This window comes from Mycobacterium sp. NGS11 (genome assembly GCF_059813315.1).
This window is the reverse complement of record NZ_JCALEJ010000007.1, coordinates 1-113,998: the sequence shown is the minus strand read 5'-3', so window position 1 is coordinate 113,998 and position 113,998 is coordinate 1. Positions and strand designations below refer to the sequence as shown.

General features: G+C 68.1%; 103 protein-coding genes and 1 pseudogene (1 of these 104 cut by a window edge). 54 read left to right on the top strand and 50 right to left on the bottom strand.

What is annotated here, in order from left to right:
• Positions 1–679 carry the 5' end (the start) of an MmpA family trehalose lipid delivery protein gene (locus AC5Y4T_RS11710; protein WP_499953161.1) on the bottom strand. The gene continues 1,040 nt to the left of window position 1, outside the view, so 679 of the gene's 1,719 nt are visible here — the first part of the coding sequence; the start codon lies at positions 677–679; the stop codon falls past the left edge of the window.
• 21 nt (positions 680–700) lie between these two features.
• Positions 701–2,005, bottom strand: coding sequence for a cell envelope lipid trafficking protein PgfA (pgfA, locus tag AC5Y4T_RS11705; RefSeq protein ID WP_499917755.1), 1,305 nt, complete (start codon positions 2,003–2,005; stop codon positions 701–703).
• 169 nt (positions 2,006–2,174) lie between these two features.
• Here pgfA and AC5Y4T_RS11700 point away from each other — a divergent pair, with 169 nt between their 5' ends.
• Positions 2,175–3,347, top strand: a complete 1,173-nt coding sequence (locus tag AC5Y4T_RS11700; protein ID WP_499917756.1) for an acyltransferase family protein — start codon at positions 2,175–2,177, stop codon at positions 3,345–3,347.
• Here AC5Y4T_RS11700 and AC5Y4T_RS11695 read toward each other — a convergent pair.
• Positions 3,344–4,816, bottom strand: coding sequence for an AMP-binding protein (locus AC5Y4T_RS11695; RefSeq protein WP_499917757.1), 1,473 nt, complete (start codon positions 4,814–4,816; stop codon positions 3,344–3,346). The genes AC5Y4T_RS11700 and AC5Y4T_RS11695 overlap by 4 nt on opposite strands.
• Positions 4,809–5,789 carry a phosphotriesterase family protein gene (locus tag AC5Y4T_RS11690; RefSeq protein WP_499917758.1) on the bottom strand — a complete coding sequence of 327 codons (981 nt, stop codon included), beginning with the start codon at positions 5,787–5,789 and terminating at the stop codon, positions 4,809–4,811. The genes AC5Y4T_RS11695 and AC5Y4T_RS11690 overlap by 8 nt, the downstream gene beginning before the upstream one ends.
• Positions 5,790–5,913: 124 nt before the next feature.
• On the opposite strand from AC5Y4T_RS11690, the gene AC5Y4T_RS11685 reads away from it, so the two are divergent.
• The 3 genes from AC5Y4T_RS11685 to AC5Y4T_RS11675 all read left to right on the top strand — a co-directional run bounded on the left by AC5Y4T_RS11685 (position 5,914) and on the right by AC5Y4T_RS11675 (position 9,439).
• The gene (locus tag AC5Y4T_RS11685; protein WP_499953046.1) at positions 5,914–7,614 is read left to right on the top strand and encodes an acyl-CoA dehydrogenase family protein; all 1,701 of its coding nucleotides are present in this window, start codon (positions 5,914–5,916) and stop codon (positions 7,612–7,614) included.
• A 197-nt stretch (positions 7,615–7,811) separates the two neighbouring features.
• Entirely contained in the window at positions 7,812–8,507 is a 696-nt protein-coding gene (locus tag AC5Y4T_RS11680; RefSeq protein ID WP_499953045.1) for a TetR/AcrR family transcriptional regulator, read from the top strand.
• The gene (locus AC5Y4T_RS11675) at positions 8,504–9,439 is read left to right on the top strand and encodes a R2-like ligand-binding oxidase (RefSeq protein WP_499948278.1); all 936 of its coding nucleotides are present in this window, start codon (positions 8,504–8,506) and stop codon (positions 9,437–9,439) included. Before AC5Y4T_RS11680 ends, AC5Y4T_RS11675 begins: the two co-directional genes overlap by 4 nt.
• A 10-nt stretch (positions 9,440–9,449) precedes the next feature.
• Here the strand turns inward: AC5Y4T_RS11675 and AC5Y4T_RS11670 are convergent, their stop codons facing one another.
• The gene (locus tag AC5Y4T_RS11670; protein ID WP_499917762.1) at positions 9,450–10,868 is read right to left on the bottom strand and encodes an NADP-dependent succinic semialdehyde dehydrogenase; all 1,419 of its coding nucleotides are present in this window, start codon (positions 10,866–10,868) and stop codon (positions 9,450–9,452) included.
• A gap of 81 nt (positions 10,869–10,949) precedes the next feature.
• Between AC5Y4T_RS11670 and AC5Y4T_RS11665 the strand changes: the two genes are divergently transcribed.
• Together AC5Y4T_RS11665 and AC5Y4T_RS11660 are read left to right on the top strand one after the other, a co-directional pair.
• Complete coding sequence (locus AC5Y4T_RS11665; RefSeq protein WP_499953044.1) at positions 10,950–12,596, top strand: acetolactate synthase large subunit; 1,647 nt, start codon at positions 10,950–10,952, stop codon at positions 12,594–12,596.
• An 18-nt stretch (positions 12,597–12,614) separates the two neighbouring features.
• Entirely contained in the window at positions 12,615–13,088 is a 474-nt protein-coding gene (locus tag AC5Y4T_RS11660) for a DUF309 domain-containing protein (RefSeq protein ID WP_499953043.1), read from the top strand.
• Here the strand turns inward: AC5Y4T_RS11660 and AC5Y4T_RS11655 are convergent.
• Both AC5Y4T_RS11655 and AC5Y4T_RS11650 read right to left on the bottom strand, forming a co-directional pair.
• Positions 13,065–13,658: a DUF488 domain-containing protein gene (locus AC5Y4T_RS11655; RefSeq protein ID WP_499917765.1), complete on the bottom strand. Its 594-nt coding sequence runs from the start codon at positions 13,656–13,658 to the stop codon at positions 13,065–13,067. The two genes, AC5Y4T_RS11660 and AC5Y4T_RS11655, sit on opposite strands and share 24 nt — an antisense overlap.
• An 18-nt stretch (positions 13,659–13,676) precedes the next feature.
• Positions 13,677–13,889, bottom strand: a complete 213-nt coding sequence (locus tag AC5Y4T_RS11650) for a hypervirulence associated TUDOR domain-containing protein (RefSeq protein ID WP_499917766.1) — start codon at positions 13,887–13,889, stop codon at positions 13,677–13,679.
• Positions 13,890–13,980: 91 nt separating this feature from the next.
• Here AC5Y4T_RS11650 and AC5Y4T_RS11645 point away from each other — a divergent pair, with 91 nt between their 5' ends.
• The gene (locus AC5Y4T_RS11645) at positions 13,981–14,892 is read left to right on the top strand and encodes a LysR family transcriptional regulator (protein WP_499953159.1); all 912 of its coding nucleotides are present in this window, start codon (positions 13,981–13,983) and stop codon (positions 14,890–14,892) included.
• A gap of 108 nt (positions 14,893–15,000) precedes the next feature.
• Entirely contained in the window at positions 15,001–16,155 is a 1,155-nt protein-coding gene (locus AC5Y4T_RS11640) for an NAD-dependent formate dehydrogenase (protein ID WP_499953042.1), read from the top strand.
• A gap of 7 nt (positions 16,156–16,162) precedes the next feature.
• Here the strand turns inward: AC5Y4T_RS11640 and AC5Y4T_RS11635 are convergent, their stop codons facing one another.
• The 4 genes from AC5Y4T_RS11635 to AC5Y4T_RS11620 form a co-directional block, all read right to left on the bottom strand.
• Entirely contained in the window at positions 16,163–17,623 is a 1,461-nt protein-coding gene (locus AC5Y4T_RS11635) for a lipase maturation factor family protein (RefSeq protein WP_499953041.1), read from the bottom strand.
• Between the two features lie 88 nt (positions 17,624–17,711).
• On the bottom strand, positions 17,712–21,902 hold the full coding sequence (locus AC5Y4T_RS11630; RefSeq protein WP_499953040.1) for an alpha-(1->3)-arabinofuranosyltransferase domain-containing protein: 4,191 nt from the start codon (positions 21,900–21,902) through the stop codon (positions 17,712–17,714).
• 52 nt (positions 21,903–21,954) lie between these two features.
• Positions 21,955–22,128, bottom strand: coding sequence for a DUF2613 domain-containing protein (locus AC5Y4T_RS11625; RefSeq protein ID WP_007769006.1), 174 nt, complete (start codon positions 22,126–22,128; stop codon positions 21,955–21,957).
• 87 nt (positions 22,129–22,215) lie between these two features.
• Complete coding sequence (locus AC5Y4T_RS11620) at positions 22,216–22,419, bottom strand: DUF2613 domain-containing protein (protein ID WP_499953039.1); 204 nt, start codon at positions 22,417–22,419, stop codon at positions 22,216–22,218.
• 121 nt (positions 22,420–22,540) lie between these two features.
• On the opposite strand from AC5Y4T_RS11620, the gene AC5Y4T_RS11615 reads away from it, so the two are divergent.
• Genes AC5Y4T_RS11615 through AC5Y4T_RS11605 form a run of 3 tightly spaced genes read left to right on the top strand, consistent with a single transcriptional unit; the run spans position 22,541 to position 25,675 of the window.
• Positions 22,541–23,698, top strand: a complete 1,158-nt coding sequence (locus AC5Y4T_RS11615) for a glycoside hydrolase family 3 N-terminal domain-containing protein (RefSeq protein WP_499953038.1) — start codon at positions 22,541–22,543, stop codon at positions 23,696–23,698.
• A 59-nt stretch (positions 23,699–23,757) separates the two neighbouring features.
• Positions 23,758–24,396 carry a TetR/AcrR family transcriptional regulator gene (locus tag AC5Y4T_RS11610; RefSeq protein WP_499917772.1) on the top strand — a complete coding sequence of 213 codons (639 nt, stop codon included), beginning with the start codon at positions 23,758–23,760 and terminating at the stop codon, positions 24,394–24,396.
• Between the two features lie 25 nt (positions 24,397–24,421).
• Positions 24,422–25,675 carry a chloride channel protein gene (locus AC5Y4T_RS11605; protein WP_499953037.1) on the top strand — a complete coding sequence of 418 codons (1,254 nt, stop codon included), beginning with the start codon at positions 24,422–24,424 and terminating at the stop codon, positions 25,673–25,675.
• Positions 25,676–25,682: 7 nt separating this feature from the next.
• Here the strand turns inward: AC5Y4T_RS11605 and AC5Y4T_RS11600 are convergent, their stop codons facing one another.
• The gene (locus AC5Y4T_RS11600; protein WP_499953036.1) at positions 25,683–26,525 is read right to left on the bottom strand and encodes a MaoC/PaaZ C-terminal domain-containing protein; all 843 of its coding nucleotides are present in this window, start codon (positions 26,523–26,525) and stop codon (positions 25,683–25,685) included.
• A 9-nt stretch (positions 26,526–26,534) separates the two neighbouring features.
• A complete protein-coding gene (locus AC5Y4T_RS11595; RefSeq protein WP_499917775.1) occupies positions 26,535–27,899 on the bottom strand; it encodes a 3-oxoacyl-ACP reductase in 1,365 nt (454 codons plus the stop codon).
• 152 nt (positions 27,900–28,051) lie between these two features.
• Here AC5Y4T_RS11595 and AC5Y4T_RS11590 point away from each other — a divergent pair, with 152 nt between their 5' ends.
• Positions 28,052–29,386, top strand: coding sequence for an acetyl-CoA C-acetyltransferase (locus tag AC5Y4T_RS11590; protein ID WP_499917776.1), 1,335 nt, complete (start codon positions 28,052–28,054; stop codon positions 29,384–29,386).
• A gap of 325 nt (positions 29,387–29,711) precedes the next feature.
• Here AC5Y4T_RS11590 and AC5Y4T_RS11585 read toward each other — a convergent pair whose 3' ends face one another.
• On the bottom strand, positions 29,712–31,547 hold the full coding sequence (locus AC5Y4T_RS11585) for an acyl-CoA dehydrogenase (RefSeq protein WP_499953035.1): 1,836 nt from the start codon (positions 31,545–31,547) through the stop codon (positions 29,712–29,714).
• Positions 31,548–31,746: 199 nt separating this feature from the next.
• Here AC5Y4T_RS11585 and AC5Y4T_RS11580 point away from each other — a divergent pair, with 199 nt between their 5' ends.
• Positions 31,747–32,802: an isopenicillin N synthase family dioxygenase gene (locus tag AC5Y4T_RS11580; RefSeq protein WP_499953034.1), complete on the top strand. Its 1,056-nt coding sequence runs from the start codon at positions 31,747–31,749 to the stop codon at positions 32,800–32,802.
• A 59-nt stretch (positions 32,803–32,861) separates the two neighbouring features.
• Positions 32,862–33,350, top strand: coding sequence for a flavin reductase family protein (locus AC5Y4T_RS11575; protein WP_499917778.1), 489 nt, complete (start codon positions 32,862–32,864; stop codon positions 33,348–33,350).
• 13 nt (positions 33,351–33,363) lie between these two features.
• Here the strand turns inward: AC5Y4T_RS11575 and AC5Y4T_RS11570 are convergent, their stop codons facing one another.
• The 4 genes from AC5Y4T_RS11570 to AC5Y4T_RS11555 all read right to left on the bottom strand — a co-directional run bounded on the left by AC5Y4T_RS11570 (position 33,364) and on the right by AC5Y4T_RS11555 (position 37,286).
• Positions 33,364–34,110, bottom strand: coding sequence for a succinate dehydrogenase/fumarate reductase iron-sulfur subunit (locus AC5Y4T_RS11570; RefSeq protein ID WP_067123930.1), 747 nt, complete (start codon positions 34,108–34,110; stop codon positions 33,364–33,366).
• A complete protein-coding gene (locus AC5Y4T_RS11565; protein WP_499917779.1) occupies positions 34,107–36,026 on the bottom strand; it encodes a fumarate reductase/succinate dehydrogenase flavoprotein subunit in 1,920 nt (639 codons plus the stop codon). The genes AC5Y4T_RS11570 and AC5Y4T_RS11565 overlap by 4 nt, the downstream gene beginning before the upstream one ends.
• Positions 36,027–36,071: 45 nt before the next feature.
• Positions 36,072–36,899, bottom strand: a complete 828-nt coding sequence (gene sdhC / locus AC5Y4T_RS11560; RefSeq protein ID WP_499917780.1) for a succinate dehydrogenase subunit SdhC — start codon at positions 36,897–36,899, stop codon at positions 36,072–36,074.
• 81 nt (positions 36,900–36,980) lie between these two features.
• Entirely contained in the window at positions 36,981–37,286 is a 306-nt protein-coding gene (locus AC5Y4T_RS11555) for an Rv0250c family protein (RefSeq protein WP_064953694.1), read from the bottom strand.
• 107 nt (positions 37,287–37,393) lie between these two features.
• Here AC5Y4T_RS11555 and AC5Y4T_RS11550 point away from each other — a divergent pair, with 107 nt between their 5' ends.
• Positions 37,394–38,155: an isocitrate lyase/PEP mutase family protein gene (locus tag AC5Y4T_RS11550; RefSeq protein ID WP_499948252.1), complete on the top strand. Its 762-nt coding sequence runs from the start codon at positions 37,394–37,396 to the stop codon at positions 38,153–38,155.
• Positions 38,156–38,224: 69 nt separating this feature from the next.
• Here AC5Y4T_RS11550 and AC5Y4T_RS11545 read toward each other — a convergent pair whose 3' ends face one another.
• The gene (locus tag AC5Y4T_RS11545; protein WP_499953033.1) at positions 38,225–38,674 is read right to left on the bottom strand and encodes an Hsp20/alpha crystallin family protein; all 450 of its coding nucleotides are present in this window, start codon (positions 38,672–38,674) and stop codon (positions 38,225–38,227) included.
• Positions 38,675–38,901: 227 nt separating this feature from the next.
• Between AC5Y4T_RS11545 and nirB the strand changes: the two genes are divergently transcribed.
• Positions 38,902–41,481: a nitrite reductase large subunit NirB gene (gene nirB, locus AC5Y4T_RS11540; protein ID WP_499953032.1), complete on the top strand. Its 2,580-nt coding sequence runs from the start codon at positions 38,902–38,904 to the stop codon at positions 41,479–41,481.
• A 10-nt stretch (positions 41,482–41,491) separates the two neighbouring features.
• Positions 41,492–41,860, top strand: a complete 369-nt coding sequence (nirD, locus tag AC5Y4T_RS11535; RefSeq protein WP_499917784.1) for a nitrite reductase small subunit NirD — start codon at positions 41,492–41,494, stop codon at positions 41,858–41,860.
• Positions 41,861–41,875: 15 nt separating this feature from the next.
• Here the strand turns inward: nirD and AC5Y4T_RS11530 are convergent, their stop codons facing one another.
• From AC5Y4T_RS11530 to AC5Y4T_RS11490, 9 genes are all read right to left on the bottom strand, one after another.
• Entirely contained in the window at positions 41,876–42,328 is a 453-nt protein-coding gene (locus tag AC5Y4T_RS11530) for a TetR/AcrR family transcriptional regulator (RefSeq protein WP_499917785.1), read from the bottom strand.
• A 78-nt stretch (positions 42,329–42,406) separates the two neighbouring features.
• Complete coding sequence (locus AC5Y4T_RS11525) at positions 42,407–43,174, bottom strand: sirohydrochlorin chelatase (protein WP_499948246.1); 768 nt, start codon at positions 43,172–43,174, stop codon at positions 42,407–42,409.
• Positions 43,165–44,316, bottom strand: coding sequence for a uroporphyrinogen-III synthase (locus AC5Y4T_RS11520; protein WP_499948340.1), 1,152 nt, complete (start codon positions 44,314–44,316; stop codon positions 43,165–43,167). Before AC5Y4T_RS11520 ends, AC5Y4T_RS11525 begins: the two co-directional genes overlap by 10 nt.
• Positions 44,317–44,405: 89 nt before the next feature.
• Positions 44,406–45,818, bottom strand: a complete 1,413-nt coding sequence (locus tag AC5Y4T_RS11515; protein WP_499948244.1) for a nitrate/nitrite transporter — start codon at positions 45,816–45,818, stop codon at positions 44,406–44,408.
• A gap of 381 nt (positions 45,819–46,199) precedes the next feature.
• Entirely contained in the window at positions 46,200–47,111 is a 912-nt protein-coding gene (locus AC5Y4T_RS11510; protein ID WP_499917788.1) for a 5-oxoprolinase/urea amidolyase family protein, read from the bottom strand.
• A 67-nt stretch (positions 47,112–47,178) separates the two neighbouring features.
• The gene (locus AC5Y4T_RS11505; RefSeq protein WP_499953031.1) at positions 47,179–47,853 is read right to left on the bottom strand and encodes a 5-oxoprolinase subunit B family protein; all 675 of its coding nucleotides are present in this window, start codon (positions 47,851–47,853) and stop codon (positions 47,179–47,181) included.
• 112 nt (positions 47,854–47,965) lie between these two features.
• Positions 47,966–48,970 (bottom strand): ABC transporter substrate-binding protein, encoded by a 1,005-nt coding sequence (locus tag AC5Y4T_RS11500; RefSeq protein ID WP_499953030.1) that lies wholly within the window; start codon positions 48,968–48,970, stop codon positions 47,966–47,968.
• A 57-nt stretch (positions 48,971–49,027) separates the two neighbouring features.
• The gene (locus AC5Y4T_RS11495) at positions 49,028–49,612 is read right to left on the bottom strand and encodes an acyl-CoA-like ligand-binding transcription factor (protein WP_499917792.1); all 585 of its coding nucleotides are present in this window, start codon (positions 49,610–49,612) and stop codon (positions 49,028–49,030) included.
• A gap of 71 nt (positions 49,613–49,683) precedes the next feature.
• The gene (locus tag AC5Y4T_RS11490) at positions 49,684–50,637 is read right to left on the bottom strand and encodes an alpha/beta fold hydrolase (RefSeq protein WP_499953029.1); all 954 of its coding nucleotides are present in this window, start codon (positions 50,635–50,637) and stop codon (positions 49,684–49,686) included.
• 309 nt (positions 50,638–50,946) lie between these two features.
• Here AC5Y4T_RS11490 and AC5Y4T_RS11485 point away from each other — a divergent pair, with 309 nt between their 5' ends.
• Positions 50,947–52,341 carry a NarK family nitrate/nitrite MFS transporter gene (locus AC5Y4T_RS11485; RefSeq protein WP_499953028.1) on the top strand — a complete coding sequence of 465 codons (1,395 nt, stop codon included), beginning with the start codon at positions 50,947–50,949 and terminating at the stop codon, positions 52,339–52,341.
• 13 nt (positions 52,342–52,354) lie between these two features.
• Here AC5Y4T_RS11485 and AC5Y4T_RS11480 read toward each other — a convergent pair whose 3' ends face one another.
• Entirely contained in the window at positions 52,355–53,638 is a 1,284-nt protein-coding gene (locus tag AC5Y4T_RS11480; RefSeq protein WP_499917795.1) for a DNA polymerase domain-containing protein, read from the bottom strand.
• Positions 53,639–53,697: 59 nt separating this feature from the next.
• Here AC5Y4T_RS11480 and fadD2 point away from each other — a divergent pair, with 59 nt between their 5' ends.
• Positions 53,698–55,377: a long-chain-fatty-acid--CoA ligase FadD2 gene (gene fadD2, locus AC5Y4T_RS11475; RefSeq protein WP_499953027.1), complete on the top strand. Its 1,680-nt coding sequence runs from the start codon at positions 53,698–53,700 to the stop codon at positions 55,375–55,377.
• Positions 55,378–55,415: 38 nt separating this feature from the next.
• On the opposite strand, the gene AC5Y4T_RS11470 is transcribed toward fadD2, so the two are convergent.
• The 5 genes from AC5Y4T_RS11470 to AC5Y4T_RS11450 form a co-directional block, all read right to left on the bottom strand.
• Positions 55,416–55,775: an ATPase gene (locus AC5Y4T_RS11470; RefSeq protein ID WP_499918231.1), complete on the bottom strand. Its 360-nt coding sequence runs from the start codon at positions 55,773–55,775 to the stop codon at positions 55,416–55,418.
• A gap of 315 nt (positions 55,776–56,090) precedes the next feature.
• Positions 56,091–56,423, bottom strand: coding sequence for a hypothetical protein (locus AC5Y4T_RS11465; RefSeq protein ID WP_499953026.1), 333 nt, complete (start codon positions 56,421–56,423; stop codon positions 56,091–56,093).
• 336 nt (positions 56,424–56,759) lie between these two features.
• Entirely contained in the window at positions 56,760–58,961 is a 2,202-nt protein-coding gene (locus tag AC5Y4T_RS11460; RefSeq protein ID WP_499953025.1) for an acyl-CoA dehydrogenase family protein, read from the bottom strand.
• Between the two features lie 128 nt (positions 58,962–59,089).
• Positions 59,090–60,220, bottom strand: a complete 1,131-nt coding sequence (locus tag AC5Y4T_RS11455) for an alpha/beta hydrolase family protein (RefSeq protein ID WP_499917800.1) — start codon at positions 60,218–60,220, stop codon at positions 59,090–59,092.
• A gap of 14 nt (positions 60,221–60,234) precedes the next feature.
• Positions 60,235–60,870 carry a TetR/AcrR family transcriptional regulator gene (locus tag AC5Y4T_RS11450; protein ID WP_499953024.1) on the bottom strand — a complete coding sequence of 212 codons (636 nt, stop codon included), beginning with the start codon at positions 60,868–60,870 and terminating at the stop codon, positions 60,235–60,237.
• Positions 60,871–60,966: 96 nt separating this feature from the next.
• Here AC5Y4T_RS11450 and AC5Y4T_RS11445 point away from each other — a divergent pair, with 96 nt between their 5' ends.
• Together AC5Y4T_RS11445 and AC5Y4T_RS11440 are read left to right on the top strand one after the other, a co-directional pair.
• A complete protein-coding gene (locus AC5Y4T_RS11445; protein ID WP_499953155.1) occupies positions 60,967–61,548 on the top strand; it encodes a VOC family protein in 582 nt (193 codons plus the stop codon).
• 30 nt (positions 61,549–61,578) lie between these two features.
• A complete protein-coding gene (locus AC5Y4T_RS11440) occupies positions 61,579–62,127 on the top strand; it encodes a hypothetical protein (RefSeq protein ID WP_499953023.1) in 549 nt (182 codons plus the stop codon).
• Positions 62,128–62,149: 22 nt separating this feature from the next.
• Here AC5Y4T_RS11440 and AC5Y4T_RS11435 read toward each other — a convergent pair whose 3' ends face one another.
• The gene (locus AC5Y4T_RS11435) at positions 62,150–62,797 is read right to left on the bottom strand and encodes a TetR/AcrR family transcriptional regulator (protein ID WP_499917803.1); all 648 of its coding nucleotides are present in this window, start codon (positions 62,795–62,797) and stop codon (positions 62,150–62,152) included.
• Between the two features lie 89 nt (positions 62,798–62,886).
• On the opposite strand from AC5Y4T_RS11435, the gene AC5Y4T_RS11430 reads away from it, so the two are divergent.
• The 17 genes from AC5Y4T_RS11430 (at position 62,887) to eccE (ending at position 85,119) form a co-directional block, all read left to right on the top strand.
• Positions 62,887–63,795, top strand: coding sequence for an oxygenase MpaB family protein (locus AC5Y4T_RS11430; RefSeq protein WP_499953022.1), 909 nt, complete (start codon positions 62,887–62,889; stop codon positions 63,793–63,795).
• A gap of 91 nt (positions 63,796–63,886) precedes the next feature.
• Positions 63,887–65,464 (top strand): PPE domain-containing protein, encoded by a 1,578-nt coding sequence (locus AC5Y4T_RS11425; protein ID WP_499953021.1) that lies wholly within the window; start codon positions 63,887–63,889, stop codon positions 65,462–65,464.
• 82 nt (positions 65,465–65,546) lie between these two features.
• The gene (locus AC5Y4T_RS11420; protein WP_499953020.1) at positions 65,547–66,539 is read left to right on the top strand and encodes a permease; all 993 of its coding nucleotides are present in this window, start codon (positions 65,547–65,549) and stop codon (positions 66,537–66,539) included.
• Positions 66,539–67,276 carry a TIGR03943 family putative permease subunit gene (locus AC5Y4T_RS11415; protein ID WP_499953019.1) on the top strand — a complete coding sequence of 246 codons (738 nt, stop codon included), beginning with the start codon at positions 66,539–66,541 and terminating at the stop codon, positions 67,274–67,276. The genes AC5Y4T_RS11420 and AC5Y4T_RS11415 overlap by 1 nt, the downstream gene beginning before the upstream one ends.
• Positions 67,277–67,418: 142 nt before the next feature.
• Positions 67,419–68,324, top strand: a complete 906-nt coding sequence (locus tag AC5Y4T_RS11410) for a class I SAM-dependent methyltransferase (protein ID WP_499948223.1) — start codon at positions 67,419–67,421, stop codon at positions 68,322–68,324.
• 147 nt (positions 68,325–68,471) lie between these two features.
• Entirely contained in the window at positions 68,472–69,947 is a 1,476-nt protein-coding gene (locus tag AC5Y4T_RS11405; protein WP_499953018.1) for a PPE family protein, read from the top strand.
• 419 nt (positions 69,948–70,366) lie between these two features.
• Positions 70,367–72,208, top strand: coding sequence for a type VII secretion system ESX-3 AAA family ATPase EccA3 (gene eccA3 / locus AC5Y4T_RS11400; protein WP_499948221.1), 1,842 nt, complete (start codon positions 70,367–70,369; stop codon positions 72,206–72,208).
• Complete coding sequence (gene eccB, locus AC5Y4T_RS11395) at positions 72,205–73,812, top strand: type VII secretion protein EccB (RefSeq protein WP_499948220.1); 1,608 nt, start codon at positions 72,205–72,207, stop codon at positions 73,810–73,812. Before eccA3 ends, eccB begins: the two co-directional genes overlap by 4 nt.
• Positions 73,809–77,777 (top strand): type VII secretion protein EccCa, encoded by a 3,969-nt coding sequence (gene eccCa, locus AC5Y4T_RS11390; protein WP_499953017.1) that lies wholly within the window; start codon positions 73,809–73,811, stop codon positions 77,775–77,777. Before eccB ends, eccCa begins: the two co-directional genes overlap by 4 nt.
• A gap of 39 nt (positions 77,778–77,816) precedes the next feature.
• Positions 77,817–78,125: a PE family protein gene (locus AC5Y4T_RS11385; protein WP_499917813.1), complete on the top strand. Its 309-nt coding sequence runs from the start codon at positions 77,817–77,819 to the stop codon at positions 78,123–78,125.
• Between the two features lie 3 nt (positions 78,126–78,128).
• Positions 78,129–79,610 (top strand): PPE family protein, encoded by a 1,482-nt coding sequence (locus tag AC5Y4T_RS11380; RefSeq protein WP_499953016.1) that lies wholly within the window; start codon positions 78,129–78,131, stop codon positions 79,608–79,610.
• Between the two features lie 63 nt (positions 79,611–79,673).
• On the top strand, positions 79,674–79,967 hold the full coding sequence (locus tag AC5Y4T_RS11375; protein ID WP_066860115.1) for a WXG100 family type VII secretion target: 294 nt from the start codon (positions 79,674–79,676) through the stop codon (positions 79,965–79,967).
• A 32-nt stretch (positions 79,968–79,999) separates the two neighbouring features.
• Positions 80,000–80,290, top strand: coding sequence for a WXG100 family type VII secretion target (locus AC5Y4T_RS11370; RefSeq protein ID WP_067128585.1), 291 nt, complete (start codon positions 80,000–80,002; stop codon positions 80,288–80,290).
• A 20-nt stretch (positions 80,291–80,310) separates the two neighbouring features.
• Complete coding sequence (locus tag AC5Y4T_RS11365; protein ID WP_499948216.1) at positions 80,311–81,273, top strand: ESX secretion-associated protein EspG; 963 nt, start codon at positions 80,311–80,313, stop codon at positions 81,271–81,273.
• A complete protein-coding gene (eccD, locus tag AC5Y4T_RS11360) occupies positions 81,243–82,706 on the top strand; it encodes a type VII secretion integral membrane protein EccD (RefSeq protein WP_499948215.1) in 1,464 nt (487 codons plus the stop codon). The genes AC5Y4T_RS11365 and eccD overlap by 31 nt, the downstream gene beginning before the upstream one ends.
• Entirely contained in the window at positions 82,703–84,103 is a 1,401-nt protein-coding gene (mycP, locus tag AC5Y4T_RS11355) for a type VII secretion-associated serine protease mycosin (RefSeq protein ID WP_499948214.1), read from the top strand. Before eccD ends, mycP begins: the two co-directional genes overlap by 4 nt.
• Positions 84,100–85,119 (top strand): type VII secretion protein EccE, encoded by a 1,020-nt coding sequence (eccE, locus tag AC5Y4T_RS11350; RefSeq protein WP_499953015.1) that lies wholly within the window; start codon positions 84,100–84,102, stop codon positions 85,117–85,119. The genes mycP and eccE overlap by 4 nt, the downstream gene beginning before the upstream one ends.
• Here the strand turns inward: eccE and AC5Y4T_RS11345 are convergent.
• A complete protein-coding gene (locus tag AC5Y4T_RS11345) occupies positions 85,109–86,308 on the bottom strand; it encodes an alpha/beta hydrolase family protein (RefSeq protein ID WP_499953014.1) in 1,200 nt (399 codons plus the stop codon). The two genes, eccE and AC5Y4T_RS11345, sit on opposite strands and share 11 nt — an antisense overlap.
• A 165-nt stretch (positions 86,309–86,473) precedes the next feature.
• Here AC5Y4T_RS11345 and AC5Y4T_RS11340 point away from each other — a divergent pair, with 165 nt between their 5' ends.
• Positions 86,474–87,256 (top strand): trans-aconitate 2-methyltransferase, encoded by a 783-nt coding sequence (locus tag AC5Y4T_RS11340; protein WP_499917820.1) that lies wholly within the window; start codon positions 86,474–86,476, stop codon positions 87,254–87,256.
• On the opposite strand, the gene AC5Y4T_RS11335 is transcribed toward AC5Y4T_RS11340, so the two are convergent.
• Together AC5Y4T_RS11335 and bluB are read right to left on the bottom strand one after the other, a co-directional pair.
• Positions 87,253–88,662, bottom strand: coding sequence for a sulfatase family protein (locus AC5Y4T_RS11335; protein ID WP_499953153.1), 1,410 nt, complete (start codon positions 88,660–88,662; stop codon positions 87,253–87,255). The genes AC5Y4T_RS11340 and AC5Y4T_RS11335 overlap by 4 nt on opposite strands.
• 72 nt (positions 88,663–88,734) lie before the next feature.
• Positions 88,735–89,403, bottom strand: coding sequence for a 5,6-dimethylbenzimidazole synthase (gene bluB, locus AC5Y4T_RS11330; RefSeq protein ID WP_499948210.1), 669 nt, complete (start codon positions 89,401–89,403; stop codon positions 88,735–88,737).
• Between the two features lie 76 nt (positions 89,404–89,479).
• On the opposite strand from bluB, the gene AC5Y4T_RS11325 reads away from it, so the two are divergent.
• Entirely contained in the window at positions 89,480–89,761 is a 282-nt protein-coding gene (locus AC5Y4T_RS11325) for a hypothetical protein (protein WP_499917822.1), read from the top strand.
• Here the strand turns inward: AC5Y4T_RS11325 and AC5Y4T_RS11320 are convergent.
• Positions 89,745–90,227: a hypothetical protein gene (locus AC5Y4T_RS11320; RefSeq protein ID WP_499948209.1), complete on the bottom strand. Its 483-nt coding sequence runs from the start codon at positions 90,225–90,227 to the stop codon at positions 89,745–89,747. The genes AC5Y4T_RS11325 and AC5Y4T_RS11320 overlap by 17 nt on opposite strands.
• A gap of 135 nt (positions 90,228–90,362) precedes the next feature.
• On the opposite strand from AC5Y4T_RS11320, the gene AC5Y4T_RS11315 reads away from it, so the two are divergent.
• Positions 90,363–91,040: a phosphatase PAP2 family protein gene (locus tag AC5Y4T_RS11315; RefSeq protein WP_499948208.1), complete on the top strand. Its 678-nt coding sequence runs from the start codon at positions 90,363–90,365 to the stop codon at positions 91,038–91,040.
• A gap of 99 nt (positions 91,041–91,139) precedes the next feature.
• Positions 91,140–91,799: a L,D-transpeptidase family protein gene (locus AC5Y4T_RS11310; RefSeq protein WP_499948207.1), complete on the top strand. Its 660-nt coding sequence runs from the start codon at positions 91,140–91,142 to the stop codon at positions 91,797–91,799.
• Between the two features lie 4 nt (positions 91,800–91,803).
• Here AC5Y4T_RS11310 and AC5Y4T_RS11305 read toward each other — a convergent pair whose 3' ends face one another.
• A complete protein-coding gene (locus AC5Y4T_RS11305) occupies positions 91,804–92,280 on the bottom strand; it encodes a nuclear transport factor 2 family protein (RefSeq protein WP_369829315.1) in 477 nt (158 codons plus the stop codon).
• Between the two features lie 106 nt (positions 92,281–92,386).
• The gene (locus tag AC5Y4T_RS11300) at positions 92,387–93,031 is read right to left on the bottom strand and encodes a TetR/AcrR family transcriptional regulator (RefSeq protein ID WP_499948206.1); all 645 of its coding nucleotides are present in this window, start codon (positions 93,029–93,031) and stop codon (positions 92,387–92,389) included.
• Positions 93,032–93,069: 38 nt separating this feature from the next.
• On the opposite strand from AC5Y4T_RS11300, the gene AC5Y4T_RS11295 reads away from it, so the two are divergent.
• From AC5Y4T_RS11295 to AC5Y4T_RS11280, 4 genes are all read left to right on the top strand, one after another.
• Entirely contained in the window at positions 93,070–94,323 is a 1,254-nt protein-coding gene (locus tag AC5Y4T_RS11295) for a hypothetical protein (protein ID WP_499953013.1), read from the top strand.
• A 153-nt stretch (positions 94,324–94,476) separates the two neighbouring features.
• Positions 94,477–96,441 carry an Hsp70 family protein gene (locus AC5Y4T_RS11290; protein WP_499948204.1) on the top strand — a complete coding sequence of 655 codons (1,965 nt, stop codon included), beginning with the start codon at positions 94,477–94,479 and terminating at the stop codon, positions 96,439–96,441.
• 132 nt (positions 96,442–96,573) lie between these two features.
• A complete protein-coding gene (locus AC5Y4T_RS11285; protein WP_499948203.1) occupies positions 96,574–98,001 on the top strand; it encodes a DUF7159 family protein in 1,428 nt (475 codons plus the stop codon).
• A 67-nt stretch (positions 98,002–98,068) separates the two neighbouring features.
• Entirely contained in the window at positions 98,069–98,476 is a 408-nt protein-coding gene (locus AC5Y4T_RS11280; protein ID WP_499948201.1) for an Rv0313 family protein, read from the top strand.
• A 13-nt stretch (positions 98,477–98,489) separates the two neighbouring features.
• On the opposite strand, the gene AC5Y4T_RS11275 is transcribed toward AC5Y4T_RS11280, so the two are convergent.
• Positions 98,490–99,158, bottom strand: coding sequence for a DUF3060 domain-containing protein (locus AC5Y4T_RS11275; protein ID WP_499948199.1), 669 nt, complete (start codon positions 99,156–99,158; stop codon positions 98,490–98,492).
• Positions 99,159–99,215: 57 nt separating this feature from the next.
• On the opposite strand from AC5Y4T_RS11275, the gene AC5Y4T_RS11270 reads away from it, so the two are divergent.
• Entirely contained in the window at positions 99,216–100,235 is a 1,020-nt protein-coding gene (locus AC5Y4T_RS11270; RefSeq protein ID WP_499948197.1) for an NADP-dependent oxidoreductase, read from the top strand.
• Here AC5Y4T_RS11270 and AC5Y4T_RS11265 read toward each other — a convergent pair.
• The gene (locus AC5Y4T_RS11265) at positions 100,232–100,810 is read right to left on the bottom strand and encodes a hypothetical protein (protein WP_499953012.1); all 579 of its coding nucleotides are present in this window, start codon (positions 100,808–100,810) and stop codon (positions 100,232–100,234) included. The two genes, AC5Y4T_RS11270 and AC5Y4T_RS11265, sit on opposite strands and share 4 nt — an antisense overlap.
• 308 nt (positions 100,811–101,118) lie before the next feature.
• Here AC5Y4T_RS11265 and AC5Y4T_RS11260 point away from each other — a divergent pair, with 308 nt between their 5' ends.
• Positions 101,119–101,946: a glycoside hydrolase family 16 protein gene (locus AC5Y4T_RS11260; RefSeq protein ID WP_499953011.1), complete on the top strand. Its 828-nt coding sequence runs from the start codon at positions 101,119–101,121 to the stop codon at positions 101,944–101,946.
• Here the strand turns inward: AC5Y4T_RS11260 and AC5Y4T_RS11255 are convergent, their stop codons facing one another.
• Entirely contained in the window at positions 101,947–103,389 is a 1,443-nt protein-coding gene (locus tag AC5Y4T_RS11255; protein WP_499953150.1) for a glycosyltransferase family 39 protein, read from the bottom strand.
• A 231-nt stretch (positions 103,390–103,620) separates the two neighbouring features.
• On the opposite strand from AC5Y4T_RS11255, the gene AC5Y4T_RS11250 reads away from it, so the two are divergent.
• The 3 genes from AC5Y4T_RS11250 (at position 103,621) to AC5Y4T_RS11240 (ending at position 105,381) form a co-directional block, all read left to right on the top strand.
• Positions 103,621–103,926 (top strand): hypothetical protein, encoded by a 306-nt coding sequence (locus tag AC5Y4T_RS11250; RefSeq protein ID WP_067134226.1) that lies wholly within the window; start codon positions 103,621–103,623, stop codon positions 103,924–103,926.
• 74 nt (positions 103,927–104,000) lie between these two features.
• Entirely contained in the window at positions 104,001–104,654 is a 654-nt protein-coding gene (locus tag AC5Y4T_RS11245) for a GAP family protein (protein WP_499953148.1), read from the top strand.
• Positions 104,655–104,709: 55 nt separating this feature from the next.
• On the top strand, positions 104,710–105,381 hold the full coding sequence (locus tag AC5Y4T_RS11240; protein WP_499953010.1) for a GAP family protein: 672 nt from the start codon (positions 104,710–104,712) through the stop codon (positions 105,379–105,381).
• On the opposite strand, the pseudogene AC5Y4T_RS11235 reads toward AC5Y4T_RS11240, so the two are convergent.
• Positions 105,369–106,138: pseudogene (locus AC5Y4T_RS11235) on the bottom strand (hypothetical protein). The gene AC5Y4T_RS11240 and the pseudogene AC5Y4T_RS11235 overlap by 13 nt on opposite strands.
• Positions 106,139–106,166: 28 nt before the next feature.
• Between AC5Y4T_RS11235 and AC5Y4T_RS11230 the strand changes: the two are divergent.
• Entirely contained in the window at positions 106,167–107,666 is a 1,500-nt protein-coding gene (locus AC5Y4T_RS11230; protein WP_499953009.1) for a bifunctional phosphatase PAP2/diacylglycerol kinase family protein, read from the top strand.
• Here the strand turns inward: AC5Y4T_RS11230 and AC5Y4T_RS11225 are convergent.
• From AC5Y4T_RS11225 to AC5Y4T_RS11210, 4 genes are all read right to left on the bottom strand, one after another.
• The gene (locus AC5Y4T_RS11225) at positions 107,611–109,053 is read right to left on the bottom strand and encodes a xylulokinase (protein ID WP_499953008.1); all 1,443 of its coding nucleotides are present in this window, start codon (positions 109,051–109,053) and stop codon (positions 107,611–107,613) included. The genes AC5Y4T_RS11230 and AC5Y4T_RS11225 overlap by 56 nt on opposite strands.
• A complete protein-coding gene (locus AC5Y4T_RS11220) occupies positions 109,050–110,453 on the bottom strand; it encodes a mannitol dehydrogenase family protein (protein WP_499953007.1) in 1,404 nt (467 codons plus the stop codon). Before AC5Y4T_RS11220 ends, AC5Y4T_RS11225 begins: the two co-directional genes overlap by 4 nt.
• Before the next feature lie 46 nt (positions 110,454–110,499).
• Positions 110,500–110,844, bottom strand: a complete 345-nt coding sequence (locus AC5Y4T_RS11215; RefSeq protein ID WP_499917843.1) for a DUF732 domain-containing protein — start codon at positions 110,842–110,844, stop codon at positions 110,500–110,502.
• Positions 110,845–111,031: 187 nt separating this feature from the next.
• A complete protein-coding gene (locus AC5Y4T_RS11210) occupies positions 111,032–111,373 on the bottom strand; it encodes a DUF732 domain-containing protein (protein ID WP_499948181.1) in 342 nt (113 codons plus the stop codon).
• Between the two features lie 352 nt (positions 111,374–111,725).
• Here AC5Y4T_RS11210 and AC5Y4T_RS11205 point away from each other — a divergent pair, with 352 nt between their 5' ends.
• Positions 111,726–112,262 (top strand): hypothetical protein, encoded by a 537-nt coding sequence (locus AC5Y4T_RS11205; RefSeq protein ID WP_499948336.1) that lies wholly within the window; start codon positions 111,726–111,728, stop codon positions 112,260–112,262.
• Between the two features lie 170 nt (positions 112,263–112,432).
• Here AC5Y4T_RS11205 and AC5Y4T_RS11200 read toward each other — a convergent pair whose 3' ends face one another.
• On the bottom strand, positions 112,433–113,251 hold the full coding sequence (locus tag AC5Y4T_RS11200) for a L,D-transpeptidase (RefSeq protein ID WP_499953006.1): 819 nt from the start codon (positions 113,249–113,251) through the stop codon (positions 112,433–112,435).
• Positions 113,252–113,552: 301 nt separating this feature from the next.
• On the opposite strand from AC5Y4T_RS11200, the gene AC5Y4T_RS11195 reads away from it, so the two are divergent.
• Positions 113,553–113,998: FHA domain-containing protein (locus tag AC5Y4T_RS11195; RefSeq protein ID WP_499953005.1), on the top strand; the 446-nt coding region annotated here is incomplete at its 3' end.

Sequence of the window (113,998 nt, the reverse complement as noted above, 5' to 3'; positions counted from 1 at the left end):
GGTTCGCCGCCGTGTGGGCGGTCAGCGACGATCCCGCCACCGACGCCGTCAGCCAAGGCAGCGCCGCCACCAGCGCGGCACCCGACGCCGCCGCGGCGCACCACCGGCGCGACCGGCCGGTACCGGGCGCCGCCGCGCAAACCAGCGCCACCGTCGCGGCCAGCAGTAGCCCGGTCGGGGTCAGCCCGGCCAGCGCGACCCAGAAGGCCAGCCCGCAGAACACAGACCGGTTCGCCGCCGTCGTCCGCAGCGCCAGGACTGCCGACGCCACCCAGGGCAGACAGCCGTAACCGACCAACAGGCTCCAGTGCCCCTGCAGAAGCCGTTCGGCGACATAGGGATTCCAGATCGCCACGGTGGTGCCGACGAACTGGCCGGAAGCGCCCGCGCACGGCAGCGCAACCGCGATCAGCCGGGCCGCCCCCCACCCCGCCAACCACAGCCCGAGAATCAGCAGGGCCTTGACGACGATGCCGCCGTCGACCAGATGGGAGGCCAGCGCCACCGCGAAGTCCTGGGGTGTGGCGCGCGGCGCCGCCGTCAGCCCCAGCGCGGTGTCGGAGAGATACGACCGCGGCGTCGACACCGCGTCGCGCAACAGCAGGTAACCGGGCGCCAGGACCGGCCCAACCACCAGCAGCGCCAAGACCAGTGCGTACCCGGGCCGGGTCCAGCGCACGGTCAACGCATCCGAGCCGGGCTATTCCCGGTCGTGCGGGCCGGGCGGATGCGGCTCGGCCGGTCCCGCCTCGGTGGGCGCGTCCGGCCCGGCCTTCCCGGGTAAGACAGGTGGTTCGGAGCCGGGCGGACCGGACTCTTCACGCGCCTCGGGACGCTGGGTGGGCAGCTTCTCGGTCTCGGCTTCGGCGCCCGGCACCCGTTCCTCGAGGCCGCTGCGGCCGAAGAAGTCCTGGTCGCCCCGGTCGAGACCGGGATCGGTCAGCGCGCTCTCGCTGCGCAGGCTGAACGAGGCGAGCAGCCCGCCGCCGATCAGTGCGATCAAACCGACCGCGGTGAACGTGATCGGCAGCACCCGCGACCACAGCGCCAGCCGGTCGCGCTCGTCGCGGGCCGCGTTGACCTGGGATTCGACGGTGTCTTCGTTCGAGGTGACCTTGTAGTCGGCGAGGGTGAGCTCCGGCTTGAGCGGGTCGCGGGCGAAATAGTGGTCGGCGTGCTCGGTCTGCTTGACGATGGTGCCCGACACCGGGTCCACCCAGAATGTGCGCTGCGCCGCGTAGTAGCGGGTCATGGTGATCTGCTCGTTCGGATCGCCGCCCTGGACGCCCCACATCGACGCCGAGGTGGTCTGTTTGGCGTCCTCGTTGCCGGCCAGCAGCGACGGGTACGCGACCGGAGCCACCAGCTTGCCGTCGGAGTTGTAACCGACGTTCTGGGTGAACTTGTACGTGGAAAGCCCGTTGACGTCTTCCTGGGCTTCATAGTTGACGTCGAACGCCTTCTGCGCGATCGGATCGAAGTAGGGGTAGGTCTTCTTCTCGGTGTTGAACGGGAACCGGTAGGACAGCCCGTCGTGTCGCAGCGGCATCGCAGTGGGCGGGTTCTCGTCGTTGACGGCGCGCGGCTTCTGGACCGAGCCGCCGGCATGGGTGTCGTCCGAAACGGCCAACGCGGTCTTGCGATTGAGCGTGACGGTGTCGACGATCGCCAGCAGCAGCCCGCTGTCCTTCTGTTTGTCGGTTCGCCGCAACGAGCTGCCGACCTGCAGCGTGACCACGTCGGCGTTGGCGGGGGACTCGACGCTGATCTGCCGCTGGGAGACGAGCGGCACGTTCTGGTTGACGACGACGTGGTCGGTCGACAGCGACGAGGAGTCCAGTGCCGTCCCGGTGCCGTCCCCGACCAGCGTGGCATCGATGTCCAGGGGAACCTTGGTGATCCGGCTGGTGGTGTACGTCGTCAACAGCAGCGCGGCGATCAGCAGGGCAGCTCCGAGGCCGATGATCCCGCATGCGGCGAACCGCAACATGACTGCTCGGTTCACGTCGCTGTGCCCTCCTCGATTCCTTGCTTCATCAGCCGCGACCCGACCCGAGCAGCAGCCCGGGGCAAACTCGTTTGACCCTAACAGCAGAAAGTAAGGCGGCGGCTTACCAACCTGTTGAGGTCCCCCCGGTGTACCCATTCGGCGTGCATGGCACCACAGGCACACTGTGGTGGTGAGCGATGACCAGCGGGTGGGCGGGGTGCGCAGCTTCCTGCCGGCCGTGGAAGGCATGCGCGCCTGCGCGGCCATGGGCGTCGTCGTCACGCACGTCGCGTTCCAGACCGGGCACTCCAGCGGCGCCACCGGCAGGCTGTTCGGCCGCTTCGATCTCGCCGTGGCGGTGTTCTTCGCGTTGTCTGGTTTTCTGCTGTGGCGCGGACATGCCGCGGCGGCAAGGGATCTGGGTCCCCGCCCGGCCACTGGCCACTATCTGCGGTCCAGGGTGGTCCGCATCATGCCCGCCTATGTGGTCGCCGTCGTCGTGATCCTGACCCTGTTGCCCGACGCCGATCACGCCAGCCTGACGGTGTGGTTGGCCAACCTCACGCTCACCCAGATTTACGTGCCGCTGACGCTGACTGGCGGCCTGACCCAGATGTGGAGCCTGTCGGTGGAGGTCAGCTTCTACCTGGCGTTGCCGATTCTGGCCCTGCTGGCCCGCAGGCTGCCGGTGCGGGCCCGGGTGCCGGCGATCGCCGCGCTGGGGGCCCTCAGCTGGGCGTGGGGCTGGGCGCCCATTCATACCGGGTCCGGCACGAATCCGCTCAACTGGCCGCCGGCGTTCTTCTCCTGGTTCGCCGCCGGCATGCTGCTGGCCGAGTGGGTGAACAGTGGGGTCGGGGTGCCGCATCGCATCGCGCGCCGGCGCCTGGTGATGGCCGCCGTCGCGGTCATCGCGTACCTGATCGCGGCGTCACCTCTGGCCGGTCCCGAGGGTCTGGTGCCTGGCACCCCCGGCCAGTTCGCGGTGAAGACCGCGATGGGCTCTGTGGTGGCCTTCGCGCTCGTCGCCCCGCTGGTGCTCGATCGGGTGGACACGCCGCATCGCGTCCTGGGGACCACCGCCATGGTGACCCTGGGGCGGTGGTCCTACGGGCTGTTCGTGTGGCACCTGGCGGCGCTGGCCATGGTGTTCCCGGTGCTCGGGACGTTCCCGTTCACCGGCCGCATGCCCACGGTGCTGGTGCTGACGCTGATCTTCGGATTCGCGATCGCCGCGGTGAGCTACGCGCTGGTCGAGTCGCCGTGCCGAGAAGCGTTGCGCCGCTGGGAGAAACGCGACAGGCCGGACGAAAAGGCCCAAGCCGTCGACGCCGAGGCGGACGCGATCGCGCCCTAGCTCGCCTCCGCGGCCGCCAGGCGCTCCAGGATCTCGGCGCGCACCGCCGAGCGGCGGGCCTTGCCGGCGTCGTCGCGCAGCGGGGTGTCGACGAACTCGACGGTGTGCGGCACCTTGTGCCCCGCGACTTGTTCACGCAGAAACTCTTGCACCCCAACGGAATCCAGCTCCGAACCGTCGATCGGATGCACAAGCGCGTATGGCACCTGGCCGAGATCCTCGTGCGGGACACCGACGACCAGGCAGGACAACACATCCGGGTGCGCCGACAGCGCGTTCTCGATTTCGGCGGGGTAGACGTTGCGGCCGCCGACGGTGAACATGTCGACGCGGCGGTCCGAGAGAAACAGGAAGCCGTCGGCGTCGAAATAGCCGAGATCGCCCAGCGAGTCCCAGCCGTCGCGGGTCTTCGCCGTGGCGCCGACGTAGCGGTAGGTGGGCGCGCTGCCCGGGCCGGGCCGCATGTAGATCTCGCCGACCACGCCGGGCGGGCAGGGGTTGCCGTCGTCGTCGAGCACCTTCATCTCGCCGGCGACCACAACGCCGACCGAACCGCGGTGCGCCAGCCACTGGTCCCCGGAGATGAACGTCAGCGCCTGTAATTCGGTGCCGCCGTACAGCTCCCATACTTTCTCCGCGCCCAGCAGGTCGATCCACGCCTGCTTGATGGCCGGCGGGCAGGGCGCGCCAAGGTGCCAGAACCGCCGGATCGAGGACAGGTCGTAGGCATCCGGGTCGGCCTGGTAGACCGGTAGCGTCCGCTGCATGATCGTGGGCACCGTCGTCAGGAACGTCACGCGATGGTCGGCGATCAGCCGCAGAAACCGCTCCGGTTCGAACCGGCTCATCAGCACCAGGTGATGGCGCATCAGCAACGCGATCGTCGCGGTGGTGAAGCCGGTGTTGTGCGACAGCGGCACCGGCACCAGCGTGGTGTCGCCCTCCTGGGCGCCCAGCGGATAGCCGATCGCCGACGGTATCCGGCTGTCGCCGCCGGACTCGATCAGCTTGGGCCGCCCGGTGCTGCCGCCGGATCCCATCGCTTTCCACACCGGCGAAACCGCCTCCGGCAGCGGGGCGTCGGACAGCGCCGGATCGGGCGTGAAATCCATTGGCACGCTGGGTATCTGGCGATGCTCGCGCCCGACCAGCAAGGCCGGCGGTCGCAACTCGAGCAAGCCCGCCAGCTCCGCGTCGGGCAACCGCGCCGATAGCGGCTGCGGCACCGCGCCCAGCTTCCAGCACGCCACCGCGGCCTGGATCCACTCGATTGAGTTGGGCAGCACCATCGTCACGTAATCGCCGACACCGACACCGCGCTCGGCGTAGGCGCGGGCCAACCAATTCGTCGAGCGGTCGAGTTGGGCGCGGGTCAGGGTCACCCCGTCGCAGGTGACCGCCGGCTCGTCGGGCGCGAGTTCGGCCAGCGCCGAAATCTGCGTACCGATCGGCGGGATCGGCTCACTCATACGCGCCCTGTCGCTCGAAGATGCGGCGCGGGTTCTCCACCAACATGGTGTGCAACTGCTCGTCGGTGACGCCGCGTTCCTTGAGCGCCGGGATGACGTCGTTGTGAATGTGCAGGTAGTGCCAGTTCGGGGCCATCTGCGGCACCAGCTCCTCGGGGAGCGCGTCGAAGTAGCAGTTGGCGTCGTGCGAGAGCACCATCCTGTCGGCATGCCCGCGCTCGCACATCTCCGCCACGATCCGGACCCGCTCCTCGAATGGTGAGATCACGTCGAGGCCGAACCGGTCCATGCCCAGATACGATCCGGCCGCGATGAGCTCTTCGAGATAGCCGATGTCGGTGCTGTCGCCGGAATGCCCGATGACCACCCGGGTCAGGTCGACGCCCTCTTCTTCGAAGATGCGCTGCTGCTCGAGGCCGCGCCGCAGGCCGGCGTGGGTGTGCGTGGAGATCGGCACCCCGGTGCGTTTGTGCGCCTGGGCGACGGCGCGCAGCACCCGCTCGACGCCGGGGGTGATGCCGGGCTCGTCGGTGGCGCACTTGAGGATTCCGGCCTTGATGCCGGTGTCGGCGATGCCCTGTTCGATGTCGCGCACGAACATCTCGGTCATGATCTCCGGGCCGCCCAGCAAACCCCCTGGACCCTCGTAGTGGAACCGGAAAGGCACGTCGTTGTACGTGTAAAGCCCCGTTGCCACAACGATATTCAGCTCGGTCCCGGCTGCCACGCGGGCGATGCGCGGGATGTAGCGGCCCAGGCCGATCACGGTGAGGTCGACGATGGTGTCCACGCCACGGGCCTTCAGCTCATTGAGCCGGTCGATGGCATCGGCGACACGCTGGTCTTCGTCACCCCACGCTTCCGGATAGTTCTCCGCGATCTCGGTGGTCATGATGAACACGTGCTCATGCATGAGGGTCACGCCTAATGCGGCGGTATCGATGGGCCCGCGAGCGGTATTGAGTTCTGACACGCCACTGATGCTAGGTCGGCCGGCACGTGACCAACAGAGCCGTTTTGCTTCAGGTGCCCCGAGGGCCGCCCTATTGCAGTACCGTCACCCTCGTCTTGGTCGAGAACCCGCTGGGAGTCACGTCATGTTGCTCAATCCGAATAACCTGCAACGCCGGTACCCAGACCGTCGCTCGGGGGAGATCATGGCCGCGACGGTCGACTTCTTCGAGTCGCGGGGCAAGGCCCGGTTGAAGTCCGACGATCACGAACGAGTGTGGTACTCGGAGTTTTTGGACCACATCGGCCGGGAGCGCATCTTCGCGTCATTGCTGACCCCGAGCGCCTACGGGGCCGACGACTGCCGCTGGGATACCTACCGGATCAGTGCGTTCGCCGAGATCGTCGGCTTCTACGGGCTGAACTACTGGTATCCCTTCCAGGTCACCGCGCTGGGCCTGGGCCCGATCTGGATGAGCGCCAACTCCGATGCCAAGCGCAAGGCGGCCGCGTTGCTCGAAGCCGGCGAGGTCTTCGCCTTCGGCCTGTCGGAACAGACGCACGGCGCGGACGTCTACCAGACCGACATGAATTTGACGCCTTCGCTGGATGGCGGCTGGACCGCCACCGGGGAGAAGTACTACATCGGCAACGCCAACGTGGCCCGGATGGTCTCGACCTTCGGCAAGTTCGACGGCACCGACGAGTACGTGTTCTTCGCCGCCGACTCCCAGCACGATCGCTACGACCTGATCAAGAACGTGGTGAACTCGCAGAACTTCGTGGCCAACTACGCGCTGCGCGACTACCCGGTCACCGAGGCCGACATCCTGCACCGCGGTCCCGAGGCCTTCCACGCCGCCCTCAACACCGTCAACGTCTGCAAGTACAACCTCGGCTGGGGCGCGGTCGGCATGTGCACCCACGCGATGTACGAGGCCGTCACCCACGCGTCCAACCGCATCCTCTACGGGACCGTCGTCACCGACTTCACCCACGTGCGCCGGCTGCTCACCGACGCCTACGCGCGGTTGGTCGCGATGCGGCTGGTCGCCACCCGAGCGTGCGACTACATGCGCAGCGCGTCGGCCGAGGACCGCCGCTACCTGCTGTACAGCCCGCTCACCAAGGCGAAGATCACCAGCGAAGGCGAACGCGTGATCACGGCGCTGTGGGATGTCATCGCCGCCAAGGGCGTGGAGAAGGACACCATCTTCGAGGCGATGACGCGTGAAATCGGGCTGCTGCCAAGGCTGGAGGGCACGGTCCACATCAACATCGGGCTGCTCGCCAAGTTCATGCCCAACTTCCTGTTCGCCCCCAACAGCGCGTTGCCGTTGCTCGGCCGCCGGGACGACGCGGCCGACGACGCCTTCCTGTTCGCGCAGGGGCCCACCGGCGGGCTTGGCAAAGTGCGCTTCCATGACTGGCGCGCGCCGTTCGACACCTTCGGGCATCTGCCCAACGTCGCGCTGCTGCGCTCGCAGATCGACGTGCTCGCCGACATGCTGGCCGGCGCGACCCCGGATGCCGCGCAGCAGAAGGACATCGACTTCGCCTTCGCCGTCGGTCAGTTGTTCGCGACGGTCCCCTACGCTCAGCTCATCCTGGAGGAGGCCGGGCTGTCGGGCGTCGACGAAGCGTTGATCGACGAGATCTTCGCCGTGCTGGTCCGCGACTTCAACGCTTTTGCCGTGGAGTTGTCCGACAAGCCCGCGACGACGGACGAACAAGCCCGCTTCGCGCTGCGGATGATCCGCCGGCCCGCCCACGACCCGGCGCGCTACGACCAGATTTGGAAGGATCACGTCCTTCCGCTGAATGGCGCGTACGCGATGCGGCCGTGAGCTGGCGCTCCCGCGGGCCGGGCGCCCTCGAGCGTGCAGTTAGTTTCACGCTGGGCCGCGAGCGTCAAGTTAGTTTCACGCTCAACAGTGGTCCTGGTCGGGCGACGTCAAGGCGAGAGGCGATGGCCCGCGCCCACCCTTGACTGTGAGCTCCATCACAGTAGGATGACCAGTGGTCATTAAGTTGAGGAGGGTCATTGCCAACGGTCACCTGGGCGCGCGTCGATCCCACCCGTCGCGCCGCGATCATCGAAGCCGCGGAGTCGGAGTTCGGGGCCCATGGGTTCTCCCGGGGCAGCCTGAACGTCATCGCACGCCGCGCCGGGGTCGCCAAGGGCAGCCTGTTTCAGTATTTCGCGGACAAGCGTGACCTGTATGCGTTCATCGCCGACATCGGCAGCCAGCGGGTGCGGGCCTACATGGAGGACCGCATTCGCGAACTCGACCCGAGCCGGCCCTTCTTCGACTTTCTCACCGATTGGCTCGACGCGTGGGTGGCCTACTTCGCGGACCATCCGCACGAACGCGCGCTGCACGCCGCGGCGACCCTGGAGGTCGACACCGAAGCCCGCGTCAGCGTGCAGAACGTCATCCACCGCCACTACCTGGAAGTGATGCGCCCGCTCGTCCGCGAGGCGCACATCCGCGGCGACCTGCGCGCGGATTCCGACACCGATGCGCTGTTGTCGTTGCTGCTGTTGATCTTTCCGCACCTGGCACTGGCGCCCTACATGCGCGGGCTGGATCCGGTTCTGGGGCTCGACGAGCCGACCCCGGAGCAGCCCGCACTGGCGGTGCGCCGGCTCGTGTCCGTGCTGACCGCCGCGTTCTCGGCCGCGCCGAAAACCCCGCCGGTCAGTTCAGCCCCTAAACGATCTGAGGAGGTCACATGAACAGAACCCGTATAGCCTCGATGGTCGAGGGCGGTCTGAACTGGGACAGCTTGCCGCTCAAGCTTTTTGCGGGCGGCAACGCGAAATTCTGGAATCCGGCCGACATCGACTTTTCCCGCGATCGCGAGGACTGGGAACGCCTGACCGAGGACGAACGCCACTACGCGACCCGGTTGTGCGCCGAGTTCATCGCCGGCGAGGAATCGGTGACCCAGGACATTCAGCCCTTCATGGCCGCGATGCGGGCCGAAGGCCGGCTCGGCGACGAGATGTATCTGACGCAGTTCGCCTTCGAGGAGGCCAAGCACGTCCAGGTGTTCCGCATGTGGCTGGACGCCGTCGGCATCACCGAGGATCTGCACGACTTCCTCGAAGACGTGCCGACCTACCGCACGATCTTCTACGAGGAGCTGCCGGACTGCCTGCACGCGCTGACGGTCGATCCGTCGCCGGCCGCCCAGGTGCGGGCGTCGGTGACCTACAACCACATGGTCGAAGGCATGCTGGCGCTGACCGGTTACTTCGGCTGGCACAAGATCTGTGTGGAACGCGGCATCCTGCCCGGCATGCAGGAGTTGGTGCGGCGCATCGGCGACGACGAGCGACGGCACATGGCGTGGGGCACCTTCACCTGCCGGCGCCACGTCGCCGCCGACGACGCCAACTGGGGTGTCTTCGAAACCCGGATGAACGAGCTGATGCCGCTCGGCCTGCGTCTGATCGAGGAAGGCTTCGCCCTCTACGATCCGATGCCCTTCGGGCTGTCGGTGGACGAGTTCATGCAGTACGCCGCCGACAAGGGGATGCGACGCTTCGGCACCATCTCGAGCGCCCGCGGGCGCCCGCTGGGCGAGATCGACCTCGACTACTCACCGCTGCAGCTCGAGGACACCTTCGCCGACGAGGACGAGCGGGCGCTGGCGGCCGTCTAGCGGCGGAACCTCACTCGACCTTGTCGTCGCCCGACGAGGAGCCGCTTTCGGATTCCCCGACCCATACGGTTTTGGCGTTGACGAATGCGCGGATGCCAAGCCCCGCGAGTTCGCGTCCGTACCCGGACCGCTTGACGCCGCCGAACCCCAGCTCGGGATAGGACACCGTCATCCCGTTGATGAAGACCTGGCCGGCCTCGATGTCGTCGATGAACCGCTGCTGCTCGGCCTCGTCGTTGGTCCAGGCGTTGGAGCCCAGGCCGAACGTGGTGGCGTTGGCGATCTCGATGGCCTCGTCGATGTCCGCGGCCCGGTACATCGACGCGACGGGGCCGAACACCTCCTCGGTGTAGAGGGCCATGTCCTTGGTGATGTCGGTGACGACGGTCGGCGGATAGAACCACCCCGGCCCATCGATGGGCTTGCCGCCGAGCCGCACCTTGGCGCCCGCCGCGGCGGCGTCGTCGACCTGCTTGGCGATCTCATCGCGGCCCGATTCGGTGGCCAGCGGGCCCACGTCGGTGTCCGGGTCGGTCGGGTCGCCAACTGTCAGCGCCTCCATCTGCTCGGTGAACTTGTCGACGAACGCGTCGTAGATGTCGGTGTGCACGATGAACCGCTTTGCGGCGATGCACGATTGGCCGTTGTTCTGCACCCGGGCGGTCACCGCGGTCTTGGCGGCCTCGTCCAGGTTGGCCGACGGCATCACGATGAACGGGTCGCTGCCGCCTAGCTCGAGCACGGTCGGTTTGATCTCGTCGCCGGCGATGGCCGCCACCGACTGGCCGGCCGGTTCGCTTCCGGTCAGGGTCGCAGCCGCGACCCGCGGGTCGCGCAGGATGCGCTCGACCGCGCTGGAGGAGACGAGCAGGGTCTGGAAACATCCCTCGGGGAAGCCGCCGCGGGCGATGACGTCGGCGAGGTACAGCGCGCTCTGCGGCACGTTCGACGCGTGCTTGAGGATCCCGACGTTGCCCGCCATCAGCGCCGGTGCGGCGAACCGCACGGCCTGCCACAGCGGGAAGTTCCACGGCATCACCGCCAGCACCACCCCGAGCGGCTGGTAGCGGGTGTAGGCCTTCTTCGCGCCCACCGCCTCGGCGTCGGCCGGCTCGTCGGCCAGCAGCTGCTCGGCGTTTTCGGCGTAGTAGCGAAAACCCTTGGCGCACTTCAGCGCTTCGGCCTTGGCCGACTTCAGGGTCTTGCCCATCTCCAGCGTCATCATGGCCGCGACGTCGTCGGCCTCGGCCTCCAGCAGGTCGGCGGTCGCGTTTGCCCACTGGGCGCGCTGGGCAAACGTGGTGTTGTGGCGGTAGTCGAGGAAGCGGTCGTAGGCACGGGCAATCGCGGCATCGACTTCTTGATCGGTGGCCGCGGTGAAGGTCTTCACTGTTTCGCCGGTAGCCGGGTTAATGGTGGCGATGGGCACGTCGGCCCTCCTTCATCGGGTTCGTGGCTGAAAAGTCCAACACCTAGCCTGCCACTATCGTTCCCCTAAGGGAGGTGTCGGATGAGCAAGGCCGCTGAGCTGATCGTCAAGTGCCTGGAAAACGAGGGTGTTTCCGTCGTGTTCGGGGTTCCCGGCGAGGAGAACATCCGGTTCGTGCAGGCGCTCGCGTCGTCGAGCATCCGGTATGTGCTCACCCGGCACGAGCAGGCCGCCTCGTTCATGGCGGAGATGTACGGCAGGGTCACCGGCCGGGCCGCGGTGGTGTCGGCCACATTGGGCCCCGGCGCGATCAACATGCAACTCGGTGTCGCCGACGCCACCACCAACAGCACCCCGCTGGTCGCCATCTCCGCGCAGGTGGGCCACGACCGGGAGTTCAAGGAGTCGCACCAGTACGTCGACCTGGTGTCGATGTTCGCCCCCATCACCCGGTGGGCGGCCGGCATCCCTACCGCGCGCGCCATCCCCGAGATGGTCCGTAAGGCGTTCAAAGTCTCCGAGGCGGAGCGGCCGGCCGCGGTATATCTGGCCGTGCCCGAGCACATCGATGCCGACGAGGCCGACTACGACCTGCGACCGTTGCCTCGCAACGTCGTACGCGCCGACGCCCCGGCCCCCCGCCAGGTGGCGCGCGCCGTCGACGTCCTGCGCAACGCGAAGCGGCCGGTGCTGCTGGCCGGGCACGGCGCCGCGCGCGCCGACGCCACCAAAGCCCTGGTGCGCTTCTCCGAGGAATTCGGCATCCAGGTCGCCAACACCTTCCACGGCAAGGGCGTCATGCCCGACGATCACCCCAACAGCATCGGCACGCTGGGCTTCATGCGGCACGACTACGTCAACTTCGGGTTCGACAACGCCGACGCCGTCATCGCCGTCGGCTACGAGCTGCAGGAGTTCGACCCGGTGCGGATCAACCCGCAGGCCGACAAGAGGATCATCCACATTCACCGGTTCCCGGCCGAGGTCGACGCGCACTACTCGGTCGACGTGGGAATCATCGGTGACATCAGCGATTCCTTGAACGCCCTCACCGACGCGCTGTCCGGTCACACCTTCGCTCACGCCGCCGACGTCCCCGGCTCGGGTCTGCTGGCCGAGGAATTCGAACGGGGGCAACAGGATTCGCGCTACCCGCTGGCGCCGGCGCGGGTGGTGGCCGACACCCGTGCGGCGCTGGGCCGCAGCGATGTCGTCCTGGTCGACACCGGCGCGACCAAGATGTGGATGGCCCGCCTCTACCCGACCTACGAGCGGAACACCTGCTTGATCTCAAACGGGTTGTCCACCATGAGCTTCGCCCTTCCCGGGGCGCTGGGCGTCAAGCTCGCCCAACCGGAGGCCAAGGTGCTGGCCGTCGTCGGCGACGGCGCATTCCTGATGAACTCGCAAGAGATCGAGACCGCCGTGCGCGAGCGGATCCCGCTGGTGGTGCTGATTTGGGAGGACGGAGGTTACGGCCTCATCGAATGGAAGATGGACCTCGAACTCGGCGAGCACTACTACGTGAAGTTCAACAACCCGGACGTGGTGACCTACGCGGAAAGCTTCGGCGCCAAGGGATACCGGATCTCTCATGCCGAGGAACTGCTGCCGACCCTGCGGACCGCGCTCGACGACGACGGCGTCTCGCTGATCAGTTGCCCGGTCGACTACTCCGAGAACCTGCGGCTGACCGACCGCCTCGGTGAGCTGGACGAAACGCTGTAGTTCGGGAAACCGTTGCAGATGTCGGAGCGTGATCGTGACGAATCGGGTCGGCCGCGAAATGCCCGGCCGCGCGACGCATTTGGCCGACCACTTCCGCCCGGCAGCGCGGGCGTGCCACGCGTCCCCGATGACCTGGCGCTGGCGCCGGCCGAGACCCTCGCCTATGCCCAGGATCTGCTGGATCGCGGTCTCGCCTTCAACGCCCACGAGGTTTTAGAGGCCGCATGGAAGAACGGTCCAACCAACGAGCAGCCACTGTGGCAAGGCCTGACGCAGCTCGCGGTGGGGATCACCCACGTCCAGCGGGGCAACCCGAAAGGGGCAACCACGTTGCTCCGCCGCGCGGCAGGCCATCTCGGCGACGCGGACCGGCCGGCGCCGCACGACATCGACGTCGCCGGATTGGTGGGCTACGTCGACGCGCTGATCGACGACGTTGCCGCCGGAGTTGATGTCACCGCGTCGCGGCTACGGCCCCGCCTCCTGATCTGATACGTCGGTTAGCTCCGACAACGTCGGCTCCGCCGGGTACGTCACGTGCCCGCGCTCGTCGACGACGGGCGTGGCGCCCCATTGACCGAGCCGGTGCTGACGCGGGACGGACCCGCTCATCAGGTGCCATACCGTCCACCCTTGCGCGACAAGGTTGTTCGCGATCAGCTGCCGGTGGCATCGCCAGGGCATCGGCTCGCCACACATGATCGCCAGTCGGTGTGACCGGGCCAGGGTGATCAGCCGGGTGAGGCCGCGCTGGTATTCGCCGGTGAGGGTGTAGTCGGCGTAATTCTTGAAGCTCGCGTTTTGCCAGCCGGCGTTGATGGCGGGATCGACGCTTTGCTGACGGCGGCGTCCGCCGAGCTCGGGAAGGTGGATGTAACCGACGCCGGCGTCACCCAGCCAGCGCGCCATCTCTGCGCTGCCGAACTGGGGGCTGCGTCGCGAGCCAGGCTGAGCGCGCACGTCGGCGAGCAGGTCGATGCGGGCGTCATCCAGGGGCTCCAAGAAGGTCGGCACCGGGCATGTCCAGTGTCCGATGGTCCAGATCTCGTCGTGCTCGCCCATGGTTGTGCCGTGCTCGTTCTAGTCGATCTTCTCCAGGGCGTCGCCCTTGTGCATCGCGACGTGGTCGGTTTTGTCGCTTTTGATCTCGTATTGCGGGTCGTCTTCGGTGCAGTGCCGTTTGTGGCCTTTGTACTCGGTGTCGCGGGTGTGCTTTTTCACGATGGTGCCGCTCACCCGGCCGGCTTCGGAATTCCACCTGACGTGATCTCCGACTTCGAACTGTTTGGGCACCGCGCCTCCTTCGCATACTTCGTGTCACGGCTGAACCTTCGGTCGCCAAGACGAGTACCCGCTAACGGCCGGCGGCATGATCGAATGGCTCATGCTGTTCCGTCAGCTGGAATACTTCGTCGCGCTCGCTCAGGAGCGTCACTTCGCGCGCGCCGCGAGGGCCTGTTACGTGTCGCAGCCCGCGCTGTCGGAAGCGATCCGCAAGCTCGAAGCCGAACTCAACGTCCCGCTGGTGCGGCGCGGACAGAAGTTCGAGGGCCTGACTCCAGAAGGTGAGCGGCTGGTGCCGTGGGCGCGGCGCATCCTGGCCGACCGCGACGCCATGGAACAGGAAGTCACCGCGTTGCGCGCCGGCCTCACCGGCGAATTGCGGCTCGGCGTGGTGCCGGCCGCCTCGACTACCGTTGCGCTGCTTACGGATCCGTTTTGCGCGGCACACCCCTTGGTGCGCGTTCGGCTCGAGGTGAACCTGCGCTCGGCCGGGATCGTCGACCGGGTCCGCAACTTCGAATTGGACGCGGGCATCCTCTACCCCGACCAGCAGGACACGGCCGATCTGCTGGTGACTCCGCTGTACCACGAGCAGCCGGTGCTCATCGCCGCCGCCGAGCTGCTCGGCGGCAAGGCGGAAACCATCGCGTGGTCCGAAGCCGTGCAGCTACCGCTGTGTCTGCTCACTCAGGGCATGCGCGGCCGCCGGCTCATCGACGACGCGCTGGCCACCCACGGCCTGCAGGTCACCCCGCAGCTGGAAACCGATTCCGTGGCCGCGCTATTCGCTCACGTTCGCGCCGGCCGGTGGGCGAGCATCGTGCCGCAGCCGTGGATTCACACCCTGGGCGTACCGGTCGGGGTCAGCGTGCTGCGGCTGCGGCGCCCCTCGGTCACGGCGCTGATAGCGCTGGTGACCAACAGGGCGGAGCCGGGCTCGTTGCTGGCGCGCGCATTGCGACGAACCGCGCGCGAGGCCCGCATCGGTGCGACGCTCAGCGAGTTACCCTGACCCAGCCTCGAGTGATCGGCGTTGCCTATCAGCCGGTCGGAACCGCGTCTTTGACACGACGTGAGCGCCCTCTGAGACTGGGATTGATTCCGCTCAAGGAGGACTTCAATGGCCAAGTGTGTGATGGTGCTCTACCCCGACCCCGTCGATGGCTACCCGCCGACCTACGCGCGCGACAGCATCCCGACGATCCACGCATATCCCGACGGCAGCACCGTGCCGACTCCGTCCAAGATCGACTTCACGCCCGGTGAGCTGCTCGGCTGCGTCTCGGGTGAGCTGGGGCTGCGCAAGTTCTTCGAAGACGCCGGGCACGAGTTGGTGGTGACGTCGGACAAGGAGGGCCCCGACTCGGAATTCGAGCGTGAGCTGGCCGACGCCGACATCGTGATCTCGCAACCGTTTTGGCCGGCCTACCTGACGAAGGAACGCATCGCCAAGGCGCCCAAACTGAAGCTGGCGTTGACCGCGGGCATCGGCTCCGACCACGTGGATCTGGACGCCGCGAAAGAACGCGGGATCACCGTCGCCGAGGTGACGTACAGCAACAGCATCAGCGTCGCCGAGCACGCGGTGATGCAGATCCTCGCGCTGGTGCGCAATTTCGTGCCGTCGCATCGGTGGGCCGCCGAAGGCGGCTGGAACATCGCCGACTGCGTCGAGCGCGCTTACGACCTCGAGGGCATGGACGTCGGCGTCATCGCCGCCGGCCGGATCGGGCGTGCGGTACTGCGCCGGCTGGCGCCGTTCGACGTCAACCTGCACTACACCGACACCCGCCGGCTGCCGCCGGACGTGGAGAAACAACTCAACGTGACGTTTCACCCCGACGTGGAGTCGCTGGTGCAGGCCGTCGACGTGGTGTCCGTCCATTCACCGCTGTACGACGACACCCGCAGGATGTTCAACGAGCAGCTGATCTCGACGATGCGGCGGGGCTCCTACATCGTCAACACCGCCCGCGCCGAGGAGACGGTCCCGGAAGCGATCGTCGCCGCCCTGAAATCCGGGCAGCTCGCGGGCTACGCCGGTGACGTGTGGTACCCGCAGCCCCCGCCGCCCGACCACCCCTGGCGGACCATGCCGAATAACGCCATGACGCCGCATGTTTCGGGCACCACGTTGTCCGCTCAGGCGCGTTACGCCGCCGGCACCCGGGAGATCCTGGAGAGCTGGTTCGCCGGCAAGCCCATCCGTCCCGAGTACCTGATCGTCGAGGGCGGACGGCTCGCGGGCACCGGAGCGCTGTCCTACCAGAAGTAGGACAGCCTCACCCGGCGCTGGTCGCCGTCGACAGGGCCATCGGTGGCACGTAACCGCCGACCAGGGCGCGATGCCACCAGGCCCGGTCACGGCGCAGCTCCGCCGGTGTGGTGAAGCGATACTGGTAGAGCTGGGCCCGCACCAAGCGGGGCGGAGATTCGGGAAAAGGGTTGTGGCGCAACAAGCGTAGCGTCGCCCGATCGTTTTGCAGCAACCGCTGCATGAAGGGCCTCAGCCATGGCTGCGCGTAGCCGGGCGAGATCGCGGCGAACCACATCAGCCAGTCCAGACGCAGATGATACGGGGCCCACTGTCGCGGCAACCGGCGCACCGCCCCCGGCTTGCCCTTGAATTCGTATTCCTTCCAGACGGTTTGGGCGGTGATCAGCGCCTCGTCGGTGCCTTCGATCACCACCTCCCGACGGATCCGCCCGACACTGCCGAACGCCCCGTAGGTGTTGACCAGATGAAACGAGTTGAACGACATATTCATTCGCTGCCGCGACGACAACATGTTGGCCAACGGCCAGTAGCTCATGAACAACACCGCGGCCGTCACCGCGATTACCAGGCCGACGAACCACGGCGGCTGTGACAAATTCGCCGCCAGACCCCCGTGTGCCGGAACGAGTCCCTCGGGCAGCAGCATCGCCACCGACGCGTCGTCGATTGCGCTGAACGCCAGCACTATCGTCACCCAATTGAGCCAGGCGAAATTGCCCGAGGCGACCAGCCACAGCTGGGTGACGACGATGATCGCGGCGGCCGCGCCGGCCACCGGCTGCGGGGCGAACAATCCGAACGGCACGATCAGCTGCGCGAAATGGTTGCCCGCCACCTCGATCCGATGCAATGGCTTGGGCAGATGGTGGAAGAACCAGCTCAGCGGCCCAGGCATCGGCTGCGTCTCATGGTGGTAGTACAGACACGTCAGGTCGCGCCAGCACGGGTCGCCGCGCATCTTGATCAGCCCCGCACCGAACTCGACGCGGAACAACAGCAGCCGAACCATCCAGAGCGTCAGCACCGGCGGCGCCACGGCGTGGTTGCCCAAAAAGATCATCAGGAACCCGGTCTCGAGCAGTAGCGATTCCCAGCCGAATGAGTACCAGGTCTGTCCGACGTTGACGATCGACAGGTAAAGCACCCACAGCGTCAGCCACATCGCCATCGCCGCCCACAGCGGCACCGCGTCGGCGGCCCCGACGGCGACCGCCGCCGACAGTGCCGCGCCGAACCACGAGACGGCCGAAAACAGCCGATCGGAATAGCGCAGGTGGAAAAGGCTCGGCGTGCGCCAGAAGGTTTGCCTGGCCAAGAACTGCGGTATGGGCAGAATGCCGCGCTCGCCGATGAGCGCGCGAAACTGGACCGCGGCCGCGAGGAAGCCGAGCAGGTAAATCACCGCTGCGCCGCGCTCGAGCACCAGTCTGCCCACCCAATATTCGGGTGCCGAAAACCAGTCCATGGCGCGTGACTCCTCGGTTGGTGGCGGTTACGCCAACCCGCGTATCCAGTCAATCAGCCGGTAAACGGGTAGCCAAGAGCTCGGCCGACTATTCGTCGCGCGGCGCCTGCGCACGTTCGGGTACCGCAACCACCGAAGCGGCAAGCACCGCAACCGAAATCAGTGCCAGCAGCTGGACACCGGCGGAATGGCCGGCGTAGCCGTCGGCCGAGCGCCAGGGCTGCCGCGACAGCGCCGCCCCGGCCAGGATCAGCCCGCTGGCACTGCACACCACGCTGAGGCGTTCCCAACGCCGCCGGCGCAGCGCGTAGCGCAGGCCCAGGGCGATGCCCATCACCACCACACCGCCCCACCCGGCGATCAGGCCGGCCGCAGCCAGCGCCGCGACGCTCGCTGATGCGCCGGGCCGCCACGGCCGTGCGGGCTCGGTCGGGTCGTCCTTTCGCCGAGTGCGCCAGAGCGCGAGCATCGCGAGCAGCGGAAGCAGGGCCAGCCCCACCGCCAGGCCCGCGCGGTAGAGCGAGTTGGAGGCGAACGTCAGCGTGATGGTGCCCGGGTCGCCCGCGGGCACCACCCAGCCCTGTTGCCACCCGTTGACGGCGATCGGCGTCAAGCGGGTCCCGGCGCTGGTGTGTGCCACCCAACCCGGGTTGATACTTTCCGGAATGACCAGCACCCGGGAGGTGGCCGAGGCGGGCGCCTGCACCTCGCGGCGGGCCGGGCCCCAGGCCCGCCATGACGAAACACGCACCGGCTGTGCGGTTTCGGGGGCGGCGGAGGCGGTCAGCTCGGCCCCGTCGACGACGAACTGGGCGCCGGGGCTGACCAAGAGCTCCTGTTGACCCGCGGGCAGCGCGATCGGGTCGCGCTCGCAGGGCACCGCGGCCAGCGGCGCGTCGTCCAGGATGGCCCCCACGGTGGTGTGAATCGCGGTGTGCACGAACCGGCCCGCGACCGCGATGACGGGTCCGCGGTCGCATCCGACGCCGATCTCCCGGCCGCGGTTGCGTGCCGCGTCGCCCGGTGCGATCGGGTTGCCGTCGGCGCCCAGGGCCGCGACCTCGGCCAACCCCGGCGGCTTGAGCTGGTCGAAACCCAAAGCGTTGCGGTCGATGACGTCTTGCCAATTCAGCAGGCTGATCGTCACGGTGTCGGTCACCCGGGGTTTCAGCGGCACAATCTGCGTCCCGTCGGGTCGTACCGCGGCGGCCTGCGGGCCGTCGCCCAGGTTGATGGCCACCATCGTCGGGTGGGCGGGCAAGGTCGACCTGCTCGGGACCAGTCGCAACCCGGTGACCTGGGTGGGGCGCGGCAGCGTGAGCGTCAGGGTCGGCGGGGTCTTGTGCTGCACCACACGCTGCGGCGCCGTCCACGCCGTGGCGGGGTCGCCGTCGGCGGCCGCGTACGCGGAGCCGAGAACGTCGACGGTATCCGAATCACCATGAGCCACGGTGACATTCGGTTCAGTGATCAGGTCGGCCAGCTTGGGGCCTTGGCGCGGCCGCACCCACACCCTCGGGGTCACCCACGTCGCCGTCGGCACGGTCAGCGTACGGCTGAAATTGACCGGTTCCTCCGGTGCCAGGGCCATCGACGGCGCGCAGCGCACGCCGTCGGGAGCTGGTGCGCAACCCGGCCTGCCCAGCAGTTCCGATCCCAGATCCCACCCGGCGACCGCCGATCCCGGCGGCGGCCCGGGCACCCGCACGGTGTGCCGCAGCTCGACCTGGTGGGCGAATCCGGACGCGTCGTATTGGGTGATCGACAGGTCGGTGATGCCGAACTGCACCCCGGCGGACCCGTCGTCGGTTCCGGCGGCGGTGATTCGCACCCAGGGGGTCTCGCCATAGGGCAGTGCCGCGGCCAGCGGCTTGCCCGGCTCGTCGAAGCGCAAAGTGGTGCTGCCGGTGGCGGTCTCGATCAGGATTCGGCGCACCTGGGCGCCGACGGCGGTGGCGCTGGGCGTCAGCGTGATCGCCGCATTGGTCACCGGGTGGTCGAAGTCGATCCGCATCCATTGACCGACGGCGGCCTGCAGCGAGTTCGACACCCAGGCCGTCGCCGAATCCCCGTCGATCGCCGCGGCGGGGGAGGTGGCCGGCGCGACGTCGGGCATCGCGGTGGAATCCGACGACGAACTCGATACCGTGATCCGCCCGCCGGACCAGGCGCCGGCGACCGGGTCGGCGCCGGGGACGGGGTAGTCGGGCACCCGGTTGTAGGTGTGCCGCGCATCGCCGGGGGCGCGGATCGCCGACGAATGTTGTTCGACCCGGCCATAATCCGTCTCCCGCGCCACCGGGGTGTCGGTGATCATCACCCCCGCATTCATCGGCAGCCCGGCGCCCCGCGCGTCCGCGGAAAGCAGCGTGGGGCCCAGCGGCGGCTGACCCAGCAGTCGCCGGCGCTCGTCGAGGCGCAGCAGCGCCTCGGGTCCGCCGTCGACCCGGGCCAGCCGGTCGGTATCGACGAAATACGGTGTGGCGGGGTCGGTGTCGCCGCCGACCCGATAAATCTCGACCGCCGGGTATCGCGGCCGCAGTCCGCTGTCCGCGACGAAACCCGCCAGGGTGCCCGGCCCCACCGGCGCGCCGAACTGTGCGACCTTGCGCAGCCCCGGTGACCCATCGACCGCGCGGTGCACCAGGACCGGGCGCGCCGAGCGCGACGTGTCGGGGTCCAGGTCGTTGCGCAAAGCCAGGTAGGAAATGCCTTGGCGGGCAAGGGTATCGGCTAGCCCCGCCGAGGGCCGGCCGGCGGCCAACAAGCGCTGCACCGAATCCAGCGCCCGGATGGTCTGCGGCGGGGTCAGCGGGATGGAATCGCGAACACCCCATGGGCTGGTGCCCAGCACCTGCAGCGGCTCGTCGTGGCTGGTGCCCCACACCTGGGTGGCGAACGGCGCGCCCGGAACCACGAGTACCCGCCCGGGGGTCGGCGCCCCGGTGTTGTGTTCGGTGAGCCAGTCGGCGGCCTCGTGCCAGTACTGCGGGATCGCGGTGAAGGTTCCGGGCGGGGCCAGCCGGCCGGTCCACGCCAGTGACGTGCTGACCATCAGCGCCGTCACGACGACGATCGCGGCCGCGACGCGCTTGTCACGCTCGGGATGCGCAAAGGACCGCAGCCACACCAACATTGGTGCGTCGCCCGGCAGCGGTATCCGGCCCAGCAACTGCGCGAGGCCCAGCACCACCGGGATCCTGATCACCGAACCGAGCTTGTGCACGTTGCGCAGCGGGGCGCCACCGGCGTCCAGGAAGGCCTGCACCGCGTGCGCCACCGGCGAGCCCAGGCCGCCGCTGTATCCGGCGGCCATCAACACCACCCCGGTCAACAACATCGTCACCAGCCGCCCGCGCGCCGGCATGGCCGGGCTGGCCAGCCCCGCCAGTCCGGCCGCGGCGACCAGGCAGGTTCCGAGCACGGCGGCCGACCCGGTCACCAGCGGAGCGCCCGCGGTGGCGGTCGGCGCAACGTACGGGGTCCAGCTGTCGGTACCGCGCAACATCTCGACCAGTGACGACCATTGCGTCGTCACGCCGGAGGACTCGATGAAGTCCAGGAACGGGGGGCTGATCGCGCGCAGCATCACCAGCGCCACCACCCACCACAGCGTGGCCAACAGCAGCGCCACCAGCCACCACCCGGTGTACCGCCACCACAACCGGCTCGGCCGGTGGCACGCCCACCAGATCACCGCCGGCAGGCAGCCGGCCAGGGTCGCGATGGCGTTCACCGCACCCATCAGCGCGACGGCCAGCCCCGCCTGCCCGGCCAGCGCGCGCACCGACCGGTGGCCGGAGCCTCGCAGTGCCAGGATCGTGGGCAGCAAGGCCCACGGCGCCAACATCATTGGCAGCGTTTCCGACGAGATCGAGCCGAGGGTGGTCAGCACTCGAGGCGACAGCGCGAATGCGACCGCGGCGATCACCCGTGACGCCGGGCTGCCGATCCGCAACGCCTCGGCGACCCGTAGCAGCCCCCAGAAGCCAACCGTGAGCAGCAGCGCCCACCACAGCCGCTGGGTGATCCAGCCGGGCACGCCCAGCGCATGGCCGAGGAGAAAGAAGCTGCCGTGCGGAAACAGGTAGCCGTAGGCCTGGTTCTGCGCCTGCCCGAACGGCAGCTCGCTGTTCCACAGATTGGTTGCCCGGGCCAGAAAGCGCAGCGGGTTGGCGGTGAGGTCGAGCTTGGTGTCGGGGGAGATCCGCCCGGGCGATTGAATGAACGTCAGGGCCAGCGCGACCGAACCGACCAGCCACAACCATCGCCGCGACACCGGCTCGGCCGTCGAGCATGAGACCGGCGCTCCGGTCCCCGTCTCCGACCGGCTAGCTACGGTTGCCGTACTCGACCCGGTTGAGCACCGACGACTGCGGATCGCCCCCGGGAAGTGGCGGCTTCGTGTCTTGCTGGACCATCAGCGTGATCCCGAAAATCGCGGCCGCGCCGAGCAACAGGCCAACCACAACGCTCGCTGCGGCGGGCGCAACGATCCGGTTCATTCGACGGCTCCTGAGTGTCGGCTTGCGGTCGTGACTTTCAACCTAGCGCCAACCTAGCAGAAGCCCGCGCCGCCACCGGGCCGCCGGTCACCAGTGCAGACAGTGTCCGTGCACACAGCGGTCGCCGTATTCCACCTGATAGAGACCGGCCGGGAGCGCGGGGCGCTGAACGGGTGGCACCTGCACCAAGCTGTGGTCGGCGACGGCGAGCGTGATTCCGACCGTCGTCGCCACCCCGGCGGACAAACCGACCGCGACGCTGACCGCGGCGGCCAACGTGAAACGGTTCATCGCCGGCTCCCTCCCTGCCAGTCAAAAGGCGCCCCGACAAGCCCCAGACCCCTGATCAGCAACGTACCGCTGATGCCCCCTGGAGCCGGGTACGAAACGCCCGTCGTGAAAGCATGGCCCGATGGCATTTTCGCGCACCTTCGCCGTGCTCGCAGTCGCGTCGGCGCTGGTGGCCGGCTGCGGCCACCACGCCGCACACCCGCCCCGCCCGTCGACTTCCACGTCAAGCAAGCCGATGGCCGCCCCGGCGCCGCCGGTGTGCGCCGACCCGTCGGCGGTCCCGGCCACCCTGAACATCCGCGACAAGCTGGCCCAGCTCTTGATGGTCGGTGTGAAGAACGCCGACGACGCCCGGGCCGTCGTCAACGGCTATCACGTGGGCGGAATCTTCATCGGCAGCTGGACCGACCTGTCGATCTTCAAGGGCCCGCTGGCCGACATCACGGCCAAGGCGGGCCCCCTGCCGCTGGCCGTCAGCGTCGACGAAGAGGGCGGCCGGGTCTCGCGGCTGAAATCGCTGATCGGGACGTCGCCGTCACCCCGGGAGCTGGCACAGACGCAAACCGTCCAGCAGGTGCATGACCTGGCCGCCGACCGCGGCAAGAAGATGCACGACCTGGGCATCACCGTCGACTTCGCGCCCGTCGTCGACGTCAGCGACGAGCCCGACGACGCCGTGATCGGCAACCGCTCGTTCGGCGCGGATCCGGCCACGGTCACCGACTACGCCGGGGCCTATGCGCAGGGGTTGCGGGAGGCCGGGCTACTCCCGGTGCTCAAGCACTTCCCCGGCCACGGGCACGGCTCGGGTGATTCACACACCGGGGGTGTGATCACGCCGCCGCTGGACAGTTTGCAGAACAGCGATCTGGTGCCCTACCGGACGCTGGTGGCCGCTGTGCCGGTCGCGGTGATGGTGGGCCACTTGCAGGTTCCCGGACTCACCGGCGACGCCCCGGCCAGCCTGAGCCCCGAGGCGGTGCAGCTGCTGCGCAACGGCGTCGGCTATAAGGGCCCGCCGTTCACCGGGCCGGTGTTCAGCGACGACCTGTCCAGCATGGCCGCCATCTCCGATCGGTACGGGGTATCGGAGGCGGTGCTGCGCAGCCTGCGGGCCGGCGTCGACGTCGCCCTGTGGGTCACCACCGACGAGGTGCCTGCGGTCTTGGACCGGTTGCAAAAGGCTGTCGCGTCGGGGGAATTGCCGGCCCAGCAGGTCGACGAGTCGCTGGTGCGGGTGGCGACGATGAAGGGCCGCAGCGCCACCTGCGGTCACTAGTTCGTATGCCGCGGCGCCGCGTTGCTTACTCTTGAGTCAGATAGACGGAGAGGCAAGCGATGGCGGGTGGTACCAAGCGGTTACCGCGTGCCGTCCGTGAGCAGCAGATGCTCGACGCCGCCGTGCAGATGTTCTCGGTCAACGGCTATCACGAGACCTCGATGGACGCCATCGCCGCCGAGGCGCAGATCTCCAAGCCGATGCTGTACCTGTACTACGGCTCCAAGGAAGATCTGTTCGGCGCCTGCCTGAATCGGGAGATGGGTCGGTTCATCGACGTGGTGCGCGCCGACATCGATTTCCGGCAGAGCCCCAACGACATGCTGCGTAACACCATCGCGTCGTTCATGCGCTACATCGACGCCAATCGGGCCTCCTGGATCGTGATGTACACCCAGGCCACCAGCTCGCAGGCGTTCGCCCACATGGTCCGAGAGGGACGCGAGCAGATCATCGAACTGGTGGCCGGGCTGATGCGGGCGGGCAGCCGCAACCCGCGCTCCGAGCGGGAGCACGAGATGATGGCCGTGGCCCTGGTGGGCGCGGGCGAGGCGGTCGCCAACCGGCTGTCCGCCGGCGACGTCGACGTCGAGGAGGCGGCCCAGCTGATGGTCGACCTGTTCTGGTACGGCCTCAAGGGCTCGCCGGCGGAACGCGAAGCGGCCGCGGCGGGCGGCTCGGACGCCGCGGGCGACTAGGCCTACCTTCGTGCAGGTGGCCCGGATGAGCGCCCCCGGCTCGGACCGCGGCAACCTCGACTTCTTTTGTGCGGTAACCATCGTCGGGTTGCTCGCCGGAGTTGCCGGATTGGCGACGACGTTCGTGCTGCGCGCTGTCCAGCACGCCACCTACCACTACAGTTTCGGCGCGTTGCTGGCGGGGGTGGCCGCCAGCAGCCCGATCCGCCGGGTCGTCGGCCCGATGATCGGCGGCGCCCTGGCGGGCCTGGGGTGGTGGCTGTTGCGGCGCCGGGCGGAGGTGCCCCCACTGGCGCAGACCATCGCCGCGCGGGGGCCCGTGCCGAGGTTGTCGTGGAGCGTCGATTCCTTGCTGCAGGTGCTGCTCGTCGGGTCGGGCGCATCACTGGGGCGAGAAGGGGCGCCGCGTCAATTCGCGGCTGCGCTAAGCGATTTCGGCACCGCATGGCTCAAGCGGCTTTCACCGCATGATCGTGAGGTCTTGCTGGCCTGCGCGACCGGGGCCGGGCTTGGCGCGGTGTATGCGGTCCCGCTGGCCGGGGCGCTGTTCTCGATCCGGATCCTGCTCAGCACCTGGCAGCCGCGCGCCGTGGGCGCGGCGTTTCTCTCCTCCGGCCTGGCGGTCGCCGTCGGCTCGGCGATCACCCGCGACCAGCCCAACCTGCAGTGGCCGATCGAGGAGTCGACGTATCTGCTGACCGCGCACGGATTGCTGCTGGCGCCGGTGGCTCTGGCGGTGGGGCTGGCCTTCAACCGGTTGATGGCCGCAGCGCGGCCCGCCCGTCCGATGCGCACGCCGATGCTGATCCCCGCGCTTGCCGCGGCGGGCCTGGTGATGGGGATCTGTTCGCATTGGTGGCCCGAGCTGCCCGGCAACGGCCGCAGCATCCTGACGGTCAGCCTGGCCAGCGGCATGACCTTGCTGTCGGCGCTGGCGATTCTGGCGCTGAAACCCCTTCTGACAGCGTTGTTTCTGCGGGCCGGCGGGGCGGGCGGACTGCTCACGCCCTCACTGGCGACCGGCGCGGCCGCCGGGTCCGCGCTGGTGCTGATGATCAACTGGGCGACGGGGACGCACCTGCACGTGCCGGCGGTGTCGCTGGCCGGCGCCGCGGGCGTGCTGGCGGTGACGCAGGGCTCACCGATCTGGGCGGCGATCTTCGTCTGGGAACTCGCCCGGCCGCCCCTGTGGCTGTTTTTGCTTTTCCTGCTGACCGCGACCAGCGCCCACGGTTTGAAAGTGCTTGTACAGGGCCGCAGCCCGACGCACGCGGGCTAGCGGGACGCTAAAGCGCCCGGACAGTGCCGGTCAGGTGCGGGTAGCCCTTGGCGATGTTGCGCAGCGAAATGTCCCAGCCGCCATCGTGTTCATCGATGTAGAGCCCGGCGGTTGCGGGCAGCACCACCGGCTTGCCGAACCGCACCGAATACCGCACTGCGTCGGGAATCTGCGCCTCGATGTTCGCCAATACGGCTGCGGCGCTGAACATTCCGTGCGCGATCACCGTCGGGAACCCGAACAGTTTGGCCGCGACCGAGTTGGTGTGGATCGGGTTGTGGTCGCCCCCGACGTCGGCGTAGCGCCGGATCAGCCCCGGGCTGATGCGCAGCACGGTCGACGGTGGCGGCAGCTTGGGCTGCTTCTGCGGGGGCGGCTTGGGTTCGTCGGACAGGCTGGTTCGCTGCTGGTGCAAGAAGGTCGTCACCTGATGCCACGCGGTGTCGTTGCCAACGCTGACGTCGGTCACCAGATCGACCAACAGTCCCTTGCGGTGCTCGCGCAGGTTCTCGGCGTGCACGCGCACCCCGACGGTATCGGTGACCGCGATCGGGCGGTACTGCGTGATCTGGTTCTCGGTGTGCACCGATCCCATTGCGGCGAAAGGGAAGTCGAACCCGGTCACCAGCGACATCAGCGCCGGAAAGGTCAGCGCGAACGGGTAGGTCAGCGGGACGTGGTTGCCGTAGCGCAGGCCGGTCACCCCCGCGTACTCGGCCACATTGGCGCGGTCGATCGGCAGTTCCTCGATGGTCACCGTCCGGGTGGGCAGCTCGCTGCCGCGCGACACCACCGGCAGGGCCCCGGCGGCCGCGCGCAACATGTTTTTCAGGCCGCTTGGCTGGTTCATGACATTCTCCTATGCGCCCAGCATCGCCTGGCCGCAGACGCGAATGACGTTGCCCGTCACCGCGTTTGAAGCCGGACTGGCGAAGTAGGCGATGGTTTCCGCGACGTCCACCGGCTGGCCGCCCTGCAGCAGCGAGTTCAGCCGGCGCCCGACCTCGCGGGTGGCCAGCGGGATGGCGGCCGTCATCTGGGTTTCGATGAATCCCGGCGCGACGGCATTGATCGTGATGCCCTTGTCGTAGAGCTGCGGGGCCAGCGACTGGGTGAGGCCGATCATCCCGGCCTTCGTGGTCGCGTAGTTGGTCTGGCCGCGGTTGCCGGCGATGCCTGCCATCGACGACAGGCCGATCACCCGACCACCCTCGCCGAGCGTGCCGTTGGACACGAGCCCTTCGGTAAGTCGCAGCGGGGCAAGCAGATTGACCGCCAGGACGGCGTCCCACCGAGCGTCGTCCATGTTGGCCAGCAGCTTGTCGCGGGTGATGCCGGCGTTGTTGACCAGCACGTCGGCGCGGCCGCCGTGGTGTTCGCGTAGGTGTTCGGTGATCTTGTCGACGGCGTCTTCGGCGGTGACGTCGAGCCACAGCGCGGTGCCCCCGACGCGGCTGGCGGTCTCGGCCAGCGCCTCGGCGGCCGATTCCACGTCGATCGCGACCACGCGTGCGCCGTCGCGGGCGAACACCTCGGCGATCGTCGCGCCGATTCCCCGCGCCGCGCCCGTGACGATGGCTACCTTCCCGTCCAGCGGTCGCTCCCAGTCCGCCGGGGGAGTGGAATCCGCCTCACCGACGTAGAAGACCTGGCCGTCGACGTAGGCGGACTTGGCCGACAGGATGAACCGCATCGTCGACTCCAGGCCCGTCGCAGCGGGTTTGGCGTCCGGTGAGAGATAGACCAGCGCCACCGTGGTGCCGTTACGCACCTCCTTGCCCAGCGAGCGCGTGAAGCCCTCCAGCGCGCGCTGCGCGATCTGCTCGTGCGGGCTCGCGGCGGCGTCGGGCGTGGTGCCGACCACGGCGACGCGCGCCGAATGGCCGAGATTGCGCAGCAGGGGGGTGAAGAACTCGTAGAGCCCCCTGAGCCCCTCGGGCGTGGTGATGCCCGTGGCATCGAACACCAGGCCGCCGAATTTGTCGGCCCAGCGACCGCCCAGGTTGTTGCCCACCAGGTCGTAATCGGCGTCCAGCGCCGCGCGCAGCGGTTCGACGACCCTGCCCTCCCCGCCGATCAGCAAGGCCCCGGCCAGGGGCGGTTCACCGGCGGAGTAGCGGCGCAGCGTCTCGGGTTGGGGGACGCCGAGCTGCTTGGCGAGAAACGATCCAGGACCGGAGTTGACGATCTGAGAGAACAGATCGGATGAAGCCTTGGGAGCCACCGGAGCTACCTTCCATATTCTTTCGAAGTCGGGGTATGCCTACAGCACAACCGTATCGAGGACGAACTTACTGCAGAGTAAGAACAGTGGGTAGTATGGCCCCAGACGGGCGACTCCCAAACCGATAGACCGCCAGAAACACGGAGAAAACAGTGGCCGCTGCAAGTTCTGAGGCAAGCAAGCAACGCAGTTCCGAGCGGCGGCCCGTGGCCGTCCTCGGCGGCAACCGCATCCCGTTCGCCCGATCCGATGGTGCCTACGCGGAGGCCTCCAACCAGGACATGTTCACCGCCGCCCTGGAAGGGCTGGTGGATCGCTTCGGGCTGGCCGGCGAGCGGCTGGGCCTGGTGGTCGGCGGTGCCGTCCTCAAGCACAGCCGGGACTTCAACCTGACGCGTGAATGTGTGCTCGGCTCGCAGCTGTCGTCCCACACCCCCGCGTTCGACCTGCAGCAGGCCTGCGGTACCGGGCTGCAGGCGGCCGTCAACGCGGCCGAGGGCATCGCGGCGGGACGCTACGACGTGGCCGCAGCCGGCGGTGTGGACACCACCTCCGACGCGCCCATCGGCCTGGGCGACAACCTGCGCCGCACGCTGCTCAAGCTGCGCCGCGCGAACTCCAACGTGCAACGGCTGAAGCTGGCGGGCACGCTGCCCGCGACGCTGGGCGTCGAGATCCCGGTCAACAGCGAACCCCGCACCGGGCTGTCCATGGGGGAGCACCAGGCGCTGACGGCGAAGAAGATGGGCATCAGCCGCGTCGCCCAGGACGAGCTGGCCGCCGCCAGCCATCGCAACATGGCCGCCGCCTACGACCGCGGCTTTTTCGACGACCTGGTCACGCCGTTCTTGGGGCTGTACCGCGACGACAACCTGCGCGCGGACTCGTCGGCGGAGAAGCTGGCGAAGTTGCGTCCGGTGTTCGGCGTGAAGGCCGGTGACGCGACGATGACGGCCGGTAACTCGACCCCGCTGACCGACGGCGCGTCGGTGGCGCTGCTGGCCACCGACGAGTGGGCGGCCGCGCATTCGTTGACCCCGCTGGCCTACCTGGTGGATTCGGAGACCGCGGCGGTCGACTATGTCAACGGGCGCGACGGCCTGCTGATGGCCCCGACCTACGCGGTGCCGCGGCTGCTCGCCCGCAACGGCCTGAGCCTGCAGGACTTCGACTTCTACGAGATCCACGAGGCGTTCGCGTCGGTGGTGCTGTGCCACCTGCAGGCGTGGGAATCCGAGGAGTACTGCAAGGAGCGCCTGGGGCTGGACGCCGCGCTGGGGTCGATCGATCGGTCCAAGCTCAACGTCAACGGGTCCTCGCTGGCCGCCGGCCACCCGTTCGCGGCCACCGGTGGACGAATCCTGGCTCAAGCGTCCAAGCAGCTGGCGCAGCGTAAGGCCGAGCAGAAGGGCGGCGGCACCGTGCGCGCCCTGGTCTCGATCTGCGCGGCCGGCGGCCAGGGCGTCGCCGCGATCTTGGAGGCCTGACGGCCCATCGGCCCTCGCCCGCGCGGGCTCGACGCCCGTAATGAGTTGGGTCACTCCTGGTTAGTCCCATCGGGGCGCGGGTATTCGACCCACCGGATGGCCCCGTGTTGTGGTCTGACCCCCCGACCCCGACGGCAATACGGGGCATCCCCCGAATGCGAGTGCCGGCCCGTTTCACGGACTGGCGTGCGAAAAGGGCCGCCGCTGGAGTGAGGGGATCCAGCGGCGGCCTTTTCGCTGCCGGGGGATTGCGCGGTTCGGCAAAAGACAAATCCCCCGCTTCGCGGTCGAAGCGGGGGATTTGCGCGTGGCGTTCGAGGTTGGCCTAGAAGGCGGCCTCGTCGAGCTCCATGATGTCGTTGTCCAGCGTGTCGATGACCTCGCGAGTGCTGGTCAGCAACGGCAGGAAGTTCTTCGCGAAGAACGATGCCACCGCGATCTTGCCCTCGTAGAAGGACTTCTCCTCGCCGCTGGCGCCGGCGTCGAGCGCCGCCACGGCAACCGCCGCCTGGCGCTGCAACAACCAGCCGATGACCAGGTCACCGACGCTCATCAGGAAGCGCACCGAACCCAGACCCACCTTGTACAGGCTGGTCACGTCCTCCTGCGCCGCCATCAGGTAGCCGGTCAGCGTCGCCGCCATCGCCTGCACGTCCTCCAGCGCCTTGGCCAGCAGCTCCCGCTCGGTCTTCAAGCGGCCGTTGCCGGACTCGCTGTCGACGAACTTCTGGATCTGCTCGGACACGTGCGCCAGGGCCTGGCCCTTGTCGCGGACGATCTTGCGGAAGAAGAAGTCTTGCGCCTGGATGGCCGTGGTGCCCTCGTACAGCGAGTCGATCTTGGCGTCCCGGATGTACTGCTCGATCGGGTAGTCCTGCAGGAAGCCGGAGCCACCGAAGGTCTGCAGGCTCTCGGTGAGCTTGGCGTACGCCTGCTCCGAGCCCACACCCTTGACGACGGGCAGCATCAGGTCGTTGACCTTGACCGCCAGCTCGGCGTCCACACCGTGCAGTGCCTCGGCGACGGCCGAGTCCTGGTAGGTCGCGGTGAACAGGTACAGCGCGCGCAGACCCTCGGCGTACGCCTTCTGGGTCATCAGCGACCGGCGCACGTCGGGGTGGTGCGTGATGGTCACTCGCGGTGCGGTCTTGTCGGTCATCTGGGTCATGTCGGCGCCCTGCACGCGAGACTTCGCGTACTCGAGCGCGTTCAGGTAACCCGTCGACAGCGTCGCGATGGCCTTGGTGCCGACCATCATGCGGGCCTGCTCGATCACCTCGAACATCTGCGCGATGCCGTTGTGCACCTCGCCGACCAGCCAGCCCTTGGCGGGGACGTCGTGCTGGCCGAAGCTCAGCTCGCACGTCGCCGATACCTTCAGGCCCATCTTGTGCTCGACGTTGGTGACGTAGACGCCGTTGCGCTCGCCCAGCTCACCGGTCTCGAAGTCGAACAGGAACTTGGGCACGAAGAACAGCGACAGGCCCTTGGTGCCCGGTCCGGCACCCTCGGGGCGCGCCAGCACCAGGTGGAAGATGTTCTCGAACAGGTCGCCGGAGTCGGCGGAGGTGATGAATCGCTTCACCCCGTCGATGTGCCAGGAACCGTCCTCCTGCTGAACCGCCTTGGTCCGCCCGGCGCCCACGTCGGAGCCGGCGTCCGGCTCGGTGAGCACCATGGTCGAACCCCAGCCGCGCTCGGCGGCCAGCTCGGCCCACTTCTTCTGCTCGTCGGTGCCGAGGTGGTGAAGGATCTGGGCGAAGCCCGCCCCTCCGGCGTACATCCACACGGCCGGGTTGGCGCCCAGGAGATGTTCGTGCAGGGCCCACAGCAGCGCCTTGGGAGCGGGCACGCCGCCCAGCGACTCGTCAAGGCCGACCTTGTCCCAACCCGCCTCGATGACGGCGCGAACCGACTTCTTGAAAGACTCGGGCAGCGTCACCGAGTGCGTCTCGGGGTCGAAGATCGGCGGATTGCGGTCGCCCTCGACGAACGACTCCGCGACCGGCCCTTCGGCCAGCCGGCTGATCTCGTTCAACATTTCGCGGGCGGTGTCGGCGTCCAGATCGCTGTATTCGCCTTGGCCCAATGCCTTGTCAACGCCCAGAACTTCGAACAGGTTGAACGCCTGGTCGCGGACGTTGCTCTTGTAGTGGCTCACTACGGTCCTCCTCGTTGAGAATGCCACTTGTGGTTGGGTACTAGGTCTAAGTTACCCACCAGTAACACCGCTAAAATATCGCTAGCGTCAGCGGTATGCAAGCCAATGTGAGCTAGATTTCATTGCCTAATTAACCAACCGGTTGGGAAGCTGCAGGTCACGCCCTGAAAATCGATTTACCTGCGGTGATGACGGGCACATGACCGATGTGCGCGGCGTCACTGCGCTGCCCTCGGAGCTGCCCGCAGTGGATCTGCGGGCCGACCCCGGCCGCCTGCGGGACGCCCTGCGCGTCGCCGGCCACGAGATCGGATTCTTCTATCTCACCGGTCACGGCGTGCCGCCGGAGTTGGTGACGCGGGTCCTGGACGCGGCCCGCCGGCTCTTCGCGCTGCCGCAACCGGACAAGGACGCCGTCGCCATGGTGCGCAGTCCCCACTTCCGTGGTTACACCCGGCTCGGCGGCGAGTTGACCCGCGGGGAAGTGGATTGGCGCGAGCAGATCGACGTCGGGCCGGAACGACCTGCGATCGGTGGGCTGGACGGATCCGACTATCGGTGGCTGCAGGGCCCCAATCAATGGCCCGCCGCGCTGCCGGACCTGCCCGGGATCGTGGCGGAGTGGGACGCCGCGTTGTCCGCGGTGGCCCGCACCCTGCTGCGGCAGTGGGCGGCCGCGCTGGGCGGCCCGCCCGATGTGTTCGACGCCGCCTTCGCCGACGCGCCGGCCACGCTGATCAAGATCATCCGCTACCCGGGCCGCGCGGCCGGCCCGCAGGGCGTGGGCGCGCACCGCGACTCGGGGGTGTTGACACTGCTGCTGGCGGAACCGGGCAGCACCGGCCTGCAGGTGCGGCCGCCGGGAATCGGCCATTCGAACGGCGGCTGGATCGACGTGCCGCCGCGCGAGGGCGCATTCATCGTCAACATCGGTGAACTGCTGGAGGTGGCGACGCGCGGGTACTTACGGGCCACCGAGCACCGGGTCAACCTGCAGGGGCCGGCGGGCGACCGCATCTCGGTGCCCTTCTTCTTCAACCCCCGCCTGGACGCGCGGATACCGGTGCTGTCGCTGCCCGACGAACTCGAGGCACGCGCGCAGCGAATCGACGATCCCTCGGATCCGATCTTCGCGGTCTACGGCCGCAACGCCTGGAAGAGCAGGCTGCGGGCGCATCCGGATGTCGCCGCGGCGCACGGATATTCGGCAGAACGCTTAGAAAACGGGCGAGGGTGGCCGCGCCCGGGCGAGTGAAGCCGGGTAGGGTCAAATCCGACAAATCCCGTCTCCGGCTCTAGGGGCGAATAAGTCCGGTGAACTCGAATGACAAGTTGACAGCGTCGTCACTGCGGGAGGCCTTCGGTCACTTCCCGTCCGGTGTCGTCGCGATCGCCGCCGAAGTGAACGGAACGCGGGAAGGTTTGGCCGCCAGCACTTTTGTGCCCGTATCGCTGGATCCGCCGTTGGTGTCGTTCTGCGTGCAGAACACCTCGACGACGTGGCCCAAACTCAAGGATCTGCCGATGCTGGGGATCAGTGTGCTGGGCGAGGAACATGACGCGGCCGCGCGGGCGCTGGCCGCCAAGACCGGCGACAGGTTCGCGGGGTTGGAAACCGTCTCGCGTTCCACCGGCGCGGTGTTCATCAAGGGCACCGGCCTCTGGCTGGAAAGCGCGATCGAGCAACTCATTCCGGCCGGCGATCACACCATCGTGGTGCTGCGGGTCAGCGAGGTGACGGTGGACGCCGAGGTGGCGCCCATCGTGTTCCATCGAAGCGTCTTTCGCCGTCTCGGCGCGTAATCCTCGCGGAAGACTAGCGACGGAACAGCTTGTTACCGAGCCACACCACCGGGTCGTACTTGCGGTCGGCGACCCGCTCTTTCATCGGGATCAGCGCGTTGTCGGTGATCTTGATGTTTTCCGGGCAGACCTCGGTGCAGCACTTGGTGATGTTGCAGTAGCCCAGGCCGTGCTCGTCCTGAGCGTCGTTGCGCCGGTCGCGGGTGTCCAGCGGGTGCATTTCCAGCTCGGCGATTCGCATCAAAAAGCGTGGGCCGGCGAACGCCTTCTTGTTCTCCTCGTGGTCGCGCACCACGTGGCACACGTTCTGACACAGGAAGCACTCGATGCACTTGCGGAACTCCTGGGAGCGTCCGACGTCTTCCTGCGCCATCCGGTATTCGCCGGGCTGCAGGTCCTTGGGCGGCGCGAAAGACGGTATCTCGCGGGCCTTTTCGTAGTTGAACGAGACGTCGGTGACCAGGTCGCGGATCACCGGGAACGTCCGCAGCGGCGTGACGGTGACCACCTCGTCCTCGGCGAAGGTGGACATCCGGGTCATGCAGAGCAGCCGCGGCTTGCCGTTGATCTCCGCCGAGCAGGAGCCACACTTGCCCGCCTTGCAGTTCCACCGGACCGCCAGATCGGGCGTCTGCGTCTGCTGCAGGCGATGGATGATGTCGAGGACGACCTCGCCCTCGTTGACCTCGACCGTGAAGTCCTGCAAACCGCCGTCGGCGTCGTCGCCGCGCCACACCCGCATCGTCGCGTTGTAGGTCATTTGCCACTCCGTCCCGGGTGCCCGGCGAGTTCTTCGTCGGTGTAGTACTTCTCCAGCTCGGCGATGTCGAACAGCTCCAGCAGATCGGGCCGCATCGGCGTCTGATCCTTCTTCGTGATGGTGATGTCCGGAATCACCTCGTCGCCCTCGGCCGCCTCGCACACCAGCAGCACCTTGCGCCACGACGAGTCCATCGACGGGTGGTCGTCGCGGGTGTGCCCGCCGCGGCTCTCGGTGCGCTGCAGCGCGGCCTTGGCGACGCATTCGCTGACCAGCAGCATGTTGCGCAGGTCGATGGCGAGGTTCCAGGCCGGGTTGTATCGCCGCTGCCCCTCCACGTGCAGGTTCTTGAACCGCGCCCGCAGCTTGTCCAGCCGCGCCAGGGCCTCCGTGATCTCGTCGGACTTGCGGATGATGCCGACCAGGTCGTTCATCGACTGTTGCAGTTCCAGCTGCAGGGTGTAGGGGTTCTCCCCGGCGGCGCCGTTGGCCGGCGCGTCAAAGGGTGACAGCGCCCGCTTCGCCGCCGCCTCGACGGCGTCGTCGGCGATGGCCGGACGGCTGCTCAACGCCCGCACGTAGTCGGCCGCGCCCAGACCGGCGCGCCGGCCGAACACCAGCAGGTCCGACAGCGAGTTGCCGCCCAGCCGGTTCGAGCCGTGCATGCCGCCGGAGCATTCGCCGGCGGCGAAGAGCCCGGGGACCGTGGCGGCGCCGGTGTCGGCGTCCACCTCGACGCCGCCCATCACGTAGTGGCAGGTCGGCCCGACTTCCATGGGCTCCTTGGTGATGTCGACCCCGGCCAGCTCCTTGAACTGGTGGTACATCGACGGCAGGCGGCGGTTGATCTCCGCCGGGGTCAGTCGCGACGCGATGTCGAGGAAGACGCCGCCGTGTGGGCTGCCCCGTCCGGCCTTGACCTCGGAGTTGATCGCGCGCGCGACCTCGTCGCGGGGCAACAGGTCCGGGGTGCGGCGGGCCGAGTCGTTGTCCTTGAGCCACTGGTCGGCTTCTTGTTCGGACTCCGCGTACTGGCCCTTGAACACCGACGGGATGTAATCGAACATGAACCGCTTGTCGTCCGAGTTCTTCAGCACCCCGCCGTCGCCGCGAACGCCCTCGGTGACCAAGATCCCCTTCACACTCGGCGGCCACACCATGCCCGTCGGGTGGAACTGGACGAACTCCATGTTGATCAGCGACGCGCCCGCGCGCAGGGCCAGTGCGTGGCCGTCGCCGGTGTACTCCCACGAGTTCGAAGTGACCTTGAACGACTTGCCGATGCCGCCGGTGGCCAGCACCACCGCGGGCGCCTCGAACAAGATGAAGTTTCCGCTTTCGCGGATGTAGCCGAACGCCCCGGCGATCGCGTCGCCGTCCTTGATCAACTCGGTGATCGTGGTTTCGGCGAACACCCGGATCCGGGCTTCGTAGTCGCCGAGCTCGGCGAAATCCTCCTGCTGCAGCGACACGATCTTCTGCTGCATGGTGCGGATCAGCTCCAGGCCGGTGCGGTCACCGACGTGGGCCAGCCGGGGGTAGGTGTGCCCGCCGAAGTTGCGCTGGCTGATCTTGCCGTCCTTGAGGCGATCGAACAGCGCGCCATAGGTTTCCAGCTCCCAGACGCGGTCCGGGGCTTCCTTGGCGTGCAGTTCGGCCATGCGCCAGTTGTTGAGGAATTTCCCGCCGCGCATCGTGTCGCCGAAGTGGGTCTTCCAGTTGTCCTTCGGGTTGGTGTTGCCCATGGACGCCGCGCAGCCACCCTCGGCCATCACCGTGTGGGCCTTGCCGAACAGCGACTTGCACACCACCGCAACCCGCAAACCCCGTTCGCGCGCTTCGATGACCGCACGCAGCCCGGCGCCGCCCGCACCGATCACGACCACGTCATACGTGTGCCGCTCGATTTCAACCATTGAAACCCTCGCTAGCTAAATTCTGATTGATGTCGAAATGGCTTGTCAGCCAACAAATCTCAGGTCTGGGATGGTGCCGCTGGCCACCAGCGCGATGTAGAAGTCGGTGAGCATCAGCGTGCCCAGCGTGATCCAGGCGTACATCTTGTGCCGGGTGTTGATGACGCTGACCTGCGTCCAGATCCAGTACCGCACAGGGTGCTTGGAGAAATGCTTGAGCCGGCCGCCGGTGACGTGCCGGCAGGAGTGGCACGACAGCGTGTAGATCCAGAGCATGATGACGTTGCCGAGCAGGATCAGATTGCCCAGACCGAAACCGAATCCGCCGGGTCCGCTGTCGGAGTGAAACGCGACGATGGCGTCGTAGGTGTTGATCACCGAGATGATGCCGGCGATGTAGAAGAAGTACCGGTGCGTGTTCTGGATGATCAGCGGGAACCGCGTCTCGCCGGTGTAGTGGGCGCGCGGCTCGGCCACCGCGCAGGCGGTGGGCGACTGCCACACCGTGCGGTAGTAGGCGCCGCGGTAGTAGTAGCAGGTCAACCGGAACAGCAGGAGGAACGGCAGCGAGAGCGCCGCGTACGGCAGCCACCACACGTCGGGAAGGAACTGCGGCCAGATGTCGCCGGCCTCACCGCAACCCTTGCTCACGCACGGCGAGTAGAACGGCGTCAGGTAGTGGTATTTGGGGACGAAGAAGTAATTCTGTTGAAACGCCCGCGCTGTCGCATAGATGAGGAAGGCGGCGAAGCCGAGATCGATTCGCAGCGGCGACATCCACCACCGGTCGGTGCGTAGGGTGCGTTGCTGGATACGGGCGCGCGTGGGTGAAAAGACACCGGACGCAGGACGGTTCGCCGTTGGTGCGCTCATTTAGTGTGTTCCTCTTCGAACGGGCTGTAGGTCGAAGGGTACACAGAGGAAAGCCCCCCTTTTCTGGGGGGCTTGGGTTGTTCAGGCCCTGTTGTGACCGCCGACACCCTCGTCGTCGACGTCGCGCCAGAATTCGCTGTCGTACTGGGTGTCTGGAATGACGATCTTCTCGCCGGACTGCTGCACGGTGGCGCCGGCCAGGTCCAATTCGGACACGTCGGTGTCGAGCAGGTCGACGTCGGACATGATGCGGTCGGCGTCGATGACGATGCGCCGCATGGCCGGGCTGTCACCGTATCGGGCCCGCAGGGAACTCACGCACCGCCGCAGGCCGCCGATTAGGTCGTGGAGTTCGGCGAATTCGGTCGTGCCAGTCGTGCTCGTCAACGGATCTCCTCGGCAGTGTTTCGGATCACAGTACGCCCTCGATACTATCCACGGCACACGCCACACGTCAGTTTTGTTGAGCCCGGATGCCGAGGGAGCAGACACTTATGACGGGACGCACCCCGCCGGCCGAGCGGGCCGCCACGCTGCTGAAACTGCACCGGCCGGGTGACCCGGTCATCCTGCCGACCGTGTGGGATGCCTGGTCGGCGCGGCTGGCCACCGGCGCCGGATTCGCCGCCCTGACGGTGGGCAGTCACCCGATGGCGGACTCGATCGGCAAACCCGACAACGAGGGCATGTCGTTCGACGACGTCCTCGCCCGGGTCGCCCAGATCACCGCCGCCGTCGATGTCCCCGTTTCGGTGGACATCGAGTCCGGTTACGGGCAGCCGCCGGCCCGGCTGATCGAGGGCCTGCTCAGCGCCGGGGCCGTCGGGCTGAACATCGAGGACACCGTGCACTCGGAGGGCAAGCGGTTGCGGTCGGCCGGCGAACACGCCGAGCTGGTCGGCGAGCTGCGGTCGGCCGCCGACGCGGCCGGGGTGCACGTCGTCATCAATGCCCGGACGGATCTGTTCGTGCGCCAGGACGGCGAGGCGTCCGATCGCGTCGAGCGGGCGGTGGCACGGCTGAATCAGGCGGCAGCCGCCGGCGCCGATGTGCTCTATCCGGTGGGCCGCCACGACCCCGACACGTTGCGGCGCCTCACCGCGGAGCTGGAGTTGCCGGTCAACGCGATCGCGCTGCCCGACCAGGACGACCCGGCGTCGTTCGGTCCGCTGGGTGTGGCGCGCATCAGTTTCGGGCCGTTCCTGCAGGCCGCGCTGGCGACCCGGGCCAAGGAGCTGCTGGCCCGCTGGGGCTGACGCGCCGAATCCGGCGGAGCCGTTGTGACTCCGCCGGATTCGGCTGTTTCTCTCCGAACTGGCCGGAGACTATTTGGTGATCTCGATGCGCTGCGCCTGGTTGTCGGCGTATGCACCGGCGACCCGCACTGTCAGCACGCCGGCGTCATAGGTGGCCGTGATGGCATCGCCGGTGACGTGGCCGGGCAGCTGGAACGACCGGCGGAACGATCCGTACCGGATCTCCCGCAGCGTGCGGCCTGCATCTTCCCCTTCGTCTTGCGCCCGCCGATCGCGGTGCTCGCCGTGGATGACCAACCGTCCGCGGTCGACCTCCACGTTGACGTCCTGGTCGACGTCAACGCCCGGGAGCTCGACCCGTACGATCGCGTCGTCGCCGTCCTTAACGATCTCGGCGGCGGGCTTGAAGCCGCTGGTCGCCGGGGTGTTCCAGTCCGCCGCGGCGGCGGGTCCGAAAAAGTCGCGCAACCACCGGTCGGTGTCCCAGGCCGGCCGCGACCACAATGCGAGGCTGCTCATGGCGCTTCCCTTCTAATTCCTTGAACTTGATTGTGAGATTCCTGTGACCGGTGCCTGTTCGACCGGCTACTAGGTCAAACATGAGTCGACCCCGCTAAAGTTCCACCTTGTCGTTCGCCGGCAGCGAACGATCAATCACAGGCCTTCCTGTGAGTTGTGAGATCCTCGTCATAGGACCGTCACATTGGGCGAAAAGAACGTAATTTCTGGCCGTTACTCTCAAAGCCATGTCTGCAGACGGGATTTCGCGCGCCAGCTGTGCGCGTCGTCACATCATCGTAGTCGGACATGGCATGGTGGGGCACCGATTCGTCGAGGCGCTGCGCGCCCGTGACGCCGAGGAACTGTGGCGCATCACGGTTTTCGCCGAGGAGACCGACGCCGCCTACGACCGCGTCGGCCTGACCTCCTACACCGAAAGCTGGGATCGCAAGCTACTGGCATTGCCCGGCAACGAATACGAGGGTGACGAGCTGGTGCGGCTCGTGCTCAACCAGCGCGTCATCGAAATAGACCGCGCCGCAAAGACAGTGACGACGGCGGACGGCCAGCGGCACGCGTATGACACGTTGGTCCTGGCGACCGGGTCGTACGCGTTCGTGCCCCCGGTGCCGGGCCACGACCTGCCCGCATGCCACGTGTACCGCACGCTCGACGACCTCGACGCCATCCGCGCCGACGCCCAGCGCACGGTCGAAACCTCGCACGCCACCGCGGGTGTCGTGATCGGCGGCGGCCTGCTGGGCCTGGAGGCCGCTAACGCGCTGCGCCAGTTCGGGTTGCAGACTCACGTCATCGAGATGATGCCGCGGCTGATGGCCCAACAGATCGACGAGGCCGGCGGTGGGCTGCTGGCCAGGATGATCGGCGAGCTCGGTATCTCGGTGCACGTCGGCACCGGAACCGAATCGATCGAGGCGGTCGAGCATTCGGACGGCACCACCTCGGTGCGGGTGAGTCTGACCGACGGCCAGGTCATCGACGCCGGTCTGGTGATCTTCGCCGCCGGCATCCGGCCGCGCGACGAGCTCGCGACCGCCGCCGGACTGACGCGCGCCGAGCGTGGCGGGGTGCTCACCGACGTGGCTTGCCAGACAAGCGATCCCGACATCTACGCGATCGGTGAGGTCGCCGCGATCGGCGGTCGGTGCTACGGCCTGGTGGGTCCCGGTTACACCTCCGCCGAGGTGGTGGCCGACCGGTTGTTGGACGGCGTCGCGGAGTTCGGCGAGGCGGACCTGTCCACGAAGCTCAAACTGCTGGGCGTCGACGTGGCCAGCTTCGGCGACGCGATGGGGACCACCGAGAACTGCCTCGAGGTCGCCATCAACGACGCGGTCAACCGCACCTACGCCAAGCTCGTGCTCTCCGACGACGCCAAGACGCTGCTCGGCGGCGTGCTGGTCGGTGACGCCTCGTCCTACGGCGTGCTGCGGCCCATGGTCGGCAGCGAGCTGCCCGGCGACCCGCTGGCACTGATCGCACCGGCCTCCTCCGGCGGCGGCACCGCGTTGGGTGTTGGGGCGCTACCGGATTCGGCGCAGATCTGCTCGTGCAACAACGTCACCAAGGGCGATCTGAAGTGCGCGATCGCCGACGGCTGCGCCGATGTCCCCGCGCTCAAGGCGTGCACCTCGGCGGGCACCTCGTGTGGGTCATGCGTCCCGCTGCTCAAGCAGCTGCTGGAAGCCGAGGGCGTGGAACAGTCCAAGGCGCTCTGCGAGCACTTCAGCCAATCGCGCGCGGAGCTTTTCGAGATCATCTCCGCCACCGAGATCCGCACCTTCTCCGGGCTGCTGGAGCGCTTCGGCCGCGGAAAGGGTTGCGACATCTGCAAACCCGTGGTCGCCTCCATCCTGGCCTCCACCGGGTCGGACCACATCCTCGAAGGCGAGCAGGCCTCGCTGCAGGATTCCAACGACCACTTCCTGGCCAACATCCAGAAGAACGGCAGCTACTCGGTGGTGCCCCGAGTCCCCGGCGGGGACATCAAGCCGGAGCACCTGATCCTGATCGGCCAGATCGCCCAAGACTTCGGGCTCTACACCAAGATCACCGGCGGGCAGCGGATCGACATGTTCGGCGCGCGGGTGGACCAACTGCCGGAGATCTGGAAGCGCCTCGTCGACGGTGGCATGGAATCGGGCCATGCGTACGGCAAGGCCTTACGCACGGTGAAGAGCTGCGTGGGAACCGACTGGTGCCGTTACGGGCAGCAGGATTCGGTGCAGCTGGCCATCGATTTGGAACTGCGCTACCGCGGCTTGCGGGCACCGCACAAGATCAAGATGGGCGTCTCGGGCTGCGCGCGAGAGTGCGCCGAGGCGCGGTCCAAGGACGTCGGCGTCATCGCCACCGAAAAGGGCTGGAACCTGTACGTCGGGGGCAACGGCGGCATGACGCCCAAACACGCGCAGCTGCTGGCCAGCGACCTGGACACCGAAACGCTGGTCCGCTACGTCGACCGGTTCGTCATGTACTACATCCGGACGGCCGACCGGCTGCAACGCACGGCGCCGTGGGTCGACTCGCTCGACGGCGGGCTCGACCACGTGCGCGAGGTGGTGTGCGACGACTCGCTCGGCCTGGCCGGGGAATTCGAAGCCGCAATGGAGCGGCACGTCGAGAACTACAAGTGCGAATGGAAGGGCGTGCTGGACGACCCGGACAAGCTGTCACGGTTCGTGTCGTTCGTCAACGCCCCGGACGCCGTCGATTCGACGGTGGCGTTCACCGAGCACGCCGGCCGCAAAATCCCTGTGTCCATTGGTATGCCGCGGGTCCGTGCGGCGACAACGGAGGAATGAGGAACCGATCATGACACTTCTCAACGACATTGCGGTGTGGACCAGCGCGTGCGCGTACGAGCACCTCATTCCGGGTCGCGGCGTCGGCGTGCTGCTCGACGACGGTTCCCAGGCGGCGTTGTTCCGGCTCGACGACGGCTCGGTGTACGCGGTCGGCAACGTCGACCCGTTCTCCGGGGCCGCGGTGCTTTCCCGCGGGATCGTGGGTGACCGCGACGGCTGCGTCACGGTTCAGTCGCCCATCTTGAAGCAGGCGTTCTCGCTCGAAGACGGTTCCTGCCTGGATGATCCGACCGTTTCGGTGCCGGTGTACCCGGTGCGGATCACCGACGACGGCTACGTTCAGGTCGCGCGCGACTACCAGCCGCGGGCCGCCTGAGGCCGAACGCCGGGTTCAGCGGGTGATGTCGCCGACCAGGTAGCGCTGCATCGTCGGCCCGATCGCGTCGACGAGTGCGTCCACCGGCATGGAGTGCAGCGGCTCGGATCGGATGCCGTAGCGCATGATGCCCAGGCCCACCAATTGCGAGGCGCACAGCGAGGCCCGCAGGGCCGCCTTGTCGGCGCCCAGAATCTTCAGCAGTGGGCCGAAGACGGGTCCGATGAACATGCCCTGCACGATTTCGGCGGTCTTCGCCATTCCCGTCGACGCGACGGCACTGGCCGCGAACGGGCCGCCGCCGGCGGCGTCCCACGTCGTGATCAGCATGCGCAGGGTACGCCGGCCCACCTGATTGGCACCGCCCGTGACGATCCGGTCGATGAATTCCGGTGTGCCGAAGGGCAACCGCAGCATCTTGGCGACCGGGTCGAGGATCCCATGCGACTGCTCTTCGCGACGGGGCATGGTGCCAGGATCGCCCGTCGGCGACCAAAGATCAAGGAACGCCGAGCACCGGCGCGCCTCGCCGGCAGGCGATTTGCGCTAGGGAAGGGAAATTGTGGTTCGAGGGTGGGCCGGCTGATGCGGGCTCGATCGGCGCGACGCGTGCCGGGCCGTCCGGGCGAGGACCGGCGGCAGCGCCCGGCGAAAGCGGTTCGCGACCAGCCGCGCCAGCCCCGGGTGGGTGCCCAGCGGCTCGCTGACCAGGTCGGCGCCACACCCGTGCAGCCGTTGTTGGAACAGGCCGTCGGCCAGTAGATACGAAGCGACCACGACGCGTCCGCCGGTGCGGCGCGCCCGTGCCCGATCCACGGCCTCTGGCACCGGCGGATCACCGGTGGCCGCGAACGCCAGGCTCACCCGGGACCCGGTCAGCGCCGACAACAGCGTCGCCGTGGTGTGCAGATCGGCGCGGGCCTTGTCGTCGGATGTCCCCGCGGCCGCCAGGATCACCGAATCGCCCGGCCGCCAACCGCATTTCAGCAGTTGATCGCCGACGATCCGGGCGATCTGACCGCTCGGGCCCAACGCGGGGGTGACGGTCACGTTCGGGTGTCCACTGATCTCGACGTGTGACGGCAGGTCCGCCCGTACGTGGTATCCGCGCGACAGGAACGCGGGCACCACGATGGCGGGCCGTTCGGCGGCCTTCGCGCGCGCCAGGACTTCGCTGGGGGTGGGGCCGAGAACATCCACGAAGGCAACGTCTACCGTGCTGCGGACGAGCGTACTCACCTGTGCCGCAAGGTCTTCGATCATCGCAACGCCACCCGGCCTGCGGGTGCCGTGGGCTACCAGGATCAATGCCATGTGGAGTCTCCCGGATGGTCGACCGCGAGCCGGTAACCGCGCTTGACGACGGTCGCAACGATGTTCTTGTCGCCCAGCGCCGTTCGCAGCCGCAGCACTGCGGTATCGACGGCGTGGGGATCATTGCTGTTGCCGGGAAGTACCCGCAGCAAGTCGTTGCGTGCGACGACATCGCCGGGACGTTGTGCCAGTGCGCGCAGGGTAGCCATGCTCGATCCCGACAGCGACTGCACCGACCCGTCGACCAGCACGCACGTTCCGCGGATCTCGATGTCGTGCCCGGCCGCGCGGATGGTGCACGACCGCAGCGGCGGGAGCTCCTGGGCGATGTGACGGGCCAACGCGCCCAACCGCATTCGCTCGGGCGAGGACGTCGGGATCCCCGCGCGGATCAACGGCTGGGCGGTGACCGGGCCGACGCACATCGCATGCACGTCGCTGCGAAGCGCTTGCAGCAGTTGGTCTTCGATGCCCAGCTCGCGGCTGCGTTCCAGCAGCGCCGCGCCGGCGGGCGCCGAGGTGAAGGTCACGGCGTCGAATTGCCGGCGCGCGACCGAGGCGACGAGTTGGTCGAAGTCACCGCCGGCCGGCGTCGGCTTCCACCGGTACACATGGATGGGAACCACCTGCGCGCCCGCCGCCCGCAATCCGTTGATGAACTCCGGGAAGGGATCCCAACCGTCGGCTGCACCGTGCAGCTGGACGGCGATGCGCTTGCCGGCGACGTCCGACTCGAGGAGATAGCGCAGGACTTCGCGCGACGACTCTGACTTGGGGGACCACTCCTCGTGCAGCCCGGCGGCCCGCAACGCGCCGGTCGCCTTCGGGCCGCGCGCCACGATCCGCGACTTGGCAAGCGACGCCAGCAGCTGGGTCGCCAGCCCCCAGCCGTCGGCCGCGGCGACCCAGCCGCGGAAGCCTATGCCGGTGTGCGCCACCAAGATATCGGGTGGATCGGCGATCACCGCTTCGGTGTGATTCTGCAGTTCGGCGTCTTCGGGCAGCGCGATGATGTTGATGGCCGCGGCGCTGGAGACCTCCGCGCCGTTACGGCGCAGCAACGCGCACAGCTCCTCAGCGCGGTTCGCCGACGTGACGGCGATCCGGTAGCCGGTCAGCGGCGCGGAGTCTGGTGGGGCCAGTTGAGGGGCCATATGAATTGTGTATGCCTGCGACGTTTCGGTTGCGTTACCTGTCAATTGCTGTGGCATTGCCCGTGTTGCGAGTCCGCTCACACGCGGGCGGCCTCGGTATCCGGCGCCGATCCGGACAAGCCCGGGGCGGACGCGGGACGGCGTACGTAGACCACCCACGTCATGATCGCCGCGACGATGTACGAGCTCAGAAAGACCCAGTAGGCAGATGTTTCCGTGCCGGTGCTCAGGTACGACTGGCGCAGCGCCAGGTTGATTCCCACGCCCCCCAACGCCCCGACGGCCGAACAGATGCCGATCAGGGATCCCGACATGGCGCGGGCCCAATGACGGCGCTCGTCCTCGCTCGTGTTCAGCGACCGACTGCGCGCCTCGTAGACCGAGGGGATCAGCTTGAAGACCGAGCCGTTGCCCATGCCGGACAGGACGAACAGCACCATGAAGCCGGTGACGTAGCCGATCATGCTGGCGGAGTGCGCCGCGGCGTGGTGATCGTCGAGGGTGCTGACGGTGACCAGAAGCCCGGCGGCCACGGTCATGCCGGCGAGTACGCCCAGGGTGACGCGGCTGCCGCCGACGCGGTCGGACAGCCGGCCGCCGTAGATGCGTGCCAGCGAACCCAGCAGTGGCCCGATGAAGGCCACCTGGGCGGCGTGTAGGGCCGCATGTTTGGCGCTTTCCCCGCTTTCGGCGAAGTTCACCTGCATCACCTGCCCGAAGGCGAAGGAAAACCCGATCCAGGAGCCGAACGTGGCGATGTAGAGCAGCGAGATCACCTGGGTATCGCGCTCGAACAGGATCGAGCGCATGGTGCTCAACCGGGTGCCGTGGTGAATGTCGTCCATGAACGACGCGGCCGCGATACCGACCATGGTGAGGAACACCAGGTACACAGCGCAGACCCAGTACGGCGCCTTATGCCCGGCCGCGGCCAGCGCCAGCAGGCCGACCAGCTGGATCACCGCGACCCCGACGTTGGCGACGCCGGCGTTGATGGCCAGCGCGCCGCCCTTGAGCCGCTGCGGATAGAAGGCGTTGACGTTGGCCAGCGAGGCCGCGTAATTGCCGCCGCCGAGCCCGGTCATGGCCGCGCACACCACGAACAACCACAGTGGCAGACCGGGATTGGCCAGCAACACAATCGTGAGGGCCGTCGGGATCAACAACACGAAGGCCGAGAACGTCGTCCAGGTGCGGCCGCCGAAGGCGGCGATACCCAGGGTGTAGGGAATGCGGACACAGCCCCCGACCAGGGTCGCGACCGCGCCGAGCAGCAGCTTGTCGCCGGCGGAGAAGCCGTAGACGGAACCGGGCATGAACAGCGCCATCACCGGCCACAGGGTCCAGATCGAAAACGCCACGTGGTCACCGGCAATGGTGCACAGCAGGTTGCGGCGGGCGATGTTCTTGTTGCCGGCCTCCCAGGCCGCCGCGTCCTCCGGATTCCAGTCCGCCTGTCTCCCAACGACCTCGAACCGGTTGGCGCGCATACAGATTCCTCTCCTCCGGTCTCACGAAATCGCCGCATCCGGCCGCCGCCGTGCCAGGGGTCACCGCGCTCGCCCGATACCGGGAGAGCTGTTCAGGGGCGGCTTTCGACACTTGGGCACCCCAGATCATGGGGCATGCCTTGCCGTGCGGTCCGATGCTCACATTTACGACGCGAGCGGGTCAACCGGAGGGGGCCGTTATCGGCTGTTAGTTGTTTACCAATTGTCTGGTAGATCCCTGGGGGCTGCTTAGCGCGCGAGTGTGCGGTTCCTCCAGCCTGAATCGGCACCGCCACCAAGTGATTTCACGCATAGGCGCCTGCTCGTGTGAGCTGGAATACGGTACCGCCCCCCGCACCGACTATGCCCGCACGAGATGCGTTAGGAAAAGGGCCAACTCGCGGCACCGGAGTGGGCGCCGACCAAAGCCCTGGGCCGCGCCCAGTGCAGCCGCACCGCCTGGCCGGGCCGGACCTGGGCGATCTTGTCCACGTCCTCGTCGACCACCACCCCGATCACCGGATAGCCGCCGGTGACCGGATGGTCGGGACCCAGGATCACCGGTAAACCGTTGGGCGGCACCTGGATTGCGCCGCGGGTAGCACCCTCGCTGGGCAGCTGCCGGTCCGGATAGCAGTGCTGCAGCGGCCGACCCGTCAGCCGCATCCCCACCCGGTCGGTGCGATCGGACGCCATCCAGTACGTGTGCACCAAGCGGTCTGGCTCGACGAACCAATCGTCACGCGGCCCGGGCACCACGAACAGGTCGACGGCGCCCCCGGTGATGGCCGCGACCGGCGCCTGGTCCAATTCGGGATAGGCATCGGTGTGCTCGCCGATGGGCAGGCGGTCGCCGCTCCGCAGCGGCGCCGGCCCGATGCCCGACATCACGTCGTAGCTGCGCGAGCCCAGCACCGGGTCCACACAGATGCCGCCGCGGATCGCCAAATAGCTACGCAGGCCCGCGCGGGGCACGCCCAGCGAGATCACCTCGCCATCGCGCACATGGTGAATGCTGTTGGTGCCGAACTTGATTCCGTTGACCGTCGGGTCGGTGTCCGCACCCGTCACCGCGATGTCCACGTCACCGCCGGTGACCCTGGCCGCGAAGCCACCGAACGTCACCTCCACGGTGGCACGGTCGTCGGGATTGGCCACCAGCCGGTTGGCCAGCCTGTGCGCGCGCCGGTCGGCGGCTCCGGACCGGCTCACCCCCAGGTGGGCAAGCCCCGGGCGACCGCGGTCTTGGAGGACGGCGAACGGTCCGGTGCGCAGGATCTCCAGGATCGGCACGGCTATCTCCTTAGCTATGGTGGCGAACCGCTTCGCCCGGCTACGTCGCGGTCACGATCGTCACCGACTAGACGGCCCGGAACTGAACCCACATGCCCTGCGTCAACAACGCGGGGTTCGGGCGCTGCAGATCCCACAGCGCGGCGTCGGTGCGGCCGATGAGTTGCCAACCCCCGGGGGACCGGCGCGGATACACGGCGCTGAATTCACCGGCCAGGCCCACGGAACCCGCCGGCACGGAGGTGCGCGGCTCCGCGCGGCGCTGCACGCGTAGCCGCGGGTCGCCGTCGACCAGATACGCGAAACCGGGTGCGAATCCGCTGAAGCCGACCCGCCACAGCGTTGCGGTGTGGGCGTCGATCACTCCGGCGATGCTCAAACCGGTGTGGCCGGCGACCGCGGCGAGGTCGGGACCGTCGTAAACGACGTCGATGACCACGTCGGCGCGGCGCTCCGAGGAGGCGTCCGGGGTGGCGGCCACGCGCAGCTTACGCAGCCGCTGGCGGATGACGCCTTGGTAGCGGGGGCCGTCCAGCTTCACCAGCACCGTGCGGGCCGCCGGGACGACGTCGACCACGCCCGGTATCGCCGCGTCGCGCAGCGCGTCCGCCCATGCCAGCACCTCAGCGGTATTGCCGCATTGCACCATCAGCGCGCGGTCGCCGTAGTCCACAACGGTGTTACCGACGAGGTCGGTCGGCAGGTGGTGGGCGAGGTCGCCGCTAAGATCCGTCACGCTCATTACTCGACGGTAACTCCGGGATCGGCGCCTGTGCGAGGGGTAGCGACGGATTTTCGAGCACTGCCAGAGCTGCCTTAGCAAACGCTCAAACAGCCGCGGCGAGCCCGGGTGGCTAGCCCAGAATCTTGGTGAGCAGCGGGGGCAGTTGGTCGGCGATGACGGGGTAGCTCAGCGGCGACGCGAACGCGATGGCGCCGGCCTGTTCCTTCGTGGTGAAGATGTTCCGATTCTGCGCGGTGGTGAGCGACCCGGCGACTTCGGGGTCGGCCAGGATCGCCTTCTGATCGTCCGGGCTCTGGGTCGTCCAGATCACCACGTCGGCGGACTCGAGCACCGCTTTGATGTGGTCGCGCGGAATCATGGCCCGCTGACCGGTGCCGAATGGCTTGATGGTGTCGGAGATGACCAGCCCCATCTGATTCAGGAAATCCGTCCGCCAGCCCGCCATGGTGGCGGTGACGGTGCCCTGCTCCGGCGCGCCGTGCATCAGCAGCGCCTTCTTGCCGGTCCATTGTTGATTCTTCTTGCCGATGTCGGTGAACTTCTGGTCGACGCCGTCGACCGACGACTTCATCTGGTCGGCCTTGAAGACCGCCTGGCCGACGGTGGTTGCCTGTTCTTTCCACGGTTCGAAGAAGGCTTCGCCGTCCGACTGCGCGATGGTCGGGGCGATCGCGGACAGTTTCTGATACGTGTCGGCGTCCAGGCCGGCGTTGACGGCCACGATCAGGTCCGGTTTCAGGCCGGCGATCTGGTCGACGGGAACGCCGTTGTCCAGGTTCAGCACCGCCGGCTGCGCACCGCCGAGTTTGGGCGCGGCCCAGGGCCAGACCGCGAAGGGCTGGTCACCGAACCAGTTGGTCACCGCGATCGGCACCACGCCGACCGCCAGCAGGTCGTCCTGTTCGGTGTAGCCGGCGCTGACGACACGCTTGGGGGGTTCTTTGACGACGGTCTGACCGAACAGGTGGGTGACCGTCACCGATCCCGGGGTCGCTCCGGGGGCCGCACTGCGTGACGAGCATCCCGAGGAGAACGCGGTCGCACCGCCGATCGCGGCGACCCCGGCAGCACCTGCGAGCTGCAAGAATCCCCGTCGATTCCATCCCTGTCGCATCGCGTGAGAGTATCGCGTTCCGCCCGTTCAGATGCATCGCCGCGCGGTTGGGACCCGTCAGCCCAGCGGCATGCCGGCGTCCATGAAATCCAGGGCGCGATAGATCGTGTCGGCGGTCTTCGGCGCGCCGTCGAAAGCGGCCATCATGGCACCCGTCAACGCCCCCGCGAACACTCGGACTTCGAAATCGTCTGCGGCACGGCCGATCCGGTGCGCGATGGCCTCGGCGGCGACCGTCACGGTGCGGTAGTACTCGTCGTACATCGCGGCCTTGAGTTCGGGTATGGAGAACATCAGGCGTTGCCGGGTGCTCTCGAACTCGAGCTGGTCGTCGGGCAGCTGGGCGATGACGGCCTCGTAGGCCCGGCGGAAGGCCTGCGCCGGAGACAGGTCGCGCGGCTGGGCCTTCAACGCGTCGAGGATCAGCGGGTCGAGGTCGTCGGCCAGCAGCAGCGATTCCTTCGATCCGAAGTAGCGGAAGAAGGTGCTCGGCGACACGTCGGCCGCCTCAGCGATCTGTTCCACGGTGGTGGCGGCGTACCCGTTCTGCTCGATGAGGCGAAACGCCTCGCGCCTGATGGCGCGGCGGGTCTTGATCTTCTTGCGCTCCCGTAGCCCCGGGGGAGCCCCAGTCACCTGCATGCGCCGATTGTCGCGCATCGGCGCCTCGTCGTGGGCGCGCGTTGCGGAAGTACGCAGTCGCGGACAGTGAGTTACCGGTCTAGCTGCGCTTGTACGGTTTCGCCGGGTCGCGGCGCCGCGGTGGGCGTCGCCTGGGTGGCGAATGCTACCGCCGCGCGCACGGCCTTGGGGTTGCGCAGGATCCGGTAGTGCGCGAGGCGCCCAAGGCCGTGCGTGGCGGTCAGGCTTGCCCCCGGCCACGCTGAGGCCAAGTCCTCGCTCATCGCAAAGGGGCTGTCGGGGTCGTCGGGGTCGTGCAGGATCAGCAGCGGAGGCGGATCGTCGATGCACGAGGCCAGATGGGTCAGGTCGGAATGCAGCAACGGGAATCCCAGTCGGCGGTCGAGTCGGCGGTGCAGAGCGTCGCGGATGCGCGGGCCGAAGCCGTGCCGCTGCGCGAACCAGTCGAGGTAGAACGCGAAGCCGCCCATCGGTGCCAGGAAGACCAGGCGCTCCGCGCGTGCTCCCCAGGACAGCGCCAGTGCGGTGGCCTTGGCGCCCAGGGAGTGCGCAATGATCGCTTGCGCGGGCCCGTAGGCGTCCACCATGGCTTTGACCGCTTGGGCACATTCGCCGATCGTCGTGCGGCCGGGCGCCAATCCGCCGGGGTCGGATTCCTGGTGGCTGGGGAGGTCGAAGGCAATCACTCGATGGCCCGCCGCTAGGAGGGGTTTGACGAACACTCCGAGGTGCGCACGGCATCCGCCCCAGCCGTGTATCAGGTACACCGGCGGCCCCTGGCCCCAGGCTTCGCCGACGATTCTGTGACCGGACCATGACGCTTCCACAGGTTCACTGGCGCCCACGCCGGGCGGCATGCGGGCCGATGTCGTCTCGGGCGGTGTGCACCACAGTTCGATGGCCCAGCGCGCACCCAGTCGCGGTGCCGTCCGCTCGAGAATGCCGAATGCTCTGCGCACGCGCGGTGAGACGGGGGGTTCTAGACCCGATCCTTCGCCCGCGCGTGGGGCATCGAAATCGCTCATGAATGCAGTTCCTATCCGGGCCGTGGCAACGTCGGGTGCTCAGCCGGCCGCTTCCGGCACGGTCATAGTGTCGCGGTCGAGATCGCTGAGGACTCCGCGGGTGGTCGATTCGGCGGGATTCGGCGAAGAGCGACGCGACCTCCATCTTGCCCTGGATGCGTTGCGTTGCGGAGTTCTGACAAACGGGGCAGGGCCGTTGCGATTTCTGCGTATCGCCCACGTAACTGTGCACACCCCGGCCGGTAACAGGGCATCTCTAGCGTCGAGTCGTCACTGCCCGCGCCTCACGAAACTCAGGAGTCCCACCAGATGACCACGACCATCAGCCCCGTAACGCAGCCCGCGCCCACGCGCGAGCGTCATGCGGGACGGCACTGGATCGATGACTGGCGGCCCGAAGACCCCGACTTCTGGGAGACCACCGGCAAGCCGATCGCTCGCCGGAACCTGATCTTCTCGATCTTCGCCGAGCATGTCGGATTCAGCGTGTGGATGCTGTGGAGCATCGTGGTGGTTCACATGACCGCGGTCGGCGGACCCGGCCACCCCGCCGCGTCCGGGTGGGCGCTGACCGCCAGCCAGGCCCTGTGCCTGGTCGCCGTCCCCAGCGGCGTCGGGGCGTTCCTGAGATTGCCCTACACCTTCGCGGTTCCGCTGTTCGGCGGCCGCAACTGGACCACCATCTCGGCGGCGCTGCTGCTCATCCCGTGCCTGCTGCTGGCCTGGGCGGTGAGCCATCCGGGCCTGCCGTTCGGCGCCCTGGTGGCGATCGCCGCGACCGCCGGCTTCGGCGGCGGCAACTTCGCCTCGTCGATGGCCAACATCTCGTTCTTCTACCCGGAGAAAGACAAGGGCTGGGCGCTGGGCCTGAATGCGGCCGGCGGCAACATCGGCGTGGCGGTAGTGCAAAAGATCATTCCGCCCATCGTCATCGCCGGTGGTGGGATGGCGCTGTCGCGCGCCGGCCTGTGCTACGTACCGCTGGCCGTCGTGGCCGCGGTCTGCGCGTTCCTGTTCATGAACAACCTCACCGAGGCCAAGGCCGACGTGCGCCCGGTGCTGGAGTCGCTGCGGCACCCGGACACCTGGATCATGTCGCTGCTCTACATCGGCACCTTCGGGTCGTTCATCGGTTACTCGGCGGCCTTCCCCACCCTGCTGAAGACGGTTTTCGGGCGCGGTGACATCGCCCTGGCGTGGGCCTTCCTGGGTGCGGGCATCGGATCGGTCATCAGGCCCCTCGGCGGAAAGCTGGCCGACCGGATCGGCGGGGCCCGCATCACCGCCGCGAGCTTCGTGATGCTGGCGATCGGGGCGGGGGCCGCGTTGTGGTCGGTGCAGGCGGTCAACCTGCCGGCGTTCTTCGCCAGCTTCATGTTCCTGTTCGTGGCGACCGGCATCGGCAACGGCTCGACCTATCGGATGATTTCGCGGATCTTCAAGATCAAGGGCGAACTGGCCGGGGGCGATCCGGAGACCATGGTGGCCATGCGCCGCCAGGCCGCCGGGGCGCTGGGCGTCATCTCGGCGGTGGGTGCGTTCGGCGGGTTCGTGGTTCCGCTGGCGTACGCGTGGTCGAAGTCGCAGTTCGGCGGCATCGAACCGGCGCTGCGGTTCTACATCGTGTTCTTCCTGGGCCTGCTCGGCGTCACGTGGTACTGCTACCTGCGCAAGCACAACGCGGTCACGCGGGTGGGGATCTAGGCGAGGCCCGGCGTCAGGTCGACGGCTTCTGCTTTCCGCCGTATCCGTCCCAAGGGCTGTAGTCGGCGATCAGGTCTTCCTGGGGTGGCCGTTCGTCTCCCGGAACGTGCTGCAGGTTGATCCGGATCCGGTACCAGATCGAACTGGGCCCGCGCATCCCGTCGACCAGGACGTCGACCGGCTCGAGTCGGCGGGCCGCGGCGGGATAGCGGTCGCGCCAGACGTCCAGCGCCGCCAGCGCCTCGTCCTTGGTCTTGGTGCGGGCGATCTCGATCAGGGGCATCGTCGATTGCCGCCGGCCTGCCGCTCCGCTGCCGCGCGTGCCCGACCCCTTCGGAGCGCGTTCGGGCGGCCCCATCTCCTCGGCCAGCACCAGCAGCCGGTCGAGCTCGCCGACGGCGTCGTCCATTGCCTCCCACGGGTCGCCCAGTTCGGCAAACCGGTCGGGCACGGTGTCGATGGTGAACGCCGCGGGGTCGCAGCCGGCGACCTCGTCCCAGTGCAGCGGGGTCGAGACCCGGGCATCGGGCGTCGCCCGCACCGAGTACGCCGACGCGACCGTGCGGTCCTTCGCGTTCTGGTTGAAGTCGACGAACACCCCTTCGCGTTCTTCCTTCCACCAGCGGCTGGTCGCCGCCTCGGGCAGGCGCCGCTCGACTTCGCGGGCGACGGTCTGCGCGGCGAGCCGCACCTGGCGGAACTCCCAGCGCGGGGCGATGCGGGCGTAGATGTGGAAGCCGCGCGATCCCGACGTCTTCGGCCACGCCGTCAGGCCGTAGTCCTCCAGCACCTCGCGGGCCACCAGCGCGACGTCGACGATGCGCCGCCAGGACACCCCGGGCATCGGGTCCAAGTCCACCCGCAGCTCGTCGGGGTGATCGAGGTCCTCGGCGAGCACCGGATGGGGGTTGAGGTCGACGCATCCCAGGTTGACCGCCCAGGCCAGCCCCGCCGCATCGTGGATCACCGCCTCGGCGGCGGAAGTGCCTCGGGCGTAACGCAGTTCGGCGACGTCGACCCAGTCCGGCCGTTTGACCGGTGCGCGCTTCTGGAACACCGCTTCCTCCGTGATGCCCTTGACGAAGCGCTTCAGGATCATCGGGCGGCCGGCCACGCCGCGCAGTGCGCCGTCGGCCACCGCCAGGTAATAGCGGACCAGGTCGAGCTTGGTGTACGGGCCAGCGGAGAATCCAGCGGATTCGCCGGCGCTCGCCGGGGGGAACACCACCTTGTCCGGGTGCGTGATGGTGACCTCGCGCCCGGCCACCTCCAGCGAAACCGGACCCATGTTCATCATCGTAAGTCGGTGGGTACTTACCCCTGGTAATGCGACGGACGTCACATAGGGTGGGATCCATGCCTAATCTGATCGGCCTGCCCGGGCAGGCGGTTTCCAAGGTTCAGCAATACGCGGAGCGCGGTCTAGCGGAGCTGCACTATGTCCGCAAAATTCTCGAAGCCGGGGGCTTTCCGCTGGAGCCTCCCCAGAACCTTGCCGCGATGGTCAGCGACATCCGCAAATGGGGCGAGATCGGGATGCTTCCTGCCCTGCACGCCCGGCGCACCCCGGACAAGGTGGCCATCATCGACGATGACGGCGAGTTGACGTGGAAGGAGCTCGACGACGCCGCCAACGCGGTTGCCCACGGCCTGCTGGACAAGGGCGTCAAAGGCGGCGACGGCGTCGCGATCCTGGCCCGCAACAGCCGCTGGTTTTCCATCGCCGAGTTCGGATGCGCCCGGGTCGGTGCTCGCATCATCCTGCTGAACAGTTCGTTCTCCGGGCCACAGATCAAGGAGGTGTCCGAGCGCGAGGACGCCAAGCTGATCATCTACGACGACGAATACTGCGAGGACGTCAGCAAGGCCGACCCGCCGCTGGGCAAGCTGCGGGCGCTGGGTACCAATCCCGACTCCGACAAGAAGTCGGGCAGCAAAGACGAGACACTTGCCGAGGTGATCGAACACAGCAGCGGCAAGCCCGCACCCAAGGCGGACAAGCATTCGTCGATCATCATCCTGACCAGCGGCACGACCGGCACCCCCAAGGGTGCGAACCGCAGCACCCCGCCGACCTTGGCACCCATCGGCGGCATCCTGTCGCATGTCCCGTTCAAGGCCGGCGAGGTGACGGCGCTTCCCGCGCCGATGTTCCACGCGCTGGGCTTCCTGCACGCCACCATCGGAGCGTTCCTGGGCTCGACGCTGGTGCTGCACCGAAAGTTCAAGCCGGACGTGGTGTTGAAGGACATCGCGAAGCACAAGACGACCGCGATCGTCGTCGTCCCGGTGATGTTGTCCCGGATGCTGGACGCCCTGGAGAAGATGGACGAGAAGCCCGATTTGTCTTGCCTGCGAATCGTTTTCGTCTCCGGTTCGGCGTTGAACGCCGATGTCGCCGAGCGGGGTCTCAAAGAGCTCGGGGACGTCATCTACAACATGTACGGTTCGACGGAGATCGCGTTTGCCACCATCGCCGAACCCAAGCACCTCAAGCACAACCCGTCGACGGCGGGACCGGTCGTCAAAGGCGTCAAGGTCAAGATCTACGACGAAAACGGCAAGGAGCTGCCGCAGGGCGAGGTCGGCCGCATCTTCGTCGGCAACGCCTTTCCGTTCGAGGGTTACACCGGCGGCGGCAAGAAGCAGATCATCGACGGGCTGTTGTCCTCGGGCGATGTCGGCTACTTCGACGAGCACAACCTGCTGTACATCAGCGGCCGCGACGACGAGATGATCGTGTCGGGCGGCGAGAACGTCTTCCCCGCGGAAGTCGAGGACTGCCTCAGCGGGCATCCCGAGGTGGTCGAGGCCACGGCGATCGGTGTGGAAGACAAGGAGTGGGGTCACCGCTTGCGCGCCTTCGTGGTCAAGAAGGACGGCTCCGACGTCGACGAGGACACCCTGAAGAAGCACGTGAAGGACCAGTTGGCCAAGTACAAGGTGCCTCGTGAGGTGGTCTTCCTCGACGAGTTGCCGCGTAACCCGACGGGCAAGATCCTCAAGCGCGAATTGCGCGAAATGGACGTCGAATAGCCCATTCGGGGGCGGCGGGCGTCCGTTCGTTGGGCGGGTTAGCGCCGGTCTTTGATGGCGCGGGTTATTTGCGCCGTGAGCTTGGGGTCGACCAGTAGTTGATCGATCAGCGCCGTGAGCACCTCTTGCCCGGTCACCCGGGCGACTCCCAGCCGGTCGGCGGCTTCACGCTGCCAGATGTCGAGTGCGCGGTGAGTGGCCGCCGCGAGGTCGACGGTTCGGCGCGTGCGCTGGGTGCGTCCCGGCTGGCCGGCCGGCGGCGGGCTGGCGATCCGCGGGCGGCCCTGCCCGAGACTGAGACGTTCGGTGGGGGCGGCGTCCCCGGAGGGCCCGTTGGCCGAGTTAGGCGCGCGAAAGGCCCCAACGCCGGGTCCGCTGTGGCCGCTGTTGAAGTTCACTTCGGTGTCTTCCTCCGTGAGTGCCAATCAGTAAATCAGCGCTCGGTGCCGTTGTGTCAATACTGATTCTGTCACCGACGCCGGCGTAAGTCGCGTCGCCGGGCGCCTACGTTCCGGTCACGAGCCGCCCGGGCCGGGGGCGCAGCTGCGTGCGCGACGGCACCTCAGCACCGCACATTACGAAAGTAGCTGTTTGCTCGGCAACCATTAAATCGGCGCGGCCAATGACACGGTTGGCTATTTTTCGAAATACCGCCGAATCCACGCATCCGTTGACACGGAAAGCCTGACATCAGTGAACGCGTAGTCCGCAGATCAGTACCTCAGTAAACCTTTTGTACGCTGCGTAAATCGAGTTTTTGATGCCAGAAAGGCGTCAGTATTCGAGGACAAGTTAAATTGCACGAATGCGTAAATCATATTGCCGAATATCGAGGGCTGTTGCGCGATTGTTATCCAATTCACAGTCAAAAAAGACAAATCTCCCTTGTTTGCCGGAAAACGCGCAACTAACGTTTTAACCAGCGATAGCGAGTGGTTGGAAGGAATGACTTCGATGATCTCCCGGCGATCATTGCGCGGCGCGGCCGCAGGTGCCATAGGTGCCGGAGCTGTGGCCGGCGCGCTGCTTTTTTGCGGCGCGCCCACGGCTCAGGCCGGCCCGGCGTCCGCACCCACCACGAGCTTCGCCAGTGCTGGGCCGCACAGCGGACCGGGCTTCATCCCCGATCGCCCCGGCGGTCGCGGATGGGGCGGCCATGATGGTCGGGGAAATGGCAATGGGGGGCACGGCAACTGGAGCTGTGGCGGTGGCTACTGGGGCCCCCAGCACTGGTGGAACTGGTGGTGGTAACCACCATCTCCGCGCGGTAACGGCCCTCGCCGACACGCCAACCCTCGGGATGGCCGACCGCGTCCGGGGAACCATGCCGGCCTGACCTAGTCAGGTCGGCATGGCCCTGTTTTGGGGCTTTGTGCGACGTTTTACGGGTCCCGGGGCAGGCCAAGCAGCCGTTCGGCGATGATGTTCAGCTGTACCTCGGAGGTGCCGCCGTAAATGGTGGTGGCGCGGCTGGCCAACAGGTATTCGCCCCATTTGCCGGGTAGCTGGCCGGGGTCGCCGATCGCGGCATCGGTGCCGAACGACGAGACCGCGAACTCGGCGTAACCCTGGCCGGTACGCATGGACAGCAGCTTGGAGATCGCCGCCGACGGCATGGCGTCCCCACCGGCCAGCGTCAACAGCGTCGAACGCAGGTTGAGCACCTTGGCCGCATGGCCCTCGGCAATCAATTGGCCCGCCCGATGCTGGGCGATCTGGTCGAAGTGGCCGTCGCGAACGAACTCGACGAACTGGGGCAGGGTGGCCAGGAAGTTCGCGTCGCTGCTGCCGATCGACACCCGCTCCGCGGTCAGCGTGTTGCGGCTGACCTCCCAGCCCCGGTCGACCTCGCCGAGCACGCACTCGTCGGGCACGAACACGTCGTCGATGTAGACGGTGTTGAACATCGCGTTGCCGGTGAGCTCGCGTAGCGGCGTGACCGTCACGCCTTCACTTTTCATGTCCAGCAGGAAGTACGTGATGCCATTGTGTTTCGGGGCACTCGGGTCCGTCCTGGCCAGCAGCGCACCCCACTGCGAGTACTGCGCGGCGGTGGTCCAGATCTTCTGACCGGTGATACGCCAGCCGCCGTCGGTCCGGGTGGCCTTGGTGGACAGGCCGGCCAGATCCGACCCGGCGCCGGGTTCGGAAAACAGCTGGCACCAGATCATCTCGCCGCGGAAGGTCGGCGGCAGGAACCGTTGCTTTTGCTCGTCGGTCCCGAACGCGACGATCGACGGAATGATCCACGCGGCGATGCCGACCTGCGGTCGCTTCACCCGCCCGGCGGTGAACTCCTGGGCGATGATGATCTGCTCCACCGGGCTGGCGGCGCGGCCCCACGGCTTCGGGAGATAGGGCAGCACCCAGCCGCCCTCGGCGAGCGCGACCTTGCGCTGCTCCCGCTCGATCTCCTTGAGCGCGGCGACCTCGGCCCGGATCTCCGCCCGCAATTTCTCGGTGTCGGGGTCGAGGTCGATGTCCACCGGACGCATGCCGGTGGTGGTCGCGGTGTCGACGACTTTCTGTGGGTAGTCCGAACTGCGGCCGAAGGAGGCCGCCAGCATCAGCGCCCGGCGGTAGTAGACGTTCGTGTCGTGTTCCCAGGTGAAGCCGATCCCGCCGTGCACCTGAATGCAGTCCTGGGCGCACCGCTGGGCGGCCGCGGGCGCCAGCGTCGCCGCCACCGCGGCGGCGAAGTCGACGTGCGAACCCGCTGTGTCCCAACCGTTTTCGCGGGCCTCGTCGATAGCGCGGGCGGCATCCCACACGGCCGCGGTGGCCCGCTCGGTGTCGGCGATCATCTCGGCGCATTTGTGCTTGATCGCCTGGAACTGACCGATCGGGCGGCCGAACTGTTCGCGAATCTTGGCGTAGTGGGACGCAGTGTCGGTCGCCCAGCGGGCCACGCCGATGGCCTCCGCGGACAGCAGCGTGGTCATCAGCGCGTGCGCGGTCGCCATGCTCAGGTTGGTCAGCACGACGTCGTCAGCGACCTCGACGGCGTTGGCTCGCACATCGGCGATGGGGCGCAGCGGGTCCAGGCTTTTCACCGGCTCGATCTCGAGCTGGTCGGCGCGCAGCACCACCCACGCCTCGCCGCTGTCGATCGCAACGGGCAGCACGAGCAGCGAGGCCTGCGCCGCGGCGGGGACGGCACGGACCTCGCCGCGGATCACCAGTGAGTCACCGTGCCGGGTGGCGGTCAGCGCGCAGCAATTCAGGCCGTAGGCGGCGATTTCGGCGCCCGATGCCAGCTCGGAGAGCACCTTCGCGTCCGGGTCGTGCGCGGAGATCAGGGCACTGGCGATCGCCGACGGCACGAACGGGCCCGGCACCGCCCCGTAACCGAATTCGGCCAGCACGATGGCCAACTCGAGGATGCCAAAGCCCTGCCCGCCGACGGATTCGGCGAGATGAACGCCCTGCAAGCCCTGGTCGGCGGCGGCCTGCCAGTACGGCGGGGGGTTCTCGAGGGGCGTCTCCATGGCCGCGTGCAACGTCTCCGACGGCGCGACGCGCGTCACCAGTGATCGCACGGAATCGGCCAGGTCTTGATGCTCGGGATTTATCGCGATCGGCATTGGTCGCCTTCCGTTGCTGCAGGAGGCCGCGTCGGCCACGTACCTTCCAAGCTAACAACCAGTCGGTTGGTTGACGAGATGGGCCAGGGCGTCTTTCGCGCAGGCGCCGGCGACATGGTCGAGACGTGTCAGCGCCATCGCTTGCTGATCCATTGCGCGATGGTGTCGGCTTGCTCGCTGCGTGCGCCCGGGGTGGTGAAGTAGTGGTCGGTGTCCACCGACGCCTGCGATTTGTCGGTGCCGGCGAGTGCGTCGAAAATGCGCCGGGCGTCGGAGGGAAACACTCCGGTGTCGGCTTCGGCGTTGATCACCAAGGCGGGACAGGTGATTCGGGCAAGGTGCGGTTCGGCGCGGGTTTGCGCCACCCGCAGGCTCCACATGCCCAGCCAGTTGCGCAGCGTGCAGGCCGCCGCGATCCCTTGCGCCGAGCGGTTGGCCTTGGCCGGGACGCCCGCGTAGCACATGTTGGGTTGCCGTTTGGTGGGCTCGATGCCGGCGTCGACCATGCGGGGATCGGCCCAGGTCCGCATCACGGAAAAGGGGCGATCGGAAAACCCCGCCGCGCGAACACGTTTGAGCTCCGTTTCGGCCCAGTCGGTGATCGCGTGATTGCGCGCGGCCTGCGCGGTGCGGTAGCGGGCGAGAAACTCCGGCGAGTAGGGCGGGCCGTTGCGCTCGTTGAACAGGTCGAGGTCGGCGTCGGTGGCGACGGGGTCGTTCTCGTCGACGACGGCGGCGTCCATCCAGGCGGTGAGCACCTCGGGACGCCCGGGATGGGCGGCGGTGGCCACGTAGCCGTCGGCGGGCGGCAATTCGGTCAGCCCGGCCGCCGGACGCATTCCGTCCAGCGGGGTGACGTTCGGTTCGACGGCCTGTGACTGGTACGCGGCCATCAGCGAGCCGCCGCCCGAATTTCCCAACAGCACAACGGTATCCACGCCCTGAACGTCACGCAGCCAGCGCACGCCGACGCCGATGTCGACCAGGGCGTGGTCGAGCAGAAAGCTGCTTTCGAAGCCGCGGAACCTGGTGTTCCAGCCCAGAAACCCGACGCCGCGAGTGGCCATGTAGTCGGCGAGGTAGTGCTCGGAGAAGTCGATCTGGTAGTGCGTGGCGATCATCGCCACTTTGGGTTTGCGTCCGACCCCCCGGTGATACAGACCCTGGCACGGGTGCCCGCCCGCGCCCGCGCGCCCCGCGGTGGGGGACGGCAGCCCGACGAATTCGCGGATCACTCCGGCACCGGTGCGACGAGTCAATTCAGCGGTCCCCCTCACGCATAGATGGCTCGGTAGTAGATGTTGGCCAGGGTTTGGATGCAGGCCCGATCATCGGGTTCCGCCGCGCGGGTCCCACCGAGCTGCAGGTAGCAGAACTGGTTGAACATCGCCACGATGGCCTCGGCGAGCAGCCGCGGATCGTCGTCGAGGCAATAGCCCTGAGCCTGGGCGCGTCGGACCGAATCGGCTATGAATGATATTGGTATTTCACAGATTTCGGCCCAGTATCGGGCGAAGTCGTCGTTGACCATCGCCAGCTGCGACACGCTGATCACCTCGGCGAGCCGATTGCGGTAGGTGTGCCAGTGCGCCGAAGCGGCGGCGTGCGCGCGCTCCCGATCGGACAAACCATGCCCGGTCACCGAGAGCGCGCGCTCGTTGGCCTCGTCCCGGAAGCGCAGCGCCCACTGGCGCACCATCGCCTCTTTGGAGTCGTAGTAGTTGTAGAACGACGCCGCCGACCGGCCGGCCTCGGCGGCGATGTCGGCGATGGTGGTGGCCAGGACGCCCTTGCGCGCGATGACGGCCCGGGCGGCCGTATCGATGGCCGCACGCGTGCGCCTGCCCCGAACGGTGGGAAGCTCGGCGGGCCGGCCGCCCCGGCCGGCGGTGGACGCCGCGGTCGACACCTGCGCACCTCCCTGGGCTAAAACTGAAACTGATGTTAGATTCAGATTTGGATCTTGGCCAGGATCGTCAAGCCGGGGACCGAGGGGAGCCACCAGATGATCAAGCCGCATTACACCAACACGGAATTCGAACTCGGCGGGATCAACCATGTCGCTCTGGTGTGTTCGGACATGGCGAAAACGGTGGACTTCTACAGCAATATCCTCGGCATGCCGCTGATCAAATCGCTGGACCTACCGGGCGGGGCGGGTCAGCACTTCTTCTTCGACGCCGGCAACGGCGACTGCGTCGCATTCTTCTGGTTCGCCGACGCCCCCGACCGGGTGCCTGGCATCTCGTCGCCGGGCGCCATCCCGGGCATCGGCGATATCACCAGCGCCGTCAGCACCATGAACCACTTGGCCTTCCACGTGCCACCCGAGAAGTTCGACGCCTACCGTCAGCTCCTCAAGGACAAAGGGGTGCGGGTCGGGCCCGTGCTCAACCACGACGAGAGCCCCATGCAGGTGTCCGCGACCGTCCATCCCGGCGTCTACGTGCGCTCGTTCTACTTCCAGGACCCGGACGGCATTACCCTCGAATTTGCCTGCTGGGTAAAGGAATTCGCCAGCGACGACGCCAAGGCGGTGCCTAGAACCGCGGCCGAGCGCCGGCCCCCGGTGGGTGCGGCGCACTGATCCGACCGGGCCGAGCCGGAGGGTGTTTTGATGACCGACGGCATTCTGACCGACGCGCAGATCGCGGCGCTCACGCCCCAGCAGCGCCGGGACCTGATCACCAGGCTGGAGCAGCCGCTCGGTGACGTGATCGACCCGGACTTCCTGGCGCGGGTGCGGCGCATCCGGTTGAGCCTGATGATCGGTGGCTCCATGGCGATGGTGCCGTGGCTGGGTTATCTGTCGGTGGCGCTGCCCGAGAACTACGTCGCGCACAACTGGCCCATCACCTGGATCGGTTTCGACGTGCTGCTGGTCGGGTTCATGTTGACCACGGCGGCGCTCGGGTACCTGCGCCGTCAGCTGCTGGTGCTCGCCGCATTCACGACGGGGGTCCTGCTGATCTGCGACGCCTGGTTCGACCTGATGACCGCTGGGCCCAAGGACATCTGGCTGTCGGTGATCACGGCGGTGCTGATCGAGGTGCCGCTGGCGATCTTCTTGATCACCAGCGCGGTGCGCATCATGCGGCTCACCATGATGCGGTTGTGGCTGCTGCATCCCGGCATGCGGCTCTGGGATTTACCGCTGTTCCCGTGATCCGGTGACTTGGCGGCGAGCTCTATGCGTCCGCACGTGTTTCGATGAGGCGGTACAGGTTTGGCTCGGCGAGCTCGTCGAGCAGCGCCGCCAGCTGATCGACGAGCTGGTCCGGCTCCAGTTGGACGTCACCTGCCAGCCAGGCGCTGATGGTTTGTCCCACGCCGCCGACCACGAAATGCGCTGCGGCTTTGATGCGTTCGTTCGCCGGAACTTGCAGCGCCTGGCCGACGTGTTGACCGGACAGCATGGCGAACAGCGCGCTGGACTCCGCGCGTTTGCGCACGACCACCGGATCGGCCAGCTGCGTGCTGAACAGCAGCCGCCCCACGCGCGAGTCTTCGGTGATGGTGCGCACGATGTTCGCCATGCCGGCGCGGGTTTGCTCATCGGCCGGCACCGCGGCGACCGCCGCCTGAGTGGTGGCGGCCAACTCGGCGACAACCCAGTCGAAGACGCGGGCGACGAACTCGTCCTTGTCGGCGAAGCTCTCATAGAAGTACCTGGCGGCCAGACCGGCGCTGCGGCACACGCCGCGGACGGTGACCGCCGAGATGTTCTGCCGCTCCGCCCCGAGCAGGTCCAGGCCCGCGGCGAGCAGCCGGTTGCGGCGGGTGGCCAGGCGCTCAGCGGCCTCGACCCCGCGATACGGCCGCACGCTCTCGCTCATGGAAACCATCTTGACACTTACGCCCGGCCGCGACAATATCAGGAAACAAGCGTTCGCACATTAGCGACGCGCTGCGGGAGGACCTGACCATGGCAATTCACGAGCCGGTGCACCAACCGGTTGGGCACGTCGAGCGCAGAGTCACCGACCCGCCCCGCGCCCGGCGGCGCAGGCGGGGACGACTGCTGGGTATCGACGAGGGCTTGATGGGAGTCGCACTGCTGGCCGGCCCGGCGAACGTGATCATGCAATTGGCGCAACCCGGCGTCGGATACGGCGTAATGGAGAGCCGCGTCGAAAGTGGTCGGGTCGACCTGCACCCCATCAAACGCGCCCGCACGACCTTCACCTACCTGGCCGTGGCGACCAATGGCACCGATGCCCAGAAGGACGCGTTCCGCCGGGCGGTGAACCGCGCCCATGCGCAGGTGTACTCCACCGCGGCAAGCCCGGTGTCCTACAACGCCTTCGATCCCGCGTTGCAGCTATGGGTGGGGGCCTGCCTGTACAAGGGCGGCGTCGACATCTACCGCATGTTCATCGGTGAACTCGAGGGCGAGGAGGCCGACCGTCACTACCGCGAGGGCATGACACTGGCCACCACTTTGCAGGTGCCGCCGGAGATGTGGCCCGCCGACCGTGCGGCGTTCGACCGTTATTGGGAAGAGTCGCTGGCCAAGGTGCACATTGACGACGCCGTGCGTGAATACCTGTTTCCCATTGCCGCCAACCGGATTCGGGGCGTTCGACTGCCCCGTGGGCTGCAGCGCCGCTCCGACAGCTTCGCGCTGCTGATCACCACGGGCTTCTTGCCGCAGCGGTTTCGTGACGAGATGCGGCTGCCCTGGGACGCAACCAAGCAACGCCGCTTCGACAGGTTGATCGCCGTACTGGCCGCGGTGAACCGGTATCTACCGCGGTTCATCCGGCAGTTCCCGTTCAACGTCTTGCTGCACGACCTGGACCGCAGGATCAAGAAGGGCCGCCCGCTCGTGTGACGCGCAAGCCGGCAGGCCCGGCTGCTTGAAAACGATAATCATATTCATTAAGCTCCTCACCCTGGTAACCCTTCCAGCCTGAGGAGTGCCTATGACGGCGCCAATTTGGATGGCCTCGCCGCCCGAACTGCATTCCGCGCTGCTCAGCAGCGGCCCCGGACCCGGGCCATTGCTGGCCGCGGCCAGTGCATGGTCGAAACTGAGCGCCGAATACGCCTCTGCCGCAAACGAATTGAGCACATTACTGGCGGGGGTGCAGACCGGCGCATGGCAGGGGCCCACGAGCGAGTCCTATGTTGCCGCGCACGCGCCGTACCTGGCCTGGTTGGCGAAATCGAGCGCCGACAGCGCCACGGCCGCCGGTCAGCACGAGGTGGCCGCTGCGGCCTACGCGGCAGCCCTGACGGCCATGCCCACGCTGGCGGAACTGGCCACCAACCACGTTGTGCACGGAGTCCTGCTGGCGACGAACTTCTTCGGCGTCAACACAATACCCATCGCCGTCAACGAGGCCGACTATGCGCGAATGTGGACCCAGGCGGCCACCACCATGTCCACCTATCAAGCGGTGAGCACCGCGGCCGTCGCGTCGACACCGCAACCCGATCCGGCCCCACCGATCGTGAAATCCGATGCCTCGAGCGATGATTCGGGGAGCCCGTTTCACGATCCCAAGATCGACAATCCGCTCAACGACTTCATCGCGAAGATCCTGAAAAACTTCGGGATCGACTGGGACCCCGCCGAGGGCACGGTGAACGGGCTGGACTACGACGCCTATACCAACGCCGCGGACCCCATCTTCTGGGTGGTGCGCGCCCTGGAACTGCTGGAGGATTTCGAGCAGTTTGGTTACTACCTGGTGCACAATCCCGCCTTGGCCTTCCAGTATCTGGTTCAGCTGGCGCTGTTCGACTGGCCGACGCACATCCTCGAGATCTTCACCAGCATGCCGGAGTTGCTGGCCCCCGCCCTGCTGCTCGCGGCCGCTCCCTTCGGCGCCGTCGGCGGGTTCGCCGGCTTGGCCGGCTTGGCGGCCATACCCCAACCGGCGGTCGTCCCGGCGCCCATGCCGATCCCACCCCCGGCGCCCCCCGCCCTGCCCGCCGTCGCAATGGCCCCGAGCCCCGTTGCGACCGCTGCGGCACCTGCCTCGGCCCCGGCGCCCGCGCCCACCCCTACCGCAAACACCGTGGCCAGTGCGCCACCGGCAGCGCCGGCCCCGGTCACACCCGGAGCGGGGTTCTTTCCGCCCTACGTCATCGGCCCCCCGGGGATGGGAACGGGCTCGGGCATGAGCGCGAGCGCCGGCACAAGCGCGAAAAGGAAAGCACCCGAACCGGATAGCGCCGCAGCGGCGGCGGCCGCGGCCGCGCGGCAATCCGCCCGGGCGCGCCGGCGTCGGCGCGCGACACAGGGCGGGCACGAGTTCATGGATATGAACGTCGATGTCGACCCCGACTGGGGCGCGTCACTGGCGTCCGGCAGGGGCGCCGGCACACTGGGGTTCGCCGGGACCGCCCGCCGGGACATGGCCGCGGCCGCCGGATTGACCACACTGGCCGGTGACGAATACGGCGGCGGCCCGACGCTGCCGATGATGCCGGGCACCTGGAGCAGCGAGTGCGCCGGCGACCGGGCGCCGCGCAGCGATGAAGGGAACGAGTAGCGCCCGTGACGACGGGTCGACCATCGCGGCCTGGCGAATCGTCCCGAAACCCCTTGTTGGTGCGCGCTGAGATAATGACCCGGTGGAGACGCTGAAGTCCGGGCGCCGGTTACGCGTCGGGTCGATGGAAGTGCTGGTCGCCCTTCTGTTGGCCTGCGCGTTGGCCGCCACGACCCTGCGCAACGCGGTGTTCAACAGCGCGGCGCTCTCGACGGTGGGCACCGTGTTCTGCGGAGTCTTCGTGCAGGCGATTCCCTTTTTGGTGCTCGGGGTCGTGGTCAGCGGATTGATCGCGGTGTTTGTGTCGCCGCCGGGGCTGGCGAGCTGGTTGCCACGCCGGCCGGCGTTGGCGGTGGTGGCGGCCGGCCTCGGTGGTGTCGCGCTACCGGGGTGTGAATGCGGGTCAGTTCCGTTGGCGCGCAGGTTGTTCGGCGAAGGCGGGGCAACCGGAGCCGCGGCGTTGACGTTCATGCTGGCCGCGCCGGCGATCAACCCGGTCGTCCTGGTCGCCACGGCGGTGGCGTTCCCGGGCGAACCCCGCATGGTCTTCGCCCGCATGGGGGCGTCGCTGCTGACCGCGGTCGTCATGGGCTGGGCGTGGTCGCGGTGGGGCCGCGCGGAATGGATCACCCGCCGGTTGCCCGCCGGGGGAATCCGGACCGAACCGCGGTGGGTGGCCTTCGTCGAGGCGGCCCGTCACGACTTTCTGCAGGCCGCATCGTATTTGGTGCTCGGCGCTGCCGCAGCGTCGTTGCTTCACGTCGCGATGCCGCAGTGGGTGTTCACGCATCTGGCGACTGACCTGGTGCTGGGCGTCGCGTCGATGGCAGCCCTGGCGGTGGTGCTCGCGTTGTGTTCGGAGGCCGACGCGTTCGTGGCCGCCAGCATGACGATGGTGCCGCTGGTGCCCCGGCTCGTGTTTCTGGTCGTCGGGCCGGCCGTCGATGTCAAATTGTTCGCCATGCAGGCGGGCATGTTCGGCCGCGCGTTCGCCGCGCGCTTTGCGCCGTGCACTTTCCTGGTGGCCACCGCAAGCGCCTGCGCGATCGGGCTTTTCGTCCTGGGCGCCCGGTGATGAGCCGCGAAGCCGAGAACACCGTGCTGCTCCTGGTGGGCATCAGCATCGCCATGATCACCGTGTCCGGCGTGTTCACCCGCTACGTCAAACCCGGGCTGTTGCCATGGTTGATCGGATCAGCGGTGGTACTCATCGGTCTGGCGCTGATCGCGATCATCGGTGACATTCGTCGCGGCGGGCCGCGAGTCGGTGACGCAACCGGTGATCAGGGCCACGAGCATTCCCATCGGACCGGCATCGCCTGGATGCTGGTGGTCGCCGTCCTGGTGCTGATGTTCGTGGCGCCACCGGCGCTTCGGCCCTCGGCCGCCGCCCCATCCGTGACATCGGTATCCAATGATGTTCTGAATAGGGCATTTCCGCCGCTGCCGCCCGGGCCTTCTCCAGAGGTCTCGCTCCCCGAGGTGCTGATGCGCGAAGCGCACGACTCGACCGGATCGTTGACGAACCGGTCGATCACCATGACCGGCTTCGTATTGAACGAGGCCCAGGGCGTCGACCTCGGTCGCATCGTCATCATCTGCTGTGCGGCCGACGCTCAGCTGGCGCGCATTCACCTGCGCGGACCGGCCGCCGGCGCCGCGGCCGGCCTGCCGGACAACACCTGGCTTCGGGTCCAAGGGCAGGTCATACCCGCTCCGCGACAACCGAATTCGCCGGCGATTCCGATACTGCAGGCCACTTCGGTCACCCGCATCGACGCCCCGCCCAACCCCTATGCCTACCCGCATTGAGCGATCAGTTGCATCGGCTCACGGCTGTCCCCGCGGGGGTGGGGCCGACGGCAGCCGCTGCGGCCGCAGGTAACGACGAGCGCCATTACCGTTGCGCGCCACCGGAAAGGGTTTGTCGGTCGCGGGGCGTAGTGTGGTCTTCGTGCGTAGCGAAGGCGATACCTGGGACATCACCACGAGCGTGGGGTCGACCGCGTTGTTCGTGGCAACGGCGCGGGCGTTGGAGGCGCAAAAGGCCGACCCGTTGGCCGTGGATCCGTACGCGGAGGTCTTCTGCCGCGCAGTCGGCGGTTCGTGGGCGGACGTCCTCGACGGCAAGGAGCCCGACCACCAGCTGAAGACCGCCGACTTCGGCGAGAACTTCGTCAACTTCCAGGGCGCCCGCACCAAGTTCTTCGACGAATATTTCCGTCGTGCCGCGGACGCGGGCGTGCGTCAGGTGGTCGTCTTGGCGGCGGGCCTGGACTCGCGCGCCTACCGGCTGGACTGGCCGGCCGCGACGACGATCTTCGAGCTCGACCAGCCGCAAGTGCTGGACTTCAAGCGAGACGTGCTCACCGGCGCCGGCGCCCAGCCGCGCGCCGAGCGTCGCGAGATCGCCATCGACCTGCGCGACGACTGGCCGCAAGCGTTGCGCGACAGCGGCTTTGACCCCGCTAAACCGTCGGCATGGATTGCCGAGGGCTTGTTGATCTACCTTCCGGCAGCGGCCGAAGAGCAGCTGTTCACCGGTATCGACGGCCTGGCCGGCCACGGCAGCCACGTCGCCGTCGAGGACGGCGCCCCGATGGAGCCCGAGGACTTCGAAGCCGCGGTGGCCGAAGAACGCGCGGCCACCGCGCAGGGCGACGGGCGCGTGTTCTTCCAGCTGGTCTACAACGAGCGGCATGCGCCGGCTACCGACTGGTTCGGCAACCACGGCTGGAATGCGGTCGGCACTCCGTTGGCCGACTACCTTCGGCGGGTCGGCCGCCCGGTGCCTGGACCCGAAACCGAGGCCGGCCCGATGATCGCGCGCAACACCCTGGTGAGCGCCGTGAAGGCCTGACTCCCGCGGTCGCCTCTTCATGAGTTTTCGATGAGTTGACCTCGCGCCGGAACTTTTGCGCGCCGCCCTCCGACTAATGACGGGCTGATCGGTGCGCCGTCCAACAGCCCGGGCGGCATCGGTTTCAGCCGGCAAGGAGTCCGGAGGATGACCGCACCCGTATGGATGGCGTTGCCACCGGAAGTCCATTCCACGCTGCTGAGTAGCGGTCCCGGACCGGCCGGCCTGCTGGCCGCCGCGGCCGCCTGGAGCTCGCTGAGCGCTACTTACGCGTCGGCGGCCGACGAGCTCTCAGCGACCCTCGCCGCAGCGCAGGCCGGGGCGTGGGAGGGCCCCACCGCCGAACGGTACGCGGCCGCCCACCTGCCCTATCTCGCGTGGTTGATGCGGGCGAGCGCAAACAGCGCGGTGGCCGCGACCCGGCACGAGACCGCGGCCACGGCCTACACCGCAGCGCTGGCCGCCATGCCCACGCTGCCGGAGCTGGCCGCCAACCACACCGTCCACGGCGTGTTGGTGGCGACGAATTTCTTTGGCATCAACACGATTCCGATCGCCCTCAATGAGGCGGATTACGCCCGGATGTGGGTCCAGGCGGCCACCACGATGACGACCTATCAGGCGGTCTCGACCGCGGCGGTAGCGTCCGCGCCGCCGACCGATCCGGCGCCCCCCATCATGAACGCCAGCGACAGCAGCGGCGAAGACGACGACGATACGGGCATCGTCGACAACGACGGCGGTGACCCGACCCAGCTGAGCTGGTGGGTGAACCGCTTCCTCGAGATCTTCCAGACGATAGGAAAAGATCTGGCGGAATTTCCCGAGGATCCGGCCGACGCAATCGAGGATCTGCTCGAGGACATCTTCGGGCCGGCGGGACTGATCGCCGACGAGTTCACCCACCTCGGGGAGGCCCTTCAGACCTTCCCGCAGCTTGCGGCCATTCCATTGATCGTGCCCGCGGGATTTGGGGGAGGCGTAGCCGGTCTGACCCTGCTGGCCGGGATCCAGCCTGCCGCGGACCCGATTCCGGAACCAGCCGCCGTGCCCGCAGCCATACCGCAGGCGCCCAGCGCGCCGGCCGTCAGCAGCGCCCCGGTGGTGAGCGCGGCTCCCGTCGCCGCGCCGGCGTCGTCCCCGGTCTCCGCCCCCGCTCCGGCGCCCACGCCGACCTCGGCCCCGGTTACCGCGGCACCGCCGCCGCCGGTGACCGGCGGCGAGGCACTCGCCTTCCCCTATCTGGTCGGTGGACCCGGCATCGGCACCGATTCCGGCATGGGCAGCGGCGCGCAGCGCAAGTCATCCGAGCCGCGTTCCGCCGCGGCCGCCGCGCCGGCGGCGGCATCGGTGTCCGAAAGGCAGCGGGCGCGGCGGCGCCGTCGCGCGACGATGCGAGACCACTATCGCGGCTACGAGTACGTGGACCTGGAACCGGATGACGGGCCGGTACCCGATCCTGGCCTGCCGGTGGCATCGGATCGCGGCGCGGGGTCGCTGGGCTTTGCCGGAACGGCGCCGGTGGGGAGCGCCGAGGCGGCGGGGCTGACGACGCTAGCGGGTGACGAGTTCGGAAGCGGGCCAGCGGCGCCGATGTTGCCGGGCAGTTGGGACACCGATTAAGGGGAACTTTTCCGCCCGGCCAGCCGACTACTGGCTGCGTGATCGTTCCGCGGCTACCGGTCGTGGCGGTAGCCGAGTTCACCCGATCGTCAAGGAGTCGTTGTCATGACCGCGCCGGTGCGGACGGTGTCGTCCCTGATCCGCTCGGCGGTAACGGGTGGCCCCGAGGCTCGCACGCCGAGTTGATAATGAAAATGATTTTCATTAAGGTAGGGCCTTGCTGTGAGAGCGCCCGACGTGTGGCTGTGAGTATGCCGAAAATGCGGAGAACTCAGGGTCAAAGCAACCTCAACAGCGGTAAAACAAGGACAGTGCAGTGGTGAGCCGGACAGACCCAAGCGTCTCGACAGTTAGCTTATGCAATGCTAACTTCAGGCGGGTTAGGTTAGGGGAGACTACATACATGAAAAGACGCGGCCGTGGAGCGCGGTGACACCGGCATGCTCACAGCTCAGCCTGTCAATTCGCGGGTTGACGAGGACGTCGTCAGCCGGTTCGCCACGTGCTGTCGCGCGCTGGGCATCGTCGTATACCAGCGTCAGCGCCCCGCCGATCTGGCCGCCGCGCGCTCCGGCTTCACCGCGCTGACCCGCGTCGCCCACGACCAGTGCGACGCGTGGGCGGGCCTGGCGGCCGCCGGCGATGTGTCCCTGCGGGTGCTCGAGGCGGTCTCGCGCAACGTTGCGACCGCGGGCACGCTGCAGCGCCAGGTCGATCTGGCGCCCGGCTCGCTGGGCTTCCGCTACGACACCGGACTGTATTTGCAGTTTCGCGCCATCGCGCCCGACGACTTCCACCTCGCCTACGCGGCCGCGCTGGCAACGGCCGGACGATTTGCTGAAGCCCACGAAATCGTCGCCGGCCTGACTGCCGGCCGCCCGAACTGGCGTGAGGCCCGCTGGGTGTCCGTCGTCATCAACTACCGGGCCGAGCGCTGGTCGGACGTCGTCAAGCTGCTGACCCCGATCGTCAACGACGCGGATCTGGACGAGGCGTACGCGCACGCCGCCAAGATCGCCCTGGGCACCGCGCTGGCCCGGCTCGGCATGTTCGCCCCGTCGCTGTCCTATCTGGAGGAGCCCGAGGGCCCCGTCGCGGTGGCCGCCGTCGACGGCGCGCTGGCCAAGGCGCTGGTGCTGCGCGCGCACGTGGACGAGGACTCGGCGAGCGAGGTCCTGCAGGACCTGTACGCCGCCCATCCCGAAAACGAGCAAGTCGAACAGGCTTTGACCGACACCAGTTTCGGGATCGTGACCACCACGGCGGCCCGGATCGAGGCCCGTACCGATCCGTGGGACCCCGAAACCGAGCCCAGCGCCGAGGATTTCGTCGACCCCGCCGCGCATGAACGCAAAGCCGTGCTGCTGCACGAGGCGGAGCGCCAACTCGCCGAATTCATCGGGCTCGACGAGGTCAAGAACCAGGTATCGCGGCTGAAGAGTTCGGTCGCCATGGAACTGGTCCGCAAGCAGCGTGGCCTCGCGGTCGCGCAGCGCGCCCACCACCTGGTGTTCGCCGGTCCGCCCGGGACCGGTAAGACCACCATCGCCCGCGTGGTTGCCAAGATCTATTGCGGCCTGGGGCTTTTGAAGCGGGAAAACATCCGCGAGGTGCACCGCGCCGACCTCATCGGCCAGCACATCGGTGAGACCGAGGCCAAGACGAACGCGATCATCGACAGCGCGCTTGACGGCGTGCTGTTCCTCGACGAGGCTTACGCACTTGTCGCCACGGGCGCCAAGAACGACTTCGGGCTGGTGGCCATCGACACGCTGCTGGCGCGGATGGAGAACGACCGCGACCGGCTGGTGGTCATCATCGCGGGGTACCGGGCCGACCTGGATAAGTTCCTGGATACCAACGAGGGCTTGCGTTCTCGATTCACCCGCAACATCGACTTCCCTTCCTACGCACCGTCGGAGCTGGTCGAGATCGCCAACACCATGGCCGAGCAGCGCGACAGCATCTTCGAACAATCCGCCCTGCAACACATGGAGGCGTTGTTCAGCAAGCTGGCATCCGAGTCGACTCCGGACGCGAACGGAATCTCGCGGCGCAACCTGGACATCGCCGGCAACGGTCGATTCGTCCGAAACATCGTCGAGCGCTCCGAGGAAGAACGCGAGTTCCGGCTCGACCATTCGGAACACGCCGGCACCGGCGAATTCAGTGACGAGGAGTTGATGACGATCACCGACGACGACGTCGAACGGTCGGTAGAGCCGCTGCTGCGCGGCCTGGGACTGTCGGTGCCGGCATGAGCAACGAGTCCGACGAGCGCCGTTCGTTCACCTCTCGCACGCCGGTCAACGACAACCCCGACCAGGTCGAGTATCGCCGCGGTTTCGTCACGCGCCACCAGGTCACCGGCTGGCGGTTCGTGATGCGCCGAATCGCCTCCGGTATCGCCCTGCACGACACCAGGATGCTGGTCGACCCGCTGCGCACGCAGTCGCGCGCGGTGGCCATGGGGGCGGTCCTTCTCATCACCGGCTTGGCGGGTTGCTTCGTGTTCTCCCTGATCCGGCCGAGCGGCACGGTGGGCACCAACGCCATACTGGCCGACCGGTCGACGGCCGCTCTGTACGTCCGCGTCGGCGAGGACCTGCATCCGGTGCTCAACTTGACCTCCGCCCGGCTGATCACCGGCCACGCGGTCGATCCCACCATGGTGAAAAGCAGTGAACTGGACCGCTTTCCGCGCGGCAACCTGATCGGCATCCCGGGGGCGCCGGAACGCATGGTGCAAAACCCCTCGCACGACGCGAACTGGACGGTGTGCGACTCGGTCAGCGAGCCGGCCCAGGGTGGGCATGCAGCCCACAGCACCGGCGTCACGGTGATCGCGGGCCGGCCGGACAGCAGCGGTGCGCGCGCGGCGACGCTCCCGTCGCGGCAGGCGATCCTCGTGGACAGGGACGGCGGCACCTGGTTGTTGTGGGATGGCAGGCGTTCGCAGATCAACCTGACCGACCACGCCATCACGAACGCACTCGGCTTGGGGCAGAACAACTCCGAGGTGCCCGCGCCGCGGCCCATCGCGCTGGGCCTGTTCAACGCGATACCCGAGGGGCCGCCGCTGACCGCGCCGGTCATCCCGAACGCCGGCGCCCCGGCGCCATTCAGCGTGCCCGCGCCGATCGGCGCTGTGGTGGTCTCCTACGCCCTGGACCAGAGTTCTTCGGGCGCACCGCGCTACTACGCGGTCATGCCCGACGGTTTACAGCAGATCTCGCCGGTGCTCGCCGCGATCCTGCGCAACACCAATTCCTATGGGCTGGACCAGCCGCCGCGGCTGGGTGCCGACGCGGTGGCCAAGCTCCCGGTGTCGCGGATGGTGGACACCGCACGGTACCCCGATCAGCAGATCAGCGTCGTCGATGCGGCCAAATCCCCTGTCAGCTGCGCCTATTGGAGCAAGCCGGCCGGGGCCGCGACCAGCTCGCTGAACCTGATGTCGGGCTCCGCACTGCCGATCGCCGAATCGATCCGCACCGTCGACCTGGTGAGCGGCGGCGCGCCGACAACCGCCACCCGGGTCGCCCTGGCGCCCGGCACCGGCTACTTCACCCAGACCGTCGGCGGCGGCCCGGACTCACCGGGCACCGGCTCATTGTTCTGGGTCTCCGACACCGGCGTCCGCTACGGCATCGACAACGAGGCCGAGCATTCGGCCGCCGGGCACGGCAAAACGGTTGAGGCGCTGGGCCTTAACGGGTCGCCGGTCCCCGCGCCGTGGTCGGTGCTGTCGCTGTTCGCCAATGGTCCGACACTTTCGCGCGCCGACGCGCTGCTGGCACATGACGGGCTGACGCCCGATCAAAGGCCCGGCCGCGTGGCCTCTGCCGAGGGAGCCACCCGATGAGCCGACTGATCTTCGAAGCGCGCCGCCGGCTGGCGCCGCCGGTGACCCGCAAGGGCACCATCGCCATCGAGGCGCCGCCCGAGCTGCCCCGGGTGATTCCGCCGTCGTTCCTGCGGCGGGCGATGCCCTATGTGCTGGTGATCCTGATCGTCGGCATGGTCGTCGCCCTGTTCGCCACCGGGATGCGGCTGATCTCGCCGCAGACGTTGTTCTTCCCGTTCGTGCTGTTGCTCGCCGCGACCGCGATGTATCGCGGCAATGACAACAAGACGCGTACCGAGGAGGTCGACGCGGAACGCGCCGACTACCTGCGCTACCTCTCGGTGGTGCGGGACAACATCCGCACCCAGGCCACCGCGCAGCGCGCCGCCGCGCAGTGGTCCCACCCGGAGCCGACCGCGTTGGCGGCGGTGCCGGGATCCCGCCGCCAATGGGAGCGTGATCCGCACGATCCCGACTTCCTGGTGCTGCGGGCCGGCCGCCATCACGTGCCGCTGGCCACCGCCTTGCGGGTCAACGACACCGCGGACGAAATCGACCTGGAGCCCGTGTCGCACAGCGCATTACGCAGCCTGCTCGACACCCATCGCACCGTGCGCGACGTGCCGACCGGAATCGACCTGGCCAAGGTTTCCCGGATCACCCTGGTCGGCGCGGAAGACGAGGCGCGCGCGGCGTTGCGCGCCTGGATCGCCCAGGCGGTGACCTGGCATGACCCGACCGTGCTCGGGGTCGCGCTGGTCACCCCGAACCTGGAGGACCCGGACTGGTCGTGGCTGAAGTGGTTGCCGCACATCGACATTCCCGGTCAGCTCGACGGGGTCGGACCGGCCCGCTTCATGTTCACCAACGTTGACGACTTGGTGGCGAGCCTCGGTTCGGCCTTCCTCGACCGTCCGGCCTTCACCGGCGAGGCCGCCGCCGCGCTCCGCCATCTGCTGATCGTCGTCGACGACCCCGACTACGACCTGAACGCGTCGACGCTCGCGCTGGGCCGGGCCGGTGTCACCGTCGTGCACCGCAGCGCAACGGCGCCGAACCGTGACCAGTATTCGGATCCGGAGAAGCCGATCCTGCGCGTCGCAAGCGGCGCCATCGAACGCTGGCAGACCGGCGGTTGGCAGCCGTACATCGACAATGCCGACGAATTGGGTACCGACGAGGCCGCGCACCTGGCGCGCCAGTTGTCGCGCTGGGACTCCAATCCCACCCACACCGGGCTGCGCTCGGCGGCCACCCGCGGTGCCACGTTCACCACGATGCTGGGCATCTCGGACGCGTCCCAGCTCGACGTGCCCACGCTGTGGGCGCCGCGCCGGCGCGAGGACGAGTTGCGCGTTCCGATCGGGGTCACCGCGACCGGTGAGCCGTTGATGTTCGACCTCAAGGACGAAGCCGAGGGCGGGATGGGGCCGCACGGGCTGATGATCGGTATGACCGGGTCGGGCAAGTCCCAGACCCTGATGTCGATCCTGTTGTCGCTGTTGACGACTCATTCGGCGGATCGGTTGATCGTCATCTATGCGGACTTCAAGGGTGAGGCCGGGGCCGACAGCTTCCGTAACTTCCCGCAAGTCGTCGCCGTCATCTCCAACATGGCCGAGAAGAAGTCGCTGGCCGACCGGTTCGCCGACACGCTGCGCGGCGAGGTGGCCCGCCGGGAGACGTTGTTGCGTGAGGCCGGCCGTCAGGTGCAGGGCAGCGCGTTCAACTCGGTGGTGGAGTACGAGGCCGCGATCGCTGCCGGACACGACCTGCCGCCGATCCCGACGCTGTTCGTGGTCGCCGACGAGTTCACGCTGATGCTGGCCGACCACCCGGAATACGCGGAGCTGTTCGATTACGTTGCGCGTAAAGGTCGCTCGTTCCGCATCCACATCCTGTTCGCGTCACAGACGCTGGACGTCGGCAAGATCAAGGACATCGACAAGAACACCTCCTACCGCATCGGTTTGAAGGTGGCCAGTCCCAGCGTTTCTCGCCAGATCATCGGTGTCGAGGACGCCTACCACATCGAGTCCGGCAAGGAGCACAAGGGCGTGGGCTTCTTGGTGCCCGCCCCGGGTGCGACGCCGATCAAGTTCCGCAGCACCTATGTGGACGGCATCTACGACCCGCCGGTCAAGGCCAAATCCTTTGTGGTGCCGTCTATCCCGGAGCCGAAGCTGTTTACAGCCGGGCGAGTCGAACCGGATCAGGACACCGTGATCACCGCCCCGGAGGAAGACGAACTGACCGGGCCGCCCCGCAAGCTGATTGCCACCATCGGCGATCAGCTGGCGGGTTACGGCCCGCGGGCGCCGCAGCTGTGGCTGCCGCCGCTGGACGAGCCGATCCCGTTGACCGCCATGCTGGCCCGCGCCGGCGTGCCGCCCCGGCAGTGGCAGTGGCCGCTCGGCGAGATCGACAAGCCGTTCGAGATGCGCCGCGACCCGCTGGTGTTCGACGCCGCCTCGTCGGCCGGGAACATGGTCATCCACGGTGGCCCGAAATCGGGCAAGTCGACCGCGCTGCAGACGTTCATCCTGTCCGCGGCCAACCTGCACTCGCCGCGCGAGGCCACCTTCTACTGCTTGGATTACGGCGGCGGCAAGCTGCGGGCGCTCGAAGATTTGGCGCACGTGGGCAGCGTGGCCTCGGCGCTGGAACCCGAACGTATCCGGCGCACCTTTGGCGAGCTCGAGCAGCTGCTGCTGGCCCGGCAGCGGCGAGAGGCGTTCCGGGATTCCCGCGGTGGCGTCCCCGACGACGGGTTCGGCGAGGTGTTCCTGGTCATCGACAACCTCTACGCGTTCGGTCGGGACAACACCGACCAGTTCAATACCCGAAACCCGTTGCTGGCCAGGGTCAGTGAGCTGGTCAACATCGGCCTCGCCTACGGCATCCACGTCGTCGTCACCACGCCCAGCTGGCTGGAGGTGCCGCTGGCCATGCGCGACGGCCTCGGACTGCGGCTCGAGCTCAAGCTGCACGACCCGCGGGACAGCAACGTGCGGGTGGTCGGCGCCCTGCGTCGGCCCGCCGAGGCGGTGCCGCACGATCAGCCTGGCCGCGGATTGACCATGGCCGCAGAACATTTCCTGTTCGCCGCTCCCGAGCTGGAACAGGTGGCCGAGCTCAATGCGCGCTACTCGGGCCTGACGGCACCGCCGGTGCGGTTGCTGCCGACCAACCTCGCGCCGGAGTCTGTCGGGTCGTTGTATCGGGGGCCGGAGCAGGTCGTCATCGGCCAGCGCGAAGAAGATCTCGCGCCGGTGGTGCTCAACTTCGCCGAGAACCCGCTGCTGATGGTGTTCGGCGACAGCAAGTCCGGGAAGACCACGCTGCTGCGCCATCTCATTCGCACCGTGCGCGAGCACTCCACGCCCGATCAGGTGGCCTTCACGGTGCTGGATCGTCGGCTGCACCTCGTCGACGAGCCGCTGTTCGCCGACAACGAGTACACCGCCAACATCGACCGGATCACCCCGGCGATGCTGGGCCTGGCCAACATCATCGAATCGCGGCGGCCGCCGGCCGGCCTGCCGCCTTCAGAGCTGGCCCACTGGCGCTACGCCGGCCACACCCACTATCTGATCATCGACGACGTCGACCAGATACCCGATTCGCCGGCGATGAGCGGTCCCTACGTCGGGCAGCGGCCCTGGACGCCGCTGATCGGATTGCTTTCGCAGGCGGCCGATCTGGGGCTACGGGTGATCGTCACCGCACGTGCCACCGGTTCGGGGCACGCCTTGATGACCAACCCGCTGCTGCGCCGGTTCAACGACCTGCAGGCGACCACGTTGATGCTGGCGGGCAATCCGCAGGACAGCGGCAAGATCCGCGGTCAGCGATTCGGCCGGCTGCCCGCCGGGCGGGCGATCCTGTTGGGCGACAGCGATGCTCCGACATACGTGCAGCTGGTCAACCCGTTGGTCGGGGAGTCCGTGATCGAGGGCGCCAACGAAGGATTCGCACACTGATGTTTACGCAAGTCCAGAAGGACTAGGGAAGGAGTAACCATGACCCTGCGAGTGGTTCCCGAAGGTCTGGCCGCGACCAGCGCCGCGGTGGAGGCCCTGACGGCACGGCTGGCGGCCGCGCACGCGGCGGCGGCTCCGGCGATTACGGCGGTGGTGCCGCCGGCGGTCGACCCGGTGTCGCTGCAGACGGCCGTCGGATTCAGCGCTCAGGGCCAGGAGCATTCGGCCATGGCGGCCCAGGGCGTCGAAGAGCTCGGCCGGGCCGGCGTCGGCGTCGGTGAAGCGGGCGCAAGCTACCTCGCGGGCGACACCGCGGCCGCTGCGACGTTCGGAATCGCGGGCGTCTGACCAATGACCGCCCCCATCGCGCCCATCTGGATGGCGTCGCCACCCGAGGTGCATTCGGCGTTGCTCAGCGCCGGTCCGGGGCCGGGGCCGCTGTTGGCGGCCGCCGGCGCGTGGACCTCGCTGAGCGCCCAATACGCCTCGGCGGCGGCCGAACTCAGTGGGCTGTTGGGGGAGGCGCAGGCCGGCGCCTGGGAGGGGCCGAGCGCCGAGCAATATGTGGCGGCCCACCTGCCGTACCTGGCGTGGCTGCAGCAGGCCAGCGCCGACAGCGCCGGTGCGGCCGCGCAGCAAGAGGTCGCGGCGACGGCGTATACCGCCGCCTTGGCGGCCATGCCGACGCTGGCCGAACTGGCCGCCAATCACACCGTGCACGGGGTGCTGGTGGCAACGAATTTCTTTGGCATCAACACGATTCCGATCGCGGTCAACGAGGCCGACTACGCACGGATGTGGGTGCAGGCGGCCACCACCATGGGCACCTACCAGGCCGTGTCGGGCTCGGCCCTGGCCGCGACGCCGCGCACGACGGCGGCGCCGCCGATCGTGAATCCCGGCGGCCAGACGAACAGTCTCGCGGCCAACGCCGCGCAGAACGGCCCTGGGGACTGGTTGCAGAATTTCCTCCAGCAGCTGTCCAAGTTCCTGCAGGACTTTCTCCAGAACCTCCAGCAGATGTTGCAGAATCTGGCGCCGTTCCTGGCGGCCAACGGCCCACTGCTGTTCTTCATCGCATACGAGGCGTTCTTCATTCCGTTCGGTACCACGTTCTGGACCGTGCTGTTGACCGCGCCATTCTTCATCCCGCTGATCATCGGCATTGCCGCCTATTTCTATCTGAATCCCGAGGTCGCGCCGGACCTACCGGCTGTGGTCCCGGTCCCGGTCCCGGTTCCCGCGTCCCAAACGTCCTCGATGCCGCCGGTGGCCGCCATGGCCCCGCCGGCGCCGACGCCCGCTTCGGCTCCCGCGTCCGCGCCGGCTCCGGCAGCCTCCGGTGCGCCCGCCGCGCCGGCGCCGGCAGCCGCGGCGAGCAACTTCGCCTACCTGGTGGCCATGGGCGGCGACCCCGACGCCGGCGTCGGACCCACGCTCGGGGGCCGCGGCGGGGCCAAGGCCCCGGCGGCCACCATCCCGGCGGCCGGCGCAGCGGCGGCCAGCCGGGCCGAGTCCCGGGCGCGGCGCCGTCGGCGGGCCGCGCTGCACGACCACGCGGACGAATACGCGGACATGGATTCCGATTTCGGTGTGCCGCCGAATTTCGGTGACGAGGAGCAGCTGGCCACCGCCGTCGCGTCCGCCCAGGGTGCTGGGGCGCTCGGGTTTGCCGGAACCACGCAGCGGCAGAAGGCCTTTCAGGCGGCCGGATTGACCAAGCTGGCAGAGGACGATTTCGGTGGCGGCCCGCGGATGCCGATGGTGCCCGGCACGTGGGAGCACGAATCCGGTAACGGGGCAAGCCCAACCGAGCCCGGGAAAGGGGGTTAAGGCAGTCAGCCAGATGAAGGCGAATTACCGAAACCCCAACGGAAGCAACAGAAAGGACTCAACATGAGTATGTTGGACGCTCACATTCCGCAGTTGGTAGCCGCTCAATCGGCCTTCAGCGCCAAGGCGGCGTTGCTGCGCAGCACGATCAGCCAGGCCGAGCAGGAAGCGATGTCGGCGCAGGCATTCCACCAGGGCGAATCCTCGGCCGCCTTCCAGGCCGCGCACGCGCGGTTCGTCGAGGTCGCCGCGCGGGTCAACACCCTGCTGGACATCGCCCAGGCCAACCTCGGAGACGCAGCCGGGACCTACGTGGCCGCGGATGCCGCCGCCGCGTCCGGCTACACCGCCTTCTGATCTCACCGCTAGCAACCGCGAAAGGACTTGTCATGTCGCAGATCATGTACAACTACCCGGCGATGTTGAACCACGCCGCCGACATGTCGGGCTACGCCGGCACCATGCAGGGGCTCGGTTCCGATATCGCCAGCGAGCAGGCCACGTTGTCGAACGCCTGGCAGGGTGACACCGGTATGACCTACCAGGTGTGGCAGGCCCAGTGGAACCAGGCGATGGAAAGCCTGGTGCGCGCCTACCAGTCAATGGCCAGCACCCACGAGGCGAACACCATGTCCATGCTGGCCCGCGACCAGGCCGAAGCCGCCAAATGGGGCGGTTAGGTCGTGACTGAACGAGCCTGATGGACTCGACGCCAAACGCCGTCGAGCTGACGGTCGATCACGCCTGGTTCATCGCGGAAACGATTGGGGCGGGGAGCTTTCCCTGGGTTTTGGCGATCACCTCGCCCTATCGTGATGCCGCGGAACGCAACGCGTTCCTCGACCGTCAGAAGGCTGAGCTCACCGAACTCGGTCTGGTCTCGGCGGCCGGGGTCGTCAACCCCGCGGTCGCCGAGTGGATCAAGGTGGTGTGCTTTCCGGAGCGGTGGCTGGACCTGCGTTACGTCGGCCCGGCCAAGGACACCGGTGCGGGCGACGGTGCCGAGTTACTGCGCGGCGTCGTCGCACAGCGCTCCGGTGCGCCCGGCAAGGCGTCGATCACGGTGGTCGCGTTGCGCAGCGCGCAGCTCATCACGTTCACCGTCATGGACATCGATGACCCGCGCGCGCTGGTCCCGGTGCTCACCGTCGGCCTCGCGCAGCGGCCGCCCGCTCGGTTCGACGAGTTCAGCATGCCGACGCGAGTGGGCGCCAGGGCGGACGAACGACTGCGTTCGGGTGCCCCACTCGCCGAAGTCCTTGACTACCTGGGCATTCCGCAATCGGCAAGAAAGGTGGTGGAGTCGGTGTTCAACGGGCCGCGCAGCTATGTCGAGATCGTCGCCGGCTGCCACCGCGACGGCCGGCACTCCACCAGCGAGGTGGGGATGAGCATTGTCGACGCACGCGAGGGGCGGGTACTGGTCAGTCCGTCCCTCGCCTTCGACGGCGAGTGGGTCTCGACCTTCGCGCCCGGAACGCCATTCGCGATCGCGGTCGCGATCGAACAACTGACCGCCCTATTGCCAGATGCCGGATGGTTCTCCGAACACCGGTTAGCCCGAGACTTCTCCCCTTCAACACTGTCCGTCGACATTCGTAATACGAAAGAAGAGAGCACGATGTTCCAGCAATGGCCACAACATGTTTCGAGGGTCCGGTGACGTCCGGAACCGTCATGCCGATCGTCCGCGTGGCAATATTGGCGGATAGCAGGTTGACGGAAATGGCCTTGCCCGCGGAGCTGCCGCTGCGCGAGATCCTGCCCGCCGTCCAGCGTTTGGTGGTTCCGGTCAGCGGCGGCCCGGAAGACGGCGCCGCATCGCGCGGTGCCGCCGAGGTCGGCGCGGCGACCCAGTTGAGCCTGGCCCCGATCGGTGGTGCGCCGTTCAGCCTGGACGCCAGCCTGGACACGGTCGGAGTCGTGGACGGCGACCTGCTGGCGCTGCAGGCGGTGCCGCTCGGTCCGGCCGCGCCCGGCATTGTCGAGGACATCGCCGACGCGGCCATGATCTTCTCGACCTCGCGGCTCAAGCCTTGGGGCACAACGCATATCCAGCGTGGCGCGTTGGCCGCTGCGATCGTGGTGGCCTTTCTGGCGACCGGGTTGTCCGTCGCCTACCGGGTGGCGACCGGTGCGCTGCTGGGACTGGTCGCGGTCAGCGCGGTCGCGGCGGTGACCGCGATCGTCGGGCTACTGGTCACCGCACGCTCGGCGCGCACCGGCATGGCGCTCTCGATCGCCGCACTAATTCCCATCGCCGCGGCACTCGCGCTGGCCGTACCGGGCAAATTCGGCGCCGCCCAACTGACCCTGGCCGCGGCCGGTGTCACCGCGTGGTCGCTGATCGCCTTGATGGCGCCCAGCGCCGAACGTGAACGCATCGCCGGTTTCTTCACCGCGACCGCGGTGCTGGGCGCCGGGGTGCTGCTGGCCGCCGGCGCCACACTGCTCTGGCACCTGCAACCGATCGCCATCGGCTGCGGGCTGATCGTGGCGGCGTTGCTGGTCACCATCGAGGCGCCCCAACTGTCCGCGCTGTGGGCACGCTTCCCGCTGCCGGTCATCCCGGCGCCCGGTGACCCGACCCCGTCGGCGCCGTCGCTGCGGGTGCTCGAGGACCTGCCGCGCCGGGTCCGGATCAGCGACGCGCATCAGAGCGGATTCATTGCCGCCGCAGTGCTACTCAGCGTCCTGGGTTCGGTGGCGATCGGGCTGCGGCCCGAGACGCTCAGCGGTGCGGGTTGGTACGTGGTAGCGGCCACCGCCGCGACGTCGGTGCTGCGCGCCCGGGTGTGGGACTCGGCCGCGTGCAAGGCGTGGCTGCTGGCTCAGCCCTTCCTGGCCGCCGGCGTGCTGCTGGTGCTCTACACCTCGACCGGACGCTATGCGGCCGCCCTCGGTGCGGTGCTGGTCCTGCTCGTACTCGTGTCGGTATGGATCGTGGTGGCGCTCAACCCAGGCATCGCTGCGCCGGAAAGCTACTCGCTGCCGGTGCGCCGGCTGGTCGGCTTCGTCGCGACCGGACTCGACGCGTCGCTGATCCCCGTGATGGCTTTCGTGGTCGGCCTGTTCGGCTTGGTGCTCAATCGATGATTCGGCCGGCATCAGCCTGCGTCGCAGCGGCATTGGCCTTGCTGCCGGCCGCCGCGACGTGGACGAGTCCGCCGGCATCCGCGATCAGCCCGCCGACGGTCGACCCCGGCGCCGCGCCGCCCAGCGGGGCGCCGGGCCCCGGACAGCCGATGGAACAACGCGGCCCCTGCGGCACGTCCGGCGTCGTTCCCGGCAGCGATCCCGGTGCCGTCACGCCAAGCCAGTCGATGCTGAATCTGCCTGCGGCTTGGCAATTCTCGCGCGGTGAGGGCCAACTGGTGGCGGTGCTCGACACCGGGGTGCGGCCGGGCCCGCGGCTGCCCAACGTGGATCCGGGCGGTGATTTCGTCGAGACCACCGACGGGCTGACCGACTGCGACGGACACGGAACGCTGGTGGCCGGCCTCGTCGCCGGCCAGCCCTCGGCCGACGACGGGTTCTCCGGCGTGGCACCCGCCGCGCGGGTGGTGGCCATCAGGACGACGTCGGCCAAATTCTCGCCGCGGACACCGGGTGGTGATCCGCTGCTGGCGCGGGTGTCGGCCGAGGTGTCGACGCTCGCCCGGGCGATCGTGCACGCGGCCGACCTCGGCGCCAAGGTGATCGACATCGGCTCGGCCACTTGCATGCCCGTGGACCGTCCCGTCGACCAGGCCGCCCTCGGCGCGGCCGTCCGTTACGCGGCGGTCGACAAGGACGCGGTGATCGTGGCCGGCGCGGGCAACAGCGGGGCGGGCGCCGGTGGCGCCACGTGTGAGTCCAATCCGCTGACCGACCTGAGCCGCCCCAACGATCCGCGCAATTGGGGCGGTGTCACATCGGTGTCCATTCCCTCGTGGTGGCAGCCGTACGTGTTGTCGGTGGCATCGCTGACCCCGGATGGGCAGCCGTCGAAATTCACCGTGGCGGGGCCGTGGGTGGGTGTCGCCGCGCCTGGCGAACGCATCGTGTCGATCGGCAACGCCGACGGCGGCGGGCTGGCCAACGGCCTGCCCGACGGGCACCAGCAACTCGCCGCCGTGAGCGGAACCGATTACGCCGCCGGCTATGTGGCCGGTGTGGCGGCGCTGGTCCGCAGCAAGTATCCCGAGCTGAACGCCACCGCCGTGCAGCGTCGCATCACCGCAACCGCACATAACGGCGCCCGCGACCCGTCCAACGTCGTCGGCACCGGCAGTGTGGATCCGGTGGCGGCCCTGACCTGGCAACTGCCCGCCGGTAACCAGCCCGGCGCTGCGTCGGTGAAGCCGGTGACCGTGCCTCCGGCCCCGGCGCCCAAGGACACCAAACCGCGGACCGTAGCGGTGGCCGGCACCGCCGCGCTGGCCGTGCTGGTCGCGGTGGCGGGCGCTGTCACCGCCATCGCCGCACGCCGACGAAAGGACCCCACCCCGTGAACAAGCATCGGATACCGATCCCCGGGAGCGCCCGAATCACGTTGGCGCTGCTGGCCGTTGTGCCCGCCGTCATGGCGTACCCGTGGCGAACGCCGCGCGACTACTGGTTACTGGGCATCGCCGCCGTCGTCGTCATCGTGTTGTTCGGCTGGTGGCGCGGTCTGCACTTCACCACCATCCTCGGCCGCCGCCTGGCGATGATCGGACGCGGCAACGCCGTACCCGCGAGCACCTCCGACTCGGCGGCAACCGCCCTGATTCGTCTCGGCGCGCCCGAGGATGACTCGGAAGTGCTGCCGCTCCCGTTGATCGCGAGTTATCTCGACCGTTACGGCGTTCGGGCGGACAAGATCCGAATCACCAGTCGCGACAACGCCTCCGACGTGTCACGACGCGAGACGTGGATCGGACTGACCGTGTCGGCGCCGGACAATCTGGCTGCGCTGCAAGCCCGCTCACCGCGGATCCCGCTGCACGAGACCGCACAGGTCGCGGCCCGCCGGCTGGCCGACCATTTGAGGGAGATCGGTTGGGAAGCTACTACCGTCGGGGCCGACGACGTCCCGCGGCTGCTGACTGCCAACCCCCGCGAGAGGTGGCGGGGAGTGCAGCGCGGTGCCTCGGATTACCTTGCCGCATACCGAGTTCGGGTGGACGACGCGCTCCCGCAGACCTTGGACGCGATTCGGGCGTATTCCGCGCGCGAAACGTGCACCGCGCTGGAGCTCGCCGGTGACAAGGGTAGGCCCACCGTCGCGGTGGCCTGTGCGTTCCAGACGGAGTCCGCCCCGGATGGCAAAGCCCCGGTGGACGGGCTGACCCCGCAACGCGGAAACCACCTGCCCGCGTTGACGGACCTGGACCTGCTGTCCGCGCGCCGGCTGGACGGACACGCGCCGGTGCCGGAGAACCTGCTGGCGGAGCTGCACTGGCCCACCCTGCTGGGCGGAGCCCATCGCGCCTCGCTCGGCCAAACCGGCGACGGCGCCGACACCGTCGAGGTGGTCAGAACATGACCTCCTGCAGGAACGTGGTCATCCGGCGCAGGTAATCCAGCTGGCTGACGTGCAGCACGTGGCTGCCCGGAAACCAGTGCAGCGCACATTGATCCCAGTGCCGCCATAGTTTGACGGCGTGGTCCGGCGGCGCCATCCGGTCGCCGAGTCCGGTGATGATCATCCGGCGGTCGCGGGGCACCAGCGGTCGGTAGTTCAGCGGGCAGTGGTACGCCAGCCCCGCCGTCAGGTCGTCGTGGCTGATGTCGGAGACGCGCAGGCCCAGCCGGACCAGCTTGTTGGCCGGGAACCACTCGTCGAACAACGTCGAAGGGGTGACGACGGGGCAGTTGGGGATCACCGCCTCGAGCCGATCGTCGGCCGACGCCACCAGCGCCGAGGTGTAACCGCCCAGCGAGATTCCGGTGAGCGCGATGCGCTTGACTCCCGTGCGGTGCAGATAGTCGATGAGCGACCGAAAGTCGTGCACGGCCTGCGCCATGGCCTCGGCGAAACCGCTGAGCCCGCCGGCGAAATAGCCGAAACCGCTGAAGGGCGAATACTTTTCGGCCCGCTTGCCGTGGAAGGGCAAGGTGTACATCAGCACGTCGTAGCCGGACCGGTAGTACCAGGGCAACGAAAAGAACCGCCCGTTGGCCAGATACGACGATCCCAGGAAGCCATGGATCACGCACAGGGTGGGACGCGGCCCGTCGTCGTGGCGCCAATGCTGCGCGCGCACGGTGTTGTTGGCCCGCCACGCGCCCCACCGGGCGCGCATGGCCGGGTTTATGGCGGTGAAACTGCTGGGGAACGCGATGTTGTCGACCGTGCCGCGCGCGATCCACTCCGCCAGCGGGCTGGCTCGCCGCGATACGACCCGGGGCACATCGGTGGGTGCCGGAAAGGACCGTGACGGATCCTTCGCCGCGCCCAACTCCGCATAGAAGTCGAGGTTGTGGCGCTCGGCAGCGGAATCGGATTGCCGCAGCGCGTTGGCCACCACAAACGGCGCCACCGTGGTGGAGAGCAGCGAGGCCACCCAGGTGCGCAGGGCCAGATCGCCGAGGGCCGATGCCTCGACTACCATTCGCTGGCGGGGCGACAACGCTGAGCGGGGGGGTAGTCCGCCGGCGCCGGCCGGCAGATCGGCGCCGGAAACGTCCGGAACGGGAACGGGCGGGTCGATCGGATCTGAGTCGGGCGCCACGAACGCCGATGGTAGCCGGACGAAAGCGCCTTTCCTGGGCGTTTCGTTCGGTTTCGGTCGCCGCGGTGTTATCCCGGGACCAACCGGGCCGCGGCGGCGCACCATAGGAGTTATACGGTTTGCTATCGGCCGGCGAGCGGCGGCGCGAGGATCGGGAGGATCGACATGTGGGATCCGGACGTCTATCTGGCCTTCGCCGACCACCGCGCACGCCCCTTCTACGACCTGCTGTCGCGGGTGGGCGCCGAGCGGGCGCGCCGCGTCGTCGATCTCGGATGCGGCCCCGGCCACCTGACCAAGTATCTGGCGCGGCGTTGGCCCGATGCGGTGATCGAGGCGATGGACAGCTCACCGGAGATGGTTGCCGCGGCCAAGGAACGCGGCATCGACGCCGTCACCGGCGACCTGCGCGACTGGAAGCCCAAACCCGACACCGACGTGGTGGTCAGCAACGCGGCCCTGCACTGGGTGCCCGAGCATGCCGACCTGCTGTTGCGGTGGGCGGGGCAGCTGGCGCCCGGATCGTGGATCGGGGTGCAGATGCCGGGCAACTTCGAGTCGCCGTCCTACGCCGCGGTGCGGGCGCTGGCCCGCCGGGAGCCGTACGCTAAACTGCTGCGCGACATACCCTTTCGGGTGGGGGCGGTGGTTCAGCCGCCGGGGCACTATGCCAATCTGCTGCTCGACGCCGGATGCAAGGTCGACGTCTGGGAGACGACCTACCTGCATCAGCTGACCGGCGAGCATCCGGTGCTGGAGTGGATCACCGGCACCGCCCTGGTTCCAGTGCGCGAGCGCCTCGACGACGACACGTGGGAGCAGTTCCGCGAGGAGCTGATCCCGCTGCTGCAGGACGCCTACCGGCCGCGTTCCGACGGCGCGACGATCTTCCCGTTCCGGCGGGTGTTCGTCATCGCGGAAGTGGGCGGCTCGAGCCAGGGCAATTAGCGCTGCGTGGGCTTACCCTCTTCGATGCCGCGGTCGGCGGCGATGCCGGAGCGGGGGGACGGTTTCGAGCGATGGATCTGCAGATACGTTTCGGTGTAGCGCGCGGAGATGCGGGTGCCGGCGAATTCCGACGGGATGACGTCACCCGTGCGCTGGCGCCAATCATCCAGCAGCACAGCAAGGTTGGCCGCGACATCGGCCGCGTCGGCCCCGTCGTCGGCCAGCAGGTTGGTGGTCTCGGTGGGATCGGTACGCAAATCGTAGAGTTCCCGTTCCGGCCGCGGCGCCGTGACGAGCGGTGCGACCGCCAGCCCGGACGGGCTTTCCTGGATGTCCAGCGGCAGATCCAGTAGCGGCCGGGGCACGTAGTTCTCGATGTAGCTGTAGTCCTTGGTGCGGATCGCGCGAATCGGATCGAACGAGTCGTGGTAGGTCTTCATGGTGTAGACGTGTTCGCGCACCGGCGCGGTTTGCGGACCCGGTTCCAGCAGGATGGACGCGTGCGAGACACCGTCGACGTCGGCCGGAGCGTCAATCCCCAACAGCCCCAGCAACGTCGGGACCAAGTCGACGGCGCTGAACAGCTCGTCGTAGACGCGCGGTTGGATCGCCCGGCCGGTCGGCGGGCGAATGATCAAGCCGATGCCGGTGCCGGCGTCATACAGCGTGGATTTCGCCCGCGGGAATGCGGGGCCGTGATCGGTGAAGAACACCACCCAGGTGGTGGCGTCCAAACCGGTGTCGGCCAGCGCGTCCAGCAGCAGCCCTACGGCGGCGTCGGCGGTGCTGATGGCCCCGTAGAAGTCGGCGAGGTCCCCACGCACCTCGGGGGTGTCGGGCAGGTAATCGGGCGTATCCACCGTGGCGCTGTCGGCCGGTGTGTAGCGGTCGTGCGGATAGGGCCGGTGCGTCTCGAAGAAGCCGGCGGTCAACAAAAACGGCTGTCCGACAAGGCCTTCGGCGCTTTGCCGCAGCCACTCGCCGGCCTTGTCGGCCACGTAGTCGCAGTACGAGTTCGACACGTCGAACTCGTCGAAACCCAACCGCTTCGGGTAGGAGGTCTCGTGTTGCATGCCGAAAAGCGCCGAATACCAGCCCGATTCGGACAAAATCTGGGGCAGGGTCCGGATCCCGTCGCGGTATTCCCAGCCGTGGTGGGCCAGCCCGATGAGGCCGTTGTTGTGCGGGTAGCGACCGGTGAACAGCGATCCGCGCGACGGCGAACACAGCGGCGCGGTGGCGTGCGCCCGGGTGAACAGGATGCCCTCGGCGGCGAGGCGGTCGAGTCGCGGGCTCGACACGTCGGGGTGGCCGTAGGCACCGAGGTGGCGCCCCAGGTCGTGCCAGTGCACGATCAGCACGTTGTCCCGAGAGCCCGTATTTTGTTTTTGCCCGGCGTCGTCCAATGGCGTCACCTCTCACCTTGCCTTGCGACCGGCGACGTTACCGCAACTTCCCCGGGTGCTTTCTCTTCAGTATCAGGGCGTCGGCAACTGGCCCCATCGGTTCTCGCAGACGAACTCCCGCAACGGTCGCCCGACGGCCCACCCGTCCAGTTCCAGCGCCGGGCGATCGGGGAATTCGGGCACCGGCCCCAGACACAGGATGGCCACCGGTTCGGCGCCCGAGGGCATGCCCAGCAGTTCCGCCAGCCGTTGCGGATCGAACAGGGACACCCAGCCCATGCCGAGCCCCTCGGACCGGGCCGCCAGCCACAGGTTCTGGATCGCGCACGACACCGACGCCAGGTCCATCTGCGGTAGCGTTCGCCGGCCGAACACGTGCGCGTCGCGGCCGTCGCCGAGCGCCACCACGAACAACTCCGCGCATTCGAGGATGCCCTCCACCTTGAGCGCCAGGAACTCGTCGGATCGCTCGCCCAGCGCTTTGGCGGTGCGCGGGCGTTCCTCGTCGACCAGGGCGTGAATGCGCCGCCGCAGCGAGTGGTCGGTGATCCGGATGAAGCGCCACGGCTGCATCAGCCCGACGCTGGGCGCCGCGTGCGCGGCCTGCAGCAGGCGCGCCAGTACGGCTTCGTCCACCACCGCACCGGGCACGAATCGGCGCATGTCACGGCGCTCGTAGATGACGCGATAGACGGCCCGCCGCTCTTGCGGGCTGAATGCCTCACCGCTCACGCCTGCCATCGTAGGAAATCGGCGTTAGCGTTGAGCCTGCCCAGACCAAAGGACCTGGTGAACCCCGGGAAGGGAGCGGTGTGAAGTGAAGCCTTCCGATGTGCTCGATCAGCTGGCCGCCGATGGCGCGGGCCGCAATTACGGTGAGCCCTATCAGACCCCGGACGGCACCACCGTCATCGTGGCGACCAAGCCGCTGGGGGTGTTCGCCATCCGCGACGGGCAGGCCACCTGGACGCCGGCCGTGGACAACAGCCGGATCGCGCTGATCGGGGTGATCACCGGCCTGCTGGCCGCGGTGATCGGCACCCTCGCGGTGCTGCGGCAGCCGCCGTGGCCGCGCATCGCGATCAGGGACTATAGGTAACCCCGACCGCGCGGAACACGTATTCCGGCGGCATGTCGAACGCCAGCGACCGCCGGGGCAGGCCGGCCAGAACATCGTCGGGAATCGCCACCTTGTAGTGCAGCGACAGCTCGCCGGCGAACTTCTCGTCGACCCGGGAGACGTCGGCGTCGACCTGCAGCCCGGTCGGCGAGACCTCCACCCGCGCCGCTCCCGCCTGCGGCGCGTCCCAGCGCACGTTGACGGTCGGGCCCGCCAGCCGGGGCAGCATCGACAGCGTGGCCAGCGCTCGCTCCGAGGTGAAGACCAGTGAACCCGTGTAGCTGGCGACGCTGTGCGGCAACCGAACGCCGGGGATGGTGCCGCTGAATCGGCGGGTCACGGCCACGTAATCGGCGTGGTAGATGAGGCCTTCCGACTCGAGCTGGGCGTGCAGCTCGTCGGGCAGCTTGCCGATGCCGAACAACCTACGGACAAAGACGGCCATATCGACAGTATGACGCGCGAGCGCCGGCGAGGACGGGTCGCACGGTGACGCCGGGTGATCGCAAGCGCGGCGCTTGTCGCCGGGTGCAGCGGGTCGCCCGCATGTCATCGACGGGACTGCTGGTATCGGTTGGTTATGACTCGCCCCAGGACGCCGGTGGCCCTGTGCTTCGCGGTGCTGGCTGCCGCCGTGTACGCGACGATGTGGGCGGGCTACTGCCGGCACTGGACCTGGCTGTACCGGATGGATTGGTCGTTGCTGAACGCGGCCCGCGGTGTCGCGCTCAAACATCCGCAGTGGCTGCGGTTTTGGGAAGGCGTGTCCTATGCATTGGGTCCGGTCCCGATGTCGGTGCTGGGCATCGCGATGACGGTGACCGCCCTGGTGATGCGCAATCTGCGGGCGGCGCTGGTGCTGGCTTTCGCGTGCGGGCCGCTCAACGAGTTCGCGACCGCGGCGGCCAAGGCCCTGGTCAACCGGCCCCGCCCGGCGACCATGTTGGTCGCCGCGCCCTCCACCTCCTTTCCGTCCGGGCATGCGCTGGAGGCGATGGCCGCGCTGCTCGCCGTGCTGTGCTTTTTCTTTCCGATGCTCAACCGGACGATCCGCGGCATCGCGGTAGCGGTGGTGACGGTGTCGCTGCTGACGGTCGGCGTCTCGCGGGTGGCGCTGAACGTGCACTACCCGTCCGATGTGCTGGCCGGCTGGTCGCTGGGCTACCTGTATTTCCTGTTGTGTCTCTTGATTTTTCGGCCCTCGATCACGCTATCCGCCGGCCCGCGGCGGGCAACCGAAACCACCGCCACGCGCTAACTGCGCTGTGCCGGCGGCTATTTGGTCACGACGCGGTGACCTAAACGGAGCTAAAGCTTTACTTGACCCCGAAGATGTTCCCGTTCGACGATGGAGTGCATGCACCGACTGCTCGCTTCGCTGTGCGCCGCGGCGTGCGTGATCCTGGCGTCGGTGGGGCTGGCCCCGACCGGTGCGGCCGCGGGTGCTCCCTGGTTCGCGAACGCGGTCGGCAATGCGACCCAGGTGGTTTCGGTGGTGAGCACCGGCGGTTCCAACGCGAACATGGAGATCTTCCAGCGCACCGGCACCGGCTGGCAGTCGCTGCGATCCGGCATCCCCACCCACGTCGGTTCGGCGGGAATGGCCCCTCAGGCCAAGAGTGGCGTGCCGGCCACCCCGATGGGCGTGTACAGCCTCGACTCCGCGTTCGGCACCGCGCCGAACCCCGGCACCGGGTTGCCCTACACCCAGGTTTCCGGGCCGAACTACTGGTGGAGCGGCGACGACCACAGTCCAACGTTCAACTCCATGCAGGTCTGCCAGAAGGCGCAATGCCCGTTCAACACCGGTGACAGCGAGAACCTGCAGATCCCGCAGTACAAACACGCCGTCGTGATGGGCGTCAACAAGAACAAGGCCCCGGGTGGCGGAGCCGCGTTCTTCTTCCACACCACCGACGGAAAACCCACCGAGGGCTGCGTGGCGGTGGACGACGCTCAGCTGGTGTCGATCATGAAATGGCTGCGGCCCGGCGCGGTCATCGCCATCACCAAGTAGCTTCTCAGTCCGAGGCGATGGCGCGTCCGGGTTTGAGAGTGAAGTTCAGGCCCTCCAAAGACATTGTGGCGTCATAGGTTCGGTCGTAGCCGGTGCCGCTGATCTTCCAGCCCGCCTCGGTACGGCGGTAGGTGTCGCGGTAGAACGCGGCCCCGATCAACATGAAGTTGAAGTCGGCGACCATGACGCGGTCCTGCAGATACCAACTGCCCGTTGCGGTGTCGCCGTCGACGGTGATGTCGGGGTGGGTCACCCGGTGTTCGGTGATGACGTTCGCGGGCAGCGAGGTACGCATGTACTCCACCAGGTCGGCCCGGTTGGTGAAGTGCAGCTCGTTGCCGATCGACGGCCCGTAGTCGGCCTTGATGTCCTCGGCCAGGGTGTCGGTGAAGTCGTCCCAGTGCTTGGTGTCCAGCGCACGCAGATACCGGTATTTGACTTGCTTGATCGCTTCGATATCGGCGAGATCGTCGAGGGTCATCCCGTCATTGCAGCACACGGGAAATGCGAAGCCTGAGCCGGTCGGACGGGGTGGGCCGCCGAGACTTAAACCAGTGCGACTTCGCGCGGCGTGTCGCGTGCGTGGTTTACGTGTCGCGGTGTCCCGGGCCCTCGGAGAGGTGGCGGGTGACCATGTCGACGAGGGCGCGCCGTTCCAGGCTCCAATCGATCGCGGTGCCGGTGACCATCTGTGCCAGCACCACACCGCGCAGCGTGGCCCAGATGACCTCGGCCACACCGGCATGCGCCGGATCGGTGGTGATCAGTCGCCCCAGCTGGCCGACAGCGGCGTTCATGTCGAGCAGGTGGCGCCGCGACGACGGGTCCGGACCGCCGCGGGTCTCGCGCAGGATTTCGAAGGCGGCCATCGACGTCGGGCTGCTGTAACAGCTCCACGCGGTGTCGACGACGACCTCGATGCGCCTTCGCAGGGGCAGCTCACTGACATCGGCCGACGACAGGCTGTCGACCAGCCGGGTCACCCCGTCGTCCACCACTGCCATCAGCAGGCCGTTGCGATCCCCGAAGTGGTACTGGATGACCCCCCACGTCACGCCTGCGCGTTCGGCCACGTGCTTGGCCGTGGCGGCAGAGAATCCCTCCTCGACGATGCAGCGCACCGTCTCATCGATGATCTTCGCCCGAGTGTCATCGCCGCGCTTGCGTGGCGCGGTGGTGCGCCGGGTCGGGCCGACCGGGCGTTCCGGCTTCTGGCCAGCGACGATGGACATTATTGACTTTATAACATAGTCGAGTCTATTTTTGGGGCGTGAGCAGCCCCTCGCGATACGCGCGATTGTCCCGCGACGAGCTCGTCGTCTTGGTTCCCGAACTGCTACTGATCGGGCAGCTGATCGACCGATCCGGGATGGCCTGGTGCATCTCCTCGTTCGGGCGCGACGAGATGGTCCAGATCGCCATCGAGGAGTGGGCGGGATCCAGCCCGATCTACACCCGGCGCATGCAGAAAGCCCTGAACTACGAGGGCGACGACGTGGTGACCATCTTCAAGGGCCTACAACTCGACATCGGTGCGCCACCGCAATTCATGGATTTCCGGTACACGGTCCACGACCGCTGGCACGGCGAATTCCACCTCGACCACTGCGGCGCACTGCTCGACGTCGAGCCGATGGGCGAGCAGTACGTGTTCGGCATGTGCCACACCATCGAGGACCCCACCTTCGACGCCACCGCGATCGCCACCAACCCGCGCGCCCAGGTGCGTCCCATCCATCGCCCGCCCCGGACGCCGGCGGACCGGCATCCGCACTGCGCGTGGACCGTCATCATCGACGAGTCCCATCCCGAAGCGCAAAGCATCCCGGCGCTCGACATCGTCAGCCGAACACGCGCTGCGACATGGGAACTCGACGCCATCGACTCCTCGGACGATGGGCAGGCGGATTACTCCGGGCCGTTGCTGTCCGACTTCGACTTCGCCGCCTTCTCGCATTCGGCGCTGGTCCGGATGGCCGACGAAGTATGCCTGCAGATGCACCTGCTGTACTTGTCGTTCGCGATCGCGGTGCGGGCGCGTGCCGCGAACGACGACGAAGCGGTCGGCGTGTGCACCCGCGGCCTGACCGGCATCGCGGGTGTGGCCGCCGAGCGCATTCACCGCGCACTGAAATCCCCCGCAAGCGGGAGGGGCCCCCATCCGGGCGGCACCGAAGGTGCCCTGCGCGTCCTCGAGCTGCACCCGCTGCTGAACCCTGCTGACTACGTTGTCGCCGAGACGGATTCGAGCCGCCTGCACGTCCACCCGTCGCCGGCGCATGATGACCGATCCTGGATCTCGCTGTGCTCGCCGGAGTCGGTGCAGCCGCTCCAGGCGGTCGCCACCGCGGTGGATCCGCACATCGCGGTTCGAGTTAGCGGATCGGCCACCGACTGGACGGCCGAACTGGTCGAAACCGACACTCCCACCGAGGAACTACCAGAGGTTTCCGTCGTCAGAGTCAGTGGGGGATCGACCTTCCAGTTCGAGCCGAGGCGTTCGCTGCCGCTGACGGTCTTGTAACGAAAGGCGTTTTGTCAAGGGGTTTTCGGTACCGCTTCGGTGACGCAAGGGCATCGAGCGGATACCAATGACATTGCGAAGCATCGGCTTTCCGCGTGTCCGCGGCTATCGTTGACGCTGGCCACCGACCCCTATAGACGAAGGTTTCGCTCTATGTACGACCCACTCGGGTTGTCGATCGGGACCACGAACCTGGTCGCTGCGCGTAATGGAAGCCCACCGGTTACCCGCCGGTCTGTGCTGACCCTTTACCCGCACTGTGCACCGAAAATCGGTGCGCCCGATGAGAACCCGTACCTAACCGAGCCTGGCGTACCGATGAAGGGCTTTATCGAGCGCATCGGTGATTCCGTTGCGCTGGTGTCACCCGACGGTTCGGCGCACGACCCGGAGCTGCTGACGGTGGAGGCGCTGGACGCGATGGTGCTCGCGGCCGGTGCGGATGCGGCGTGCTCGGAGATTTCCATCGCCGTTCCGGCGCATTGGAAACCCGCGACGGTGCAGGCGTTGCGCGACGCGCTGCGAACCCATCTGGGCTTCGTGCGAAGCGGTATGGCGCCGCGGCTGGTTTCGGACGCGATCGCGTCGCTGACGGCGGTGAAGGCCGAGCTCGGCCTGCCCGACGAGGGCGTGGTGGGCCTGCTCGACTTCGGCGGCAGCGGCACGTCGGCCACGTTGGTCAATGTCGCGGGGGACTTCGAACTCGTCAGCGCCACCATGCGTTACGCCGCGTTGTCCGGTGACGAGATCGACCAGGAGTTGCAGCTGCGTGCGTTCGAGGAGTTGGGGCATGGCAGCGGCCTGGACCCGGCCAGCACCGCCGGCGTCGGGCAGCTCGTCGAACTCAGGGAACAATGCCGGGTGGGCAAGGAGCTGCTCTCGACCGACATGACCACCGAGATCACCGCGGTGCTGGGCGGGCGCAGCTGCAGTTTGACGTTGACGCAAGACGACCTCGAAGAGATGATTGCTGACCGGCTGACCGGCTTCATCTACGCCTTCGACGACATGCTGCTGCGCTACCGCACGAACTGGACGGACCTTGTCGCTGTGGTAACGGTCGGTGGCGGCGCACGCATTCCGTTTGTCACCGAACGACTTTCGGCCCACGGCCGGATGCCGATCCTGACGCCCTCGCAGCCCGCGCTGGCCGCGGCGAGCGGGGCGCTGATCCTGGCATCGCGCGGTGGCGAGCTGGATCTGCGCACGCGGACATCGATAGGGCTGCTCGCCTCGGCCGACGCCGCCGGTGACGTCGTCGACCTCGGCGCCGGCGATGTGCTGGTGATCGATGATGAGGCGCTCACCGATCGCGAATTGGCTTGGTCGCAAACGGAATACCCCGGCGACCTGCGGATGCGGTTCGGTGGCGAAACCTACGACGAAGACGGACCGGCCGGCTGGTCGATGCGGCTCAACGTCATTGAGCCGCCCCGGGAACGCCGACCCTGGTTGCGTCTTCGGTTCTCCCAGTTGATCATCGGCATGTCGGCCGTGGTCGCCATGACGGCGATCGGTGGCGTGGCCTACACGCTGACCGGAATAGAGAACCGGCCGGCCCCGCCCTCGGTCGCGCCCCTGCCTGCGCCCCCGGCGAACTCGGTGGCGCCCCGGCCCGCCGCGCCGCCACCGCCCACCGCGGTGCCGCCACCCCCGCCGCCCAGCGCGCAACCCATCCCGAGCCCCCCGCCGCCACCGCCGGAACCGCCGCCGTCACCGCCGCCTCCGCCACCTCCGGTGGTGGTCACCACCGCGCCGCCGGCGCCCGTCTACACCCCCCGGCATACGGCGCCGCCGACCACCGCGCCGCCGCAACCGACGGTCACCACGACGGTGCCGCCGCCACCGTCGGTGACCACCACGGCGCCGCCGCCGCCGGTGGAAACCACCACACCCCCGCCCCCGCCGACCACTACCACCACCACGGTGCCGATGACCACCGAATGGATCCACGTTCCGCTGCTACCGGTCCCGATCCCGGTGCCGGTTCCACAGCAGCAGGCTCCTGCGACTCCGCAGTACCCGCAATATCCCCAGTACCCCCAGTACCCGCAGTACCCCCAGTACCCCCAGTACCCGGGGAGCGCGCAGAATCCGTACCTGGGGCCGGGTTATTAGCGTTATTCCTGCGTACGCACACCGCCTGCGCAATTAGCTGCACGCGCGTAACGTTTATGTCACCAAGTTCGGGCGGGGTTCCTCCCGTCGTGCCCTCGCAGAGGGCGTTGAAAAGGGCTTTGGAGGCGTTACGTGGACATCGTGCTTGGGGTGTCGATGGCTCCCAGGACAGTCCGCCTGGTGGCGATCGAGGGCCAAAATGCGGACGGCGTGACCGTCGAACAAGAAGAGTTCGAGGTTGGGGCCGCTGGGAATTCGGTTAATTCGGCGGCCGGCGCTGTCGACCAGGTGATCGACGCGATCATCGGCAGCCGCGAAGGTGTGTTGGAGGGCGGCCACCGGCTGACCTCCACGGGGGTCACCTGGAGTGACCCCGCCGGCGTCGGCGCGCTGCGGGAGGCGATCGCCACCTGCGAACTGGGCGGCGTGATGCTGGTCGCACCGTTGCTCGCCGCGGCCGCGCTCGCACAGACCGTCGGTTACGCGCTGGGTTACGAACGCCTCGCGATGCTGTTCGTCGAGCCGGCCAACGCGACGCTGGCCGTGGTCGACGTCGCCGACGGTTCGATCGTCGATCTGCACCGGCGCCAGACCGGCGGCGACCACCCGGGAGGTCTGGCCGCCGAACTCGCGACGATGGTCGCCGGTCTGGACGCGCGCGGGTCTCGTGCCGACGGGGTGTTCCTGATCGGCTGCGGAACCGACATCGTGGCGCTGAAGCCCACGCTCGAGGCGGCCACCCCGCTTCCGGTCACCGCGCCCGAGGAGCCGGACATGGCATTGGCCCGCGGCGCCGCCCTGGCCTCGGCGAACGCCCCGCTGTTCGCATCGTCGACGGCGGCCCTGGCCTACGCACTGGATCCGAGCACCGGAGAGCTGAGTCTCCCCGCGCTCGGCCCGAGCTACCTGGACGTCTGGGGCAACGCCGACGTCGGCACCGGCGCGCGGGCCTACAGCGCGGTCGCGGACGAGGACGACACTCCGCCGCGCCGCCCTCGGTCGATGCTGCTCGCCGGCAGCGCCCTGGTCGGCATCGTCGCCGCGATAGGCGGCGTGGTGCTGGTGACGTTGACCTCGGATCGTCCGGCCGACCGTCACACTTCGGGCGTCAGCGTGGCCACCCCCGGCGTCCAGCTGCCCGCGCCTCCGCCGAAGAACCCGCCGAGCAACCCCCCGCAGGCGCAGCTGCCGGCCCCGAGCCCGGCGCCCCCGCCGCCCGCGCCCAGCCCAACCGAGGTGGCCGCCCCGGCACCCGCATCGTCGCCGGTGCAGCAGTCCGCACCGCAGGCCCCGGTCACTCAGGCACCCGCGGCCCCGGTCTACCGCGCCCCGACCCGGCAGGCACCGCAGTACGTGCCGCCGCCCGTCCGGCAGGCGCCCCCACCGGTCCAGGAGGCTGCGCCCCCGCCGGCCGCGGCGCCCGAGCCCCCGCCTGCCGCGCCGCCCCCGCCGCCCGCGGCGCCGCCGCGGCCCCAGCAGCCACCGGTGACGATGTATCTGCATTTCCCGTTCGTCACGGTGCCTATCCCGATCAACCCCCCGCCGCCGCCCGGCCCGTAACCACGTGGCGAACGGCCTCGACTGAGCGCACACTGGCAGTTACGACATCGAGCGCCAAGGAGGTCGCGTGGGCGAGCACAGTGGATTCGGATTCGACCCCGAAGAGTTCGACCGAATGATCCGGGAGGGCAGCGAGGGGCTGCGCGACGTATTCGAGCGGGTCGGCAAGTTCGTGGCCGGGCCCGGTGTCCGGACGGGGTGGTCCGCCGTTTTCGACGACCTGTCGCGGCGTCCGCGCAGCGCCCCCGAAACCGCGGGCGAGGCCGGTGAGGGCGTGTGGGCCATCTACACGGTGGACGCCGACGGCGGCGCGCGCGTCGAACAGGTCTATGCGACCGAACTCGACGCACTGCGGGCGAACAAGGACAACGTCGATCCCAAACGCAAGGTGCGTTTCCTGCCCTACGGCATTGCGGTCAGCGTCCTCGACGACGACCAAGACGACACCGAAGCCGACGCCGAAGAGCCCGCGTAACAATCGTTTTCGCTCAGCCCTGCTGCACCACGTTGGAGCCGCCGGAGTTGCTGATCTTCGGCGCGCCCGAGTGGTAGGTGACCTTGTTGTTGAAGCCGGAGGCGTCGATGGCCTCGACGGCCTCGACCGTGACCGAATTCTGCACGCCCGACACCGACAGACTGGTGCAGTGGCCGGTGATCGTCACCGTGTTGGAAACCCCGCTGACGTTGACGATGTTGTCGTTGCAGGCGATGGTCCGGTTCTCGTTGATGCCGGCGACGCTGAGTTCGGTACCCGGTGGTGCGGTGGTCGACGTCGACGACGAAAGTGATTTCCTCTGTGATGGAACGGGATTCGTCGAAACGCTCGGCGGGAGCAACGTGGTGGAGATGGTCGGCGGCGAGGCGATGATCGACCTCACGCCGGAAACTTGGTGTGCGGCAAAGGCGGCGATGCCCCCCGCCAGGGCCAACACGCCGACGACGACGACCGTGCCGAGAATCCACCAGATGCGGTTACTCGACGAGCGTTGCTGGAATGGCTCGGGGAGCGGGCCGCCGTAATTCCACGAGGCCGGCGGGGGTGGGGCGCCCGGCTGCCCGGCGGGCTGCGAGCTGCCCTGCTCGGACGCCCGCGCCGTCTCGGCGAGCGGGCGCTCGAGTTCCCGGATTCGGTCCTCCGGGTCTTCGTTTGCTGCCATGGGATGAATATGCCATTCGCTTCTGGCTTTCCGGGCCGTTCGGTAGTTTTTACGATCGTGCCCGATTTGCCGAATCGCCAGGTCCTCCTTCGTCGCCGTCCGTCCGGGCTTGTCCAACCGGATGACACCGAAATGGTCACCACGCCCGCGCCCGAACCCGCCGAGGGCGAGGCGCTGCTGCGCACCACCTACGTCGGCATCGACGCCGCCGCCCGCACCTGGCTCGACGACCAGCCCAGCTACCTTCCGCCGGTCCAGCTGGGTGAGGTGATCCGGGCGGCCGGCATCGGCGAGGTGGTGGCGTCGCGATGCGACGCCTATGCGGTCGGCGACGTCGTCACCACGCTGACCGGTTTCCAGGAGTACGTGATCATCCGCGACGACCTGTTCAGCACGCCGATCCCGGGCGAGGACGACCAGCTGGCGATCATGTCGGTCTACGGCCCGACCGGCGCCACCGCCTATTTCGGGATGACCGACATCGGCCGGCCGCAGCCGGGGGAGACGGTGGTGGTGTCGGCGGCCGCGGGCGCCACCGGATCGGTCGCGGGGCAGATCGCCAAGATCGCCGGCGCCCGCGTGGTGGGCATCGCGGGCGGGCCGGAGAAATGTCGGGCGGTGGTCGAGGACTTCGGGTTCGACGCGTGCATCGACTACAAGAATGACGACGTCGCGGCGGCGCTGAAAAAGCATTGCCCGCAACGCGTCGACGTCTACTTCGACAACGTGGGCGGTCCCATCCTCAACGCCGTGCTGGGCCGCCTGGCCGCCCGGGCGCGCGTCGTGCTGTGCGGCGTCATCTCCAGCTATCTGACCGGCGATCACCCCGGGCCTGCCAACTACGTGAACCTGCTGTCGAAGACCGCCCTGATGCAGGGGTTCAACGCGCTCGATCAGTGGGGCCGCTTCGACGAGGCGTTCGCCGCGCTACGCCAGTGGGCGGCCGAAGGCCGACTTCACCACCGGCAGACCATCTTTGAGGGCATCGAGTCCTGTGTCGATGCCCTCAACGGCTTGTTCACCGGCGTCAACGTCGGCAAGACCCTGGTCAGGCTGAGCGAACCCAGTCCCCGCTAGGCGGCGCCGAGCGCCCGGTGCAGCGCCTTGCGCGCATCGGTCAGCGCCTCGAGCACCTTGGTTCGCGCCTCGGCGAGCTGCTGCTTCTGCTCGTCGGTGCCCGTCCATGCGATGGTGCGGGCCAGTCCGGCGATCTCGAAGAATTCCTTGCGGATCTTCACCACGTCACCGAACTTGGCCGCACGGCTCAAGAAGGCGTGGGCGGTCTCGCTGCTGATTCCGCGCCATGCCAACACGTTTCGGCCGAGTTCGGTCAGCGTCGCCACGCCGCCGTCGACGGTGACCACGCCGCGCCCGGCGAGGATGCCGATCGCAAGCTCGGCCACGTCCTGCGGAGGCGTGAACGCGCCGCCGGTCGCGTCGGACACCCGTTGCACCACTTGCGCGGCGTCGGCCGGCCCGTCCAGCAGCAATGCCGCGGTGACGAACGCCGCGCGCTTGAGGCCGTGGCGACCCTTCTTGCCGAAGTGGGCGAAGCCGGGACCGCCGGCGCCCGGGCCGCCGAATCCCGGAGCGCCAAAGCCCGGACCGTCGAAACCGGGACCACCGAAATTACCGAAGAATCCATTAGACATGGCTGTTTCCTTTCTCAAACCATCAACCTCCTTGATACCAGCGGCGGCGCATATGTCAACTAAGTTGATGGTTGAGTCGCGAAATCCCTAGAAGTGGGCCACTCGGCTGCTATCGTCGCTTGTTTATGCCAGGGGGATCGCGGCAGCGGCTCGTGAGCGGGAACGCCGCGCGCGGATCGGGTGCGCGCGGACCCCGACCGCGGCATGCATGCCACCCCACCGCGTGGTTTCATAACACCGTTTGCGAGAGTTGCCTGGGGAGAGTCCGCCGAGCTTGACGAGCCGGCTTCGAACGATTGGTGGATTAGATGGATCGTCGCAGCATGATGTTGATGTCGGGCCTCGGCATGCTCGGGGCTGCGATGCGCTTGCCGGGCGCGTGGGCGACCCCGTCGGGCCCGCCGGTGCCGGCCGCGCCGGCGGCCGGAGGCGGCGGCTACATCTTCGCCGACGAGTTCGACGGCCCCGCGGGTTCGGCTCCCGACCCGGGCAAATGGACCATTCAGACCTGGCAGGACGACGTGTTCCCGCCGGTCGCGGGGATATACCGCGACGACCGCCGAAATGTGTTCCAAGACGGGAACTCCAACCTCGTTTTGCGCGCCACCCAGGAAGGGGACACCTACTACGGCGCCAAACTGCGGGGCAACTTCCGCAGCATGATCAACCAGACTTGGGAAGCTCGGATAAAGCTGAACTGCTTGGAGCCGGGCCTGTGGTCCGCGTTCTGGGGCGTCAACGAGGATCCGCTGCCCGACGGCGAGGTTGACCTCTTCGAGTGGTACGGCAACGGCTCGTGGCCTCCGGGGACGACCGTGCACGCCGCGTCGAACGGCAAGACCTGGGAGGGCAAGTCGATCCCCGGGATGGTCGACGGCAACTGGCACACCTGGCGCATGCATTGGGGCGAAGAAGGATTTCAATTCGCCCGAGACGGGGCACAGTACTTCAGCGTTCCGAACAAACCCATCCATGTTCACGGCGGCGCCCCCGACGACTTCCGGTGGCCGTTCAACAACCCCGGCTATTGGATGACACCCATGTTCACCCTGGCGGTCGGCGGCGTCGGCGCCGGCGATCCCGCGGCGGCGACCTACCCGGCGGACATGCTCGTCGACTGGATCCACATCTGGTGACTATCGCTGGGCTTCGAGCACCTGGACCAGGTTGAACTGCCAGCGCTCCACCAGCCGGAAGCCCAGGTCGTGCGGCACCGCGAAGGCGGTGCTCGCCCAATAGACCGGGCCTGGCGGCAGCGCCGGGCCCTGCTCGTGCGGCGGCTGGGACGGGTCGGCCTGGGTGATGATCCAGACGACGCCGCACTGGCTCAGCGGCGTGGCCACCACCTCGGGGATGAGATTGGTGTCGAACACGTCGTTGCGGTCGGTCGCCTTCTGCCACAGCGTGAGATCGATCAGCTTGCGATAGGCCTCCGGGCGCGCCGCCAGCAGCGGGCGCATGGGCGCCGGCATGAACGTCACCGTGTCGTTCACCAGTAGACAATCGCCCGGTGCCGCCTTCGCGCTGATCAGGTCGGCGACCTGGCTGTAGTCCATGCCGTATTTGGCGTACGGGTTGCGTTGCACGCGAACATAATTCGGAGCGGCGGCCACCGCGAAAAGGCCGATGACCGCCGTTGTCACCCATGGTTTGGCGGCCACCGCGCCACTGCAGACGCCGAGGATCAACGCCAATGCGGGGGCGGTGAAGCACAAGTAGCGCGGCGTGTAGATCGGGTGAACCAGCGCCGAATACGTGACGATCGCGGCCGTCGGCGCCGCAAGCCACCCCGCCGCGAGCACCAGCAGTTGGCGCTGCGGGCCCGCCGGGCGAGCGGACCCGCTGAGCCACAACACGATTGCCGCGCCGATCAGCAGCGCCGACAGCACTGCGAACGGCGGACACCGCTCGAAGTACTGCTGCATCAGCACGTCTTCGACGGTGCGGTGACCGATGGGTGCCACCCAACTGATCTGGTGTGCCTGGCCGGCCACCGCCGTCAGGAACGGCAGCAGTGCGGCCACTGCTGCGGCCGAGGCGATCGCGAAGCCCAGCAACGTCATTCGGCGTCGGTGGAAGATGCACACGAACACGACATAGGCCGCCAGCAACAGCGCGAGGTACGCGTCGAGCAGGATGGAGAAACCCAGAGCGACGGCATACGACAGCCACAGCCACGCGTTGTCGCGGCGCGCGGCGTGAACCAGCAGGACGGTCAGCCACACCGCGGCCATCATCGACAGCGCGTAAGGGCGGGCCTCGATGCCCGCCCACGTGGTCCGCGGCAGGATCGCACAGAACGCACCGGAGGCCACCGCGACGCTGCGGGAGGAGAACTGTTTCCCCAACACCACGACGCCGGCGGCCGCGCCGCCCGCCGCCAGCGCGCTGGGCGCGCGCGACCAGAACTCGGTGGGCGGAAAGACCTGGAACCAGCCGTGCATGAGGACGTAATACAGACCGTGGACGGCGTCGACATTGGCCAGCATGTGCCACAGCTGGCCCAGCGACCGGCTGTAGGCGGCCGAGATGGTCGCGGCCTCGTCGTACCAGAACGAGGGCCGGGCGGCGCCGGCCATGCTCACCGCGGCGGCCACGATCGCGATCACCAGCGGGTCCAGCGCGGCCGGCGCCGCCCACCGGCGACCGTCCGGCGCGCCGCGGCGACCGCCTGACGCCTCGGTGGTTGCGATGCTCACCGAACCGCCCTGGACGTCGCGGTTTGGCTGAACACACCGCTATGTTGCCAGAAGCCAACTGCCCCGATCAGGGGGCTCAACGATGCGCCTGTTCGAACGTATGATCGATCAATGGGTCCGCTCGCGTCGATCGGGTACAACGGCCAACCGGTCCGCAGCCCGTTTCGGGTGGTCCGTCCCGCGATCGCGGTTCTGGTCGACCTGACCGTCCTCTTCCCGCGCGAGCCGCACCGCTCGGGGCGGTATCAGCCCAACGGTCTGCAGCTGCACAAGGTCGTCGAGGGGTGGCTGAGCTGCTGGGCCCTGTGCGAGCAGGGCGACTGGTGGGGCCTGGTGACCTATCCCGTCGCGTACGGATCCAAGCGCAGAACCGTGACGCACTGGGTGCCCGCGTGGACGCTGCGCCGCAAAGGCTGACCGGTGCGGTCAACCGCTGCGTGAGCGTCACGCCAATGCGATGATTGCTGCCCGTGGAGGCAAGTTGGGCCGCGGTGCTGGGCAAAGTCGTCGCGCTGGCGGCGGTCATCGCGCTGTCACCGATCACGGTCATTCCCGCGGTGCTGGTGCTGCATGCGCCGCGCCCACGCCCGGCCGGCCTCGCCTTCCTGGGCGGCTGGCTGCTGGGGTTGGCAGCTCTCACCGCGGCGTTCGTCAGCGGCTCGGAGCTGCTCAGCGGCTTCCACGCGACCCCGCCGAAATGGGCGGCCTGGGTGCGGCTGGCCTTCGGCCTGGCGCTGATCGCCCTGGCCGCCTACCACTGGTTCATCAGGTATCGCCAGCGCAACATGCCACGCTGGATGCGTTCGTTCTCCACGCTCTCGCCGGTACGCGCCGCAGTGATGGGCGCCGTGCTGGCGCCGGTGCGCCCAGAGGTGCTGATCCTGTGCGCGGCCGCCGGCCTGGCCGTCGGCAACAGCAGCCTGAGCGCCGGCGCCCAGGTGATCGCCGCCGCGATCTTCGTCGTGCTCGCCGCGTCGACGGTCGCCATCCCGATACTGGCTTACGTCGGCGCCGGTGACCGCCTCGAGGACGCCCTGGAACGTCTCAAAGCCTGGATGGAGGCCAACCACGACGCGATGATGGCCGTCATCCTGTTCCTGATCGGGTTGATCGTGCTCTACAACGGGATTGGCACGCTGGCCTGACCCGGTTCGGCGCGTTCGACGTCGCATCGCCCGCGGCGATGGCAGGATGCCGCCCATGGCAGGAAGCTGGGGGACGGTGCTGACCGGCCTCGTTCCGCTCGGACTGGTCATCTCGCTCTCACCGCTCACTGTCATTCCGGCGGTGCTGGTGCTGCAGGCGCCGCGGCCGCGGCCGAGCAGCCTCGCGTTCCTGGGCGGCTGGCTGCTCAGCCTGTCCGCGCTGACGGCGCTGTCTGTCGCGGCCTCCGGCCTGCTGGGCGGCCTGGACAAGGCGCCTCCGCGGTGGTCATCGTGGCTGCGCGTGGTGCTGGGGTCGGCGCTGATCGTCTACGGCATCTACCGATGGCTCAACCGGCACGGTCAGGCCGAATCCCCGGCCTGGATGCGTTCGTTCGCCAGCATCACCCCGGCCCGCGCGGGGATCATCGGCGCGGTGCTGGCCGTGGTGCGCCCGGATGTGGCGCTCATCTGCGTCCCGGCGGGATTGGGCATCGGCACCAGCGGACTGGGCCTCGCCGGCGACTGGGCGGCCGCGGCTTTCTTCGTGGCCATCGCCGCCTCCAGCGTCGCGATCCCGATATTGGCGTACGTGGCGGCCGGTAGCCGCCTCGACGACACGCTGGCGCGGCTCAAGGACTGGATGGACCGCAACAACGGCGCCCTGCTCGCGGCGGTCTTCGTGGTGATCGGCGCGATGGTGCTCTACCACGGGATTCACGCCCTGTAGCCACCGTCGGAGAGGCCGGCGTCCTCTTCGAACCCGTTCACCGCGCCAAACACCAACTCGCGGAACAACTCCCGGCCGTAGCCGGTGAGCATGCCCAGGTAGCCCCGGTTGGCCCATTGCGCGGCGTGCCGCTCTTCGTGATGCAACACCCGGTCCAGGTCAAGGCGGCTCACGCGGGGCGTGCGGCTGCCGTCGAGATACCAGGCGTGCCCGGATGAGACGACTTGGCGGAGCTGCCCGCCGGGGTCGGCGGGCTTGCCCGTGTTCATCATGAAGATGTCACCCCAGGTGGTGCCGCCGCGCTGGCTGAACAACCGTTGGATCCAGTTGCCGCCCAAGCCCATCAGCATGCCGTTGGGGGTGGCGACCAGCCGTCCGCCGTTGCGGTGCACGAAGGGCACGTCGCGACGGTAGCTCCAGCGATTTGCGTTCTGCCGGAACATAATTCGCGCCACCTCGGCGGCGCTGTAAGGGGTGGAAGGAAAGTCGGTCGGCCCGCCCGGCTTACCGTAGCCGGTATCCGCGTTGAGGATGTAGGTCATCAGCGCGGCGTCGCGGGCGCGGGCGCCGTCGGCGTAGGCCGGGATGAGGAAGAACGCTTGCCGTGCGGGTCCTCGAGCTGGGCCATGCCCTCGAGCACTCCGAAGCGTGCGGCCGTGACGCCGTGCCGGCGGGCGATCTCGGCGACGACGTGCGCGTCCACGCCGCGGCGTTCGGCGTTGTCGCGCCACCTCATGCAATAGCCCTGTGCGTCCATGTCTCCGGACCAATTTAGGGTGTAGCGAATGAACAGGGGGCCCCGCCAACGCGGACGCGGCATCAAACAGATCACCCGGGGGCTGGGCACGCTGGACCGCGAACTGTTCGATGCCATCGCCGAAACGGACACCCCGCTGCTGGACAGGTTCATGCCGCCGCTGACCCGCGCGGCGGACCATTCCAAGCTCTGGGTCGGCATCGGTGCGGCGCTGCTCGCCACGGGCAGGCAAAGCGCGCAGCGGGGCGCGACCCGCGGCTTGGTGACGCTGGCCGTAACCAGCCTGGTCACCAACCAGGTCGCCAAGCGGATCCGCCGGCGGCCGCGCCCCGGGTATGACTTGGTGCCGCTGATCAGGCAGGTCCGCCGGCGCCCGACGTCGAATTCCCTGCCGTCCGGACACTCCGCCAGCGCCGCCGCGTTCGCCGTCGGGGTGGGGCTGGAGAACGCGCCGCTGGGTTTCGGGCTGGCGCTGCTGGCCGGGCTGGTGGGCCTGTCGCGGGTGGCGACCGGCGCACACTACCCCGGCGACGTCATCGCCGGATTCGGCATCGGCTCGGGCTTGGCCGTGCTGGGCGGGCGGCTCGTCCCGCCGATCACCGAAACCGCGCGGCCGCGAACCGAACCGCTCCGCGTCGCCGCGCCGCAGCGGCCCGACGGCGCCGGGGTGATTTTGGTCATCAACCCGGAGTCGGGCAGCGGCACCGGCGCCCGCGTCGTCGAGGAAGTGCGCGCCGAGCTGCCCAAGGTCGACATCCGCGAACTGGGCCCCGACGACGACCCGGTGCAGGTTCTGCGGGGCGCGGCCGAACAAGCCGAGGTGCTGGCCGTGGGCGGCGGTGACGGCACCGTCGCGGCCGCCGCCGGGGTGGCCATCGACGCGGGACTTCCGCTGGCGGTCTTTCCCGCCGGGACGTTCAACCACTTCGCCAAGGACATCGGCTGTGACACCGTGGCCAAGACGGTCGACGCCATCCGGCGTGGCCACGTCGCGTGCGTGGACCTGGTGTGCCTCAACGAAACTCAGATGGTCCTCAACACCGCCAGCATCGGCGCGTACCCGGCCTTCGTGCGGCGCCGCGAGAAACTCGAGAAACGCATCGGCAAGCCGCTGGCCGGGCTCTACGCGATGCTGCGCACGCTGCGCGCGGACCAGCCCGTGCGTATCCGCTATGACAACAAGACCCTGCTGACATCGCTGTTCTTCCTGGGCAATTCGCTGTACCTGCCGAACGGGTTCGCGCCGGCGCGGCGGACCCGGATGGACGACGGCCTGATCGACGTCCGCATCCTCGAGGCCGGCCGGCGCTGGGCGAGGACCAGGATCCTGACCGCGCTCGTCCTGGGGCGCCTGCAGCGCAGCCCGCTCTATCACGAGTTGCAGGTGCCGGAATTCAGCTTCAGTGCCGTCGACGGTCCCACGGTCGTCGCGTGCGACGGCGAGGTCGGCGACAAGTACGACAAGGCCAGCTTCAGCGCGAAGTACCGAATCCTTCCGGTGTTTCGTCCGCTTCGCGACGACCGGTGACTCCCTCGGTGAGGTCGCGCACCCGCGCGTAATGCGCCAGCACCTCGGGCGCGGGCTCCGCGGTGTATTCGTCGGTGGGCGGCGGTTGCCACGCGGGCGGACGGTCCGAGCCGCTCAACGCCCACGCCGCCTGCCGCGCCGCACCCAGCGCGACGTACTGCGCCGGCGCGGGTGCCAGCACCGGCATGCCGAACACCGTGGGGGCGATCTCGCGTAGCGCCCGGGACTGGGCGCCGCCGCCGACCAGCAGGATCCGCCGCGCGGCGACACCGTGCGCGGCCAGATGCGCCACTCCGTCGGCGAGCGAGCACAGCAGTCCCTCCACCGCGGCCCGGGCCAGATTGGCCGGAGTCGCATTCGCGACGCGCAGACCGTGCACCGCTCCGGTTGCGTTGGGCCGGTTAGGCGTTCGCTCGCCTTCCAGGTACGGAATCAGCACCAGCCCGGCGCTGCCGGGAGGCGCCGACAGCGCGAGCCCGGACAGCTCGTCCTGCCCGACTCGCAGCATCGTGGCCGCGGCCTGAAGCACCCGCGCACCGTTGAGGGTGCACACCAGCGGGAGATAGCGCCCGGTGCCGTCGGCGAATCCGGCGACGAATCCCGCGTCGTCGCGCACCGGATCCGCGGTCACGGCGGCCGCCACCCCCGAGGTCCCGATGGAGACGACCACGTCGCCCTCCTCGGCGCGCAGGCCGAGCGCCGCGGCGGCGTTGTCACCGAGTCCCGCTCCGAATGTGCTTGCGCCGCCTTCGGTTCGGTCCGACGGGCCGAGCACGATCGGCAGCTGGGGACGACGGCCGCGCAGCGCCAGTTCCAGCAGATCGAAGCGGTAAGCGCCCGTTGCGGCGTCGTAGTAGCCGGTGCCGCTGGCGTCGCTGCGGTCGGTGGTCAGGGTCGTGATGTCGGATTCGCCGCGCAGGCGCCACGTCAGCCAGTCGTGCGGCAGGCAGACCGCCGCGGTGCGGTCGGCGTGCTGCGGCTCCCGGTCGGCCAGCCAGCGCAGTTTCGCCACAGTGATCGCGGCCAGCGGCACGACGCCGACGGCCCGGGCCCAGGCATGCGCGCCACCGAGCTCGCCGACGAGTGCGCGTGCGGCGCCGGCCGATCGCACGTCGTTCCACAGCAGCGCGGGACGCACCACCCGCCCGGCGCGGTCCAGGCACACCATGCCGTGCTGCTGCGCACCGACGGCGACCGCCTCGACACCATCCAGGCCGCCCGCGTCGTCGATGGCCTTACGGGCGGCGATTTCCCATGCGTCCGGGCCGATTTCGGTGCCGTTCGGGTGATCGGCGTGTCCCTCGCGCACCACCCGGCCGGTGGCGCCGTCGCACACCAGCACTTTGCAGGACTGTGTCGACGAGTCGATGCCGGCGACCAGCGTCATGATCCGCCGGCACCGATCAGCGCCCGCAGCGTTGCGCGGGCACCGTTGCGGTGCAGCGAGTCCAGCGCCCACAGGTAGGACTCGCGGAAGCGTTCGTGGTCGACGAGATCACCGAATACCGAACGGTTGGCCAGGAACGCGACGGGGTTGTCGCGCTGCGAGCGGGCGATCGGAACAAGGGACTCGGCAAGCCGGTCCACCACCTCGATTGGTTGGCCCTGCTCGTCGACGCCCTCGGCATAGCGCGCCCAGCTCGCGACGATCGCCGCGGAAAGCCGCACCGCGCCGCCGGTGCGCAGATTGTCACGCACCACGGGTAGCAACCACTTCGGGATGCGATCCGAGGACTCGGCGCACAACCTGGCCACCGTGTCGCGGATGTAGGCGTTGGCGAAGCGCGGCAGGAGTCCGGCTTTGAACTCGTCCAGCCCCGGGATGCGCTGCAGCGTCGGCATGGCCTCCGAATTCATATAGCGGGCAAGGAACTCGGCGATCAGCGGATCCTGGGCGGCGTCGTGCACCAGCCGGTATCCGGCGAGGTACGCGAAATAGCACAGGCCCTGATGGGAGGCGTTGAGCAGCCGCAACTTCATGGCCTCATACGGCGCCACGTCGTCGACGAGTTGTACCCCTGCTTGATCCAACGGCGGCCGGCCGGCGGCGAAATCGTCTTCGACCACCCACATGGCGAAGGGTTCGGCGATGACGGGCCAGGCATCGGCCACACCGAACTCGGAGTCCAGCCGCTCGAGCACGTCGGGCGTGGTCACCGGCGTGATCCGGTCGACCATCGAGTTGGGGAAGGTGGTCTTCTCGCGCATCCATTGCGCGAGTTCGGGATTGATCTGTTCGGCGTACGACGTGAAGACGCGCCGCGCCATGTCGCCGTTCCCGGCGATGTTGTCGCAGGAGACGATCGTGGGGGAGGGCAGGTCGCGCTCGCGCCGCCGATCGCACGCCTCGGCGACCAACTCGAACACCGCGCTCAGCGGTGGCTGATAGCCGCCCTCGGTGATGGTGAGCGAGATGATCCGGGTGGCCGGATCGGCGAGCAGATCGACCACCGAGCCGGGATCGTCAGGCGCATAACGGTAGTCGACGATGGAGCCGATGACCCGCGGTTCCCGCGTGCCATCGGGGTGTTCGAGGATCAGCGTGTACAGATGGTCCTGGCCGCGCAGCGCGTCGCGCATGCGCAGATCACCCGGCAGCACGCCGATTCCGCAGATCCCGAAGTCCTGGGCCAACCCGTCGCTGAGCAACCGGTCGATGTACATGGCTTGGTGGGAACGGTGAAAACCGCCGACGCCGAAATGCGCTATGCCGACGCCGATTTGACTGCGGTCATACGTCGGGACCGGGATCTTGAGACCGGTCACGTTCGCTGCGTTGAGCCTCACTCGAGGTCACCCTAGCGCGGACCGCCGCGCGCGGGGCTAAAACGCGTCAGGCGTTGGGGCACAAATCGCGCAGCGCGAAGATCACCACGTCTGCGGCCTGTCGACCGTTGATCCCACCGGTGCCCTGGTCGGCGTCCGAGCGCTGCAGCGCCAAAGCCTCCAGCTGTTGCGGAGAAGCGCCCCACGAAAGCTGCTGGCAAAGGTCGGCACCCATCTGCAACAGCTCCGGGTCGCCGCCGTTGACGGCGTGGATGCCGGCGTTGTGCAGGTCGTTGATGAACGCGGCCTGGTCGGCGCGCGCCGGGCCGGCGCAGAGGACCCCGGCGAGCACAAGCGGGCCACTCGCCAGCGCCGCACCCACGAACCGGCCAAACTGCCTGCGTGCCGCCATCAACCTTCTCCCTGTGTGCGCCGGATGCCGATGATGCACTTTTACACAAAACCGCGAACACCCGCTGCACGAACAAGTCGGGGAAGTGAACAGTCGGCCAAGAACGGCGGAGGCTACCCGCGCACCGGCGCGCAATCCAGGCGCCCACGCTCAAGGGCCGCGAAACTACGGAAGTGTCAGATGAGCCCTAGCCGCCGGGGCAAAGGTCACGCTCGGCGTAGCCGACGATGTCGTTGGCCTGCTGCGGACTGAGCCCGCCGGCTCCTTGCCGTTCGTCGGACCGTTGCAGCGCCAAACCCACGAGCTGGGATTCGGGGGCGCCCCACGACAGTTGCTGGCATACGTTCAGGCCCGCCTGCAGCAGAGCGCCGTCACCGCCGGTAACGGCGTGGACGCCGTCTCTGTGCATGTCATTGAGGAAAGTGGTCGCGTCGGCCTGTGCTGGACCGGCCCAGATAAGGCTGGCGAGAAGCGGGCCGCCGAGCAGAGCCGAACCGATGAACCCGGTGGTGAGACGACGTGGGGACATAGCCTCTTCTCCTCGTTACGTCAACAGTTCTAATCTCGATGTTAACTTCTCCGTAACCTTCAAAGCGATAACTGTTCACCAACAGTTTCCTGTGAAGCACCTGCGGAAAATTTAATTCGGTGAGATTCGAAACCCGTCCGGCGACCGCTGGCCTTCGGCGTTTAGTGGCGATCTGCCTTGAGTTCTGATTCGTGACGCCGTTGTGACGTCACCATTTGGAAACGGCACGGTGCGGCGTGGCGCGTGTCGCGCGCGTGCTGCTGACAATTGGCGCGGTCGCGAAAGTGACCTCGGTACGGCTAGGCGGGCCTGCTGCACCAGTGCGAAATAGCTGAGCGTGAATAAAGGAGAGTTGACGCTGATGGCGATCGTCGATCGGTTCAACATCAAAGTAGTTGCCGGCGTTGGGTTGTGCGGAGCTGCTATCGCGTTGAGCCCCAATGCGGCGGCCGCCCCGCTGATCACGGGCGGCAACGCGTGCATCGAGGGGCAGGCCGGCGAGGCGCCGGCCGCCGGCGGTCCGGTCGCGGGCGCAGGGCCCGTGGCTGCTGGTGCGCCGGCCGCCGGGGGCATGTGCGCTGCGCCCATGATTGACATGTCCGGCGTGCCGATGGCCGTGCCAGGCCCCGTGCCGGTCGGTGCTCCGGTGCCGATCGTGCCGCCGCTGCCCCTCGCGCCGCCGATTCCGGTAGTGCCGCCGGTGCCGGTCGTGCCGGCCGGCGCGCCGCTGATTGCGCTGGGTGGGCCGGCGGCTGCCGGTGCGCCCCTGGACGCGGCCGCTCCTCTCATCGACATGTCCGGGGTGAAGGATGCGCCAACCGGTCCGGCACCGAGCGGCGGGCCGGTGCCCGGCCAGCCGGTTCCCGCCGGCCCCTCGGGCGCGAGCTGACGCCGAGTTTTGAGTGAACGGGACGGGCCCGCTGGTTTGTCACCAGCGGGCCCGTCCCGTTGCGTGGCGCGCAGGTAAGGCAACGTCGCCGCGTCCCAAAAGTCCCAAAAGCCGCGCACGTCACGGTGATTGAAGCGACGCACCGGGCTAACGCCTAAGTGCAGAGCTTCCTAATTGTAAGTCGAGTCCACGACCATCACCGGGTCGCCGACGTTGACGTGGTCGTAGTACCACTCGGCGTCTTCGGGACTCAGGCTGATGCAGCCGTGGCTGACGTTCTCGAGCCCCAGTGAGGAGACGGCCCACGGAGCCGAATGCACGAAAAGGCCGCGGTTGGTGATGCGGACGGCGTAGTTCACCGTGAGCAGGTAACCGTTGGGATCGTCGACGGGAATGCCGACGCTGCTCGAATCCATGGTCACCGCAGGGTCTTTGGACAACACGGTATACGTGCCGACCGGCGTCGGGTATTCCGGCCTACCCATCGATGCGGGCATCACGCCTTGCTCGCCGAAGTGCGGCCGGTGGTGCGGCGCCGGCAGTGCGGACGGTGGTCCCGTCTGGACCCCGTCGATGCTCACGGTGAAGGTGTGGTCGGAGATGTTGGCGACCCCGACCACGGCAGGACCCGTTTTGATCTCAGTGGTCACGCCACCGACTGTCAGCGCAATCGTGCTGTGCGCCGGCCAGTATCTGTCCGGAACCCACTGCGCGACATCGTTGTCGAGCCAGTCGAACTTGCCGGTCATGGCGGGCGTTGATTTGACTTCGATGGAGCGCTCGGCCGCCTGCCGATTGGCTACGGGTGCGGTGAATCTCACCAGCACGGGGTGCGCCACGCCGACCACCTCGTCGCGCGCCGGCAGGACCGACGCGATCGCGAACCCACGCGACTGGTTGGATGCCGCCAGGCTCACGTCGGCCGGCGTCACGACAACACTCGCAGCGGCTCCGATCACCGCAAGAACACACCGAACACCCGTCCGCATGGCTCCAATTCCTTTTGAATGACCTAGTTGTAGTAGGGATGATAAATGTGCGCTGAGCTGCGAAAGTACAAGGGCGCGTTGATGTTTGGCCACACCTCGGTCACGTTTTGGCCAAGGGTGTTCGGTTGCGCGGCCGGCGGTGAATTGGGATCGAGTCGTGACCCGTCCGTGGCTCGGCCGCGCGATCTCGGAGTTGCCACTCACGACCGCGTCGGCCCGGACAGCAAAGACGATCGGTGAACTGCAGACCAATATGGCGAAACCCTGGCGCCGCGGAGACGGCGGGTCGAATACTGAGTGGATGAGTAGGCCCGCACCGCCCGTGCTGACGGTCCAATCGAACTGGTCACGGCGCAGTTTTGCCGCCGGTCACGATGTCGTCGTGGGAAGTGACCTGCGCGCCGACATGCGCGTCGCGCACCCGCAGATCGCCCGCGCGCACCTGTTGTTGCGTTTCGATCGCGGCAAATGGATGGCGATCGACAACGGATCCCCGACGGGAATGTTCGTCAATGGCGGCCGGGTCGCCGTCGTCGACATCCGCGACGGCCAGAGCATCAACGTGGGAAGTCCCGACGGGCCGCGGTTGAGCTTCGTGATCGAAAGCCACGACAGGACGGTGGGCCAGCTGCCGCCGACGGTCGAAGGTATGCAGGCCCTCAGGCGCCCCGGCGCCCCGAAACCGGCGCACCCCGAGTACCCGCAGCAACCCGGCGGCTCTTCGCCCCGCATCGCGCGACCGCAACC

What these genes read in the sequence shown, in the direction of transcription:
- AC5Y4T_RS11620 (WP_499953039.1), bottom strand. Translation starts at nt 22,419, where the DNA reads ATGAACCGTTTCACGTTGGCCGCCGCGGTCAGCGTCGCGGTCGGTTTG.
- AC5Y4T_RS11615 (WP_499953038.1), top strand. Translation starts at nt 22,541, where the DNA reads ATGGCATTTTCGCGCACCTTCGCCGTGCTCGCAGTCGCGTCGGCGCTG.
- AC5Y4T_RS11435 (WP_499917803.1), bottom strand. Translation starts at nt 62,797, where the DNA reads ATGAGCGAGAGCGTGCGGCCGTATCGCGGGGTCGAGGCCGCTGAGCGC.
- AC5Y4T_RS11460 (WP_499953025.1), bottom strand. Translation starts at nt 58,961, where the DNA reads ATGCCGATCGCGATAAATCCCGAGCATCAAGACCTGGCCGATTCCGTG.
- AC5Y4T_RS11305 (WP_369829315.1), bottom strand. Translation starts at nt 92,280, where the DNA reads ATGACCCTCGACGATCTCGCCGATATCGAAGCGATCAAGCAAGTCAAA.
- AC5Y4T_RS11695 (WP_499917757.1), bottom strand. Translation starts at nt 4,816, where the DNA reads ATGAGTGAGCCGATCCCGCCGATCGGTACGCAGATTTCGGCGCTGGCC.
- AC5Y4T_RS11635 (WP_499953041.1), bottom strand. Translation starts at nt 17,623, where the DNA reads ATGGACTGGTTTTCGGCACCCGAATATTGGGTGGGCAGACTGGTGCTC.
- AC5Y4T_RS11570 (WP_067123930.1), bottom strand. Translation starts at nt 34,110, where the DNA reads ATGACCTACAACGCGACGATGCGGGTGTGGCGCGGCGACGACGCCGAC.
- AC5Y4T_RS11655 (WP_499917765.1), bottom strand. Translation starts at nt 13,658, where the DNA reads ATGGGCGAGCACGACGAGATCTGGACCATCGGACACTGGACATGCCCG.
- AC5Y4T_RS11240 (WP_499953010.1), top strand. Translation starts at nt 104,710, where the DNA reads ATGGCAGGAAGCTGGGGGACGGTGCTGACCGGCCTCGTTCCGCTCGGA.
- AC5Y4T_RS11675 (WP_499948278.1), top strand. Translation starts at nt 8,504, where the DNA reads ATGAACAGAACCCGTATAGCCTCGATGGTCGAGGGCGGTCTGAACTGG.
- AC5Y4T_RS11525 (WP_499948246.1), bottom strand. Translation starts at nt 43,174, where the DNA reads ATGGCATTGATCCTGGTAGCCCACGGCACCCGCAGGCCGGGTGGCGTT.
- AC5Y4T_RS11320 (WP_499948209.1), bottom strand. Translation starts at nt 90,227, where the DNA reads ATGGCCGTCTTTGTCCGTAGGTTGTTCGGCATCGGCAAGCTGCCCGAC.
- AC5Y4T_RS11375 (WP_066860115.1), top strand. Translation starts at nt 79,674, where the DNA reads ATGAGTATGTTGGACGCTCACATTCCGCAGTTGGTAGCCGCTCAATCG.
- AC5Y4T_RS11380 (WP_499953016.1), top strand. Translation starts at nt 78,129, where the DNA reads ATGACCGCCCCCATCGCGCCCATCTGGATGGCGTCGCCACCCGAGGTG.
- AC5Y4T_RS11565 (WP_499917779.1), bottom strand. Translation starts at nt 36,026, where the DNA reads ATGGTTGAAATCGAGCGGCACACGTATGACGTGGTCGTGATCGGTGCG.
- sdhC (WP_499917780.1), bottom strand. Translation starts at nt 36,899, where the DNA reads ATGAGCGCACCAACGGCGAACCGTCCTGCGTCCGGTGTCTTTTCACCC.
- AC5Y4T_RS11210 (WP_499948181.1), bottom strand. Translation starts at nt 111,373, where the DNA reads ATGTCCCCACGTCGTCTCACCACCGGGTTCATCGGTTCGGCTCTGCTC.
- eccD (WP_499948215.1), top strand. Translation starts at nt 81,243, where the DNA reads ATGGCCACAACATGTTTCGAGGGTCCGGTGACGTCCGGAACCGTCATG.
- AC5Y4T_RS11290 (WP_499948204.1), top strand. Translation starts at nt 94,477, where the DNA reads ATGTACGACCCACTCGGGTTGTCGATCGGGACCACGAACCTGGTCGCT.
- AC5Y4T_RS11340 (WP_499917820.1), top strand. Translation starts at nt 86,474, where the DNA reads ATGTGGGATCCGGACGTCTATCTGGCCTTCGCCGACCACCGCGCACGC.
- AC5Y4T_RS11505 (WP_499953031.1), bottom strand. Translation starts at nt 47,853, where the DNA reads ATGAGCGTGACGGATCTTAGCGGCGACCTCGCCCACCACCTGCCGACC.
- AC5Y4T_RS11225 (WP_499953008.1), bottom strand. Translation starts at nt 109,053, where the DNA reads ATGACGCTGGTCGCCGGCATCGACTCGTCGACACAGTCCTGCAAAGTG.
- AC5Y4T_RS11265 (WP_499953012.1), bottom strand. Translation starts at nt 100,810, where the DNA reads ATGTCTAATGGATTCTTCGGTAATTTCGGTGGTCCCGGTTTCGACGGT.
- AC5Y4T_RS11580 (WP_499953034.1), top strand. Translation starts at nt 31,747, where the DNA reads ATGACCGATGTGCGCGGCGTCACTGCGCTGCCCTCGGAGCTGCCCGCA.
- fadD2 (WP_499953027.1), top strand. Translation starts at nt 53,698, where the DNA reads ATGCCTAATCTGATCGGCCTGCCCGGGCAGGCGGTTTCCAAGGTTCAG.
- AC5Y4T_RS11300 (WP_499948206.1), bottom strand. Translation starts at nt 93,031, where the DNA reads ATGTCCATCGTCGCTGGCCAGAAGCCGGAACGCCCGGTCGGCCCGACC.
- AC5Y4T_RS11545 (WP_499953033.1), bottom strand. Translation starts at nt 38,674, where the DNA reads ATGAGCAGCCTCGCATTGTGGTCGCGGCCGGCCTGGGACACCGACCGG.
- AC5Y4T_RS11480 (WP_499917795.1), bottom strand. Translation starts at nt 53,638, where the DNA reads ATGATGAACATGGGTCCGGTTTCGCTGGAGGTGGCCGGGCGCGAGGTC.
- mycP (WP_499948214.1), top strand. Translation starts at nt 82,703, where the DNA reads ATGATTCGGCCGGCATCAGCCTGCGTCGCAGCGGCATTGGCCTTGCTG.
- AC5Y4T_RS11425 (WP_499953021.1), top strand. Translation starts at nt 63,887, where the DNA reads ATGACGGCGCCAATTTGGATGGCCTCGCCGCCCGAACTGCATTCCGCG.
- AC5Y4T_RS11200 (WP_499953006.1), bottom strand. Translation starts at nt 113,251, where the DNA reads ATGCGGACGGGTGTTCGGTGTGTTCTTGCGGTGATCGGAGCCGCTGCG.
- AC5Y4T_RS11385 (WP_499917813.1), top strand. Translation starts at nt 77,817, where the DNA reads ATGACCCTGCGAGTGGTTCCCGAAGGTCTGGCCGCGACCAGCGCCGCG.
- AC5Y4T_RS11660 (WP_499953043.1), top strand. Translation starts at nt 12,615, where the DNA reads ATGTCGGAGCGTGATCGTGACGAATCGGGTCGGCCGCGAAATGCCCGG.
- AC5Y4T_RS11530 (WP_499917785.1), bottom strand. Translation starts at nt 42,328, where the DNA reads ATGCCCCGTCGCGAAGAGCAGTCGCATGGGATCCTCGACCCGGTCGCC.
- AC5Y4T_RS11610 (WP_499917772.1), top strand. Translation starts at nt 23,758, where the DNA reads ATGGCGGGTGGTACCAAGCGGTTACCGCGTGCCGTCCGTGAGCAGCAG.
- AC5Y4T_RS11645 (WP_499953159.1), top strand. Translation starts at nt 13,981, where the DNA reads ATGCTGTTCCGTCAGCTGGAATACTTCGTCGCGCTCGCTCAGGAGCGT.
- AC5Y4T_RS11515 (WP_499948244.1), bottom strand. Translation starts at nt 45,818, where the DNA reads ATGCGCGCCAACCGGTTCGAGGTCGTTGGGAGACAGGCGGACTGGAAT.
- AC5Y4T_RS11275 (WP_499948199.1), bottom strand. Translation starts at nt 99,158, where the DNA reads ATGGCAGCAAACGAAGACCCGGAGGACCGAATCCGGGAACTCGAGCGC.
- AC5Y4T_RS11310 (WP_499948207.1), top strand. Translation starts at nt 91,140, where the DNA reads ATGCACCGACTGCTCGCTTCGCTGTGCGCCGCGGCGTGCGTGATCCTG.
- nirB (WP_499953032.1), top strand. Translation starts at nt 38,902, where the DNA reads ATGTCTGCAGACGGGATTTCGCGCGCCAGCTGTGCGCGTCGTCACATC.
- AC5Y4T_RS11255 (WP_499953150.1), bottom strand. Translation starts at nt 103,389, where the DNA reads ATGGCCGGCGCCGCCCGGCCCTCGTTCTGGTACGACGAGGCCGCGACC.
- AC5Y4T_RS11495 (WP_499917792.1), bottom strand. Translation starts at nt 49,612, where the DNA reads ATGCAGGTGACTGGGGCTCCCCCGGGGCTACGGGAGCGCAAGAAGATC.
- AC5Y4T_RS11365 (WP_499948216.1), top strand. Translation starts at nt 80,311, where the DNA reads ATGGACTCGACGCCAAACGCCGTCGAGCTGACGGTCGATCACGCCTGG.
- nirD (WP_499917784.1), top strand. Translation starts at nt 41,492, where the DNA reads ATGACACTTCTCAACGACATTGCGGTGTGGACCAGCGCGTGCGCGTAC.
- AC5Y4T_RS11250 (WP_067134226.1), top strand. Translation starts at nt 103,621, where the DNA reads ATGGGTCCGCTCGCGTCGATCGGGTACAACGGCCAACCGGTCCGCAGC.
- AC5Y4T_RS11440 (WP_499953023.1), top strand. Translation starts at nt 61,579, where the DNA reads ATGACCGACGGCATTCTGACCGACGCGCAGATCGCGGCGCTCACGCCC.
- bluB (WP_499948210.1), bottom strand. Translation starts at nt 89,403, where the DNA reads ATGGCAGGCGTGAGCGGTGAGGCATTCAGCCCGCAAGAGCGGCGGGCC.
- AC5Y4T_RS11625 (WP_007769006.1), bottom strand. Translation starts at nt 22,128, where the DNA reads ATGAACCGGATCGTTGCGCCCGCCGCAGCGAGCGTTGTGGTTGGCCTG.
- AC5Y4T_RS11685 (WP_499953046.1), top strand. Translation starts at nt 5,914, where the DNA reads ATGTTGCTCAATCCGAATAACCTGCAACGCCGGTACCCAGACCGTCGC.
- AC5Y4T_RS11600 (WP_499953036.1), bottom strand. Translation starts at nt 26,525, where the DNA reads ATGAACCAGCCAAGCGGCCTGAAAAACATGTTGCGCGCGGCCGCCGGG.
- eccB (WP_499948220.1), top strand. Translation starts at nt 72,205, where the DNA reads ATGAGCAACGAGTCCGACGAGCGCCGTTCGTTCACCTCTCGCACGCCG.
- AC5Y4T_RS11665 (WP_499953044.1), top strand. Translation starts at nt 10,950, where the DNA reads ATGAGCAAGGCCGCTGAGCTGATCGTCAAGTGCCTGGAAAACGAGGGT.
- AC5Y4T_RS11550 (WP_499948252.1), top strand. Translation starts at nt 37,394, where the DNA reads ATGACGGGACGCACCCCGCCGGCCGAGCGGGCCGCCACGCTGCTGAAA.
- AC5Y4T_RS11370 (WP_067128585.1), top strand. Translation starts at nt 80,000, where the DNA reads ATGTCGCAGATCATGTACAACTACCCGGCGATGTTGAACCACGCCGCC.
- AC5Y4T_RS11640 (WP_499953042.1), top strand. Translation starts at nt 15,001, where the DNA reads ATGGCCAAGTGTGTGATGGTGCTCTACCCCGACCCCGTCGATGGCTAC.
- AC5Y4T_RS11405 (WP_499953018.1), top strand. Translation starts at nt 68,472, where the DNA reads ATGACCGCACCCGTATGGATGGCGTTGCCACCGGAAGTCCATTCCACG.
- AC5Y4T_RS11430 (WP_499953022.1), top strand. Translation starts at nt 62,887, where the DNA reads ATGGCAATTCACGAGCCGGTGCACCAACCGGTTGGGCACGTCGAGCGC.
- AC5Y4T_RS11215 (WP_499917843.1), bottom strand. Translation starts at nt 110,844, where the DNA reads ATGGCGGCACGCAGGCAGTTTGGCCGGTTCGTGGGTGCGGCGCTGGCG.
- AC5Y4T_RS11230 (WP_499953009.1), top strand. Translation starts at nt 106,167, where the DNA reads ATGAACAGGGGGCCCCGCCAACGCGGACGCGGCATCAAACAGATCACC.
- AC5Y4T_RS11490 (WP_499953029.1), bottom strand. Translation starts at nt 50,637, where the DNA reads ATGAGCGATTTCGATGCCCCACGCGCGGGCGAAGGATCGGGTCTAGAA.
- AC5Y4T_RS11315 (WP_499948208.1), top strand. Translation starts at nt 90,363, where the DNA reads ATGACTCGCCCCAGGACGCCGGTGGCCCTGTGCTTCGCGGTGCTGGCT.
- AC5Y4T_RS11605 (WP_499953037.1), top strand. Translation starts at nt 24,422, where the DNA reads ATGAGCGCCCCCGGCTCGGACCGCGGCAACCTCGACTTCTTTTGTGCG.
- AC5Y4T_RS11415 (WP_499953019.1), top strand. Translation starts at nt 66,539, where the DNA reads ATGAGCCGCGAAGCCGAGAACACCGTGCTGCTCCTGGTGGGCATCAGC.
- AC5Y4T_RS11485 (WP_499953028.1), top strand. Translation starts at nt 50,947, where the DNA reads ATGACCACGACCATCAGCCCCGTAACGCAGCCCGCGCCCACGCGCGAG.
- AC5Y4T_RS11445 (WP_499953155.1), top strand. Translation starts at nt 60,967, where the DNA reads ATGATCAAGCCGCATTACACCAACACGGAATTCGAACTCGGCGGGATC.
- eccCa (WP_499953017.1), top strand. Translation starts at nt 73,809, where the DNA reads ATGAGCCGACTGATCTTCGAAGCGCGCCGCCGGCTGGCGCCGCCGGTG.
- AC5Y4T_RS11260 (WP_499953011.1), top strand. Translation starts at nt 101,119, where the DNA reads ATGGATCGTCGCAGCATGATGTTGATGTCGGGCCTCGGCATGCTCGGG.
- AC5Y4T_RS11500 (WP_499953030.1), bottom strand. Translation starts at nt 48,970, where the DNA reads ATGCGACAGGGATGGAATCGACGGGGATTCTTGCAGCTCGCAGGTGCT.